The organism is Serratia sp. JSRIV002 (assembly GCF_019968725.1).
GTDB classification, from domain to species: domain Bacteria; phylum Pseudomonadota; class Gammaproteobacteria; order Enterobacterales; family Enterobacteriaceae; genus Chania; species Chania fonticola_B.
The window spans coordinates 5,976,243-6,064,949 of the sequence record NZ_CP074143.1 but is presented as its reverse complement, the minus strand read 5'-3'; the positions used below and the strand labels follow the sequence as shown (position 1 = coordinate 6,064,949).

The 88,707-nt window shown below is 52.9% G+C and carries 79 protein-coding genes, 1 tRNA gene and 3 rRNA genes (1 of these 83 cut by a window edge); 35 read left to right on the top strand and 48 right to left on the bottom strand.

Annotation, left to right across the window (positions count from 1 at the left end):
• Positions 1-684: 684 nt before the first annotated feature.
• The 5 genes from rpmH to mnmE all read left to right on the top strand — a co-directional run bounded on the left by rpmH (position 685) and on the right by mnmE (position 4,545).
• Entirely contained in the window at positions 685-825 is a 141-nt protein-coding gene (rpmH, locus tag KGP26_RS28465) for a 50S ribosomal protein L34 (RefSeq protein ID WP_004093983.1), read from the top strand.
• Positions 826-843: 18 nt separating this feature from the next.
• Positions 844-1,203 carry a ribonuclease P protein component gene (gene rnpA / locus KGP26_RS28460; protein WP_004950547.1) on the top strand — a complete coding sequence of 120 codons (360 nt, stop codon included), beginning with the start codon at positions 844-846 and terminating at the stop codon, positions 1,201-1,203.
• Positions 1,167-1,424, top strand: coding sequence for a membrane protein insertion efficiency factor YidD (gene yidD, locus KGP26_RS28455; RefSeq protein WP_025120915.1), 258 nt, complete (start codon positions 1,167-1,169; stop codon positions 1,422-1,424). Before rnpA ends, yidD begins: the two co-directional genes overlap by 37 nt.
• A gap of 2 nt (positions 1,425-1,426) precedes the next feature.
• Positions 1,427-3,067 carry a membrane protein insertase YidC gene (gene yidC, locus KGP26_RS28450; protein WP_021181397.1) on the top strand — a complete coding sequence of 547 codons (1,641 nt, stop codon included), beginning with the start codon at positions 1,427-1,429 and terminating at the stop codon, positions 3,065-3,067.
• Positions 3,068-3,180: 113 nt separating this feature from the next.
• Positions 3,181-4,545 carry a tRNA uridine-5-carboxymethylaminomethyl(34) synthesis GTPase MnmE gene (gene mnmE / locus KGP26_RS28445; protein ID WP_021181398.1) on the top strand — a complete coding sequence of 455 codons (1,365 nt, stop codon included), beginning with the start codon at positions 3,181-3,183 and terminating at the stop codon, positions 4,543-4,545.
• A gap of 139 nt (positions 4,546-4,684) precedes the next feature.
• On the opposite strand, the gene KGP26_RS30465 is transcribed toward mnmE, so the two are convergent.
• The 3 genes from KGP26_RS30465 to KGP26_RS28430 all read right to left on the bottom strand — a co-directional run bounded on the left by KGP26_RS30465 (position 4,685) and on the right by KGP26_RS28430 (position 7,265).
• Complete coding sequence (locus tag KGP26_RS30465; RefSeq protein ID WP_371824931.1) at positions 4,685-5,299, bottom strand: NAD(P)/FAD-dependent oxidoreductase; 615 nt, start codon at positions 5,297-5,299, stop codon at positions 4,685-4,687.
• Positions 5,277-5,708 carry a SidA/IucD/PvdA family monooxygenase gene (locus tag KGP26_RS30460; protein WP_371824930.1) on the bottom strand — a complete coding sequence of 144 codons (432 nt, stop codon included), beginning with the start codon at positions 5,706-5,708 and terminating at the stop codon, positions 5,277-5,279. Before KGP26_RS30460 ends, KGP26_RS30465 begins: the two co-directional genes overlap by 23 nt.
• A gap of 174 nt (positions 5,709-5,882) precedes the next feature.
• Entirely contained in the window at positions 5,883-7,265 is a 1,383-nt protein-coding gene (locus tag KGP26_RS28430; RefSeq protein WP_179248628.1) for an MFS transporter, read from the bottom strand.
• A 123-nt stretch (positions 7,266-7,388) separates the two neighbouring features.
• Between KGP26_RS28430 and KGP26_RS28425 the strand changes: the two genes are divergently transcribed.
• Positions 7,389-8,126 carry a helix-turn-helix transcriptional regulator gene (locus KGP26_RS28425; RefSeq protein ID WP_179248629.1) on the top strand — a complete coding sequence of 246 codons (738 nt, stop codon included), beginning with the start codon at positions 7,389-7,391 and terminating at the stop codon, positions 8,124-8,126.
• A gap of 15 nt (positions 8,127-8,141) precedes the next feature.
• Here KGP26_RS28425 and KGP26_RS28420 read toward each other — a convergent pair whose 3' ends face one another.
• Positions 8,142-8,390 (bottom strand): hypothetical protein, encoded by a 249-nt coding sequence (locus tag KGP26_RS28420; RefSeq protein ID WP_179248630.1) that lies wholly within the window; start codon positions 8,388-8,390, stop codon positions 8,142-8,144.
• A gap of 502 nt (positions 8,391-8,892) precedes the next feature.
• Between KGP26_RS28420 and KGP26_RS28415 the strand changes: the two genes are divergently transcribed.
• The 3 genes from KGP26_RS28415 to KGP26_RS28405 all read left to right on the top strand — a co-directional run bounded on the left by KGP26_RS28415 (position 8,893) and on the right by KGP26_RS28405 (position 11,512).
• The gene (locus tag KGP26_RS28415; protein WP_223664860.1) at positions 8,893-9,612 is read left to right on the top strand and encodes a 4'-phosphopantetheinyl transferase superfamily protein; all 720 of its coding nucleotides are present in this window, start codon (positions 8,893-8,895) and stop codon (positions 9,610-9,612) included.
• A 188-nt stretch (positions 9,613-9,800) separates the two neighbouring features.
• On the top strand, positions 9,801-10,367 hold the full coding sequence (locus KGP26_RS28410; protein WP_021181402.1) for an NADPH-dependent FMN reductase: 567 nt from the start codon (positions 9,801-9,803) through the stop codon (positions 10,365-10,367).
• A 92-nt stretch (positions 10,368-10,459) separates the two neighbouring features.
• Positions 10,460-11,512, top strand: coding sequence for a hypothetical protein (locus KGP26_RS28405; RefSeq protein WP_094982464.1), 1,053 nt, complete (start codon positions 10,460-10,462; stop codon positions 11,510-11,512).
• A gap of 54 nt (positions 11,513-11,566) precedes the next feature.
• Here the strand turns inward: KGP26_RS28405 and KGP26_RS28400 are convergent, their stop codons facing one another.
• Positions 11,567-12,904 (bottom strand): NCS2 family permease, encoded by a 1,338-nt coding sequence (locus KGP26_RS28400; protein ID WP_059199273.1) that lies wholly within the window; start codon positions 12,902-12,904, stop codon positions 11,567-11,569.
• A 212-nt stretch (positions 12,905-13,116) separates the two neighbouring features.
• Here KGP26_RS28400 and yieH point away from each other — a divergent pair, with 212 nt between their 5' ends.
• On the top strand, positions 13,117-13,782 hold the full coding sequence (gene yieH, locus KGP26_RS28395) for a 6-phosphogluconate phosphatase (RefSeq protein ID WP_223664859.1): 666 nt from the start codon (positions 13,117-13,119) through the stop codon (positions 13,780-13,782).
• Between the two features lie 47 nt (positions 13,783-13,829).
• On the opposite strand, the gene KGP26_RS28390 is transcribed toward yieH, so the two are convergent.
• From KGP26_RS28390 to pstS, 9 genes are all read right to left on the bottom strand, one after another.
• Complete coding sequence (locus KGP26_RS28390) at positions 13,830-14,390, bottom strand: DUF1440 domain-containing protein (protein ID WP_059199275.1); 561 nt, start codon at positions 14,388-14,390, stop codon at positions 13,830-13,832.
• 202 nt (positions 14,391-14,592) lie between these two features.
• A complete protein-coding gene (locus KGP26_RS28385) occupies positions 14,593-15,333 on the bottom strand; it encodes an amino acid ABC transporter permease (RefSeq protein ID WP_094982463.1) in 741 nt (246 codons plus the stop codon).
• Between the two features lies 1 nt (position 15,334).
• Positions 15,335-16,060, bottom strand: coding sequence for an amino acid ABC transporter permease (locus tag KGP26_RS28380; protein ID WP_179248633.1), 726 nt, complete (start codon positions 16,058-16,060; stop codon positions 15,335-15,337).
• Between the two features lie 70 nt (positions 16,061-16,130).
• Entirely contained in the window at positions 16,131-16,970 is an 840-nt protein-coding gene (locus KGP26_RS28375; protein WP_024484697.1) for an ABC transporter substrate-binding protein, read from the bottom strand.
• A gap of 167 nt (positions 16,971-17,137) precedes the next feature.
• A complete protein-coding gene (gene phoU, locus KGP26_RS28370) occupies positions 17,138-17,869 on the bottom strand; it encodes a phosphate signaling complex protein PhoU (RefSeq protein ID WP_024484696.1) in 732 nt (243 codons plus the stop codon).
• Between the two features lie 12 nt (positions 17,870-17,881).
• A complete protein-coding gene (gene pstB, locus KGP26_RS28365; RefSeq protein WP_370454353.1) occupies positions 17,882-18,652 on the bottom strand; it encodes a phosphate ABC transporter ATP-binding protein PstB in 771 nt (256 codons plus the stop codon).
• A 53-nt stretch (positions 18,653-18,705) separates the two neighbouring features.
• Complete coding sequence (pstA, locus tag KGP26_RS28360; protein WP_059199278.1) at positions 18,706-19,596, bottom strand: phosphate ABC transporter permease PstA; 891 nt, start codon at positions 19,594-19,596, stop codon at positions 18,706-18,708.
• A 1-nt stretch (position 19,597) separates the two neighbouring features.
• A complete protein-coding gene (gene pstC, locus KGP26_RS28355; RefSeq protein ID WP_021181416.1) occupies positions 19,598-20,554 on the bottom strand; it encodes a phosphate ABC transporter permease PstC in 957 nt (318 codons plus the stop codon).
• A 90-nt stretch (positions 20,555-20,644) separates the two neighbouring features.
• Positions 20,645-21,685, bottom strand: a complete 1,041-nt coding sequence (gene pstS, locus KGP26_RS28350) for a phosphate ABC transporter substrate-binding protein PstS (protein WP_021181417.1) — start codon at positions 21,683-21,685, stop codon at positions 20,645-20,647.
• Positions 21,686-22,052: 367 nt separating this feature from the next.
• Between pstS and KGP26_RS28345 the strand changes: the two genes are divergently transcribed.
• Together KGP26_RS28345 and KGP26_RS28340 are read left to right on the top strand one after the other, a co-directional pair.
• A complete protein-coding gene (locus KGP26_RS28345) occupies positions 22,053-22,394 on the top strand; it encodes a toxin (protein ID WP_223664858.1) in 342 nt (113 codons plus the stop codon).
• The gene (locus tag KGP26_RS28340; RefSeq protein ID WP_021181420.1) at positions 22,391-22,705 is read left to right on the top strand and encodes a DNA-binding transcriptional regulator; all 315 of its coding nucleotides are present in this window, start codon (positions 22,391-22,393) and stop codon (positions 22,703-22,705) included. Before KGP26_RS28345 ends, KGP26_RS28340 begins: the two co-directional genes overlap by 4 nt.
• A gap of 97 nt (positions 22,706-22,802) precedes the next feature.
• On the opposite strand, the gene KGP26_RS28335 is transcribed toward KGP26_RS28340, so the two are convergent.
• The 22 genes from KGP26_RS28335 to asnC all read right to left on the bottom strand — a co-directional run bounded on the left by KGP26_RS28335 (position 22,803) and on the right by asnC (position 47,709).
• On the bottom strand, positions 22,803-23,882 hold the full coding sequence (locus tag KGP26_RS28335) for a GNAT family N-acetyltransferase (protein ID WP_223664857.1): 1,080 nt from the start codon (positions 23,880-23,882) through the stop codon (positions 22,803-22,805).
• Between the two features lies 1 nt (position 23,883).
• Complete coding sequence (locus KGP26_RS28330) at positions 23,884-24,999, bottom strand: hypothetical protein (RefSeq protein WP_223500570.1); 1,116 nt, start codon at positions 24,997-24,999, stop codon at positions 23,884-23,886.
• A 122-nt stretch (positions 25,000-25,121) separates the two neighbouring features.
• Positions 25,122-26,951, bottom strand: coding sequence for a glutamine--fructose-6-phosphate transaminase (isomerizing) (gene glmS, locus KGP26_RS28325; protein ID WP_094982457.1), 1,830 nt, complete (start codon positions 26,949-26,951; stop codon positions 25,122-25,124).
• Between the two features lie 181 nt (positions 26,952-27,132).
• On the bottom strand, positions 27,133-28,500 hold the full coding sequence (gene glmU / locus KGP26_RS28320) for a bifunctional UDP-N-acetylglucosamine diphosphorylase/glucosamine-1-phosphate N-acetyltransferase GlmU (RefSeq protein ID WP_223664856.1): 1,368 nt from the start codon (positions 28,498-28,500) through the stop codon (positions 27,133-27,135).
• Positions 28,501-28,794: 294 nt separating this feature from the next.
• Positions 28,795-29,214, bottom strand: coding sequence for a F0F1 ATP synthase subunit epsilon (locus KGP26_RS28315; RefSeq protein ID WP_004933814.1), 420 nt, complete (start codon positions 29,212-29,214; stop codon positions 28,795-28,797).
• Positions 29,215-29,234: 20 nt separating this feature from the next.
• Positions 29,235-30,617, bottom strand: a complete 1,383-nt coding sequence (gene atpD / locus KGP26_RS28310) for a F0F1 ATP synthase subunit beta (protein ID WP_021181425.1) — start codon at positions 30,615-30,617, stop codon at positions 29,235-29,237.
• Positions 30,618-30,649: 32 nt separating this feature from the next.
• Positions 30,650-31,513: a F0F1 ATP synthase subunit gamma gene (atpG, locus tag KGP26_RS28305; protein WP_059199283.1), complete on the bottom strand. Its 864-nt coding sequence runs from the start codon at positions 31,511-31,513 to the stop codon at positions 30,650-30,652.
• Positions 31,514-31,570: 57 nt separating this feature from the next.
• Positions 31,571-33,112 (bottom strand): F0F1 ATP synthase subunit alpha, encoded by a 1,542-nt coding sequence (gene atpA / locus KGP26_RS28300; protein ID WP_021181427.1) that lies wholly within the window; start codon positions 33,110-33,112, stop codon positions 31,571-31,573.
• A 12-nt stretch (positions 33,113-33,124) separates the two neighbouring features.
• Positions 33,125-33,658 (bottom strand): F0F1 ATP synthase subunit delta, encoded by a 534-nt coding sequence (gene atpH, locus KGP26_RS28295; protein ID WP_024527380.1) that lies wholly within the window; start codon positions 33,656-33,658, stop codon positions 33,125-33,127.
• A gap of 14 nt (positions 33,659-33,672) precedes the next feature.
• Positions 33,673-34,143: a F0F1 ATP synthase subunit B gene (gene atpF / locus KGP26_RS28290; protein ID WP_021181429.1), complete on the bottom strand. Its 471-nt coding sequence runs from the start codon at positions 34,141-34,143 to the stop codon at positions 33,673-33,675.
• Positions 34,144-34,201: 58 nt separating this feature from the next.
• Entirely contained in the window at positions 34,202-34,441 is a 240-nt protein-coding gene (gene atpE / locus KGP26_RS28285) for a F0F1 ATP synthase subunit C (protein ID WP_004393045.1), read from the bottom strand.
• Between the two features lie 49 nt (positions 34,442-34,490).
• Positions 34,491-35,267 (bottom strand): F0F1 ATP synthase subunit A, encoded by a 777-nt coding sequence (gene atpB / locus KGP26_RS28280; RefSeq protein WP_021181430.1) that lies wholly within the window; start codon positions 35,265-35,267, stop codon positions 34,491-34,493.
• A gap of 21 nt (positions 35,268-35,288) precedes the next feature.
• The gene (gene atpI, locus KGP26_RS28275) at positions 35,289-35,672 is read right to left on the bottom strand and encodes a F0F1 ATP synthase subunit I (protein WP_021181431.1); all 384 of its coding nucleotides are present in this window, start codon (positions 35,670-35,672) and stop codon (positions 35,289-35,291) included.
• A 636-nt stretch (positions 35,673-36,308) separates the two neighbouring features.
• A complete protein-coding gene (rsmG, locus tag KGP26_RS28270; RefSeq protein WP_223664855.1) occupies positions 36,309-36,929 on the bottom strand; it encodes a 16S rRNA (guanine(527)-N(7))-methyltransferase RsmG in 621 nt (206 codons plus the stop codon).
• 139 nt (positions 36,930-37,068) lie between these two features.
• Positions 37,069-38,958 carry a tRNA uridine-5-carboxymethylaminomethyl(34) synthesis enzyme MnmG gene (gene mnmG / locus KGP26_RS28265; protein WP_223664854.1) on the bottom strand — a complete coding sequence of 630 codons (1,890 nt, stop codon included), beginning with the start codon at positions 38,956-38,958 and terminating at the stop codon, positions 37,069-37,071.
• Positions 38,959-39,339: 381 nt separating this feature from the next.
• On the bottom strand, positions 39,340-39,780 hold the full coding sequence (mioC, locus tag KGP26_RS28260) for an FMN-binding protein MioC (RefSeq protein ID WP_024484681.1): 441 nt from the start codon (positions 39,778-39,780) through the stop codon (positions 39,340-39,342).
• Between the two features lie 450 nt (positions 39,781-40,230).
• Complete coding sequence (locus tag KGP26_RS28255) at positions 40,231-41,742, bottom strand: basic amino acid/polyamine antiporter (RefSeq protein WP_071925985.1); 1,512 nt, start codon at positions 41,740-41,742, stop codon at positions 40,231-40,233.
• A gap of 72 nt (positions 41,743-41,814) precedes the next feature.
• Positions 41,815-44,187 (bottom strand): Orn/Lys/Arg decarboxylase N-terminal domain-containing protein, encoded by a 2,373-nt coding sequence (locus KGP26_RS28250; protein WP_223664853.1) that lies wholly within the window; start codon positions 44,185-44,187, stop codon positions 41,815-41,817.
• Positions 44,188-44,272: 85 nt separating this feature from the next.
• Positions 44,273-45,739, bottom strand: a complete 1,467-nt coding sequence (locus KGP26_RS28245; protein ID WP_059199287.1) for a basic amino acid/polyamine antiporter — start codon at positions 45,737-45,739, stop codon at positions 44,273-44,275.
• A gap of 193 nt (positions 45,740-45,932) precedes the next feature.
• A complete protein-coding gene (hdeB, locus tag KGP26_RS28240; RefSeq protein ID WP_059199288.1) occupies positions 45,933-46,247 on the bottom strand; it encodes an acid-activated periplasmic chaperone HdeB in 315 nt (104 codons plus the stop codon).
• Between the two features lie 48 nt (positions 46,248-46,295).
• The gene (locus KGP26_RS28235; RefSeq protein WP_209523451.1) at positions 46,296-46,883 is read right to left on the bottom strand and encodes a DUF308 domain-containing protein; all 588 of its coding nucleotides are present in this window, start codon (positions 46,881-46,883) and stop codon (positions 46,296-46,298) included.
• 364 nt (positions 46,884-47,247) lie between these two features.
• Positions 47,248-47,709, bottom strand: coding sequence for a transcriptional regulator AsnC (gene asnC / locus KGP26_RS28230; RefSeq protein ID WP_021181440.1), 462 nt, complete (start codon positions 47,707-47,709; stop codon positions 47,248-47,250).
• Positions 47,710-47,864: 155 nt separating this feature from the next.
• On the opposite strand from asnC, the gene asnA reads away from it, so the two are divergent.
• On the top strand, positions 47,865-48,857 hold the full coding sequence (asnA, locus tag KGP26_RS28225; RefSeq protein WP_021181441.1) for an aspartate--ammonia ligase: 993 nt from the start codon (positions 47,865-47,867) through the stop codon (positions 48,855-48,857).
• Positions 48,858-48,860: 3 nt separating this feature from the next.
• On the opposite strand, the gene viaA is transcribed toward asnA, so the two are convergent.
• A complete protein-coding gene (viaA, locus tag KGP26_RS28220; protein ID WP_223664852.1) occupies positions 48,861-50,324 on the bottom strand; it encodes an ATPase RavA stimulator ViaA in 1,464 nt (487 codons plus the stop codon).
• Between the two features lie 2 nt (positions 50,325-50,326).
• On the bottom strand, positions 50,327-51,835 hold the full coding sequence (gene ravA, locus KGP26_RS28215) for an ATPase RavA (RefSeq protein WP_223664851.1): 1,509 nt from the start codon (positions 51,833-51,835) through the stop codon (positions 50,327-50,329).
• A 309-nt stretch (positions 51,836-52,144) separates the two neighbouring features.
• Here ravA and kup point away from each other — a divergent pair, with 309 nt between their 5' ends.
• From kup to rbsR, 7 genes are all read left to right on the top strand, one after another.
• Entirely contained in the window at positions 52,145-54,013 is a 1,869-nt protein-coding gene (gene kup, locus KGP26_RS28210) for a low affinity potassium transporter Kup (RefSeq protein WP_059199291.1), read from the top strand.
• A 167-nt stretch (positions 54,014-54,180) separates the two neighbouring features.
• The gene (gene rbsD / locus KGP26_RS28205; protein ID WP_021181445.1) at positions 54,181-54,600 is read left to right on the top strand and encodes a D-ribose pyranase; all 420 of its coding nucleotides are present in this window, start codon (positions 54,181-54,183) and stop codon (positions 54,598-54,600) included.
• A 7-nt stretch (positions 54,601-54,607) separates the two neighbouring features.
• Positions 54,608-56,113 (top strand): ribose ABC transporter ATP-binding protein RbsA, encoded by a 1,506-nt coding sequence (gene rbsA / locus KGP26_RS28200; protein WP_223664850.1) that lies wholly within the window; start codon positions 54,608-54,610, stop codon positions 56,111-56,113.
• 6 nt (positions 56,114-56,119) lie between these two features.
• Positions 56,120-57,088 (top strand): ribose ABC transporter permease, encoded by a 969-nt coding sequence (gene rbsC / locus KGP26_RS28195; RefSeq protein ID WP_059199292.1) that lies wholly within the window; start codon positions 56,120-56,122, stop codon positions 57,086-57,088.
• Between the two features lie 25 nt (positions 57,089-57,113).
• Complete coding sequence (rbsB, locus tag KGP26_RS28190) at positions 57,114-58,001, top strand: ribose ABC transporter substrate-binding protein RbsB (RefSeq protein ID WP_218520091.1); 888 nt, start codon at positions 57,114-57,116, stop codon at positions 57,999-58,001.
• A 62-nt stretch (positions 58,002-58,063) separates the two neighbouring features.
• Positions 58,064-58,990: a ribokinase gene (gene rbsK / locus KGP26_RS28185; protein ID WP_059199294.1), complete on the top strand. Its 927-nt coding sequence runs from the start codon at positions 58,064-58,066 to the stop codon at positions 58,988-58,990.
• 4 nt (positions 58,991-58,994) lie between these two features.
• Entirely contained in the window at positions 58,995-59,996 is a 1,002-nt protein-coding gene (gene rbsR / locus KGP26_RS28180; protein ID WP_021181450.1) for a ribose operon transcriptional repressor RbsR, read from the top strand.
• On the opposite strand, the gene mdtD is transcribed toward rbsR, so the two are convergent.
• Positions 59,993-61,411, bottom strand: a complete 1,419-nt coding sequence (gene mdtD / locus KGP26_RS28175) for a multidrug transporter subunit MdtD (RefSeq protein WP_059199295.1) — start codon at positions 61,409-61,411, stop codon at positions 59,993-59,995. The genes rbsR and mdtD overlap by 4 nt on opposite strands.
• A gap of 37 nt (positions 61,412-61,448) precedes the next feature.
• On the bottom strand, positions 61,449-62,138 hold the full coding sequence (locus tag KGP26_RS28170; RefSeq protein ID WP_094982444.1) for a FadR/GntR family transcriptional regulator: 690 nt from the start codon (positions 62,136-62,138) through the stop codon (positions 61,449-61,451).
• A 520-nt stretch (positions 62,139-62,658) separates the two neighbouring features.
• Here KGP26_RS28170 and KGP26_RS28165 point away from each other — a divergent pair.
• From KGP26_RS28165 to rrf, 4 genes are all read left to right on the top strand, one after another.
• Positions 62,659-64,199, top strand: a 16S ribosomal RNA gene (locus tag KGP26_RS28165).
• Between the two features lie 145 nt (positions 64,200-64,344).
• Positions 64,345-64,420 (top strand) — tRNA-Glu (locus tag KGP26_RS28160).
• 242 nt (positions 64,421-64,662) lie between these two features.
• Positions 64,663-67,570, top strand: a 23S ribosomal RNA gene (locus KGP26_RS28155).
• Between the two features lie 102 nt (positions 67,571-67,672).
• Positions 67,673-67,788 (top strand): 5S ribosomal RNA (gene rrf, locus KGP26_RS28150).
• Together the 16S, 23S and 5S rRNA genes with 1 tRNA gene alongside form the textbook arrangement of a ribosomal RNA operon.
• Before the next feature lie 300 nt (positions 67,789-68,088).
• Here the strand turns inward: rrf and mobB are convergent.
• Positions 68,089-68,610 carry a molybdopterin-guanine dinucleotide biosynthesis protein MobB gene (gene mobB, locus KGP26_RS28145; RefSeq protein ID WP_094983259.1) on the bottom strand — a complete coding sequence of 174 codons (522 nt, stop codon included), beginning with the start codon at positions 68,608-68,610 and terminating at the stop codon, positions 68,089-68,091.
• Positions 68,607-69,197, bottom strand: a complete 591-nt coding sequence (gene mobA, locus KGP26_RS28140) for a molybdenum cofactor guanylyltransferase MobA (RefSeq protein ID WP_094983260.1) — start codon at positions 69,195-69,197, stop codon at positions 68,607-68,609. Before mobA ends, mobB begins: the two co-directional genes overlap by 4 nt.
• A 151-nt stretch (positions 69,198-69,348) precedes the next feature.
• Here mobA and KGP26_RS28135 point away from each other — a divergent pair, with 151 nt between their 5' ends.
• The 3 genes from KGP26_RS28135 to dsbA all read left to right on the top strand — a co-directional run bounded on the left by KGP26_RS28135 (position 69,349) and on the right by dsbA (position 71,351).
• A complete protein-coding gene (locus KGP26_RS28135) occupies positions 69,349-69,618 on the top strand; it encodes a YihD family protein (protein ID WP_059199298.1) in 270 nt (89 codons plus the stop codon).
• A 93-nt stretch (positions 69,619-69,711) separates the two neighbouring features.
• Positions 69,712-70,698, top strand: coding sequence for a serine/threonine protein kinase (locus KGP26_RS28130; RefSeq protein WP_071683787.1), 987 nt, complete (start codon positions 69,712-69,714; stop codon positions 70,696-70,698).
• 29 nt (positions 70,699-70,727) lie between these two features.
• A complete protein-coding gene (dsbA, locus tag KGP26_RS28125; protein WP_024482970.1) occupies positions 70,728-71,351 on the top strand; it encodes a thiol:disulfide interchange protein DsbA in 624 nt (207 codons plus the stop codon).
• A gap of 46 nt (positions 71,352-71,397) precedes the next feature.
• On the opposite strand, the gene KGP26_RS28120 is transcribed toward dsbA, so the two are convergent.
• On the bottom strand, positions 71,398-72,288 hold the full coding sequence (locus KGP26_RS28120; RefSeq protein ID WP_115159569.1) for an acyltransferase: 891 nt from the start codon (positions 72,286-72,288) through the stop codon (positions 71,398-71,400).
• Between the two features lie 502 nt (positions 72,289-72,790).
• Here KGP26_RS28120 and polA point away from each other — a divergent pair.
• The gene (polA, locus tag KGP26_RS28115) at positions 72,791-75,586 is read left to right on the top strand and encodes a DNA polymerase I (protein WP_209523660.1); all 2,796 of its coding nucleotides are present in this window, start codon (positions 72,791-72,793) and stop codon (positions 75,584-75,586) included.
• A 544-nt stretch (positions 75,587-76,130) separates the two neighbouring features.
• On the opposite strand, the gene yihA is transcribed toward polA, so the two are convergent.
• Positions 76,131-76,778, bottom strand: a complete 648-nt coding sequence (gene yihA / locus KGP26_RS28110) for a ribosome biogenesis GTP-binding protein YihA/YsxC (protein WP_024482967.1) — start codon at positions 76,776-76,778, stop codon at positions 76,131-76,133.
• Positions 76,779-77,523: 745 nt separating this feature from the next.
• On the opposite strand from yihA, the gene yihI reads away from it, so the two are divergent.
• Together yihI and hemN are read left to right on the top strand one after the other, a co-directional pair.
• Positions 77,524-78,072 carry a Der GTPase-activating protein YihI gene (yihI, locus tag KGP26_RS28105; RefSeq protein WP_024527819.1) on the top strand — a complete coding sequence of 183 codons (549 nt, stop codon included), beginning with the start codon at positions 77,524-77,526 and terminating at the stop codon, positions 78,070-78,072.
• A 186-nt stretch (positions 78,073-78,258) separates the two neighbouring features.
• Complete coding sequence (gene hemN / locus KGP26_RS28100) at positions 78,259-79,632, top strand: oxygen-independent coproporphyrinogen III oxidase (RefSeq protein WP_094983256.1); 1,374 nt, start codon at positions 78,259-78,261, stop codon at positions 79,630-79,632.
• A gap of 47 nt (positions 79,633-79,679) precedes the next feature.
• Here the strand turns inward: hemN and KGP26_RS28095 are convergent, their stop codons facing one another.
• The 4 genes from KGP26_RS28095 to glnA all read right to left on the bottom strand — a co-directional run bounded on the left by KGP26_RS28095 (position 79,680) and on the right by glnA (position 83,991).
• Entirely contained in the window at positions 79,680-79,802 is a 123-nt protein-coding gene (locus tag KGP26_RS28095; protein WP_137751101.1) for a YshB family small membrane protein, read from the bottom strand.
• Positions 79,803-79,918: 116 nt separating this feature from the next.
• Positions 79,919-81,331, bottom strand: coding sequence for a nitrogen regulation protein NR(I) (glnG, locus tag KGP26_RS28090; protein ID WP_024527821.1), 1,413 nt, complete (start codon positions 81,329-81,331; stop codon positions 79,919-79,921).
• 10 nt (positions 81,332-81,341) lie between these two features.
• Positions 81,342-82,391, bottom strand: a complete 1,050-nt coding sequence (gene glnL / locus KGP26_RS28085; protein ID WP_065683705.1) for a nitrogen regulation protein NR(II) — start codon at positions 82,389-82,391, stop codon at positions 81,342-81,344.
• Between the two features lie 190 nt (positions 82,392-82,581).
• Positions 82,582-83,991, bottom strand: coding sequence for a glutamate--ammonia ligase (glnA, locus tag KGP26_RS28080; RefSeq protein ID WP_024482962.1), 1,410 nt, complete (start codon positions 83,989-83,991; stop codon positions 82,582-82,584).
• Between the two features lie 370 nt (positions 83,992-84,361).
• Here glnA and typA point away from each other — a divergent pair, with 370 nt between their 5' ends.
• The 5 genes from typA to fabY all read left to right on the top strand — a co-directional run.
• Positions 84,362-86,185 (top strand): ribosome-dependent GTPase TypA, encoded by a 1,824-nt coding sequence (gene typA / locus KGP26_RS28075; protein ID WP_059199303.1) that lies wholly within the window; start codon positions 84,362-84,364, stop codon positions 86,183-86,185.
• A 165-nt stretch (positions 86,186-86,350) separates the two neighbouring features.
• Complete coding sequence (gene yihX / locus KGP26_RS28070) at positions 86,351-86,941, top strand: glucose-1-phosphatase (protein ID WP_024482960.1); 591 nt, start codon at positions 86,351-86,353, stop codon at positions 86,939-86,941.
• Positions 86,942-86,991: 50 nt separating this feature from the next.
• Entirely contained in the window at positions 86,992-87,885 is an 894-nt protein-coding gene (locus tag KGP26_RS28065) for a virulence factor BrkB family protein (RefSeq protein ID WP_059199304.1), read from the top strand.
• Positions 87,882-88,319, top strand: a complete 438-nt coding sequence (gene dtd, locus KGP26_RS28060) for a D-aminoacyl-tRNA deacylase (RefSeq protein ID WP_024527827.1) — start codon at positions 87,882-87,884, stop codon at positions 88,317-88,319. Before KGP26_RS28065 ends, dtd begins: the two co-directional genes overlap by 4 nt.
• Positions 88,320-88,340: 21 nt before the next feature.
• Positions 88,341-88,707: the beginning of a fatty acid biosynthesis protein FabY gene (fabY, locus tag KGP26_RS28055; protein ID WP_059199305.1), read on the top strand. The gene runs 581 nt beyond the window's last position; 367 of the gene's 948 nt are visible here — the first part of the coding sequence; its start codon is at positions 88,341-88,343; its stop codon lies beyond the right edge, outside the window.

The following is an 88,707-nucleotide window of genomic DNA, read 5'->3' as shown; positions in this document are numbered from 1 at the left end:
GGCGGACTCCACTCGAACAAGATCAATAAAAAGAAAAGAATCAGGCTACTTTTTTATAACTCATGATTTTTGACACACGCCCGGTATTGGCTGAAAAACCTGTAGGGTATGCGAACCGCCTTTCACGGTTTATGCCCTTAACGATCCTGTTTTGGGATCGCGATCGGAATGACGGATCATAGCGCAATCTGCGCAAGAGATCCTCCCCTTCATCACAGATTAGATCCATTTTATCCACAGCCCTTGAAGAGTGGCCAGTTTTTAATCAGCGCAGGATCGACACCGATGAGATCTGAACCTGTGGGGCCGGGTTTTAGCATCTTTCACAGGTTATACCTGGTTATCCACGCGGATCCTTGCAGAAAACACGCAGGATCGTACGGAGATCCTTGTGATTTACCCCCGAGTCCGTATAATCTTCGCCCACGTGTGATACCTGGTTCCTTAATGGTGAGTCATTTAGCCAAGACAGGATTCTGCGGTGACCACGGGCCAACACCGGATTTTACTCCGAATTGGCAGACAACCAGGTAGGCTAGCGCGATGTGAATTGACTCAGGACTGTACAATTATTACAATCCCGCCTCTTTATGTATTGCGATTGAGGCGTCGGTCATCTTCACGCCGAGTAGCCAAACGCATTTGACTTATCAGTATTTCATTTAAGTTTAGGTAGAAATCGCTATGAAACGCACTTTCCAACCGTCCGTACTGAAGCGTAACCGTAGCCACGGTTTCCGTGCTCGTATGGCAACCAAGAATGGTCGTCAAGTTCTGGCCCGCCGTCGTGCGAAAGGCCGTACTCGTCTGACTGTTTCTAAGTAATAAAAGCTAACCCGCTGAGTGGTTAAGCTCGCTTTTCCTAGGGAGTTACGTTTGTTAACTCCCACTCATTTCACTTTCGTCTTCCAGCAGCCACAACGGGCTGGCACGCCGCAAATCACCATCCTCGGCCGCCTGAACCAGCTGGGGCATCCCCGCATCGGTCTTACCGTCGCCAAAAAACACGTCAAACGCGCGCATGAACGCAACCGGATCAAACGCCTAACCCGCGAAAGCTTCCGTTTACGTCAGCACGAGCTACCGGCGATGGATTTTGTGGTGGTGGCCAAAAAAGGGATAGCGGATTTGGATAATCGTGCACTGACGGAAGCTTTGGAAAAATTATGGCGTCGCCACTGTCGCCAGGCTCCCGCATCCTGATCGGGCTGGTTCGGGCGTATCAGCTCGTGCTCAGCCCGCTGCTTGGGCCACGTTGTCGCTTCCAGCCGACATGTTCTCATTACGCAATTGAGGCATTACGCAGGTTTGGCATGTTAAAAGGCAGTTGGTTGACATTGAAACGCGTATTAAAATGCCACCCTTTGAACCCAGGTGGCGATGATCCCGTGCCGCCGAAAACCGACGATAACAGAGAACACTAACGATGGATTCGCAACGCAATCTTCTCCTCATCGCTCTGCTGTTCGTGTCTTTCATGATCTGGCAGGCCTGGCAAGTGGACAACGCTCCGCAACCAGTAGCCACCCAGACCACGCAACAGACTGCGAACCCAGCAACCGGTGATGCCGCAAGTTCAGCTGTACCAGGCAGTGGCCAGGGTAAACTGATCACCGTTAACACTGACGTGCTGTCGCTGACCATCAATACCCGTGGTGGCGATATCGAGCAGGCTAAACTGTTGGCCTACCCGGAAACCCTGGGTTCATCGACTCCATTTACGCTGCTGGAATCCACCCCGTCATTCGTCTACCAGGCACAAAGCGGCCTGACGGGCCGAGACGGCCCGGATAACCCGGCAAACGGCGAGCGTCCTCTGTTTGAGGCGGCGCAGGATACCTTCACGCTGGCTGATGGCCAGGATGAACTGCGTATTCCGCTGACCTTTACCGGCAAAGACGGTTCGGTCTTCACCAAGACCTTTGTGCTCAAGCGTAACCATTATGCCGTTGGCGTGGACTACTCCATCGTCAACAAAAGCGCGACTCCGCTGGAACTGACCCTGTTTGGCCAGTTGAAGCAGACCACCGACTTGCCTAAGCATCGTGACACTGGCAGCAACAACTTTGCACTGCACACCTTCCGTGGTGCGGCTTACTCATCCAGCGAAGACAAATACCAGAAGTATGCGTTCGACAAGGATGAGAATCTGAACGTCACCACCCAGGGCGGCTGGATTGCGATGTTGCAACAGTACTTCGCCACCGCGTGGGTGCCGCAGACTCAGGGCGTCAACACGTTCTATACCTCTAAGCCAGGTACCAACCTGTCTGCCATCGGCTTTAAAGCTGAGCCAGTGATTGTGCAACCAGGCGCTGAGAAACAGCTGAATGCTACCCTGTGGGTTGGCCCGGAGCTGCAAGATCAGATGGCCCAACTGGCACCGCATCTGGATCTGACCGTCGATTACGGCTGGCTGTGGTTCATCTCCCAACCGCTGTTCAAACTGCTGAAGTTCATTCACAGTTTCATCGGCAACTGGGGCTTCTCGATCATCATCATCACCTTCATCGTGCGCGGCATCATGTACCCGCTGACCAAAGCGCAGTACACCTCGATGGCCAAAATGCGCATGCTGCAGCCAAAACTGCAGGCGATGCGTGAACGTATCGGTGATGACAAGCAGCGTATGAGCCAGGAAATGATGGCGCTGTACAAAGCTGAGAAGGTGAACCCGTTAGGGGGTTGCTTGCCGCTGGTTATCCAGATGCCAATCTTCCTGGCCTTGTACTACATGCTGATGGGCTCGGTTGAGCTGCGTCATGCGCCGTTCATCTGGTGGATCCATGACCTGTCGGCGCAAGACCCGTACTACATCCTGCCAGTGCTGATGGGTGTGACCATGTACTTCATCCAGAAGATGTCACCCACCACCGTGACTGACCCGATGCAGCAGAAAATCATGACCTTTATGCCGGTGATCTTCACAGTGTTCTTCCTGTGGTTCCCGTCTGGTCTGGTGCTGTACTATATCGTCAGTAACCTGGTGACCATCGTCCAGCAGCAGCTGATTTACCGCGGGCTGGAAAAACGTGGTCTGCACAGCCGCGACAAGAAGAAAGTCTAGTATTGAGTTAGGCAACACCCGTAGGGGCTTATGCCCCTACGACACCAGTCACGTTGCCAGTAGAGGCGGTCATTAGACCGCCTTTTTGCATATTGTCAGAGAGATAAACCGCTATGAACACCACCGATACCATCGCTGCTCTTGCTACCCCGCCCGGACGCGGCGGTGTCGGCATCCTGCGCATTTCTGGCCGCGGAGCCAAGGACGTTGCCCTGGCGGTACTCGGTAAACTGCCTAAGCCGCGTTATGCCGATTATCTGCCGTTCCGTGACGCTGAAGGCAGTACGCTGGATCAGGGGATCGCACTGTGGTTCCCCGGCCCCAATTCCTTTACCGGTGAGGACGTGCTGGAACTACAGGGCCACGGTGGGCCGGTGATCCTCGATCTGTTGCTCAAACGCGTGTTGGCGCTACCAGGCGTGCGGATTGCCCGCCCAGGTGAGTTCTCGGAGCGCGCTTTCCTCAATGACAAGCTGGATCTGGCCCAGGCCGAAGCCATTGCCGATCTGATCGATGCCAGTTCTGAACAGGCAGCCCGTTCAGCCATGAACTCGCTGCAAGGTGCTTTTTCCCTCCGTATCCATCAGCTTGTGGAAGCGCTCACTCACCTGCGCATCTACGTAGAAGCGGCCATCGACTTCCCGGATGAGGAAATCGACTTCCTTTCGGATGGCAAAATTGAAGCCCAATTGAACGGTGTGATGGCCGATCTGGATGGCGTGCGGGCCGAGGCGCGACAAGGCAGCCTGCTGCGTGAAGGGATGAAGGTGGTGATCGCCGGGCGGCCCAACGCCGGAAAATCCAGCCTGCTCAATGAGCTTGCAGGGCGTGAAGCAGCCATCGTCACCGACATTGCAGGCACCACGCGCGATGTGTTGCGCGAACATATTCATATCGATGGCATGCCACTGCACATTATCGATACCGCCGGGCTGCGGGAAGCCAGCGACGAAGTTGAGCGTATCGGCATCGAACGTGCCTGGAACGAGATCGAACAGGCGGATCGCGTGCTGTTTATGGTGGATGGCACCACCACCTCCGCCACCGAGCCCGCCGAGATTTGGCCAGAGTTTATGGCACGTCTGCCCAGCACCTTGCCGATCACCGTCGTGCGCAACAAGGCCGACATTACCGGCGAGGCATTGGGCCTAAGCGAAGTAAATGGTCACTCACTAATTCGCCTGTCGGCACGTACCGGTGAGGGGATCGACCTACTGCGTGACCATCTGAAACAGAGCATGGGCTTCACCAGCAATATGGAAGGCGGCTTCTTGGCCCGCCGCCGTCACTTGCAGGCTCTGGAGCAAGCGGCACAGCATCTGGTGCAGGGTAAAGAACAGTTAGTGAGCGCTTACGCAGGGGAACTGCTGGCTGAGGAACTACGGTTGGCACAGCAGGCGTTGAGCGAAATCACCGGGGAGTTTACTTCTGATGATCTGCTCGGGCGCATCTTCTCCAGCTTCTGTATTGGTAAATAACCGGCGTCCACCTTGCTCCATCGAAGCACTCTGATAGCCACCTGGTTTATGTCCAAGTAGCGATTTTAGCCCGAACCTTCCTCTACTTGGACATCCAGATGGCACTCACTGAGCCCGAAAAGCTCACTAAGTGCACTTACTACAGTCTGTGCCTCAAGAATCTCTCGACAGCAAAGGCCTCCATACCTTTCATGCAAGTCTTAGAAGTGATGGCCTGCAATATCGCCGGTCCAAACACCGGAGCAAACTTGAACCCATGTCCAGATAAGCCTGCGGCAACAAACAACCCTTCCACTCTCGGATCGGCACCAATGATTGGGTTGCCATCGGGCGTATCATCGAAGAACGAGACACGGCTACCCACAGGGCTCACCGATCCGAATCTGCCAAATCGGGTTTCGGCGCGCGTAACGAACTGTCGTATCGCAGATTCACTCATCTGTCGGTCAAGCCGATCCGGGTCTGCCAGCTCCCTATCGTGCTGCGCCAGCGAACCGATCATATACTGATTAACTGCCGAAGGGCGAAGATAGAACCCGCGTTGACGGTCACTGTAGCCTGGCAACCTCTTCCCATTTTCATCGTTCTGGAGCTGTATGATGGCCACACACTGGCGTGATGCTGATATGGGCAGCGGGGCTTGGCAACTTTCTGATAAGGCTGCGGCCCAAGGGCCGGCCGCGTTGACAATCAAAGGGCTTCGAACCAAGCCTGTATCTGTCTCTACCACCTCAACTAGCCTCTTTCGAGACAAAATTCGGCTGACTGTACGATGCTCTTCGATAATGGCCCCATGGCATTTTGCAGCTTGCTTGCCCTATAAGGCTTGCGGGCAGGCATGGTCGCAGTGATTCAATCGACAGGGGGAGGAACCATGGGCTGCCCATGTCCTGAAACTCAGGTTGCGACCTGGCCAGTAGCTGATCGCGTTGAGGATCACCTTCACAACCCAACCTCGACCAGAGTGCCTTGCCCAACCCTGGCATGATGGGAAACGCCAGATAGGCGAGGAAAGATAGTTTACTGGTAGGATCCACCAAGCTAACCAGGTCCTTCATGAACGAAATCTGCAGCGTTAAATTCGGCAGCATCAAGCCAGGATGCCATTGGAACTCGCTTCGTTGCTCGAAGAAGGCACTGGTAATGTGTGGGTGTGGGTGCAATAGAGCGGCAAGACTCAGATTCCGGCAAGCGCTACAAGTTCGTGCTCTGAACAGGTGTGCATCTGCTACTCCCTTCGTTTCTGCGGATGCAGTTTCTTGTGCAGCAAGCAGAGAACGACGTCTCCGATTCCAGCACTTCCTTTAAACCCCTTACTCTTTCCATAGAGTTGGCAACTATGACCCCGTGGATACTTGTCCCCGTGCATGCCATGCGAGCGCCGCTATCCAGCACAGGGCTGCAAGCAGTGAAAGTCCGATAGCAATGCTGATGGCCAAGCTTATGCCTTCCTTTGCTGCCCCGACTCCCGCCAGCAGGGCGCCAAAAATTGCTACGCCAAATGCAGAGCCGGCCTGGCGGCTGGCATTCAAAACACCTGCGGCTATGCCAGCTCGTGACCGATCGATAATATTCATCAATGAAGCTGTAGCCGCAGGAGTAATAACCCCCGCGCCAAATCCCATGGCGGGAAAACATAATGCAATGCGCCAGTACGGACCGTTATCCGTCACGGCATACAGGCCGAGAAAGCCGATCGCGTACAGCAGAAACCCGCCAGCAACGAGGCGCAAGGATCCATACCGCTTGCCGAGCGCACCAGAGAGGAAACTGCCAATAGTCACAAAGACGGTCAATGGCAGGAAGGCCAAACCTGTCTGTAGGGCCCCCCAGCCGCGAATGGTCTGAAAGTACAGGCTCAGGAGGAAGAACAACCCGTAGAAGACCAAGGCCGAAATCATCGACACCAATGCCGCAGTTGAAAACACAGCGCTCTTGAAAAATCTCAAGGGCAACATCGGTTCTCTTGACTTTGCTTCCGTAACCACGAAAAGTGCCCAAGCCACCGTTGAACCCAGTACACCTGCCGCTATCCATCGGCTACTCCAGCCTAGCTCCGCGCTTTCAATAAGCACAGCCACTGACGATGCCAACGCAACGATGGCGAGCATCTGCCCTGCACCATCAAGGTGGCGCGTCGAATGAATGGCAACCTCTTCGCTTCGGATGCGCGTCGTCAACCATGCCCCCAGTAGCGCCAAAGGGACATTGACCAGGAAGATGCTGCGCCAACCCAGAAGGTGTATCAGCACGCCGCCAACAAGGGGACCCGCAGCCATTGCGATGCCTCCGAAGCCAGCCCACTTGCCGATCGCACTCGCGCGCTCATCCGTATTTGTGTATGCGCCATTGATGAGGGTCAGCGAGCAGGGAACGAGCATCGCAGCTCCGATCCCTTGAAGTACCCGTGCAATGACGAGAACCATCAATGTCGGCGCAAGACCGCATAGTGCGGAGGCCGCTGAGAAAACCAGCAGGCCGGCAAGATAGATCCTCTTCGCCCCCATGCGATCTCCAAGCGTCCCCCCCGTGAGCAGCAGGCAAGCAAATGTAAGTGTGTAAGCGTTGACCACCCACTGAAGACCGGACACGCCCGTCTGGAAACTGGCGGAGATCGGCTCTAGAGCAACGTTGACTATGGAGGTATCAAGGATGACGATGACGTAGCTGAGACTCGTCGCCAATAGCACTCGAGCTTGCTGGTCTTTCCTATCACTCATGGAAGCATCGCCTTAGTAAACTGATTAATAATTGACTATATCGGGCTTTGCTTTGAAAATTATTCGACGCGTATCGAACTATATCCGTAGCCATTACGGGGCGCTTTGACGGAAATCCTATACATGTCCACTTACAACATATCGACGATTGCTCACTTGATTGCCGAGCCAGTTCGCGCAGTCATTCTGATTACGCTGTCGGATGGCAGCGCACTATCGGCTGGCGCGCTTGCCGAGGCCGCAGGCGTCACCGCACAAACCACGAGTTCCCATCTCTCCAAGCTTCTCTATGGCGGACTGATTACGATGCAGCGTGCAGGGCGTCATCGCTACTACCGCCTCGCCGGTCCACAAGTGGTTGCCGCATTGGAGAGTTTGGCATGTGTTAGCCCTCCTGAAACCGTCTGGCGAACCACGCCGAATCGTTCTGCACGAAACCTCCAGTTCGCCCGTTGCTGCTATGATCATCTGGCGGGAGAGGTTGGTGTGGCGATCACTCAGGCCATGCTGGAGCGCCATTTGATAGCGGAGAGTGATGGTCGTACATATGTGCTTACCGAAGAGGGATATGAATGGCTTGAGCGCATCGGCCTTGACATCGGTGACCCTGCTCTTATGCAAGGTCACCACGCTCGACAATGTCTCGATTGGACGGAGAGACAGCATCATGTGGCCGGTCCGCTGGGTGCGCACCTGATGAAGGCATACATCGCCTGGAAATGGATGAAGAAGAACCCTGGGACCCGTTCGATTTCAATCACGAAGCTAGGATGGGTAGCCCTGCGAGAGCACTTCGGCATCGAGCAAGGTACGGGGGCCAACGAGCTTTCCGTAACCAGTGTCAGCAACCGAGCCACGTAGCCTCATTACCGCTGGCTAGTCCTCCCCACTTGGTACTGATTTCGCGCGCTTGCCGAACATGGCTTCGATCTCGATGATTCGATGCTCAAGTTGTAACCCGGTCTCCCGCCACGCAGGAATGGCTTTGCCGAGGCGCCGGTGCCACGCCACCAGATTGTCGAACTCGCTATATGGCGCGACCGTACCGGCTAAATCGCGCTTCTTCACTGTGCTATGCCAAGCTTCGTAGATGCGGGTAATACTCGGGTCAACGTGCTGGTTCATGTAGTTCCTCCGATGTGGATACGCGTACAGCCATGCTCAATTTACTCATTGAACGAACTATATCCACGGCCGCGAGTGTAATGTTTCGGGCCGTATCGAAGTTTTTCTTTCGGCGGTATTCAGCCCGGTGCAATAAAATTAACTTGTTGTTTTTATTGATAATATTTTCGTTGAAAGACACCACCCTCTCGAGCTCTGCAAGCCCAGCAACCACTTTAAGTATGTAGCCCTGATCCGGCACTGACGAGGTAGCCAGATGGGCCGTATGTCAGCCAAAGTCTTCCTCCGCGTCCGCAGCCCAGAATTAACCATCTGTTAATAATGTATTTATTTTCCGCCAGCTAAAAGCGCCACTACCTTGCCGCCATACCGCCCCAGCTGCTTTTTCATTCAACAGAAGAATAATTAAGAAAAAGATCATGCGAATTCTTAATGAAAAAACTTAACGTAATGCTTACTCTAACACTCCAGTTTTTTATAAGCCTCGGTCATGGAGTGAACAATGGCTTGTCATTTTATCCGATGGGATGCGGTTACAGAGCGTTTAGATACTCATCGGCTCCCTGAAGACCTGATCGAAAGAACTGCTCGCTTTTCCGTCAAGCGCCGCCGGCGTTTTTTGCAAGGCCGGATCCTGTTGGCCGAAATGATATTTTATTTGTATGGTATCCCGGTACTTCCCCCCATTGCTACGGCACCGACCGGGCGCCCGTGCTTTGCCGATCATCATCTCCCTGACTTCAGCCTCGCCTATGCTGGCAATACCGTGGGCGTGCTACTGAGCCTGGAAGGCAAGGTCGGGTTGGATATTGAGGTGATGCGCGCACGGAGCCACAACCTGCTGCATCAATACTCCAGCACCACGGAGAACGCATGGATCGCGGCGCAGAACGACCGCTTGGAAGCCGAAACCCAGCTGTGGAGCATCCGCCAATGTGTGCTGAAACTGGCTGGCCTCGGTAACAGTGGCCAGGGTTTGCTGAATTTGCACCCTTTTTCCGGCCAATTACGCTGCAACACCTTGCCCAACGTGCACGTCATGAGTGATGCAGGGGAGTATCTCAGCTGGGCCTGCGCCCATCAGCCTGGCTTGGATCGGCTGATTTGCTGGCAATATGACGATAGCCAGGGCTTACAGAAATGTGGCGAAATTTCATCGCGTAACCCACCTCCCTCCACGCACTTTATGAAATTGACCAGCCTCGCATCTGTTACACGTTGAAAGCACCGATTTAACGTCTGCCTTCGGGGGAATATACAAAACAAAACTTTCCTTAACGCATGATTTACTGCTTTGAATTGTAAAAACAGATAAAGACTTAGCCTCTACCTAGGATACATCCCTTATTTGCCCTATTATCTGCTGGTTGTTCTAAGCTGAGTCTGTTCATCAGAAAAGGGAGAATCAAAATGTCAGAGCAAGCACTAAAGATCGTCACGCTACTGGGGAGCCTTCGTAAAGGCTCTTATAACGCCATCGTCGCACGCGCTTTACCTCAGTTAGCTCCTCAGGGTGTTACTATCGAAGCCCTTCCCTCCATCCGCGATATCCCACTGTACGATGCAGACCTCCAGCAAGAAGAGGGTTTCCCGGCCGCGGTAGAAGCCATTGCCGAACAAATCCGTCAGGCTGACGGCGTGATCATCGTAACGCCAGAATATAACTACTCTGTGCCAGGTGGCCTGAAAAATGCCATAGACTGGCTGTCCCGTTTGCCTAACCAACCGCTGGCTGGCAAACCGGTAGCAATCCAGACCAGCTCTATGGGGCCGATTGGCGGAGCACGTTGCCAATATCACCTACGCCAGATCCTGGTGTTTCTGGATGCCATGGTGATCAACAAACCTGAGTTTATGGGGGGAGTGATACAGAATAAGGTTGATGAGCAGGCGGGTGAACTGGTTGACCAAGGCACGCGGGATTTCCTGACCGGCCAGTTGTCCGCATTCAGCGACTATATCCGCCGTGTAAAATAAGCTGCCAGGCGGCGCACAGAGATAACACTATCGAAGGCGCCGTTTTTCATCGTTTTCTCATTAATATTATTGAAAAACAAAGTTATAAAATCATGCCTTTTTTTATTTTAGCCATCTTTTTGGCTTTTGCCACCAGTCCATTGTTTGCTGCACCCATGCTCTATCCTGAGGGAGAAGAGCCGCTAGAACTGCCTATCCATAGCCCGCTGAGTAAGCCATTACCTCGCTCAGCGTACAATCATGAGGATAAAAAAGCCGGCGCCACATCGCTATATCTGACGTTGATGCGTGAAGATGGCCGTAATATCTGGGCCCCCTTTCAACTGGCTGCCTCCTCGGCCGAACAGGGTCAGACCGAGTTAGCCGAACGTTATCTGCAACTTAGCGCCAAGCGAGGATTGTGGTATTACTACAATCTGCTGGAAGACGACTCGTTCAGCAGCATTCAGCAAAGTGACACCTACCGTTCAATTCTGGCCACCACCAAAGCGCGCTATCAGCAACACGCCGCAAAGTTTGAAGGTAAACCTCACTATGCCGTGCCGAGTGGCGAGCCCCCGGCCGGAGGCTGGCCAACCATCGTCTACCTCCATCCCTACGGGAAAGCCGCCACCATCATTCCAGAGGATAGGTTGCTGTTTGCCGAAGCCGGGGTGGCCTACATTGAGATAAACGGCACCCAGATGCTGGCGGAGGGGAGCTTTCGCTGGTCTAACTACAGCTCTACCAGCACCCAGAACGCCATTCAACGCACCCTGGAAAGCCTTGGCCCCAAGCTGAAGCTTAATCTCCAACAGGTTTACCTGACCGCCCGTGGTCAGGGGGCGCTACACGCGGCTAACCTGATGGCCAATTACCCGCAGTTTTATTCCGGAGCGCTGCTGATTGCCCCGAAGGGCCGCCTCCTCCCAGCGAAGCATTCACTGGCAGAAAACAAACGCATCATGATTGCCTATTACGATCGACAGAATTTCAACGATCGGGCGCTGGCTCTTGATTTTGCTGACTTGTTCAGAGACAAAAATCAGGTCGAGATCGCCAATTTTGCCGAGGGGGAAGATAATATCGGTGGCTGGCAGACGCGGTATAACCGGCCTTTACGCTGGGTAATGGGTAGAGAGCAGGATGCCTCACCCGGCGCTTGAGAGTAACAGGAGCTTACAACGGGGCGCAGCATGCTGCGCCCCACGTAGCGGGCATTAATGCCCGTCAACGAACGCAATTTTCAGCACGAACAGCAGCGCCACCACGATCACGCAGGGGCTGATTTCACGCCAGCGGCCGGTGCCCAGCTTCATGATGCAGTAAGAGATAAAGCCAAGGGCAATCCCTTCGGTGATCGAGAAGCTGAAAGGCATCATAGCGGCGGTCACAAAGGCCGGAACCGCTTCGGTCATATCTTCCCACTTCACCCGCGCCAGGCTGGAAGTCATCAGCACCCCCACATAAATCAGCGCGCCCGCAGCAGCATAAGTTGGCACCATTCCCGCCAGCGGTGACAGGAAAATCACCAGCAGGAAGAGAATGCCTACCACCACGGCGGTCAGGCCCGTGCGCCCACCAACGGCCACCCCAGAGGAGCTTTCAATATAGGCGGTGACCGAAGAGGTACCCGCAAAAGCACCGGCGACCGAGGTGATGCTGTCCACGTAAAGCGCCTGCTTCATACGCGGGAACTTGCCGTTTTCATCCGTCAGGCCAGCCTTGTCGGTCACTCCGATCAGCGTACCCGAGGAGTCAAACAGGTTGACCAGCATAAAGGAGAAAATCACACCTGCCAGGCCGATATTCAACGCCCCGGCGATATCCACCTGGCCGACCACGGAGGTGACGTCCGGCGGTAGGGAGAATACGCCGCCATATTTCACGTCACCCAAAGCCCAACCGATCAGCGTAGTCACCACGATTGAGACCAGTACCGCAGCATGAATATTACGCGAAGCCAGCACCGCGATAATAAAGAAGCCCAAGGCTCCCAGCAGCACACTGTGAGAGGTCAGATTGCCTACCGCTACCAGCGTATCCGGGTTGGCGACCACGATACCGGCGTTTTTCAGCCCCATCATGGCGATAAACAGGCCGATACCGCTGGTGATGCCCACGCGCAGGCTCAGCGGGATATTGGCAATCATCCAGTAGCGGATACGGAAAATGGTCAGCAACAGGAAACCGATTGCGCCCCAGAAAATAGCGCCCATGCCGACCTGCCATGAAATACCCATCGCGCCGACCACCACAAACGCGAAGAACGCGTTGAGGCCCATCGCCGGAGCCAGCGCCACCGGCAGGTTAGCCAGCAAGCCCATCAGGATACTGCCCAACGCAGCAACCAGGCAGGTGGTGACAAACACCGCCTGAGTATCCATGCCCGCCGCGCCCAGGATCTGCGGGTTAACGAACACGATATACACCATGGTTAAAAAGGTGGTGATGCCGGCAATCGTTTCCGTACGTACCGTGGTGCCGTGCTGCTTGAGTTTAAACACGCGCTCAAGCAAGCCCTGATTGGCATCAAGGCTGAGGTCTTGTTTGCTCATTATAGAATTCCGAAGAGGGATTAGGACTGTCGCTGGCTATCCTATAACAAAAAGTCCGGGTTTTGACCTCGCTCACAGGTTTTTTTCGCCATCTTTACGGCTAAAACGGCCAACAAGTTGTATTTATTGAGATTGATTGCCAAAGAGGGACAACCCGCTGCGATCCGGTTAAAGTAACAGCAGTTATGACTTAACCGAGGGCGCTTACCCCAATGAATCAGGTTGAATGTGTTTTATTTGATTGCGATGGCACGCTGGTAGACAGCGAAGTGCTGTGCAGCAAGGCCTATGTGCATATGTTTGCCCACTACGGTATCGAGCTGGCGCTGGAAGAGGTATTTAAAAAGTACAAAGGGATCAAGCTCTACGAGATCATTGAGCGGGTTAACGCCGAGCACGGGGTCAATTTACCCGCCAGCGATCTGGAGCCCATTTTTCGCCAGGAAGTGGCTCGCCTGTTTGATGCCGAGCTCCAGCCGATTGCCGGTGCCCGCGAGCTGCTGGCGCAGATGAATGTCCCGATGTGCACCGTTTCTAACGGCCCGGTGAGCAAAATGCAGCATTCGCTGGGGCTAACCGACATGCTGTCCTATTTTGATGACCGGTTGTTCAGCGGCTACGATATTCAACGCTGGAAGCCCGATCCGGCCATCGTATTCCATGCCGCCCAACAGATGCAGATGCCCGTAGAGCGCTGTATTCTGGTGGATGATTCCGTTGCCGGTGCCCAGGCAGGGATCGCGGCTGGCATCCCGGTGTTCTATTTCTGTGCCGATCCTCATAATCAACCTATCGATCACCCGCTGGTGACGACGTTTGAGGATCTGGCTCAACTGCCTGCGCTATGGCAACAGCGGGGTTGGCAACTTACCCGTTAAATCACGTTGATATTCAGCGGGGAAAATACCCCGCTGAACTTTATCGATTAACGATAGGATCCCAGCGGAACTTCGGCATCAGGCTCATGGGTAATTCTGTTACGTAAGTCCCGGCGTACTATCTCAATCACCCAAAACCAAAATATATGCCCCAAAATTTCAGAAAGGTACTCATCAAATGGCAGCATTGAAAGTGGGGGAGTCAAACCAAGCAGAGGGAAACTAATGCCATGCACGGCAACGGTGGCAATGATACCCGCCAACACCCCCTGCCAGAGTTTGATCTTTGGAAAAACTTCGGCAACCAAGCAGTAACCGATAGCAAAGACCAACGAAAATATGACGTGCGTAACCATAACCGGATTAATAATATGCTCAGAAAAGGTATATACCGTACCGGTTGGATCTATCCCAAGATAATCTCTTAAAAAAAGGTAGGGCGGGTTAAATTCAGCCCGGCCATCACTCAGAGTTCTTGGCGGTAGCGGAACCTCAGCCCCCCATTTGACAAAAGCAGAGAGGATCCCGCCAATAATGCCAACAAACAAGGCAACGCCATACCGCCGCCGACTTGGATCCGTTGTTATAAATAACGCACTAATTTTCATAATGATTACCATCCAATGGAAATATATAAATCAATCTTACTTATACTCTAAATAACTCAAGCTGCATTAAAAAAGTGCAATACGTTGATCTCAATCATAAATTTAACGTAATACGATAATAAATTGTAATACGTCAAGCCCCTCAATCATGACAACTAATTAGCCATGGTATAATAGGGGCAACCATTCCTATTGTGTCTGATTAACTAGCCGGTAGCGGCGGGCGATTACGCCACCAGCGCCAGCTGCGTTTTAGCGCTTTGGTCTGCGGGCTAAGGCGTTTATTCAGCCCGTTCGCCAGCACGTCCAGCGTCAGGCAGAAGATAAAATAGACCAGCGCCACAAACAGGAACACTTCCATCGGGTAAACCATGCTGCGGTTATTGACCTGCGTAGCCAGAAAGGTCAACTCCCCCACGCCGACGATGTACGCCAGCGAAGTGTCTTTAATCAATGAGATCCACTGGTTGATAAACGAAGGCACCATCATACGCAGCGCCTGCGGCAAGACGATCATCCGCAGCACCTGCCAGCGGTTTAAACCGAGCGATAGCCCCGCCTGCCACTGTCCAGCACCAATAGCCACGATGCCCGCTTTTACCGCATGGGCCAGATAGGCCGAGGCGATCAACGCCAGCGCGCACACCACCGTGGTAATTTCCGGGATATCGACACCAAACACGATTGGCAGCAGGAAGTAAGTCCAGAAAATCAGCATGATCACCGGGATGGCGCGGAAGAACCCGAGCACCATAGCCAATAACCCAGCCAGCACCCCACGCGACATCGCCAGCGCGACGCCCAGCAGCGTGCCCAGAATTGCCGAAGCCAGCCCGGCCATCAGGCTGATCGCCAACGTCAACGCAGCACCGCCCAAAGGCCCATCCGGGAAGGTGCCCCACAGCAGGTAGCCCAGGTTTTCCTGGATAATGGTAAAGTCCATCTTAGTGTCCCCGCAGCGGTTCGCGCTGTTGACGCCACATGCCCCAACCTTCCAACAGGGCAATAATGGCGATATACAGTACCGTTGCCACGCCAAACGCCTGGAAGGTCCGCAGGGTTTCGGTTTCCACCTGGCGCGATGCGTAAGACAGCTCAGCCAGGCCGATCGCCATGGTTAACGATGAGTTCTTAATCACGTTCATGTACTGCCCCAGCAGCGGCGGGAAAGCGATTTTCAGCGCCTGCGGCAGCACCACATAGCGCATCGATTGCCAACCGGTCAGCCCTAGCGCGTAGGCTGCATGCTTTTGCCCACTGGCGACGCCACGGATGCCAGAACGGATCTCTTCGGCAATAAACGCGGTGGAATAAAGCGTCAGACCGAAAAAGCCCGCCAGGAATTCAAACGAGGGCCAGTCGAGAAAACCTAACTGGTGGGGGGTATTCAGCCATTGCATGGCGAAGGAGGGCAAGATTTGCCCGGCGGCGAAATACCAGAAGAACAGTTGCACCAGCAGAGGAGTATTGCGAAATAGCGCGCTATAGGCCACCGCCAGCCAGCTTAAGGGGCGCAGGCTGCTGTCCCGCATCGCCGCCAGACCAAAACCCAGCAGCGTTGCCGCAAGCCCGGCACAGGCCGACAGCCATAAGGTCATCAAGAAGCCATTCCATAGCCAGCTCAGATACTGCGGCGCCAACAGCCAGTCTGAGAGTTGTTGCAGATTCATACGAGGTACTTCCCCTCACCCCAACCCTCTCCGCCACGGTACAAAATCAGGGGGAGAGGGAAAAGGGAGATTAGGCTTTAGGTTGCTGATCCAATGGGCCGATCTTGAAATCGCCACGCGGTTGGGCGGTTTTGGTTTCCGGGCCGAACCAGCGATCGTAAATCTTCACCGCATCGCCGTCTTTTTCCAGTTTGATCAAGGTATCGTTAACGGTAGCCGTGAGGCGATCTTCGCCTTTCGGGATACCAACGCCCTGATATTCTTTGGTGATGCTGAACGGAGAGATTTCAAAGTCGGCTTTTTGCGCGGCAGGCAGGTTGCCTAGCAGGCCAACCAGTTTGGCATCGTCCTGGGTGATGGCCTGCACGTTGCCGTTACGTAGGGCAACAAACGCCAGTGGGGTATCGTCGTAAGAGATCACCTTGGCCGTTGGGTAGTGCTCACGCAGGGTAATTTCCTGCACGGTGCCTTTATCCGCGCCGATGCGCAGCTTCTTGATATCTTCAGGGGTTTTCAGCACGCCCTTATGGGCAATGAATTTCTGGCCGGTAGCAAAATACGGCACGCTGAAATTCACCTCTTTGGCACGCTCGTCGGTGATAGTGAAGTTGGCCGCGATCAGATCAACCTTTTTGGACACCAGCAAAGGAATGCGGTTAGCCGGGTTGGTGGCGCGCAGTTCAACCTTGACGCCCAGCGCCTTACCGATGGCTTCGGCCACGTCCACGTCATAACCCACCAGCTTTTTGCTCTGCGGATCGACATAACCAAACGGTGGGTTGCTATCGAATACCGCAATACGCACCACGCCAGCTTTTTGAATATCATCGAGTTTATCGGCATGTGCCACACCGGTGGCAAGGCTGGTCAGGCTGGCTAACAGAGATAAGGCTAAGACGCGCTGTTTCATGAAAGGCTCCCAAGTGATTGATGTCCCGCTGGCTGATAAGCTAGCAAGCCTCACTTAGGTCAGGAAATAATATTAAACGCTATAGTTATAACCTTTTTAACTTTGCGGTTTTTAAATGGCATAAAGGCGCTGTCTTCAGCGCCTTCTGGAGTAACTCACTGGTTGAATTACGCTTTTTTCTCGTCTTTACCGTCTGACAACAGTTTGTCCAGCGCATCGCCACCGATATGGCGGAAATCCTGGCCTTTGACGAAGTAGAAGATGAATTCGCAAATATTCTGGCAGCGATCGCCGATACGCTCGATAGAGCGGGCACAGAACAGCGCCGTCAGCACGCTAGGAATGGTGCGCGTATCTTCCATCATGTAGGTCATCAGCTGACGCACGATGCCTTCATATTCCTGATCGACCTTCTTGTCTTCGCGGTAAATCCGGATCGCTTCATCCAGATCCATACGCGCAAAGGCATCCAGCACGTCGTGCAGCATTTGCACGGTATGGCGGCCCAGTGACTCCAGGCTGACCAGCAACGGCTGATGCTGGTGCGAGAATTTCTCCAGGGCGGTGCGACAGATCTTGTCCGCTACGTCGCCGATGCGTTCCAGCTCGGAAATGGTCTTGATGATCGCCATCACCAGGCGCAGGTCGCTGGCGGTCGGCTGGCGTTTGGCGATGATGCGCACGCAGGCCTCATCGATCGCCACTTCCATCATATTGACCTTGGCATCGCCCTCAATCACCCGCTTGGCCAGTTCACCGTCCTGGTTATGCATCGCGGTAATGGCATCGGTCAGCTGTTGCTCCACCAGCCCACCCATGGTCAGTACCTGGGTGCGGATGTGCTCGAGTTCAGCGTTGAACTGGCCGGAAATGTGTTTGTTTAAATTCAGGTTATCCATGATGCATCCTAATCAACCATAGCGGCCAGTAATGTAGTCTTCGGTCTGCTTTTTCTGTGGCGCGGTAAACAGAGTGTCAGTATCGCTGAACTCGATCAACTCACCCAGATACATAAATGCGGTGGAGTCGGAACAACGCGCCGCCTGCTGCATATTGTGGGTCACGATCACCACGGTGTAGTCAGACTTCAGCTCGCTGATCAGCTCTTCAATCTTGCCGGTGGAAATCGGATCCAGCGCTGAGCAAGGCTCATCCAACAACAGCACTTCCGGGCGAATGGCAATGCCGCGCGCAATGCACAGACGTTGCTGCTGGCCACCGGACAGGCTGTAACCGCTTTGGTGCAGCTTGTCCTTGGTCTCGTTCCACAGTGCTGCCTTGGTCAGCGCCCATTGGACACGCTCGTCCATATCCGCACGGGACAGCTTCTCGAACAGGCGCACGCCAAACGCGATGTTGTCGTAAATCGACATAGGGAACGGCGTTGGCTTTTGGAACACCATGCCCACCTTGGCACGCAGCAGCGCGATGTCCTGGTTATCGGTCAGGATGTTTTGCCCGTCCAGCAGGATATCGCCTTCAGCACGCTGCTCGGGATAGAGCTGGTACATCTTGTTGAAAGTCCGCAGCAGCGTCGATTTGCCGCAGCCAGAAGGGCCGATAAACGCGGTCACCTTGTTCTTGGCGATATCCAGCGTGATGTTTTTCAGCGCATGGAATTTGCCGTAGTAAAAGTTCAGATCGCGTACCTGAATTTTGCTGCTGGAAGTGGAGTCAACCATACTCATCAAGACTTCTCTCTTTTCACGGTGTCGCCTGAGCGGCACCTAAATTTTTATGAATGCTTTTTCTTGGCGAAAATCACACGCGCCAGGATATTCAGTAACAGTACGCACAGGGTGATCAACAGTACCCCGGCCCAGGCCAGCTGTTGCCATTCGGCAAACGGGCTCATGGCAAACTTGAAAATGGTGACCGGCAGGTTGGCGATCGGCTGCATCAGGTCGGTGCTCCAGAACTGATTCGACAGCGAGGTAAACAGCAACGGAGCGGTTTCCCCTGCTATACGCGCAATCGCCAGCAGCACGCCGGTGATAATGCCGGAAACAGATGCCTTCAGCGTAATGGCGGAAATCATGCGCCATTTCGGTGTGCCCAACGCATAGGCCGCTTCACGCAGCGTGTCTGGTACCAGCTTGAGCATGTTCTCGGTGGTGCGGATCACGATCGGGATCTGTAACAGAGCCAGCGCAATAATCCCGGCCCACCCGGAGAAGTGTTCCATCTTCGCCACCACCACGGTGTAAACGAACAGGCCCACGACGATCGACGGTGCGGATAACAGAATATCGTTGATAAAGCGGATCACTTCCGCCAGCCAGGATTTACGGCCGTATTCCGCCAGATAGATCCCCGCCATGATGCCCAGCGGAGTACCGAAAATGGTGGCCCACAGGATCAGCAAGCCACTACCGGCGATAGCGTTAGCCAGACCACCACCCGCCGTATTCGGCGGCGGCGTCATTTCGGTAAACAGCGCCAGCGACATGCCATCGATGCCCTTGGTAATGGTCGAGAACAGGATCCACACCAGCCAGAACAGGCCAAAGGCCATAGTCGCCATCGACAGGAACAGCGCCAGACGGTTTTTCTGCCGACGCCAGGCCTGCATTTTACGGCGGCTTTCCGCCAGTGCTACCGGATTTTGCATATCCATCGTTGCCATGTTAGCGACCCTCACGCTTGGCCAGGCGCATCACCATCAACTTCGACAGCGCCAGGACGATAAAGGTGATCACAAACAGGATCAGCCCAAGCTGCATCAATGCAGAGGTATGTAGCCCGGATTCGGCTTCGGCGAATTCGTTGGCCAACGCCGAGGTGATGCTGTTGCCCGGCATATACAGCGAGAAACTGTCGAGCTGGTAGGTGTTACCGATAATAAAGGTCACCGCCATGGTTTCCCCCAGGGCGCGCCCCAGGCCAAGCATCACGCCACCGATCACGCCGTTTTTGGTGAACGGCAGCACAATGCGCCAGATCACTTCCCAGGTGGTGCAGCCGATGCCATAGGCCGACTCTTTCATCATCACCGGCGTTTGTTCGAACACATCGCGCATTACCGCCGCAATGTAAGGAATAATCATAATGGCCAGGATCACCCCGGCAGCCAGAATACCGATACCAAATGCCGGGCCGGAGAACAGCTCGCCAACGATCGGAATACCGGACAACACTTCCCCCACCGGGGTCTGGAAATATTTGGCGAACAGAGGGGCAAACACGAACAGGCCCCACATGCCGTAAACGATGCTAGGGATTGCCGCTAACAGTTCTATTGCGATCCCCAATGGGCGCTTGAGCCAGTTAGGGGCCAACTCGGTCAGGAACAGGGCAATACCAAAACTGACCGGCACGGCGATAATCAGCGCAATCACCGAGGTGACGACCGTGCCGTAGATCGGCACCAGCGCACCAAACTGCTCGGCTGGCGCATCCCACTCTTTGGTCCACAGGAAGGCAAAACCGAACTTCTGCATGCTTGGCCAGGAGGCGATAATCAGCGAAACGATGATGCCGCCCAGCAACAATAGGGTAATCAGCGCCGCCAGTCTGACCAGCGCGCTGAAGATGATGTCACCGTTTTTGCCCGGTGCTTTCATGGTCGGCTTGTACTCAGCCATAGATTACTCTTCTGTTTAAAGCTTGGAGGGCCTGGCACGCCAGGCCCCGACAGTCAGGTTGAGGCGCGGTTTTCCGCACCCCCTGCGTTGTTAGAACAAGGCCTTACCGGAGCTGTCTTTGATGTTGGTCTTCCAGGCAGCACGGATTTGCTCAACCACTTCGGCAGGCAAGGCGGCGTAATCCAGTTCGCTGGCCTGTTTGGCACCGGTCTTGTAGGCCCAGTCAAAGAACTTCAGCACTTCTGCGCCCTGCTCAGGCTTCTTCTGCTCTTTGTGCACCAGGATGAAGGTGGTGGAGGTGATTGGCCAGACGTTGTCGCCTTTCTGGTTGGTCAGGTCCTGCGCAAAGGTTTTGCTCCAATCCGCGCCTTTGGCTGCGGCGCTGAAGCTCTCTTCGGTTGGGCTAACCGCTTTGCCATCGGCAGACACTAATTTAGTGTAGGCCAGGTTGTTCTGCTTGGCGTAAGCGTATTCAACATAGCCGATAGAGCCAGGCAGACGCTGAACGAACGCGGCGATGCCGTCATTGCCCTTGCCACCCAGGCCGGTTGGCCAGTTAACGGTTGAGCCTGCACCAATCTTCTCTTTCCACTGCGCGTTAGCCTTGGCCAGATAGCTGGTGAAGACGAAAGAAGTCCCGGAACCATCAGCACGACGCACCACGGCGATAGCCTGATCCGGCAGCTTGACGCCCGGGTTCAGCTTAACGATCGCCGGGTCATTCCATTTTTTGATGTTGCCCAGGTAGATATCCCCCAGGGTTTGACCATCCAGAGTCAGCTCACCGGATTTGATGCCCGGAATATTCACCGCCAGTACCACACCACCGATCACGGTAGGGAACTGGAACAGGCCGTCCGCAGCCAGTTTTTCATCGGACAGCGGGGCATCAGAAGCACCAAAGTCAACGGTGTTGGCGATGATTTGCTTCACACCACCAGAGGAACCGATCCCCTGATAGTTAACCTTGTTGCCGGTTTCTTTCTGATAAGAATCTGCCCACTTGGCATACACCGGAGCGGGGAATGTCGCACCTGCACCGGTCAGGCTAGCAGCAGCGAAGGCGGACACAGAGGCCAAAGAGAAAGTCGCTGCCACAATACTGGCGACGGTGGTACGCATCAGTTTCATAATCCCTCCTAATGGGATATTTCAAAAATCGACTTTGAGTCGTTTTCATCAGAGTAAGTATTGCTGCAGAAGGGAAAATAGGACAGTTTAGTGACAGTAAAATGTACGAAATATGACAGTTATATTACAGCGGAGGATGGTTGATATTTATTTTATTAAAATCAGTGAGATGACGTCGTTTTTAGGCAAAAAACAATCTGCAAAAATCTGCCTGTTGCTGCACTATCTCTCTGAATATGAGCAGTTTTCGCTCTTTTTTACACGCTTGTCATATTGCCAAAAGCGGCAAAAAAACCAGCATATCATCCTTTGATGTATACCCAACTTGGGGGTAGAATATCCCCAAGTAGCAGGGAGATATCTGGTTATGGATGCTATATTTGTTGAGTTAAGTATTTTTGAAGCGAAGCGTGCTGATTATCTTTCCGATGATGAATTCAAGACATTCCAGCAGATGCTGCTGAATAATCCATTCTGCGGTGATGTTATCCAGCACACTGGCGGGTTAAGGAAGGTCAGATTTGCGGATCACCGTCGTGGAAAAGGTAAACGAGGTGGCTTGCGGGTGATCTATTATTGGTGGCTTGAAAAGTCTCACTTTTTGCTTTTTGTCATTTACGACAAAGACAAAAAAGATGACCTTAGCCGCAACGAGCGCGAGATGCTGCGTAGGATGTTGGAAATTTTGAAACAAGGGGGCACCTTATGAGCGAACTCAGCCTTTTTGAAGAACTCTCCCAGGGAATGAAAGACTGGAGTGATTACAATGAGGGTAAAATCACGCTTAAAACCCACGCCGTATCACTGAAAAAAAACATATCTATGTCACCAGACGAGTTAAAAGCAATACGTGAAAAACTGCGTCTTTCACAAGCCGTTTTTGCGGATTACTTGCATACCGGTGTCACTACTTATCAAAACTGGGAACAGGGCAGAGCCAAACCCAACAAACAGGCACTTCTTTTGATCCGTATGGTTGAAAAAGACCCCATGACGCTGGATACGTTAGCTGCCTTGTAATCAACATCAAGCAGAGGTTAATCATTACTCCGGTCCAGTCATAGTAAATCCGGTGTGCTTTTTGAACGGCACCCGGATTTTCCAAGCTTCATGCCCCTCATAACTGATAATGCCTCAGCAACGGCTGATAGACCTTGCGGGAAAGCCAGGAAATCATCGCCCAAACGCTACGTTGATAAACGTTCAGGTGCCGGACGTAAACCATGCTGTATTCAATCTCCGGTTGGCAACCGCGAACCCTTTTGAAATCTGGCGCACCAGAACTCAAATTGAGAAACAGCTTACGATCCATGGCATAGCGTAACGCAAAGGCGATCAGCCGACGATATAGCGCCAATGATGCGGGTAATTCCGTCCGATAGCCGACGATCGGCACCGTTACCGTCTGTTCCAACTGAACCATTCCCAACACCCCCACCATCTGCTGCTGGTGGAACAAACCGTACAGTTGCAACACACCCAGTTGCGAGGCCTGAGATAAATAACCAGCGGTAAACTGCACATTCTGGCGGCTGTATTTATCCAGGTAGAGCTGGTTATAAAGGCGTTCGGCACCCTGCATCAGCTCGGGAGCATCGGCAGACAGCCGTTTGAACTCCCATCCCATCTGATGCAGCAGTTTGTCATCCCGGCGCGCATTGATTTTTCCCCACCAGCGTAAAGGATCGTCCAGGCAATAAACCTGACGGCTGACGATAGGCAGCCAACCTTGCCGGGAGAGCCGCGCCAACAACTCGGGAGTCTGCTGCCCATTAAGCGAACGTATCATCAACGTATGCTGGGGATAGCGCTGCAATGCCTGTTGCCGCAACGCGTCGGTATCCAGGGATTGCCAGTGGCTGCTGGTTATATTGGTCGAAAGGCACTGATTATTCAGCACCTGGAGCCGATCGACGTGTGCCAGCAATAAGGGCCACTTAAGCAGCAGCGTCAGCCCGTTGCTCAGCGCCCGCAACGCGCCGTTATCGATTTTGATAATTTCATCCCGCGCGTAATCGACGATCAGCGCCAGCGGGGAAACCACATAGCAATTACCGGGTACGTAATCATTGACCGTCGCCGGTATCCAGAAACCATCCTGTTGATACTCGGTCATCGACGTCTGGAGATTGGCGATCATGCCTGGTTGTTGTAGCAGAGCCACTTGCAGGCGCTGCCAATCATTAACCTGCTCCATGCTAACCGTCCCACTCGATATCGAAAGTGCTGGCATCGGTGAGGGGCCGCCGATAGCGTAAGCTGCGGTATCCCATCTCTAACAACGCACACCACTGCGCTCCGGCACTTATCGGCCAACGGCGATCGTTGAGCAGATTAGGCGCTTGGCGAAAGTCCCGCCATAGCGTCACCAACTGCTTATCGCGCCAAGCCTGCCAGGCAAAGAATAACAGTATGATCACGCCCACATGTCCTGCCTTGGGCTGCGCTGGCTGGTATTGCAATTGCCCATCGGCGGCGATGGACATCTGAGACCCCAACAAATGCAGGCCGCTGGTGGCCCTGGGGTTACACTCAATAACAAAAATCACCCCGTCCTGTTCGATAAAATCGAACGCCACCTGGCCATGAAAGCCGGTTTTTTCCCCAAACTGACAGACAAAATCGTCCAGCCGCCGATCCTGATAGGGGATAAAGTAGCTGCCTGCGGCCTGATTGAAACAATATTTGGGTTGATATGCCTGATGAGCGATCAGCCTGCCATGTTCGAACACGGCATAGTTGCACAAGGCCACGCCGTTTAATTTCTGCTGCTGCACCCAGGGGATATGCTCGTTGAGCTGCCGATCGTTCAATACACCCGGTTTTGGCGTACGGATCACTTGGCGACCAAAGCGTGAATAAACCGGTTTCAAAATGGTCTGGGGATCGTCTGCAATTTGCGAGCAAGAGGTCAGTAATCGGGTCGCGGGAGTCCGCACCTCGCCCAATGCCGTTAACAGGCTCAGGCTTTGATATTTATGATGCAGTTCAAATAGCAACTGCCGCTCTGGCATTAGCCACTCGGTAGGCCCGATATACGCAGCAAACGCCTGGGAGAGGTAGAAGATCTCCTCACAAGTAGGGATCAGCAACCCAATAGCATGTTGGTCGAGATAGCCTTGCAGCTGCTGTTGATAACCGGCAAGGTCCTGGCGCGGTGAGGGAAGCCGTAGATAACCTTCAATCCCTTGTAAAAAGCGGCCCAGCGGCCATTTAAGACTGTCCGCCAACCAGACGCGGTGCCCGCTGCGCAACGCAATACGTGCCCACTCTATTGCGACCGGAGCCCGTGCTCCAGTAATCAAAATATTCATTATCTACGTATACCCTTCCCTGTAGCATCACCCGCCAATCATAGCGTTAATGGTAAAACTGGGGCGAAAAAAATACCGTGTTGAGTCACCCAACACGGTATTCATAGCAGGAAGGTTAACGATTATTCCACGGTAACCGACTTCGCCAAGTTACGTGGCTGATCCACATCGGTACCTTTGATCAGGGCGACGTAATAGGACAAAAGCTGCAACGGCACGGTGTAGAAGATCGGTGCGACGATTTCTTCCACGTGCGGCAGTGGGATGATGGTCATCCCTTCGCTGCTGACGAAGCCAGCATCCTGGTCGGCAAACACATATAGCTGGCCACCACGGGCACGCACCTCTTCGATATTGGATTTAAGCTTCTCCAACAGCTCGTTGTTAGGCGCAACCACGATCACTGGCATGTCGGCATCGATTAATGCCAGCGGGCCGTGCTTAAGCTCACCGGCGGCGTACGCCTCGGCGTGGATATAGGAGATCTCTTTAAGCTTCAGCGCCCCTTCCATCGCGATCGGGTATTGATCGCCGCGGCCAAGGAACAAGGCATGATGCTTGTCAGAGAAACCTTCCGCCAGCGCTTCGATGCTCTTGTCCAATGACAGCATCTGCTCGATACGCGCAGGCAACGCTTGCAGACCGTGCACAATGTCATGCTCTACGCTTTCCGCCATGCCTTTCAGGCGGCCCAAACGCGCCACCAGCATCAGCAATACAGCAAGCTGGGTGGTAAAGGCTTTGGTGGAAGCAACGCCGATTTCGGTACCGGCCTTGGTCATCAGCGCCAGATCGGATTCACGCACCAGCGAAGAACCCGCCACGTTGCACACCGCCAGAGAACCCAAATAGCCCAGCTCTTTGGACAGGCGCAGCGCTGCCAGCGTATCAGCCGTCTCACCGGATTGAGACAGGGTGATGATCAGGCTGCCTGGGCGTACCGCTGACTTGCGATAACGGAATTCAGAGGCGATCTCGACGTCACAAGGCACACCGGCCAGCGCCTCGAACCAGTAACGAGCCACCATCCCCGAGTGGTAAGAAGTCCCACAGGCGATGATCTGCACGTGCTGCACTTTTGACAGCAGTTCGTCAGCGTGCGAGCCAAGCTCACTCAGGTCGATCTTGCCATGGCTGAAACGCCCCTCAAGGGTGTTTTTCAGCGCCATTGGCTGCTCAAAAATCTCTTTTTGCATGTAATGACGGTACGCGCCTTTGTCACCGGCGTCGTATTGCACCTGAGATTCGATCTCCGGGCGCTCAATCGCATTACCCTGCTTGTCAAAAATGCTGACGGTGCGGCGGGTCACTTCTACCACGTCGCCTTCTTCCAGGAAGATAAAGCGGCGGGTTACCGGCAGCAGGGCCAGTTGGTCGGAGGCAATGAAGTTTTCGCCTACGCCACGGCCAATCACCAGCGGGCTACCTGAACGGGCAGCCACCAATACGCTCGGATCACGGCTATCCATCACCACGGTGCCATAAGCGCCACGCAACTGCGGGATCACACGCTGAACCACTTCCAGCAGCGTACCGCCCTGCTTCTGTTCCCAATGCACCAGGTGAGCAATCACCTCGGTATCAGTTTCAGAACTGAAGTGATAGCCACGCTCAATCAGTTGTTCGCGCAGCGGTTCGTAGTTTTCGATGATGCCGTTATGCACCACCGCGATGTAATCTGAAACATGAGGATGCGCGTTCGCTTCTGAAGGTTCACCATGCGTCGCCCAACGGGTATGGGCAATCCCGGTACCACCATGCAGATCCTGTTGCTCTGCCGCTTCAGCCAGTTTTTGTACTTTACCGACACGACGTAGACGGCTGACGTTCCCCTCGCTATCCACCACGGCCAGACCCGCTGAATCATAACCACGGTATTCGAGACGACGTAAACCTTCCAACAAGATTTCTGAGATATCACGTTGTGCTACTGCACCTACAATTCCACACATTAGTCGTATTCCTAATTAAGTGCCTTTCAGGGCACTTGCGATGCCTTGACCTGATTTTTGCCGGTTTTACCGTGCTTCCCCGAGCCTGTAGAGAATGGGGTTATTATGTTTTGCTCTGTGCTCTTTAGCGAAAGTACAGAGCAAAACCCCTCTCCCAAAGGAGAGGGAGGTAAAAATATTACTATTTCTTGGTTGGACGCTCCCAGCCTTGAATGTGCACCTGCTTGACCCGGCTCAACACCAGCTCATTATCCGCAATATCACGGGTCACCGTGGTACCGGCAGCGATCGTCACCCCTTTGCCTACGGTGACCGGAGCCACCAACTGAGTGTCCGAACCGACAAACACGCCGTCGCCGATAATGGTTTTGTGCTTGTTGGCACCGTCGTAGTTACAGGTAATGGTACCGGCACCGATATTCACATCGTCGCCAATTTCGGCGTCGCCCAGATAGCTCAGGTGGCCGGCTTTGGAGCCTTTGCCCAGGCGGGCCTTCTTGATTTCCACGAAGTTACCAACGTGGGCACCTTCTGCCAGTTCGGCCCCAGGGCGCAGACGGGCAAATGGGCCAACGGTACAGGCCGCTTCCAGCTGCGCATTTTCCAGCACGCTGTAAGGGCTGATCTCGCAGTCGTCGCCAATCACGCAGTCTCTCAGTACGCAGCCAGCACCGATCTTCACGCGGTTACCCAGCTTGACCATGCCTTCGATAATCACGTTAGCATCGATGGAGATATCACGGCCATGTTCCAGTACGCCACGCAGATCGAAGCGTGCCGGATCCAACAGCATCACGCCAGCCAGCAGCAGCTTCTCCGCCTGCTCGGCCTGATACACGCGTTCAAGCTGCGACAGTTGCAGACGGTTATTCACGCCTTCAACTTCGCTCAGGCGCGCCGGGTGTACCGCCTCAATCTTGTTACCCTCGGCATGCGCCAAGGCAATGATGTCGGTAATATAGAATTCACCCTGCGCGTTATTATTATTCAACTTGCCCAGCCAGCGCTTCAGATCGCGGCCATTGGCCACCAGAATGCCGGTGTTGATCTCATTAATCTGGCGCAGCTCATCGTTGGCATCTTTATGTTCGACAATACCCACCACGGTGCCGTTTTCGCGTACGATGCGGCCATAACCGCTCGGGTCTTGCAGCTTCACTGTCAGCAGGCCGATCCCCCCCTGAGGTTTGGCTGCCAGCAGACGCGTCAGCGTTTCGACGGCGATCAGTGGCACATCGCCATACAGCATCAGCACGTCTTCATCATCGGCAAAATGCGGTGCCGCCTGCTGCATAGCATGGCCAGTTCCCAACTGCTCAGCCTGCAACACCCAGTTTAGTGCATCATTGCGCAGGGTGCTTTTCAGCAGCTCGCCGCCGTGGCCGTAAACCAGATGGACGTTTTTGGCGCCCAGCTTCATGGCGGCATCAATGACGTGCTGCACCATCGGCTTACCCGCCAGCGGATGTAATACCTTGGGAAGGTCGGAATACATGCGTGTTCCCTTGCCCGCGGCGAGGATGACCACGCTTAATGTACTGTTAGACATAAGCAACCTGATAACTCCATTTTGATGGACGAAAGTAAACCCGTTTGCAAACGGAATTACTACATATTTCTCTACACGAATCCGGCGTACCCCCCGTGGCTCTAAGCCTACGATTATCCGGAGTATTCTCATTCAACCGCAAAAGAACTGTCGGCGATCGGCGACGCTTCACGGTGCCGTCAGCGCTAATACAGCACAATGCCTGGCCGGATGAAACGCTTATTTTAAAACAAAAAAAAAGCGACCCACAGGGGCCGCTTTCTTATTTCCACACGCTGCAGGCAACGCGGGAATTTACATCGCTTTTCTGGTGAGCTCGATAACGCGCAGTTTCGCGATCGCTTTCGCCAGTTCAGCAGATGCCTGAGCATAGTCGACATCGCCATGAGAGCTACGGATGTGCTCTTCAGCTTTACGCTTAGCTTCCAGCGCTCTCGCTTCGTCGAGGTCCGTTCCACGGATGGCAGTGTCCGCCAGCACGGTTACCACGCTCGGCTGTACCTCAAGGATACCGCCGGACAGGTAGATGAACTCTTCTTCACCGTGCTGTTTAACAATACGCACCATGCCAGGCTTGATGGCAGTCAGCAGCGGCGCATGGCCAGGGAAGATCCCCAGTTCGCCTTCGCTGCCTGTCACCTGGATCTTCTGCACCAGGCCGGAAAACATCTGTTTTTCCGCGCTGACGACATCCAGATGGTAAGTCATAGCCATATCACCCTCCTCTCAAGGCGTTACAGTTTCTTGGCTTTTTCCACTGCTTCTTCAATGGTGCCAACCATGTAGAACGCCTGCTCCGGCAGGTGGTCATAGTCGCCGTCCATAATGCCTTTGAAACCACGGATGGTGTCTTTCAGCGATACGAACTTGCCCGGAGAACCGGTAAAGACTTCTGCCACGAAGAACGGCTGAGACAGGAAACGTTGGATTTTACGCGCACGGGATACAACCAGCTTGTCGTCTTCTGACAACTCGTCCATACCCAGGATGGCGATGATATCTTTCAGTTCCTGGTAGCGTTGCAGAATAGACTGCACGCCACGCGCTACGTCGTAGTGCTCCTGGCCAACTACCAGCGGATCCAGCTGACGGCTGGTGGAATCCAGCGGGTCAACGGCCGGGTAGATACCCAGAGAAGCGATGTTACGGCTCAGTACCACGGTTGCATCCAAGTGAGCAAAGGTGGTGGCTGGTGATGGGTCAGTCAAGTCATCCGCAGGAACGTAAACAGCCTGCACAGAGGTGATTGAACCGGTCTTGGTAGAGGTGATACGTTCTTGCAGAACACCCATCTCTTCCGCCAGCGTTGGCTGATAACCTACCGCCGATGGCATACGGCCCAGAAGTGCGGACACTTCGGTACCGGCCAGGGTATAACGGTAGATGTTATCGACGAACAGCAGTACGTCACGACCTTCGTCACGGAACTTCTCAGCCATGGTCAAACCGGTCAGCGCAACGCGCAGACGGTTACCAGGTGGCTCGTTCATCTGGCCGTAAACCAGGGAAACTTTGTCCAGTACGTTGGAGTCGGTCATTTCGTGGTAGAAGTCGTTACCCTCACGAGTACGTTCACCCACGCCCGCAAACACAGAATAACCGGAGTGCTCGATCGCGATGTTACGGATCAGCTCCATCATGTTTACGGTTTTACCTACACCAGCACCACCAAACAGGCCGACTTTACCACCCTTGGCGAACGGGCAGATCAGGTCCATTACCTTGATACCGGTTTCCAGCAGATCCTGAGAGTTGGACAGCTCTTCGTAGCTTGGCGCCGGGCGGTGAATAGCCCAACGTTCTTCTTCGCCGATGTCGCCCTTCATGTCGATTGGTTGACCCAATACGTTCATGATGCGGCCCAGGGTAGCTTTACCTACCGGTACTTCAATTGGGTGCTGCAGGTCGGTTACGGCCAGACCACGACGCAGACCGTCTGAGGTCCCCATTGCGATACAGCGAACCACGCCGCCACCCAGCTGTTGCTGAACTTCCAGCACCAATTTCTCGGAGCCGTTTGCGACCTCAAGAGCGTCGTACACTTTTGGTACGGCATCCTGAGGGAACTCGACGTCCACCACGGCGCCGATTACCTGGATAATCTTTCCAGTAGCCATCTTGAATCCTCTACGTAATTCGTAAACCTAGCTTAAACCGCGGAGGCTCCCGAAACGATCTCGGTGAGTTCCTGAGTGATGCTGGCCTGACGCGCCTTGTTGTATACCAACTGCAGCTCTTTGATCAGGCTACCGCCGTTATCGGTTGCGGCTTTCATCGCGACCATTCGTGCGGCCTGCTCGCTGGCCAGGTTTTCCACGACGCCCTGATAAACTTGCGATTCCACATAACGGCGCAGCAAGGTATCAAGCAGCACTTTTGGATCGGGTTCATACAGGTAATCCCAGGATTTTTTCTTCAGTTCACTGTCATCAGAAGGTGGCAATGGCAGAAGTTGCAGTAACTGCGGTTCCTGGGACATCGTATTAACAAATTTGTTGCTGACAACGTACAGCTTGTCTAAACGACCTTCGTCGTAGGCTTGCAGCATCACTTTCACTGGACCGATCAGATCCGACAGGGAAGGGTTATCCCCCATGCCGGTCACCTGGGCAACCACGTTGCCGCCCACGGAACCAAAGAAAGAGGCCGCTTTTGAGCCAATCAGCGCTAAATCAGCTTCAACGCCTTTTTCAGACCAGCGTTTCATCTCTGCCAACAGCTTCTTGAACAGGTTGATGTTCAAGCCGCCACAGAGACCACGGTCAGTAGACACCACCAGATACCCGACGCGCTTAACGTCACGCTCATCCAGGTACGGGTGCTTATATTCCAGATTCCCTAAAGCCAGGTGACCAATCACCTCGCGCATGGTCTCTGCATAAGGACGGCTGGCCGCCATGCGTTCCTGCGATTTACGCATTTTGGAGGCGGCGACCATTTCCATCGCTTTAGTGATCTTCTGCGTGTTTTGCACGCTGGCGATCTTACTACGTATCTCTTTTGCGCCGGCCATCTCTGCTTCTCCTCATTGCCAGCGGCCTGCCGTCTTGCAACGTCAGGCCGCTATGCGTTACCAGGACTGGGTTGCCTTGAAGGTATCGAGGATGCCTTTCAGCTTGCCTTCGATCTCATCGTTATAAGCACCAGTTTGGTTGATGTGGTTCAGCAGTTCGGCATGCTCGCGGTCCGCAAAAGCAACCAGAGCGGCTTCGAAGCTGACAACTTTCGCCACTTCTACGTCGTTCAGGTAGCCACGCTCGGCGGCAAACAGCACCAGAGACTGTTGTGCGACGGACATCGGCGCATACTGTTTCTGTTTCAGCAGCTCGGTCACTTTCTGACCGTGGCTCAGCTGTTTACGCGTTGCATCGTCCAGATCGGAAGCGAACTGAGAGAACGCAGCCAGTTCACGATACTGTGCCAGAGCGGTACGAATACCACCGGACAGTTTTTTCATGATCTTGGTCTGTGCTGCACCACCCACACGGGATACGGAAATACCCGGGTTAACCGCCGGACGAATACCGGAGTTAAACAGGTTGGATTCCAGGAAGATCTGACCATCGGTAATCGAGATTACGTTGGTCGGAACGAACGCGGAAACGTCACCCGCCTGGGTTTCAATGATCGGCAGAGCGGTCAGTGAACCGGTTTGGCCTTTGACTTCACCTTTGGTGAAGGCTTCAACGTAGTCGGCGTTAACACGCGCAGCACGCTCCAGCAAACGGGAGTGGAGGTAGAATACGTCGCCTGGGTAAGCTTCACGACCTGGTGGACGGCGAAGCAGCAGGGAGATCTGACGGTAAGCAACGGCCTGTTTGGACAGGTCATCGTATACGATCAGCGCATCTTCACCACGGTCACGGAAGTATTCACCCATTGCGCAACCGGCATATGGTGCCAGGTATTGCAGTGCAGCGGATTCTGACGCGGTAGCCACAACCACGATGGTGTTGGCCAGTGCGCCGTGCTCTTCCAGCTTGCGCACCACGTTAGCGATGGTGGACGCTTTCTGGCCGATAGCCACGTAAACGCATTTGATACCGGAATCGCGCTGGTTGATGATCGCATCGATCGCCAGGGCGGTTTTACCGGTTTGACGGTCGCCGATCACCAGCTCACGCTGGCCACGACCGATTGGGATCATGGCGTCGACCGATTTGTAGCCGGTCTGTACAGGCTGATCAACAGACTGACGTTCGATAACGCCAGGTGCGATAGTTTCAACCGGAGAGAAACCGTCGTTGTCAACCGGGCCTTTACCGTCGATAGGTGCGCCCAGGGTGTTGACTACGCGGCCCAGCAGGCCACGGCCAACCGGAACTTCCAGAATACGGCCGGTACATTTTACCTTCATGCCTTCGGCCAGATCCGAATACGGACCCATTACCACGGCACCTACAGAGTCACGCTCCAGGTTCAATGCAATTGCGTAACGGTTGCCTGGCAGTGCGATCATTTCGCCCTGCATAACCTCGGCCAAACCGTGTACGCGGATGATCCCGTCGCTGACGGAAACGATGGTACCTTCATTGTGAGCTTCGCTCACTACATTGAACTGAGCAATGCGCTGCTTGATCAGTTCGCTGATTTCGGTGGAATTCAGTTGCATGCTCCAGTCCCCTTAAGACTGCAAGACGTCTGCCAGGCGCTCGAGACGGCCACGTACGCTGCCATCGATCACCAGATCACCAGCACGGATAATGACACCGGCCAGTACAGACTTGTCAATTTTGCAATTCAGCTTAACTTTGCGTGACAGACGTTTTTCCATCGCAGCGATAATCTTGGCTTGCTGTGTGTCGTTCAGTGCGCTCGATGAGAGCACCTCGACTTCGACGGTGGATTCCAACGCGGCGCGCAGTTCGATGAACTGTTGCAGCACCGCAGGAAGGACCAGTAAACGCCCATTTTCGGCCATTACACGGATAAAGTTCTGGCCATGTTCGTCGAGCTCATCGCCACAAACCGCAATAAACGTGTTGGACAAGGTTTCTGGTGCTACCGCACCGGAAAGCAGTTCCGCCATCTGTTCATTACGCGTGACAACAGCAGTAAACGCCAGCATTTGCTGCCAGCGTTCTACGCTTTGGTTCTCAACGGCAAAGTCAAAAGCTGCTTTGGCGTAGGGGCGAGCTACGGTGATAAATTCAGACATCAGCCCCTCCCTCCTTACAGTTCAGCGACCAGTTTATCAACGATGTCGCTGTTAGCAGCTTCATCCACGGAACGTTCGATGATCTTCTCGGCACCGGCAATTGCCAGCATCGCGACTTGCTTACGCAACTCTTCACGAGCGCGCTTACGTTCGGCTTCGATCTCAGCCTGAGCCTGCGCCACGATTTTGTTACGTTCCTGCTCGGCTTCTGCTTTCGCTTCGTCCACGATCTGAGCTTTGCGTTTGTTTGCTTGCTCAATAATCGCCTGGGCTTCCGCTTTGGCAGTTTTCAGCTGGTCGGTCGCATGGGCTTGCGCTAAGTCCAAATCTTTTTTGCCACGTTCTGCGGAAGCGAGGCCATCAGCAATTTCTTTCTGACGCTTCTCGATGGCAGCCATAATTGGCGGCCATACATACTTCATGCAGAACCAGACAAACAGGATGAACGCGATAGCCTGGCCGAGGATTGTTGCGTTAAGATTCACAGCACAATGCCTCTTTAAAAGTTAATAATGTGGTTTCTTTGTAGAGTGTGAACCCTACTTACGCGACAGCAAACATCACGTACAAACCCAGACCAACAGCGATCATCGGGATGGCGTCAACCAGGCCCATAACGATAAAGAACTGTGTACGCAACAGCGGGATCAGATCAGGTTGACGTGCAGCGCCTTCCAAGAATTTACCACCCAGGATGCCGATACCGATCGCAGCACCGATTGCCGCTAACCCCATCATAATAGCGGCAGCCATGTACAGCAGATCCATATTCAGGTTTTCCATGACAGTCTCCAGTTTGTTTCAGTTTAATAGTGCAAGTGTTTTAAGAAAATCAGTGCTCTTCAGACGCCATCGACAGATAGACAATCGTCAGAACCATGAAAATAAAGGCTTGAAGCGTAATGATCAGGATGTGGAAGATTGCCCAAGGCAAACTCAGCATCCACTGTGACCACCACGGCAACAGACCAGCAATCAGGATGAAGATCAACTCACCCGCATACATGTTGCCGAACAGTCGCAGACCCAGTGAAACAGGTTTGGACAGCAGGCTGACACCTTCAAGGATCAGGTTAATGGGAATAAATACCGGGTGGTTGAACGGCTGCATGGTTAACTCTTTGACGAACCCACCAATGCCTTTCATTTTAATGCTATAGAACAGGATCAGGACAAATACGGCCAACGCCATCGACAGCGTGATGTTCACGTCGGCGGTAGGGACGACACGCAGTGCCGGCAGACCAAGCTGGGTTCCGATATAAGGCAGGAAGTCAACCGGGATGAGGTCCATCAGGTTCATCAGGAATACCCAGACGAACACCGTCAGCGCCAACGGAGCAATCACCTTGCTCTTGCCGTGATACATATCCTTGACGCTGTTATCGACAAAGCCAACGATCAGCTCAACGGCGGTTTGCAGCTTGCCGGGAACGCCACTGGTGGCGTTTTTGGCTACCTTGCGGAAAATAGCCAGAAAAACCACCCCGAGGACGACGGAGAAAAACATCGAGTCGAGGTTAATCGACCAAAAACCAGTCCCGACCTGAAGCTGCGTCAGGTGGTGACCGATATACTCCTGTGGACTGTTGAATCCCTCTGCAGACATGATGCCTCTACCCTTATTTAGTTAATTTCGGTAACTGTTAATCACGGCGGGTGCCACTATCTGCACCACTAACACCGCTAAATAGGTCAGGCCAAGCGGTACAAACGCCACTTTGAACACCCCAAGCGCCACGATCAGCAAAACGATGGTGATCACGACCTTTAGCCCTTCACCAATGGCGAACGACCAGGCAACCCGTCCGGGTGCCGGCGTCTGTGCCTGGTGACGCAAGGCAAACAGCATAAACATGGCATTGGGTAACCAGGCAGCCAGGCCACCTGCCAGTGCCGAACCGCTCCACTCCAGACTTTTCAGGCCGAAGGCAGCGCTGATCAAAACAAAAGTCATTAACTGCAGCAACAGCAACTTACGTGCAACTTTTCCGCTGTACAGGGACACAGACATGACGTTTGTTCTCTCCGTACCCCTGAGGGGGTATGCCGACGTATAAAACTGCCTTTGCGGTTCTGAGTCAAGCAGCAAAAAACGTGCAAATTATACGGGCCACTCCAACGAATTCAATCGATAAGTAGCGAAAAGGTGAACAATTATTTAAATTTCCCCTTTTCGGGCTCTTTTCACAAGAAAATGGCCGGAATAATCGCTCGCATTTATTTGTCTGACTATTCCACGGTTGCGGTAAGAAACGTGCAACCGATCACAATACTGACTATTAATGAGTTATAGCCCAGGTTCACGACCGAGGTCTTTAGCTTTTTGGGCGATCAAAAAATATTATAAATCAAATCATTACAACGTAACCATTCAAAAACAATCCTTATACCCCGTAAAAACCTTTTATTGACATTCACAGGAATAATAAAGCAACACTCAATTAACACTGACAGCAAATCGGAATCTTTCACACATTGTTGCTAACGTGACTATCACCCACTGGAATGATGCATTTTTGACACAACAATGTTAATCAAAGGTAAATAAGCTAAGGGGAGAACCTATATGATTAGCCTGCTTGCTATTTATCTTCTATACCCTACACCAATCGCTGATTATTTGATGCTAAACAATTCTGATTTGGCTTTAGTGAGCTTTCAGGACGATCAAATGGCGCTCGCCCTCCAGCTCCGGCACCTGCAAACGCACCACCGACTCCAAAGCAATCCCTTCTGGCAACTGAGCCAACTCGTCTTGCGGGCAAACCCCTTTCAGCGCATAAAAACGCCCCTGCCCTTTGGCTGGCAGATGGTGACACCAGACCAACATGTCTTGCAGTGAAGCAAAAGCACGGCTGATCACGCCATCAAACGGCGGTTCTGCCACAAACTCTTCTACACGGCTCTGTACCGGCTCGATATTGTTCAACCCCAGCTCATGCTGAACCTGCCGCAGGAAGCGTACGCGCTTGCCCAGGCTGTCTAACAGGGTGAAATGCGCATCGGGCCGCACTATTGCCAAAGGAATGCCAGGCAAACCAGGGCCGGTGCCAACGTCGATAAAGCGTGAACCTGTCAGATGGGCATTCACCACGATGCTGTCCATGATATGACGCACCAGCATTTGCTGCGGATCGCGAACGGAAGTGAGGTTGTAAGCCTTGTTCCACTTGTCGAGCATAGCGACATAGCCCAACAATTGCTGTTTTTGTTGATCGGGAAGCGAAATTCCAGCCGCCGAAAGCAACGAATCCAATTTTTTTTGCACAACAGAGTCCTCTGACAGGCGTGGAACAGCAGGCCAATCTGCAACTGCTCTCTTAGGCAGTCTATGATAATTCAGGCTTGAGGTGATGTCAGCGGCCGTTTGCTCAGCAGATAGGCAAACGGCCACTCGGTGAGCGTATTTATGCGCTGCGGCGCAGTAAGCCCTGCTTTTTCAGCCAGATCAGCAAAATGGAGATCGCTGCTGGGGTGATACCGGAAATGCGCGAAGCCTGGCCGATCGAGTTAGGTTTGTGATCGTTCAATTTGGCGATCACCTCATTGGACAATCCGGAGACCTGACGATAATCGAGATCAAGCGGCAGCACGGTGTTCTCGTTGCGCTGCTGCTTGTCGATCTCATCTTGCTGGCGAGCGATGTAGCCTTCGTATTTCACCTGAATTTCCACTTGCTCAGCGGCTTCGGTGTCTGCCAGTGCAGGAGCAAAAGCAGCTACTGCGGTCAGTTGGCCATAATCCATTTCCGGGCGGCGCAGCAATTCTTCGCCGTTGGCTTCGCGTGACAAAGGCGCTTTCAGCAGGACGTTAACCTGTTCGACGTTCTCTGAATGCGGGTGCACCCAGATATCACGCAGACGCTGGCGTTCCTGTTCGATGTGCTCAAGCTTTTCGCAGTAGCGCTGCCAGCGTTCATCGTCAACCAGCCCCAGCTCTCGGCCTTTTTCCGTCAGGCGCAGATCGGCGTTGTCTTCACGCAACATCAGACGGTATTCGGCACGTGAGGTAAACATGCGGTACGGCTCTTTGGTGCCCAGAGTACTGAGATCGTCTACCAGTACCCCCAGGTAAGCCTGATCGCGGCGTGGTGACCAGCCTTCGTCTTCAACGGCATAACGCCCGGCGTTCAACCCGGCCAACAGGCCTTGTGCAGCAGCTTCTTCGTAACCGGTGGTGCCGTTGATCTGGCCTGCGAAGAACAGCCCTTGAATAAATTTGCTTTCCAACGTCGGCTTCAGATCGCGTGGATCGAAGAAATCGTACTCGATGGCATAACCAGGGCGAACGATGCGGGCATTTTGCATCCCTTCCATCGAACGTACGATTTGCATCTGAACGTCAAACGGCAAACTGGTGGAAATCCCATTCGGGTAGATCTCGTTGCAGGTTAACCCTTCAGGTTCCAGGAAGATCTGGTGCGCATTACGATCGGCAAAGCGCATCACTTTGTCTTCGATCGATGGGCAGTAGCGTGGGCCGATCCCTTCGATGATCCCGGCATACATCGGGCTACGATCGAGGTTATTGCGGATCACGTCATGCGTTTTTTCATTGGTGTGCGTGATGTAGCACGGCACCTGTTGCGGATGCTGGCTGGCGTTGCCCAGGAAAGAAAACACTGGGATTGGCGTATCGCCATGCTGCTCAGCCAGAACGCTGAAGTCTATGGTGCGTGCATCGATACGGGGAGGTGTACCCGTTTTCAGGCGATTGACATGCAGAGGCAGTTCACGCAGACGCTGTGACAAAGAGATCGACGGAGGATCCCCGGCACGGCCACCGCTGTAGTTTTCCAGGCCGATGTGGATCTTGCCATCCAGGAAGGTGCCCACGGTCAGTACTACCGCTTTGGCACGGAATTTCAGCCCCATCTGGGTCACCGCACCCACCACGCGATCGTTCTCGACGATCAGATCCTCAACCGGTTGTTGGAAGATCATCAGGTTTGGCTGGTTCTCCAATGCGGTACGAACGGCTTGGCGATACAGGACGCGATCTGCCTGAGCTCGAGTGGCTCGCACTGCCGGGCCTTTGCTGGCGTTTAGTATCCTAAACTGAATGCCTGCATGGTCGATCGCCTTGGCCATCAGCCCGCCGAGTGCGTCGATTTCCTTGACCAGATGCCCTTTCCCGATACCACCGATCGCCGGATTACAGGACATTTGTCCCAGCGTGTCGATATTGTGGGTCAGTAATAAAGTCTGACGTCCCATACGTGCCGCAGCCATGGCGGCTTCGGTTCCGGCATGGCCACCACCGATGATAATGACGTCAAATTGCTCTGGATAAAACATGGAACAGCACCTCGGAGTACTTGCGAACGATCGTTGTTTGCCCTGGGGGGAGGATTCTACTCAAGTTTAGTCGATCGACCAAGCGGTCAGGATCTTAGGTAATTAAAAGAAGATCTTTTTTATTTAAAGATCTCTTTATTAGATCTCTTATTAGGATCGCGATCCTCTGTGGATAAGTGATTATTCCACATAAAGATCAGCCGATTAAGCAGGATCGTTTGCTGTGAATGATCGGTGATCCTGGCCAGTATAAGCTGAGATCTAAATGGCATGTTATCCACAGGACAGAAAGCGTACGACGGTTGTTATTGGGATAACTACCGGTTATACCCTGCTTTCAAGCCTAGTTATACACAATCGTTCGCGCGATCTTTAACCGAATTAGAGTAAAATAATCCAATTCTTCAGCCATTCTTCGGCAGGATCCTCGGGAATTTCATGTTGGGTCACGTCGATCTCGAGACGATCGCCGATCCTTTTCGCTCCACGAGCCTGGAAAAGATCGTCGATCTGTTTGATCGCACCACAGAAGGTATCGTACTCAGAACTGCCCAAACCGACGGCACCAAACTGCACCTGAGATAAATCAGGCTGCTGCTCTGCCAGTTGTTCCAGCAGCGGCTGCAAGTTATCTGGTAAATCACCGGCACCGTGAGTGGAGGAAACCACCAGCCAGCGGCCTGACAGCGTCAATTCATCCAATTCAGGGCCATGCAGCATTTCTGTTGAGAAACCTGCTTCTTCGAGTTTCTCGGCCAAATGTTCAGCCACGTATTCTGCGCTGCCAAGCGTGCTGCCACTGATCAGAGTGATGTCTGCCATGAATGAATGATCCCAACCTTAAACTCAAGAGGCCGTATTGTACTCTGTGAATCAGCTGGGATCTACCTGTGGATAATATGGGTATAACGATCGAGGGAATCTGGATCCACCCACAACATCTACGGTTCATCAGACACAATTATGGTGCTATTTTTTCATAATTGATTGATTTAACTAGCTAGAAATTCTGTTGGCGGGGGCTGAAGCCATCTTGCCAACCTTGCCGTGGTGGTTGCTATGTGAGGATAAGTTTTATTTTTCAGCTGGTGGATAAGACAGAGGGGGGCGCGAAAGCCCTGTGCATGAGCGCAGAAGCAGGCTGGCAGTATGATGACATGATCAGCCGCGGCTATGGTTAACCCTGTCACCCATTCCTTCATCAAACCCTAAGGTCTTCAAATCGCAGCTTTGCTCCCCTAGCTTCTCCCGGGCTAGGGGGCAAAAGATCGGTTATAGCGTGATGCGCCCCATCATTAGCAACCAGATGACGATGGCATCAAGCAGCAACAGGATAGCCAGATAAAAAATTTCTTTATTCTGGAACAGCGGCTGATTGTCACCCTTCTCTTTACGAGACCATATGAACACCGGTAGCCCGCAGGTAAGCAGAATGGGGACCAGTGCTACATATTGGATTTGGCTGGCATAAAGGATAAACAGGCAGAATATGACGCCAAGAATGCCGCTGACAAGGGCAAATTTACGCCCCTTTTTGGCATACTGATCATACTCTCGATTGAGGCAAATTTTCGCCATATACAAGGTCGTGGTGATGTATGCAGGCACCACCATCAACGCACTAATGTTGTACATCGTGTTCCAGGCGTCATTAGAAAAATAGACTAATAACATCGCGGCCTGCATCACAAAACTGCTGACCCAAAGGGAAACATTGGCGGCCTGTTTGCTATTGGTGCGCGCAAAAGCCCGTGGGAAAGCGCCTTTTTGCCCGGCAACCATGGGAATTTCGGCGCAGAGCATCGTCCAGGCTAGCCAGCCTGCCAGTACGGAAATAATCAATCCTACGTTCATTAGCCAACCACCCCAGTGACCGACTACTTTCGCCAGGACGCCTGCGGTTGATGGATTACTGACTTGAGAAAGTTCAGCCTGTGGCATAACGCCAAACGGCAATATTGACATCAGTATGTAGATGATAAGCGCCAACAAAAAACCCAGTAGCGTGGCCTTACCGACATCTTTCTTGTTTTTGGCGCGTCCTGAAAGAACGACGGCGCCCTCTACGCCAATAAATGCCCATAGTGTTACCGTCATTGGGGCCAGAATTTGCGACATCAGTGATACGGGTTTAGCGTGGTTGCCGACCCCTTCAACGATTTGTGGTGCCGTTCCCCAAAAGTTGCTAAACAGCTGAGAATAGTTGATTAAGAAGCCCAGTATGACAACAAACAGCACCAGTGGTACAAGTTTGGCGATGGTACCGAGAGTGTTCACAAAACCTGCAACTTTTGTCCCGGACAAGACCAGGAAGTTGTAACCCCAAATCAAAACCGAACCGCAGATAATTGAATTGAGGTTATTCCCATCGGTGAATACACCGGGGAAAAACTGGTTTAACGCATCCATCAAGATTACGGCGAAGGCGACGTTGCCAAAGGCAGTCATCAGCCAGTATCCCCAGGCGACGTTGAAAGCAATAAATGAGCCGAAGCCCTCCTGGGCGTACATATAGACGCCCGCCTGTAGGTCTGGGCGCAGGTCGGACAATAGGCGAAACGAGTTAGCGATAAAGTAGATACCAATACCTGCGATAAGCCACGCGATAATGATCGGCCCTACTGCCGAGGTAGCTGCTGTGTTTTGGGGCAGGCTAAATACCCCACCGCCCAGCATAGAACCTACAACAATGGCGATTAATGCAATTAGCCCGAGCTTGTGCTCGCCGTCCGTCTTTGCTGCGTCAGTAGCACTTGTTGCTGATGTTGAAGATTGATTTGACATAAATAAAACCCTTGCATCGGAATAGACATCACCCCGGCCCTGGCGGGTCGGAGTGATGAGATAACCAGCTGATTATTGACGACCTTTTTTAATTGTTGGAGACACCCGGCGTTTGAAACGGAGCTGTTCCGGCCGCTTTACGGCTTCGCGTTCATCTTCAATGATGGCTCTTACCCAAAAATCACCATTTTCATCAACGTTGATACCCTGGATCTCATGTTCAAAACCTGGGAAGTGCTTATCAAACTCCTGTAAAGCACGCAGATAGCCCATAATGCCTTTGTCGCCCACTGGCAGACGTTCACCCGGCATTAAGACTGGGATACCTGGTGGGTAAGGAACCAACATGCTGGCGGCAATACGGCCAGAAAAATCATCCAGGCGGATGTGTTCCGCCTTATAGCGCAGCACTTTCTGATAGGCCGCAGACGGAGTCATCACCGGTTCAGGGTCGGTATTAACCGCTTCATTAATGTGGTTCATCAGATCCAGTTCGCGCATTTTTTCATGCATCTGCTGGCAGAGTTGTTTCAGGGTCAAGTTATCGTAATGCGGTGATAGACCTTTCAAAGATGTAATAGCATCAACGGCAAGCGCATCGGAGTCATAGAGTTTTTTAAAGGTCAGCAGGCTTTCAATTAACGTGCCCCATTTTCCTTTGGTGATACCTACAGAAAACAGAATGAGGATCGTGTAATCGCCGGTGCGGGCAATTTCAATCCTTTTGTCATCGAGGAATTTGGTAATCAAATAGCCAGGTATACCCTGTTCTTGATAACTACCGTCCAGATTAATGCCTGGGCAGGTAATGGTGACTTTTACCGGATCAAGCATGCTATTGGTATCAATCAGATCTTCATCGTGAAAGCCGTGCCAGCTATCGCCCGCACACAATTCCCAACATTCAGGACCCTGGTTGAGTAGCTCAAGCGGAGCCTCTTCAAAGCTGTACTGTTTACCCGTTGCCTTATCATTAACCTCCGCCGGCTGTAGAACGTCAAAAAACCAGGCTGATTCGCCCTCTTGTTCACGAATCTGGCGTTTAACGGAAACGACGGCTTTTCGGAACGCAATCGCTTCATCGATCGACTCCTGTACCAAGGAACGACCGGAATCTCCCTGCATCATACTTACCGCTACATCAATTGAAGCAATGATTGGGTAAAAGGGAGATGTGGTGCCGTGCATCATGAAGGAATCGTTAAAATCATCAAAATCCAGCGGCGCGCGGTGGCTTTTTTTCACATGGATCATTGAGGCCATTGATAGAGAAGGCAGCATTTTATGGGTCGACTGCACGGCAAAAATGGTCGGACGATCGGGAGTGTCTTCAACGTCCATGGCGAAACGGTTCTTATACATCGGATGGAAACGGGCATATGCATACCAGGCTTCGTCAAAATGAATACGTGGTACGCTGGCTCCCAGATATTTCACCACGTCATTAACGTTGTAACAGAAACCATCATAGGTACAGTTAGTGACAACCGCATAAGTAGGCGAGGTGTCTACCGCATCTGAAGTCAGCGGGCTTTTGGCGATCAACTCATCAATACTTTCTTTTTTCAGGCGTTGAGTCGGTATTGGGCCAATCAGCCCATAGGCATTACGCGTGGGCTTAAGATAAACTGGACGTGCCTGGGAAAGGGTAAGACCATGATTTAGCGATTTATGGCAGTTACGGTCGACAATGGCAATTTCATCCGCTGCGACCGCCCCTTGAGCCACGATACGATTGGAGCCGGATGAGCCGGAAACGCCATAGAACGTCCAATCAGCGCCAAAAAGCTCTGCGGCGATGTCTTCTGATTTTTTGGACGGCCCAGCATGAATGAGGTAATCCCCCATTTCAGCGGTAGCGACCCCGATATCGGCCCGCATCATGTTTTCGCCGAAGAAGTTGATAAATTCGGTACCGACAGGATGCTTTAAATAGGCCATGCCGCCCATATGCCCTGGGCAGTCCCAGTAATAGTCGCCGTCTTCGGTAAAGTTTTTTAGCGTTTTAAAGTAAGGCGGCAGCAGGTTTTCAGCATATCGGTGAATAAGCGTATAAATACGGTTGGCAGTGAAGGTCGGGGTTTCAGAAAATAAATAAATATACTCATTTATCTCTTTGAGTATAGCAAGGGGCACCCCGTCAGTGACATTATCTTCAGATAATAAGAAAAGAGGCGCAGTGGCATTTCGCTTACGGAAAACATCAATGAACTCCTGACATTCAATACCTGTTTCAGGATTGCTTGAGTCCCAGCAGATCCCTACCGCACTGTATTTTTGGCTTTCATTAACAACCTTCACTGCATCGCTAATTTGATCCACAATGAAGGTGGTAAACCCTCTGGCTTTAACCGCCGCGTTGAGCTCTTCGAGAGCTTGTATCGCGGGATTATTTTGTTTTAATCCTCGAGAGGATACAAACAAAATATTGTGATTAAACTTCATGATTAATTACCTTTTTTGAATGAATAAATGAGTGGCCACCGATTAATAGGCGACAAAACATGACGTCTGAACAACAAAAATTGGGTTATAGCTTTATCGTACCATTCATAAAGAGAAATCCTGTAAATGCATCAAGAGCGATTAATGATAAGAAAATTTTCATTTCATTACCCTTAAATATTTTTTTTATTCCTCCATCATGGATACGTGCCCAAAAGAATAACGGTAATCCCAGAGTTAAAAGCATTGGCACCATGGCAAGATATTTCGGCTCGCTGGCGTAAAACATAAACAAGCAAAATAACAGCCCTATGACACCACTGATTAGTGCACTGATACGACCATTACGAACATAATTATTATATTCACCATTGATACATAACTTGCATAAGTAAGCGGTGGACAGCAGATAGACGGGTAAAACTGTCAAGGCTGAAATCGAGAGCATGGCTATCCAGGCGTTACTTGAAAAGTAAACCATCAAAACCACAAGCTGCATTAAAGCGCTGCTGACCCATAGTGAAACCGATGCCGCTCCTTGATGGTTTCGTCTGGCAAATTTTTCTGGGAAAGCTGCATTTTGGGCCGCAACCATAGGGATTTCTGCACAAATCATGGTCCAGGCTAACCAACTGGTTAACACCGAGATCAGCACACCAATATTAATCAGTCTTTCGCCCCACTCGCCGACAACAATCTTCAGGATCCCTGCCGTTGATGGCGTGGCGATCACGCTCAGTTGTTTTTGAGTCAAGACCCCGAAAGGCAGGATAGAAATCAAGATACATATGATAAGTGAAATGATAAAACCAATTAAGGTTGCCCTGCCGACATCTTTTTTGTTTTTTACTCTTCCAGACAACGCAACGGCACCTTCAACACCAATAAAACACCATAGAGCAACATCAAGTGGCGACTTTATCTGGGAGAATACCGAGCCTAGATACTCCTTAGGAAATAAAGGATTGTTTGCCCAGATGTTACTGGTGAGTTCGTTAACGTTAAGGAAATAAACCAGAACGAATACAAATATCACTAGAGGTATTAATTTTGCTAACGTCCCTATAATATTTACCGCACCAGCCAGTCTTGTGCCAGACAACACTAAAAAATTGAATCCCCAGATGAGAATTGATATGCCAATAATTGAAGGAATATTATTCCCGCCGCTAAAACCTCCCGGGATAAAATAATTCAGCGTATCCATCACCATGATACCAAAGGCGACGTTGCTGAAAATAGTCATCAGCCAATAGCCCCATACGACAATAAATGCACAGAAGGTACCAAAGCCTTCCTGAGCATACATGTAGATGCCAGCCTGTAGGTCTGGCCTAATATCCGAAAGAATAATAAATGTACGAGAAATGAAAAACATTCCGAAACCGCAGATTAGCCAGGCTATAGTCACAGAACCTACTGCTGAACTGGCGGACATATTCTGTGGTAGCCCATCAACGCCGCTGCCAATCATCGAACTGACGACGATAGCAACTAATGCCAAAAGACCTAATTTTTGATTGCTATCTTTTCCTGCTATGCCTGTAGGCATAATTTATCTTCCTCTTATAAAAAATAACGGTATAGATTGTTATTTTTTTAGCGTAAATCCTTTTTCCTTTTAAGGTAGAATTCCCGAAATTGATGCTGAGAGTACTAACTAATTTTGAAGGGTATTAGTGTGGAGTTAATTTTCATACAGATAAAGTCAGTTATCGTAGATAGCTGACTTTATCTGATAGACATTATTTAATGTCGTTAATCCACTGCTTAAATTCTTCCAGCTTGCTTTCAGGTTTTTGCTTGCAGGCTTTGATGACCAGTGGAACGTAGGTGGTTTCTACTTCATTCCAGTCAACATAATCACCTTGCTGAAAAACATTATCTTTATTGACCACCCAGAATGCTACGGGGGTCATTGCCTTAGGATTCAGATCAATAAATTCTTTGCAAGTCATATCCTGCGGGGTTGTTTTAACCGTGGTTTCTGCGTTGGCAACATTAATGCCAGCTACAACCAAAGCGGAAGCGATAAGGATATTTTTGGTAAATTTAGTCATGATAACTATCTCCTGTTAATAATAAAAATATTGAAAAATGTGTCGAAATTATGCGCCGGAGTAACTGTCCTTATGATGGTTAAAACCATAGTTAAGCATGAAGAAAAACCATGAAGTTAACACCATTTCAAGACCGATTAACATTACGGTTAATAGATATGATGTGTTTTCACCAGCACTCAGCCACAGGAATGCAATAGCAAAATCCAGGATCCCGATAAAAATACACCAGTAACGCCCAATCATTTCACTATTGTTAAATGCTGTGGTCAGACGACTCAATCCCCCTAACAAAAATAGAATGCAAATGAGCATTGAAAGAATATTCATTCCTATCATGGGGCTTGATAAAAAACTCACTCCCAGAAAAACATAGATAATACCGAACAGAAGCAATGAAAAAAAACTCGAAGTGTTTTTTATGAAAGCGAATGCGCTGACGAAGGAGTATATCCCTGAAATAACAAATAAGCTTCCTATCAGATAGCTCAAAGCAATGCCAGAATAGACAGGGATCAGTAAACATAAAGTGCCGCACAGTAAAAACAATACGGCTAAAAACAACGCTGTTTTTTTATATTTACTCAATATCCGGAGACTGAGTTTGTTAATGGTATCACTGTCAATATAAACCATGATCTCTCCCTTGCTTGCCACGCCTATTATCAGCGCATGATCAAAGTGTAGTTCTATAAAGTGAGAGAATAATATTTTAAACGACTCATTAGGTATATAAGAGCATATAACGACAGATGTCGTATGATTCCTACATATGTAAGACTTACATTTATAATTATTAACAGATTACTGATATTTACGTGCATAACCAAATTAATCAACAATTGATCAACATGCTTCAGAAACACCCTATTGATGCAAACGTGCCCTCCGTAAACTCGATTTTCAATCTTTTTTTGATTTTACTCAAATCATGTTTGGGCTGTTTTACACAGCACCACGGGCCTATCATAGAGGCTTGTGGGCTGTGAAAAATCGCTTATTAAGGCGTAATGGTACGCATGATAGGATTCTGCAGGGAGATCAGCGTCTCCGTTGACTGAATCTCATCGATGGTCTGGATCTTGTTGATCAGAACCTGTTGCAACGCATCGATCGAACGGCACATCACCTTGATAAACACGCTGTAGTGGCCGGTGGTGTAATAGGCTTCCACTACTTCCTCCAGGCTTTCGAGCTTTTTCAGCGCCGAAGGGTAGTCCTTGGCACTCTTCAATATGATGCCGATAAAACAGCAGACGTCGTAACCCAGCTGCTTTGGGTTCACATCAACCCGCGTTCCGGTGATGATCCCGGCCTGTTTCATCTTCTCCACGCGCACATGAATGGTGCCGGGGCTGACGGCAAAATTCTTCGCCAGTTCGGCGTAAGGCATGCGGGCATTCTCCATTAACGCGTTGAGGATGCCGCGATCGAGATTATCGATCTGATAAATTTCTGCCATTAAATGCCCCTTTAATTGCCGTTTGTTGAATTATCACCGCTTAAAAATGACTGATTAAAAGCGAAAAGGCAATATTGATTGATGGATATTGAATTTAGATGCCATTCTGTTGCTTAATCATTGGCAACTAGACAGGTTATTCAAGAGATACGGCAATGAAAAAGCAGTTTATCCAAAAACAACAACAAATCAGCTTCGTGAAATCCTTCTTCTCCCGCCAGTTGGAACAGCAGCTTGGCCTGATTGAAGTGCAGGCTCCGATCCTCAGCCGACTGGGTGACGGTACTCAAGATAACCTTTCGGGCAGTGAAAAAGCCGTTCAGGTGAAGGTCAAAAGCCTACCGGACTCGACGTTTGAAGTGGTGCACTCGCTGGCTAAATGGAAGCGTAAAACCCTGGGCGAGCACGATTTCAGCGCGGGTGAAGGTGTGTATACCCATATGAAAGCGCTGCGCCCGGATGAAGATCGCCTGACGCCGATCCACTCGGTGTATGTCGATCAGTGGGATTGGGAACGTGTAATGGGAGATGGCGAACGTAGCCCGGCTTACCTGCAAGATACCGTTAAGCGTATCTATGCCTCTATAAAAGAAACGGAAGCCGCGGTGAGCCGTGAATTTGGTCTGGCACCGTTCCTGCCAGAACAGATCCACTTTGTTCACAGCGAAACGCTGCTGCAACGCTACCCTGAACTGGATGCTAAAGGTCGTGAACGTGCGATCGCCAAAGAATTGGGGGCCGTATTCCTGATTGGTATTGGTGGCAAACTCTCACATGGCAAATCCCATGACGTACGTGCACCGGATTATGATGACTGGACCACGCCAGGTATCGAAGGGCTGAAAGGGTTGAACGGTGACATCGTGGTGTGGAACCCGGTGCTGCAGGATGCGTTTGAACTCTCTTCAATGGGCATCCGCGTTGATGCGGCGGCGCTGCAACATCAGCTGACGTTAACCGACGATCTGGATCGCCTGAAGCTGGAATGGCACCAGTCCCTGCTGCGTGGTGAAATGCCTCAGACGATTGGTGGCGGTATTGGCCAATCACGCCTGGTGATGCTGCTGCTGCAACTGTCGCATATTGGGCAGGTACAGTGTGGCGTGTGGGGACCAGAAGTACGCGAGAGCGTTGCTGGGCTGCTGTAACAGCTAGCGACTCCAACGCCGCAGTAAACGGCTTTTTAACCCGGTATCAAAGCGCCAGATATGATCGAAGATGCGCATGATGCCGGGTTTGCCATAGGCTGACATAGCCACCGCATGAAAGCGTTGTTGGTGGCTGTGCTGCTGTGACCTCACCTTCTTGATCACCTCTTCCGGCAACCGCTGGGCAATAAAATCGGAAATAATCACCGCATCGGCGTCAAACCAGTCGCTTTCCGCCATTTTGCCGACAGTGGCGTTCAGGCAGGCGGCCAAATCCGTCCCGCCACGAAAATGCTGGCCCAGGAACCGCACTGCCTGTTCGATACCGCTGGCGGCCGTCAGTTCATAGTGCACAATCTGGCTGGCAAACAGCATGATGTAGCAGCGGCGGTTATCTGCCAGAGCAATGCGCAGCAGTGCCAGGCAAAAGGCCTTGGCGCATTGTTCATTAAAGCCGCCCATTGAGCCGGAAGTATCTACGCAGACAATAAATGGCCCGCGTGGTTGCCGGTCCTGCTGCTGATGAGTGACCTGACGCATCATGATCTGTTCCTGCCAGGCATCCCCTTGCAGGCGATAGGTCAGCAACCGTTTTTCCAGCAGCCGCCGGTAAAACTCAAACTCCAACTCTTCAATGCCCAACGCCGCCAGTTCGGGTGGCAGTAGCCGCAGGATGTCGTCACTTTGGTGTATACCGCTGACCTCTTCCGGCTGAATGGCGGGTACCTGAACCATCACTCTGTACGGTTCCGGCTGCGCATCTTGTTGCTGCACCGCCTTGGCTTCATAGCTGCGGCCCAGCTGTTGTGCCAGCTTTTGTAGCTCTGGCTGCTGTTGCAGGAAGTCACCGTACTCCACCAGCCGTTGGTAGTCACCGCGTTGTAACTGGCCTTTGCTCATATCCCACAATCTGCCTGCGGCCGTGTCGTTCTCTGCCAGCACAGGTTCCAGTGCGCCGCTCAGTGCCAGCCGCTCTTGCAGCTCGGCCATCAGTTGTTCACGTTCCTGCTCCAGTAACTTATGGTGCAGCATCGTGGCCTGCAGCGTCAGGCTAATGCGCCAGCGTTGCAGAAACAGGGTCTGGAAGCTGCCATCGAGCGGATGAGCGGGGAGGTCGGCGGCGTCCACCATGCTCCGTGCCTGGGCGTAAAACGGCGATGCGCATTGGCGTAGCAGATCGAGCGTGTCGTTAAGGTTTTGCGAGAACTGGCCGTGGCTTTCCAACTGGCACTGCTGATAGCGGTAAAACTCTTGCGCCAGCACCGGTGGCACCACGGCTTGCTGAATGCGATCCTTCAGTTGCAGCTTCCATTGAGGCAGATCGCGGTTGATCGCCCGGCGTATCGCCGGGAATTTATTGAAAAATACCGCCAACTGCGGCGTGGCCAACATGCCAATGATCAGCTCTTCGATCAGCTCGCCTTCGGAGATCGACAACAGCATATCGAGCGTTTCGAGGCTCAGCATGGTTACTGGCCGCGCATTTGCTGGGACAGCTGTTTGATCTGCTCGGCCACCTGCAACAGGCTGGCTTCAATTTTGGCCAACCCGGCGGCAGGGGTGAACAGGCAAGGTTGATGCTGGCTGAATAACCGCCGCTGTTCCGCCTGGCGCTGGCTTAGCGTTTCTATTTCGTCCAGAAATTCTGGCGGGGTTCCCCCGGTCGGTTTACCCGGCAGGGCCAGCAGGGAAGGCTGGCGGCTGACGTCCAGCACGGTCAGATGCAGTTGCTCATCGACTTCCAGATCGATCTGCTGGGCAAAACCAATGCCGTTGAGCTTGGCGCGCACGTCACCGCCTTTTTGCAGCCAGTTTTCCAGCATGCTGCTTTCGATACTTAGATGGTTAACCTGAATGTCGTGCAGTTGTAATGGCTTTTGCAGCAGCAGCGACAAAGTGGTGCCAGTGAGCGGATGCTCCAGCACGTATTGTGGCTTGCGGCTGAACATGCCGCCTTTTTTCACCAGTTGGATGGCCTGACGATGGCTCTGCTGCTGTTGATGCTGCATCCAGCGGGTGTGGATCTGCTGTAGCTGGATCAACAAGGTTTGCTGCTGATAGGCCTGTTCGGTCAGCAACTGGTCGATTTGTTGCTGTAACAACTTTAATGATGTCCGATCGTGCCACAGGCAATCCTTCAGCAGCATTAAATCCAACGGCACAATGGTGTCGCGGCCGCTGAAAAAGGCGCAGGCTTGCAGCAGGCGCAGGGATTTCTTCCAACGCCGGTCGGAAACATAAGGCGCCTGTTCCAAGGCGTCTAACCGTTGGCGCAGCAGGAAGATCAGTTCAAAGCAGTTTTCCGGCAGTTTGACCTTATCGATCAGCGGTTGCCATTGGTGGAACTCTTCATCGCTGATGCTTAGTGCCTCGGGCACCGGGTTGTCGTTTTCATTCTGCCGGGCTACCAACAGCGAGCGAAAATTCTGCTTATCCTGCACCTTATCGAGCCACAGCCGGATCAGCATACGGTCATACAACGCTTCAAGGCTGCTATCGGCCTCGGGTAATTCATTGGAGGCGGTGACCAGCAGGCGCAGGGGAATGGGCTCTTCACTATTACCGTTACGGAAGCGGCGCTCGTTGATCGCGGTCAGCAGGGTATTGAGGATAGCCGGGCCAGCCTTCCAGATTTCATCAAGAAAGACAATCTCGGCTTCGGGCAGATAACCCGCAGTCAGACGCTGATAGCGGCCTTCATCTTTCAGAGCCTGGATCGACAGCGGGCCAAACACCTCTTCCGGCGTGGAAAAGCGCGTCATCAGGTATTCAAAGGAGCGAGCGCTGCGGAAGGCAAATTTCAGCCGGCGGGCGATCAGGCTCTTGGCGATCCCCGGCGGGCCCAGCAGGAACACGCTTTCGCCGCACAAGGCTGCCAGCAAGCAAAGCCTGATAGCCTCTTGCCGTTCATAAAGGCCGCTCTCCAGCGCACTGCTGAGGCGGGCGATCCGTTCTGCCAGAAGTGTTGATGACGCCATAAAATAGCTCGCGTTGTCCGGAGGTTAGAGCCTGCCACCCAGGCCGACAGCCAATCTTGCTAGAGAATCCGATGATAAACCATCATTATTTTTAGCCTTATAGCTGGTTGATTAGTAAAATTTTTCTATGCTCAACAAGGGGGCTGATTCACATTTTGTTTATTTTTGGGGTCAGATAGTAGAGTAGGCAAGTGCTATAAATGATGCATACTGTGCGCCTTTTACCGGGTGTGACGGATCTTGGAGCCCGTATCTTTAACCTGATGCTGATGCATCGGTTGACGGATGATCTAGCAAAAGAAGCAAACTATGAGCACAGAACATAAACAGTCTTTATCGGCGGTTACCCTGGCGGCTATTGGGGTCGTTTACGGTGATATCGGCACCAGCCCGCTCTATACCTTGCGAGAATGTTTTTCCGGTCATTACGGTTTTGATGTCCGTCCCGACGTGGTGTTTGGTTTTCTTTCCTTAATCTTCTGGATGTTGATCGTCATCGTTTCCTTGAAGTATCTCACCTACGTCATGCGTGCGGATAACGCCGGTGAAGGCGGGATACTGACGTTGATGTCTTTGGCTGGGCGCCATACCTCGGCACGTACGACCTCTTTGCTGGTGATCCTGGGCCTGATTGGTGGCAGCTTCTTCTATGGCGAGGTAGTGATCACTCCGGCGATCTCGGTGATGTCGGCGATCGAAGGGTTGGAGATTGCCGCCCCGTCGCTTGATCCCTACATCGTCCCGCTGTCTATTCTGGTACTGACCTTACTGTTCGCCATCCAAAAACATGGCACCGGTAGCGTGGGCAAACTGTTTGCCCCGGTGATGCTGCTGTGGTTTATCGTATTGGCGGTCCTGGGGGCGCGCAGCATTATCGCCAACCCGGAAGTGTTGCAGGCGCTGAACCCTAAATGGGCCCTCAACTTCTTTGTTGAATATAAGAAGGTGTCCTTCTTCGCGCTCGGTGCGGTGGTACTGTCGATTACCGGTGTGGAAGCGCTGTATGCCGATATGGGCCACTTTGGCAAATTCCCGATCCGCCTGGCCTGGTTCACCGTGGTACTGCCTTCGCTGGTGCTTAACTACTTCGGCCAAGGCGCATTGCTGCTGAAAAATCCGGAAGCGATCAAGAACCCGTTCTTCCTGTTGGCCCCCGATTGGGCGTTGATCCCGCTGTTGATATTGGCTACGCTGGCCACGGTTATTGCCTCGCAGGCGGTCATTTCCGGCGTTTTCTCGTTGACCCGCCAGGCCGTTCGTCTGGGCTATCTGTCACCGATGCGCATCATTCATACCTCGGAAATGGAGTCCGGCCAGATCTATATCCCGGTGATCAACTGGACCCTGTATATCGCCGTGGTGTTGGTGATTGTGGGCTTCGAACACTCCAGTAACCTGGCCGCGGCCTATGGTATTGCGGTGACCGGCACCATGGTATTGACCAGCATCCTGATCACCTCCGTCGCCATCAAGAATTGGCATTGGAATCGCTTCCTGGTGGGAGGCATTCTGGTGATGCTGCTGATTATCGATGTACCGATGTTCTCGGCGAACGCCTTGAAACTGTTCTCTGGCGGTTGGTTGCCACTGATGTTGGCCCTGGTGATGTTCCTGATCATGATCACCTGGAAGAGTGAACGTTTCCGCCTGCTGCGCCGGATGCATGAGCACGGTAACTCCCTTGAAGCACTGATTGCCTCACTGGAAAAATCGCCACCGGTTCGCGTGCCGGGCACTGCGGTGTTTATGTCGCGGGCGATTAACGTGATCCCGTTTGCCCTGTTGCATAACCTCAAGCACAACAAAGTGCTGCATGAGCGGGTAGTGCTGCTGACCTTGCGTACCGAAGATGCCCCTTATGTGCATAACGTCCGGCGTGTGACGATTGAGCAATTGTCACCGACCTTCTGGCGAGTGGTAGCCAGCTATGGCTGGCGTGAAACGCCGAACGTTGAGGAAGTCTTCCACCGCTGTGGGTTGGAAGGGCTGCCATGCCGGATGATGGAGACGTCGTTCTTTATGTCCCATGAATCGCTGATCCTCACCAAACGGCCGTGGTATCTGTTCCTGCGCGGCAAGCTGTTTATCGCCCTGAGCCGCAACGCATTGCGGGCTGCCGACCAGTTTGAGATCCCGCCCAACCGGGTCATCGAACTGGGAACCCAGGTCGAAATCTAAAAGAGAGGGCTCAGCATTTGCTGGGCCCTTCTTTTTTAGCTACGCTTTATCAAACGTGAGCGAAACGTTTCGATGGCGATCACATTTCCGCTATGACAGGGTTGTCTTCCTCTGCTGATTTTCTACACTGACTCAATAGCGAAACGTTTCGCTGCTGGAGTTTACTCATGAAAAAAGGCGTACTACTGAATTCTGACGTTTCTGCGGTGGTCTCTCGTCTCGGCCACACCGATCAGATCGCGATTTGCGATGCAGGCTTGCCGATCCCGGCCGTGACGCCGCGTATCGATCTGGCGCTGACCCAAGGGGTGCCGACATTCTTACAGGTTGTAGGCGTGGTGACGCAGGAAATGCAGGTAGAGAGCGCCATCCTGGCGGAAGAGATCGTCAAGCATAACCCGTCGCTCCACGAGGCATTACTGGCTCAACTGACTCAGCTTGGCCAACACCAGGGCAATACCATCAGCATCAGCTATATCAGCCACAGCGCGTTTAAAGCGCAAACCGAACATAGCCGGGCCGTGATCCGCAGCGGAGAATGTTCGCCCTACGCGAACGTGATCCTGTGCTCCGGCGTAACTTTCTGAGGCGCCTATGCAACCTTTACTGCAACTGAAGGGGATCGATAAGGCCTTTCCCGGCGTGAAGGCGCTTTCTGGGGCCGCCCTGAGCGTTTATCCCGGCAGGGTGATGGCGCTGGTGGGGGAAAACGGTGCTGGCAAGTCCACCATGATGAAAGTGCTGACCGGTATCTATAACAAAGATGCGGGCAGCCAATATTTCCTCGACAAGGAAGTGGCTTTCAACGGGCCGAAGGATTCGCAGGACGCGGGTATCGGCATCATCCACCAAGAACTGAACCTGATCCCGCAGCTGACCATTGCCGAGAACATCTTTCTTGGCCGCGAGTTCGTTAACCGTTTTGGCCGCATCGACTGGAAACGCATGTATGCCGAAGCGGACAAACTGCTGGCGCGTTTGAACCTGCGCTACAGCAGCCACCGGCTGGTGGGGGAATTGTCGATTGGCGATCAGCAAATGGTGGAAATCGCCAAGGTGCTGAGCTTTGAATCCAAAGTGATCATCATGGATGAGCCGACCGATGCCCTGACCGATACCGAAACCGCCTCGCTGTTTAAAGTGATCAACGAGCTGAAAGCCGAAGGCCGCGGTATTGTTTATATCTCCCACCGCCTGAAAGAGATCTTCGAAATCTGCGACGATGTGACCGTATTCCGTGACGGGCAATTTATTGCCGAGCGGCCGGTTGCCGAACTGAATGAAGATTCGCTGATTGAAATGATGGTGGGTCGCAAGCTGGAAGAGCAGTATCCACGTCTGAACCTGCCGCGCGGTGAAAAACGCCTGCAGGTGAGCCACGTTTCCGGCCCTGGCGTGCATGACGTCAGCTTTACTTTATACCGCGGTGAGATTTTGGGTGTGGCTGGCCTGATGGGGGCTGGGCGTACCGAACTGATGAAGATCCTGTACGGAGCGGCGCCACGTAAAAGCGGCACCGTGAATCTGGACGGCCATGAGGTGGTGACTCGTACTCCTCAGGACGGCCTGGCTAACGGCATTGTCTATATCTCCGAAGACCGTAAGCGTGATGGTCTGGTGCTGGGGATGTCGGTGAAGGAAAACATGTCGCTGACCGCGCTGCGCTACTTCAGCCGCGCCGGTGGTGGCCTGAAACATGCCGACGAGCAGATCGCCGTCAGCGATTTTATCCGCCTGTTCAATATCAAAACGCCGTCGATGGAGCAGCCGATTGGTTTGCTTTCCGGCGGCAATCAGCAAAAAGTGGCGATTGCCCGAGGCTTGATGACCCGGCCAAAGGTACTGATCCTCGACGAACCGACACGCGGCGTCGACGTCGGGGCCAAAAAAGAGATCTACCAGTTAATCAACCAGTTCAAGCAGGAAGGGCTGAGCATCATATTGGTGTCTTCGGAAATGCCGGAGGTGCTGGGCATGAGCGACCGCATCCTGGTGATGCATGAAGGCCACCTCAGCGGCGAATTCCCGATTGAACAGGCCACCCAGGAAGTGCTGATGGCAGCAGCCGTTGGCAAGCAATACGGCGTAAAGCAGGAGTAATCAGATATGAGTTCACAAAGTGTTGCAGCTAAGCGCTGGTTCAGTAAAGAGTGGCTGTTGGAGCAGAAATCGCTGATTGCCCTGCTGGTGCTGATTGCCGTGGTGTCTTCGATGAGCCCGAATTTCTTCACCGTTAATAACCTGTTCAATATCCTGCAGCAAACCTCGGTGAACGCCATTATGGCGGTCGGCATGACCTTGGTGATCCTGACTTCCGGCATCGATCTGTCGGTCGGCTCGCTGTTGGCGCTGACCGGGGCGGTAGCCGCTTCGATTGTCGGATTTGAAGTCAATGCGGTGGTGGCTGTGGCAGCTGCGCTGGCATTGGGGGCTGCGGTAGGAGCCTGCACCGGCATAATCGTGGCCAAAGGCAAGGTTCAGGCGTTTATCGCCACCCTGGTGATGATGCTGTTACTGCGCGGCGTGACCATGGTGTACACCAACGGTAGCCCGATCAATACCGGCTTTACCGACGTTGCCGACGCCTTCGGCTGGTTCGGGATTGGCCGCCCGTTAGGCGTTCCTACCCCGATCTGGATCATGGCCATCGTGTTTGTCGCCGCCTGGTATATGCTGCATCATACCCGTCTTGGCCGCTATATCTATGCGCTGGGCGGCAACGAAGCGGCTACCCGCCTTTCCGGTATCAGCGTTGATAGGGTTAAAATCATCGTTTATTCCCTGTGCGGCCTGCTGGCGGCACTGGCTGGGGTCATTGAAGTGGCGCGCCTGTCCTCTGCGCAACCTACTGCGGGTACCGGCTATGAGCTGGATGCCATCGCTGCGGTGGTACTGGGTGGTACCAGCCTGGCTGGGGGTAAAGGGCGCATCGTCGGTACTCTGATCGGGGCGCTGATCCTTGGCTTCCTGAACAACGGTTTGAATTTACTGGGTGTTTCTTCCTACTACCAAATGATCGTGAAAGCAGCCGTTATTCTGCTGGCGGTTCTGGTAGACAACAAAAGTAACAAGTAACCTCTCCCCTACAGGAATCACGACCATGAAAATGAAAAAACTGGCAACCTTAGTTTCGGCCATCGCGTTAACCGCCACCCTGAGTGCTAACGCCCTGGCAAAAGACACCATCGCGCTGGTGGTTTCTACGCTCAACAACCCGTTCTTTGTTTCGATGAAAGAAGGGGCGCAGTTGGAAGCCAACAAACTGGGTTACAACCTGGTGGTGCTGGATTCCCAGAACAACCCAGCGAAAGAGTTGGCCAACGTGCAGGATCTGATGGTGCAGAACCCGAAACTGCTGCTGATTAACCCAACCGATTCTGACGCGGTAGGTAACGCCATCAAGATGGCCAACCAGGCCAAGATCCCGGTCATTACGCTCGACCGTATGGCAGCGAAAGGCGAAGTAGTCAGCCATATCGCTTCCGACAACCGCGTGGGCGGTAAAATGGCCGGTGACTTTATCGCCAACAAAGTAGGGGCCGATGCCAAGGTGATCCAGTTGGAAGGCATTGCCGGGACATCTGCTGCCCGTGAACGTGGCGAAGGCTTCCAACAGTCACTGGAGCAGAACAAGTTTAAACTGCTGGCCAGCCAGCCGGCAGACTTCGATCGTACCAAGGGTCTGAACGTCATGCAGAACTTGCTGACCGCGCATCCAGACGTGCAGGCGGTGTTTGCACAGAACGATGAAATGGCACTGGGCGCGCTGCGTGCGTTGCAAACAGCTGGTAAAACGGATGTCATCGTCGTTGGCTTTGACGGCACCGCAGACGGCGCGAAAGCGGTTGAAGGCGGTAAACTGGCTGCCACCGTGGCACAGCGTCCGGATCAAATCGGCGTGATTGGCGTAGAAACGGCCGACAAGATCTTGAAAGGCGAGAAAGTACCGGCGACTATCCCGGTTGATTTGAAACTGGTTACCAAGTAAGTCATCTCCAGCGCCATCGGAACGGGGCGTGACGATGGCGCGCAATTTTAGGGAACCCTGTGATGGAAACAGCAAAGCTGGTGGTTTTGGGCAGCATCAATGCCGACCATATCCTCAATATCAACCAGTTTCCCCAGCCGGGCGAAACGGTGATCGGCCAGCAGTATAAGGTTGCCTTTGGTGGCAAAGGGGCTAACCAGGCGGTGGCTGCCGGGCGCAGCGGTGCGGACATTGCTTTTATTGCCTGCGTAGGTGCAGACGATATTGGTGAACGTATTCGCCAACAGCTGGCAACCGATCGCATTGATACCCAACCGATTGAAGCTATTGCCGACAGTACTACCGGCGTAGCGCTGATTTTCGTCAATGCCGAAGGCGAAAACGTGATTGGTATCGATGCCGGTGCCAACGCGGCGGTCACTCCCGAATATCTCAACCGCTATCGGCAACGGGTTATCGATGCCGATGCGCTATTGATGCAGCTTGAGTCACCGCTGGAGACGGTGATTGCCGCCGCCAAACTGGCCAAGCAGCACCAAACCCAGGTGATCCTCAACCCGGCTCCGGCCTGTGAGCTGCCTGACGAATTGTTAGCCATGGTTGACATGATCACCCCGAACGAAACCGAAGCCCAGCGGCTGACCGGTATTGCGGTGAATAATGACGCTGACGCCGAACGTGCCGCCAGCATCCTGCATGATAAAGGTATTGGCTGCGTGATTATCACCCTCGGTAGTCGTGGCGTATGGTTGAGCGAAAACGGTAAAGGCAAACTGGTTCCGGGCTTTAAGGTCAAAGCGGTGGATACCATCGCGGCCGGTGATACGTTCAACGGTGCTCTGGTTACTGCTTTGCTCGAAGGTAAAGTGATGAGCGATGCGGTGCGTTTCGCCCATGCGGCGGCGGCCATTGCCGTTACCCGGCCGGGTGCACAGCCTTCCGTGCCATGGCGTGAAGAGATTGACGCCTTTTTGCAGCAACAGGGATAACGCTTTGGCTACCATGAAAGATGTCGCCCGCCTGGCGGGTGTTTCAACCTCGACGGTCTCGCACGTGATCAATAACAATCGCTTTGTCAGCGACAGCGTGCGTGACAAAGTCATGGTGGCCGTGGAACAGCTAAACTATGCCCCTTCCGCACTGGCGCGTAGCCTGAAACTCAATACGACGCGCACCATTGGTATGCTGGTGACCTCCAGCAATAACCCGTTTTATGCCGAAGTGGTGCGCGGCGTGGAACGCAGCTGCTACGAGCGTGGCTACAGCCTGATCCTGTGCAACACAGAGGAGGATGTGGCGCGTATGAACAGCAGCATGGAAACGCTGTTGCAAAAGCGGGTGGATGGCCTGCTGGTGATGTGTACCGAAAACCACCGCCCCTCGCAGGATGCTCTAAGCCGCTACCCCTCTTTGCCGATCGTGATGATGGACTGGTCGCCGTTCGAAGGGGCCAACGATATCATTCAGGATAACTCGTTGCTGGGGGGCGAAATGGCTACCGATCATCTGATCGCTCGCGGCTATCGCCAAATCGCCTGTATCGCCGGGCCGCTGGATAAAACGACCGCGCGCCATCGTTTGGAAGGCTATCGCCGCGCCATGAAGCGTGCCGGCCTTGAAATCCTGCCGGGCTATGAGGTGTATTGCGACTTTGAGTTTGAAGGGGGCGTGCATGCCATGAAGCAGTTGCTGGCGTTAGCCGAACCTCCTCATGCGGTGTTTGCTGGCAACGATGCTGTCGCCGTCGGCGTTTATCAGGCGTTGTATCAGGCCGGGCTGGTGGTACCACAGGATATGGCCGTGATGGGGTACGACGATATCGAACTGGCCAAATATCTGGCTCCACCGCTCAGCACCATTCATCAGCCCAAAGATTCGCTAGGGGAACTGGCGATCGATGCGCTCATCAATCGCCTGCAAAACCCTGAACGGGATGCCCAGATCCTGGTGCTGACGCCAGAGCTGGTGGAGAGAGACTCCGTCGGTTACCGTTAACTGGTAGCCTTCGCTTCTTTGCGTGATTTCTCTTTGCCGGTGATCAGGTTATTGCCGTCTTTTCTTCTTAACAGCATAAAGACGAAGGCCGAAGCAACGGTCACTATCCCCATGGTAATAAAGGTGTAGTGGAACTGATCGATCATGGTGCCGATCCCCATTGAACCATAGAAGCGCAACACGGCGGCGCTGATCGCCACGCCAAAGCTGATAGACAGCTGTTGCGTCACTGCCAATACGCTATTGCCGGAACTGGCGTTGCCATCGTTCAGGTCTGCCAGGCTGATGGTATTCATGGCGGTAAACTGCGTCGACATCGCCATCCCTAGAACAAACAGCGGCAAAATCATCAGCCACAGCGGCATACCTGGGCTTTGCAGAGAGAACTGCGCAATCAATACGCCGATAATGATAGTGATACCTACCAACGTCTTACGATAGCCGAACCAGCGCAACACCTGGGTAACGGTAGACTTGGCCATCAGAGAACCCACCGCCGTCGGGGCCATCATGCAACCGGCGACAATCGCCGAATAGCCAAAGGCCACCTGCAGCATCAACGGCATCAGGAAGGGAACGCAGCCAGTCCCTAGCCGCGAGGCCACGTTACCGGCAATGCCGACGGAAAAGGTACGGGTCTTGAACAGATCCAGCCCAATCAGTGGCTGAGCGTGGCGGCGGGCGTGAATGATATAGCCAAACAGCATCACAAAGCCGCTCAGGAACACTCCCAGAGAAATGTAATTGGCCAGTACCTGCTCGCCGAACAGCTCCAGGCCGGTGGAGATAAGTACCAGGCTAAGGCCAAACAGTATAAAACCGATGAAATCAAACGGCCGTTTTGGCGTGGTGAAGTCCGGCATGTATTTGCGGGCGTAGACGATGCCGAGTAAGCCTATCGGGATGTTAATCAGGAAGATCCAATGCCAGGTAGCGTAGGTCACCAGCCAGCCGCCAAGCAGCGGGCCCATTATTGGCCCAACCAGGCCAGGCATGGTGACAAAGTTCAGTACCGGCAACAGCTCACTACGCGGATAGGCCCGCAACAGGGCAAGGCGTGCCACCGGCATCATCATCGCGCCGCCAATCCCCTGTAAAATACGTGAGGCGACCAGGAAACTCAGCGTCGGGGACAAGGCACACAACAGCGAGCCAAAGGTAAACAGGGATACGGCGATAATAAACACCCGCCGGGTGCCGAAGCGATCGGCCAGCCAGCCGCTCACCGGGATTAGCATCGCAACCGTCAGGGTGTAACTGATCACCGCCGACTGCATTGCCAAGGGGGAACGGTCGAGGCTGTGGGCTATCGCCGGTAAGGCGGTATTGAGAATAGTGGCATCCAACGCCTGCATAAAGAACGCCATCGCGGCGATCCAAGGCAACCCTGCCATGCTGCGTGCAGATTTTGTCATCGTGATCCCATTTTCCTTCTATATATAGCTGCGGAGTTTACGCATTGCCCTGCAACAATGTTTGGCATGCAGTGAGGGCTGCGGTGCTGTCACTGGCGACTATGGCATCCACAATGGCCTGATGGTGTTGCAGTTTGATCACTTCATTACCGGTGATCGCCCGGAAATAGCTTTGATACACCGAGCTGAACAGGTTGGCGAACGAGGTGAGAAACGGATTGGCGCTGGCTTCATAGATTAGCTGGTGGTACTGGGTATCGACCTCAATCCAGCGTTCGCGGTCAAAATCCACGTGTAGCGCCTGCATTTCTGTCATCAGCGTGACCAATCGCGTCTTTTGCTCCTGGGTGGCGTTGATGGCTGCCAATGAACAGGCCTGAGGTTCCAGCGACGTGCGTAGAATAAGGAAGTGCTGCATGACCTGGTCGAAGTTCTCTCTGGTCATCCACCAGGTCAGCAGATCCTGATCGAGGAAGTTCCATTGGCTTTGCGGCATGACCCTGGTGCCGATGCGGGGGCGCGGCAACAGCATGCCTTTGGCCGCCAGCATTTTTACTGCTTCACGTACTGCAGTGCGACTGACGCCAAACTGTTCTGCCAAATCCATCTCGCCTGGCAGGATGCTGCCGGCTTGATATTCACCGGCCAGGATCTGTTGGCCGAGCTTTTCTGCCAGCAGATAAGAAAGATTACGCTGTGCCGCCTGTTGTTGAGCATCGAATTGCATGGCTGCGGTTCCTTTTAACTGCATTGTTATCTTTCATTTTACGCCAGGGAGCGCCAGCTTTTACGGCTGTTTTCGAGGAAAAGTGTCAAAAACGACGAACAAGACAGCGTTTTGCCGAAAAAAGCCGCGCTTGAAAAGTTTTTTGCATTTAGGGGTTGCGGCGTTCTGAGAACTCCCTATAATGCGCCTCCACTGACCGGGAACAACGACTCCTCTAACGAGAACCAGTCGCCCAGCCAGGAAGTGTCAAGCCGGTGAAAACACCGAAATAAAGGTTGACTCTTCAGAGGAATCGCGTAGTATACGCCTCCTCGAGTTAGCAAGCGAAAGCGCGTAACTCACTGCTCTTTAACAATTTATCAGACAATCTGTGTGGGCACTCACAAGACGATATCCAGCTACTTCGGTAGCAAAAAAATATCAAGTCTTGAAGAGTGACCAAGCAGTCATTCATGCGAATGAATGATTACGAAAGTTAATTTTCGAGCATCGCTGCACGAGTTGCAGCAAATCAAGCTTTTAATTGAAGAGTTTGATCATGGCTCAGATTGAACGCTGGCGGCAGGCCTAACACATGCAAGTCGAGCGGTAGCACAAGGAGCTTGCTCCTGGGTGACGAGCGGCGGACGGGTGAGTAATGTCTGGGAAACTGCCCGATGGAGGGGGATAACTACTGGAAACGGTAGCTAATACCGCATAACGTCTTCGGACCAAAGTGGGGGACCTTCGGGCCTCACACCATCGGATGTGCCCAGATGGGATTAGCTAGTAGGTGAGGTAATGGCTCACCTAGGCGACGATCCCTAGCTGGTCTGAGAGGATGACCAGCCACACTGGAACTGAGACACGGTCCAGACTCCTACGGGAGGCAGCAGTGGGGAATATTGCACAATGGGCGCAAGCCTGATGCAGCCATGCCGCGTGTGTGAAGAAGGCCTTCGGGTTGTAAAGCACTTTCAGCGAGGAGGAAGGGTTCGGTGTTAATAGCACTGTTCATTGACGTTACTCGCAGAAGAAGCACCGGCTAACTCCGTGCCAGCAGCCGCGGTAATACGGAGGGTGCAAGCGTTAATCGGAATTACTGGGCGTAAAGCGCACGCAGGCGGTTTGTTAAGTCAGATGTGAAATCCCCGAGCTTAACTTGGGAACTGCATTTGAAACTGGCAAGCTAGAGTCTTGTAGAGGGGGGTAGAATTCCAGGTGTAGCGGTGAAATGCGTAGAGATCTGGAGGAATACCGGTGGCGAAGGCGGCCCCCTGGACAAAGACTGACGCTCAGGTGCGAAAGCGTGGGGAGCAAACAGGATTAGATACCCTGGTAGTCCACGCTGTAAACGATGTCGACTTGGAGGTTGTGCCCTTGAGGCGTGGCTTCCGGAGCTAACGCGTTAAGTCGACCGCCTGGGGAGTACGGCCGCAAGGTTAAAACTCAAATGAATTGACGGGGGCCCGCACAAGCGGTGGAGCATGTGGTTTAATTCGATGCAACGCGAAGAACCTTACCTACTCTTGACATCCACAGAACTTTCCAGAGATGGATTGGTGCCTTCGGGAACTGTGAGACAGGTGCTGCATGGCTGTCGTCAGCTCGTGTTGTGAAATGTTGGGTTAAGTCCCGCAACGAGCGCAACCCTTATCCTTTGTTGCCAGCGCGTAATGGCGGGAACTCAAAGGAGACTGCCGGTGATAAACCGGAGGAAGGTGGGGATGACGTCAAGTCATCATGGCCCTTACGAGTAGGGCTACACACGTGCTACAATGGCATATACAAAGAGAAGCGAACTCGCGAGAGCAAGCGGACCTCATAAAGTATGTCGTAGTCCGGATCGGAGTCTGCAACTCGACTCCGTGAAGTCGGAATCGCTAGTAATCGTAGATCAGAATGCTACGGTGAATACGTTCCCGGGCCTTGTACACACCGCCCGTCACACCATGGGAGTGGGTTGCAAAAGAAGTAGGTAGCTTAACCTTCGGGAGGGCGCTTACCACTTTGTGATTCATGACTGGGGTGAAGTCGTAACAAGGTAACCGTAGGGGAACCTGCGGTTGGATCACCTCCTTACCTAAAGATATGTGTTCGAGTGCAGTGTCCACACAGATTGTCTGATGAAAAGTAATGAGCAAAGCGCTACCTGTTGATGTAATGAGTCTTCTGGACTCATGCTGATACGAGAAACGGTTAAACCCTGGGTTTAATCGGATTTTGTGTCCCCATCGTCTAGAGGCCTAGGACACTGCCCTTTCACGGCTGTAACAGGGGTTCGAATCCCCTTGGGGACGCCATCCGATAATGAGTGAAAGACATTATCACCGGTCATTCGTGACTGATTATCTTAAAGATGACTCTTGCGAGTCGTGTTTAAGATATTGCTCTTTAACAATCTGGAACAAGCTGAAAATTGAAACATGACAGCTGAAACTTATCCCTCCGTAGAAGTATTGGGGTAAGGATTAACCTGTCATAGAGTCTCTCAAATAAACAGCACGACAGTGTCTCTGTTTACAGAAACACCTTCGGGTTGTGAGGTTAAGTGACTAAGCGTACACGGTGGATGCCTAGGCAGTCAGAGGCGATGAAGGGCGTGCTAATCTGCGAAAAGTGTCGGTAAGGTGATATGAACCGTTATAACCGGCAATACCCGAATGGGGAAACCCAGTGTGTTTCGACACACTATCGTATGGTGAATACATAGCCATACGAGGCGAACCGGGGGAACTGAAACATCTAAGTACCCCGAGGAAAAGAAATCAACCGAGATTCCCCTAGTAGCGGCGAGCGAACGGGGAACAGCCCAGAACCTGAATCAGTTCTTGTGTTAGTGGAAGCGTCTGGAAAGTCGCGCAGCAAAGGGTGATAGCCCCGTACACTAAAATGCATTAATTGTGAGTTCGATGAGTAGGGCGGGACACGTGACATCCTGTCTGAATATGGGGGGACCATCCTCCAAGGCTAAATACTCCTGACTGACCGATAGTGAACCAGTACCGTGAGGGAAAGGCGAAAAGAACCCCGGCGAGGGGAGTGAAATAGAACCTGAAACCGTGTACGTACAAGCAGTGGGAGCACCTTCGTGGTGTGACTGCGTACCTTTTGTATAATGGGTCAGCGACTTATATTTTGTAGCAAGGTTAACCGTATAGGGGAGCCGTAGGGAAACCGAGTCTTAACTGGGCGAATAGTTGCAAGGTATAGACCCGAAACCCGGTGATCTAGCCATGGGCAGGTTGAAGGTTGGGTAACACTAACTGGAGGACCGAACCGACTAATGTTGAAAAATTAGCGGATGACTTGTGGCTGGGGGTGAAAGGCCAATCAAACCGGGAGATAGCTGGTTCTCCCCGAAAGCTATTTAGGTAGCGCCTCGTGAACTCATCTTCGGGGGTAGAGCACTGTTTCGGCTAGGGGGCCATCCCGGCTTACCAAACCGATGCAAACTCCGAATACCGAAGAATGTTATCACGGGAGACACACGGCGGGTGCTAACGTCCGTCGTGAAGAGGGAAACAACCCAGACCGCCAGCTAAGGTCCCAAAGTCATGGTTAAGTGGGAAACGATGTGGGAAGGCATAGACAGCCAGGATGTTGGCTTAGAAGCAGCCATCATTTAAAGAAAGCGTAATAGCTCACTGGTCGAGTCGGCCTGCGCGGAAGATGTAACGGGGCTAAACCATGCACCGAAGCTGCGGCAGCGACGCTCAGGCGTTGTTGGGTAGGGGAGCGTTCTGTAAGCCGTTGAAGGTGAACTGTGAGGTTTGCTGGAGGTATCAGAAGTGCGAATGCTGACATAAGTAACGATAAAGCGGGTGAAAAACCCGCTCGCCGGAAGACCAAGGGTTCCTGTCCAACGTTAATCGGGGCAGGGTGAGTCGACCCCTAAGGCGAGGCCGAAAGGCGTAGTCGATGGGAAACAGGTTAATATTCCTGTACTCGGTGTTACTGCGAAGGGGGGACGGAGAAGGCTAGGCTAGCCGGGCGACGGTTGTCCCGGTTTAAGCGTGTAGGGGGGTGTTCCTGGTAAATCCGGAACGCTACCAACCCTGAGGCGTGATGACGATGCACTACGGTGCAGAAGTAGTTGATGCCCTGCTTCCAGGAAAAGCCTCTAAGCATCAGGTAACATCAAATCGTACCCCAAACCGACACAGGTGGTCAGGTAGAGAATACCAAGGCGCTTGAGAGAACTCGGGTGAAGGAACTAGGCAAAATGGTGCCGTAACTTCGGGAGAAGGCACGCTGGCGCGTAGGTGAAGAGACTTGCTCTCGGAGCTGAAGCCAGTCGCAGATACCAGCTGGCTGCAACTGTTTAATAAAAACACAGCACTGTGCAAACACGAAAGTGGACGTATACGGTGTGACGCCTGCCCGGTGCTGGAAGGTTAATTGATGGGGTCAGCCGCAAGGCGAAGCTCTTGATCGAAGCCCCAGTAAACGGCGGCCGTAACTATAACGGTCCTAAGGTAGCGAAATTCCTTGTCGGGTAAGTTCCGACCTGCACGAATGGCGTAATGATGGCCAGGCTGTCTCCACCCGAGACTCAGTGAAATTGAACTCGCTGTGAAGATGCAGTGTACCCGCGGCAAGACGGAAAGACCCCGTGAACCTTTACTATAGCTTGACACTGAACATTGAGCCTTGATGTGTAGGATAGGTGGGAGGCTTTGAAGTGTGGACGCCAGTCTGCATGGAGCCAACCTTGAAATACCACCCTTTAATGTTTGATGTTCTAACTCGGCCCCGTGATCCGGGGTGAGGACAGTGTCTGGTGGGTAGTTTGACTGGGGCGGTCTCCTCCCAAAGAGTAACGGAGGAGCACGAAGGTTAGCTAATCACGGTCGGACATCGTGAGGTTAGTGCAAAGGCATAAGCTAGCTTGACTGCGAGAGTGACGGCTCGAGCAGGTACGAAAGTAGGTCTTAGTGATCCGGTGGTTCTGAATGGAAGGGCCATCGCTCAACGGATAAAAGGTACTCCGGGGATAACAGGCTGATACCGCCCAAGAGTTCATATCGACGGCGGTGTTTGGCACCTCGATGTCGGCTCATCACATCCTGGGGCTGAAGTAGGTCCCAAGGGTATGGCTGTTCGCCATTTAAAGTGGTACGCGAGCTGGGTTTAGAACGTCGTGAGACAGTTCGGTCCCTATCTGCCGTGGGCGTTGGAAGATTGAGAGGGGTTGCTCCTAGTACGAGAGGACCGGAGTGAACGCACCACTGGTGTTCGGGTTGTCATGCCAATGGCACTGCCCGGTAGCTAAGTGCGGAAAAGATAAGCGCTGAAAGCATCTAAGCGCGAAACTTGCCTCGAGATGAGTCTTCCCTGGGCCTTTAAGGCCCCTGAAGGAACGTTTAAGACTAAGACGTTGATAGGCTGGGTGTGTAAGTGCAGCGATGCATTGAGCTAACCAGTACTAATGATCCGTGAGGCTTAACCTTACAACACCAAAGGTGTTTTAGAGTAGACGACAATTTTCAGCGAAGTTCCGAGATTGGTTCTGGTGGTTACGAAAGTAACGGCCAAGAATGAAACAGAATTTGCCTGGCGGCAATAGCGCGGTGGTCCCACCTGACCCCATGCCGAACTCAGAAGTGAAACGCCGTAGCGCCGATGGTAGTGTGGGGTCTCCCCATGCGAGAGTAGGACACTGCCAGGCATCAATTAAGCCAAGAGGCCATCCGCAAGGATGGCCTTTTTGCTATGGGGCGGAAATGGAAATACCCCTCACCCCCACCCTCTCCCAGAGTACCAGCCGAGAACAACTGAACCCCCGTGTGAGGGAGAGGGAGCCGTCCGGCGTCGTGGATGAGTGAGTGCGGCTACGGCAAGTCGGAACCTTTGATGAACCCATGCCGTTTCGGCAGTGATGAGTAATCAGAAAGATAAGAAGTTCTGAGGAATACCAGCGGACTCGATCGATTCCCTCTCCCTGTGGGAGAGGGTTAGGGTGAGGGGACTATGCCTTTGTCTGCTTCAGCCACTGAACAATAAACCCAGCGATCGTTTCAGGCTGGTTGATATCAAGTAACGGCGCAACACCTTCTATCTTCCTATCGCTGGCTACGGCAATGACGTGCTGATCCAACATATCTGCAAGCGGTTTACCGACTTCCTCGCGATAGAGAACAATTTTGCTGATCTGTTCATGCTTGAACCCTTCCACCAGGATCAAATCCACCTTGCTGCGATCGAATCTGCCAGCCAGATACTGGAGATCTAAAGGCTGTTGTTCAGGTGTTTCGGTCATTAATGCCCAGCGCCGATCGCTGGCAACCAGCGTCTGGTCTGCACCGGCCTTGCGCAGTTCATAGCTGTCCTTACCAGGCGTATCAACATCCATATCATGGTGGGTATGCTTGATCAGGCCAACGCGCACCTGTTGCTGTTTTAATAGCGGGATCAATTGCTTAAGCAGCGTGGTTTTACCTGTGCCGCTATAGGCGGCGATAGCCAGCAAGGGTGGCAATAACTCCGTCATTGATCGCCCCCCTTTTCCTGCTGCCACTGTTGGCAATCTTCCGGGGTATTCAAATTACGGAAGGCGTCTTGCTGCCCACGGAACACCACCTGTTGTGCACCGACAGCCGCCATGAACAGCATCAATTTGCGTTCCCCCCGGGCTAGATAACGGGTGAGTTCCTCTGTCAGACTGGTATGCAATAAAGCGAAGGTTGGATGCTCACGCTCGCCATCGCAAGCATAGGCGGCCAGGGCATTGCCTTTATGCAGCCAAAGCTGTTCTACCAGGTTGAGAGGGAAGTCGGGTACATCGCAGGGGGCGCAGACAATCCATGGTGTGTTGGCATAAGTGAGGCCAGCCAATATACCGGCTAAGGGGCCAGGGTAATCTGCCGTCAGATCGCCGACGACCTCTAAGCCGCTTTGCTGATAGCATTGCTGATTGCGATTGGCACTGATGATCACCTGGCTCACTTGTGGTGTTAATCGGCCCAGGACGTGCTGGTACAGAGTTTTATCCCCCACTTGCACCAATCCTTTATCTTTCCCTCCCATGCGGGTAGAGCGCCCACCGGCCAGAATAACGCCGGTTATATTTGCATGCATAGTCATCATCCAACCCCTCTCCAATGCCCTGATTGTAGCGCTAAACCTGTTCAGACATCATGATTTACCTTTATTGACACGCTGGTTCTTTCACTACGTAGTCAAGCCTGCTACTTTGTGGGTTTATCACTTCATTGGATGATATGTTGCTATGAAAACGCATCGCGTAAACGAACTGATTGAGCTTTTGCACCCGGCCTGGCAGCAGGATCCCGATCTCAACCTGATTCAGTTTCTGCAAAAGCTGGCACAGGAAGCGGGTTTTCAGGGTGAGTTAGGCGATCTGAGCGATGATATCTTGATCTATCATCTGAAAATGCGCGGCAGTGCGGGCACAGAACAGATCCCAGGCTTGAAGAAAGACTACGAAGAAGACTTTAAAACGGCGTTGCTGCGTGCCCGTGGCGTGATAAAAGATTAGCATTCATGCGGTGCGATCATCAGTGGCGGTGATTAGTGCTACTCTTTCTTATTCTTGGCACGCTGTTGTCATCTGGCGAACTGAACGGTTGTTATGAACAACTCTGCATTTAATTTTGAAACCCTTTCTCCCGATCTGATAATGGATGCGCTGGAAGGGATAGGTTTGCGTGTTGATTCAGGGCTGACGGCGCTCAACAGCTATGAAAACCGCGTATACCAGTTTATGGACGAAGATCGTCGGCGTTACGTGGTGAAATTTTATCGCCCAGAACGCTGGAGTGCAGAGCAAATCGGTGAAGAACACCGGTTCGCGCTGGATTTGTCGCACAACGAAATTCCGGCGGTCGCGCCGCTGGTATTACAGGGAAATACGCTGCACACCCATGCAGGCTTTTTCTTTACCGTATTTCCGAGCGTCGGTGGCCGACAGTACGAGATCGATAATCTGGAACAGCTGGAGTGGGTCGGGCGTTTTCTTGGCCGCATCCACCAGGTGGGTAGCGAAAGCCTGTTTACCGAGCGGCCGACCATTGGCATTGAAGAGTATCTCACAGAGCCCCGGCAGGTTCTGGCCAGCTGTGATTTAGTTCCCAAGGCCCAGCGCGAGACTTTCCTGCGGGCTACGGATACGTTGATTGACGCTATCAAACCGCACTGGCAACTGGATTGGCAACCGCTGCGTTTGCATGGCGATTGCCACCCAGGCAATATCTTGTGGCGTGATGGTCCGCTGTTCGTCGATCTTGACGATGCACGCAACGGGCCGGCAATACAGGATTTGTGGATGTTGTTACACGGCGAACGTCGCGATCGGCTGATGCAGCTGGATATCCTGCTGGAGGCCTATGGCGAATTTGCCGAATTTGATCAGCGCGAGTTGGCGTTGATCGAACCCTTGCGGGCCATGCGCATGGTGTATTACCTGGCATGGGTAGCGCGCCGTTGGCAGGATCCCGCGTTTCCAAAAAGTTTCCCGTGGATGGCGGAGTCTGATTTCTGGTTATCTCAGACTGCGGCATTTACTGAACAGGTTAAGCTGTTGCAGGAACCCCCTCTGCAGCTCATGCCAATGTATTGAAGCATTAACATAATGGAGAGTTTAGTGTTATGAAAAAAATTTGGTTGGCACTCGTTGGTATGGTGATGGCATTCAGTGCCTCCGCTGCGCAATTCAGTGACGGTACGCAATACATCACTTTGGATAAGCCGGTAACTGGCGAACCACAGGTGCTGGAGTTCTTCTCTTTCTACTGCCCGCACTGCTACCAGTTTGAAGAGACATACCATATTTCTGATGCGGTCAAAAAAGCGCTGCCTGAAGGCACCAAGATGACCAAATACCATGTGGAATTCCTGGGTCCATTGGGTAAGCAATTAACTCAGGCCTGGGCAGTTGCCATGGCTCTGGGTGTAGAAGACAAAATTACTCAGCCAATGTTTGAAGCGATTCAGAAAACTCAAACCGTGCAAACGCCTGACGATATCCGCAAGGTATTCGTCAATGCAGGCGTAGCAGGTGAAGACTATGACGCGGCTTTAAACAGCTTCGTGGTGAAATCTCTGGTGGCTCAGCAAGAGAAAGCGGCAGAAGATTTGCAACTGCGCGGCGTGCCAGCGGTATTTGTTAATGGCAAATACATGGTGAAAAACGATGGCCTGGATACCAGCAGCATGGACGTTTACGTCAAGCAATTTGCTGATGTCGTTAAGTTCCTGACCGAACAAAAGTAACCTGCAGCAAGAAATCAACGCCGGTTAATCCGGCGTTTTTTTTAACTTATTCACGCTTGAGCCTGTCTAGCAAACCATCTTTTTCCTGCCACAACGTATTCAGCCAAATCTGGAATTTACGTTTAAACAGTTTGTCATTGAAGTAATCCCCGTGCAGCGACTCATCAATCGGCAGGCATTCAATCCTGACGACAACCCGTTGCAAACGGCCACACAACATATCCATAAAGGGATGCTCACGGTTATCCGGATAGCACAAGGTGACATTCAGGATCTTATCAAATTGCTGGCCAAGCGCACTAAGCGTAAAGGCGATCCCGGCAGCTTTCGGGGCGAGCAAATTGCGGTAGGGTGAGCGGGTTTTAATTTTCTTGGCCTCGGTGAAACGAGACCCCTCAACGAAATTGACGATGGTGGTCGGGCGCAGGCGAAACTTGTCGCAGGAACGCCGCGTGGTTTCGATATCCTGCCCGCTTTTCTCTGGATGTCTGTGCAGATAGGCCCGCGAGTAGCGCTTCATAAAGGGCATATCCAACGCCCAGCAGGCCAGGCCGACGAAGGGGATCCAGGCCAGTTGCTGTTTCAGGAAGTACTTATTCATAGGTATATGGTGACGGAATAACACACACAGCACTACAATGTCCGACCAGCTTTTATGGTTGCTGATCAGCAAATACCAATTCTTTTTCTCCAGCCCGTGCAGCCCTTGAATATCCCACTGCAAGCGGGGATTAATTCGTAACAATACTGCCAGGCATTGGCACCAGCACCACATCGTCAGGTCAGCAAAGGCTGAAATGTATCGCCAAACGGCGGGCATGGGGATCAAAAGCTTAATGATACCGGCCAAAACAATGGGGATGGAGCACAGCATCGTTACGCCAATGGCAAGCAGCGCAGAAAAGATAAAAATAACAGGGGCTAGCAATTTTGGCATGGGTTTAGTGCTGACGGTTGAAGGAAACATGGTTAGATACGTCAGTACGTACCAACAAAAAAATATTTTAACAGAATCCTGGCCAAGAATACGCGGCTATAAGTAAGCGATTTTAACCTGGTAGAAATTGCCAGTTGTTAGCCGTTGGCGTGCAGATTTTCAATCTTGTGCTATGGTCATTGAGGTGCCTAAATTGATTAAACGTGCGATTAAACTTCGGCCCCAGTTATATCCACAAATTAACTGAAACACGATAAATAGCAAAACCGCCAATCCCCTCTTTCAACAGTGTGATTTGTCTAGGAATTTTATTCTCCATTATAACGATATTACCTTCGTTATAATTCAGTTGCTAAACTATGCACAAAGTTATCCACAGGCAGGATCTTGCGGATCGCTTCACAGGATCTCATCTAATTTGGCCATATTGCACGCTAAGGTTCGTCACCAGCGGCTAGCTATGGCATCCTTACCCCAGTCCTTTTCACGAAAAAGAAACGTTATGGCCCAGATTGCAGAAAACCCATTAATCCTGGTGGATGGTTCCTCTTACCTTTACCGCGCCTACCACGCCTTCCCACCGCTGACAAACTCGGTCGGTGAGCCGACGGGAGCGATGTACGGTGTGCTGAACATGCTGCGCAGCCTGCTGTTGCAGTATACCCCCAGCCATGTGGCGGTGGTGTTTGATGCCAAAGGGAAGACCTTCCGTGACGAGCTGTTTGCCGAATATAAATCACATCGGCCACCGATGCCGGACGATTTGCGAGCGCAGATCGAACCGCTGCACCAGATGGTTAAAGCCATGGGGTTACCGTTGCTGGTTACACCTGGCGTAGAGGCCGATGACGTAATCGGCACTCTGGCGCTAGAGGCTGAGAAAGCGGGTCATGCCGTGTTGATCAGCACCGGCGACAAAGATATGGCTCAGTTGGTGACGCCGAATGTTACCCTGATCAATACCATGAACAACACCATCCTCGGCCCGCAGGAGGTCTGTGATAAATACGGTATTCCTCCTGAACTGATCATCGATTTCCTGGCGCTGATGGGGGATTCGTCAGATAACATCCCTGGCGTACCTGGGGTGGGTGAGAAAACGGCCCAGGCGCTGCTGCAAGGGTTAGGGGGCCTGGATCAGCTCTATGCCAATCTGGATAGCATTGCCACGCTGAGCTTCCGCGGTGCCAAGACCATGGCGGCCAAGCTGGAGCAGAACAAAGAGGTGGCCTATCTCTCTTACAAACTGGCGACAATCAAAACCGATGTTGAACTGGATCTGAAATGCAGTGAGCTGGAAGTGAGCCCACCGGATGTCGATCAACTGCAGGCGCTGTTTAAGCGCTACGAGTTCAAACGCTGGATGGCCGATGTTGAAGCCGGGACCTGGTTAGAAAACAAAGGGTCAGGTCGTAAGGCCAGCGCGGCAGCCAAGCCAGCCTCAACGGCAGAAGCACCAAGAGCCGCCGTAGAGCCTACCCTGTCGCAGGAAGGTTACGTCACCATTCTGGATGAGGAAACCTTCGCCGATTGGATGGAGCGCCTGAAACAGGCCGAAGTTTTTGCCTTCGATACCGAAACTGACGGCCTGGATACCCTGACGGCTAACCTGATCGGTCTGTCCTTCGCCATTGAGCCTGGCGTGGCGGCGTACCTGCCGGTTGCACACGATTATCTGGATGCTCCCCCACAGCTGGATCGCAACCACGTGCTGGCCATCCTGAAGCCGCTGCTGGAAGACGAAAAGGCGTTGAAGGTGGGGCAGAACCTGAAGTTCGATAAAAGCCTGCTAGCCCGCTATGACATCGATCTACGCGGTATCGCCTACGACACCATGCTGGAGTCCTACGTACTCGACAGCGTCAGTGGCCGTCACGATATGGATAGCCTGGCCGATCGCTACCTGGGCCATAAAACCATTACCTTCGAAGAGATCGCGGGCAAAGGCAAAAAACAGTTAACCTTTAACCAGATCGCCCTTGAAGAGGCGGGCCCTTATGCGGCAGAAGATGCCGACGTTACGCTACAGCTGCATTTGGCGATGTGGCCGCAGTTGAAAGAGAGTGAAGGCCTGCTGACGGTATTCAATGAGATTGAAATGCCGCTGTTGCCGGTGCTTTCCCATATCGAACGCACCGGGGTGCTGATCGATCCTAACATTCTGGCTGCTCACTCCATTGAGTTGACCAAGCGCCTCGGCGAGCTTGAAGTGCAGGCCCATGAATTGGCAGAAGAGCCGTTCAATCTGGCCTCGACCAAGCAGTTGCAGGCCATTTTGTATGAAAAGCAAAAGCTGCCGGTGCTGAAAAAGACCCCTGGCGGTGCTCCTTCAACCAATGAGGAAGTGCTGGCCGAGTTGGCGCTGGATTATCCGCTGCCTAAAGTGATCCTGGAATACCGTGGTCTGGCGAAGCTGAAAACCACCTATACCGACAAACTGCCGTTGATGATCAACCCGGTTAGCGGGCGGGTGCATACTTCCTATCACCAAGCCGTCACCGCCACCGGTCGCCTGTCATCCAGCGATCCAAACCTGCAAAACATTCCGGTACGTAACGATGAAGGGCGCCGTATCCGTCAGGCATTTATTGCGCCTGAGGGTTACCGTATTGTCGCGGCGGACTACTCGCAGATTGAACTGCGCATCATGGCCCATTTATCGCAGGACGAAGGCTTGCTCACAGCGTTTGCTGAAGGTAAGGACATACACCGGGCAACGGCGGCAGAAGTCTTTGGTCTGGCGTTGGAGAAGGTCACCAACGAACAGCGTCGCAGTGCCAAGGCGATTAACTTTGGTCTGATTTACGGCATGAGCGCATTTGGTTTGGCTCGCCAGTTGGGGATCCCGCGCGGCGAAGCGCAGCGCTATATGGATCTGTACTTCGAGCGCTACCCTGGCGTGCTGGAGTATATGGAGCGCACCCGTCAGCAGGCCGCCGAGCAGGGCTACGTCAGCACGCTGGATGGCCGCCGGTTGTATCTGCCGGACGTTCGCTCCAGTAACGGTATGCGTCGCAAGGCGGCCGAGAGAGCGGCGATTAACGCCCCTATGCAGGGCACTGCTGCGGATATCATCAAACGTGCGATGATTGAGGTGGATGCCTGGCTGCAAGGGCCTGAGAAGCCGCTGGTGCGCATGATTATGCAGGTACACGATGAACTGGTGTTTGAAATCCACGAGTCCGCCATCGAAGAGGCCAGCCTGCGCATTCATGAGTTAATGGAAAACAGTATGCAGCTGGCTGTTCCGCTGCGGGTGGACATCGGTGTAGGTAAAAACTGGGATGAGGCTCACTGATTACCCTGGGTGATACGTTATGGCCAGTTTTCGCTAACAGGCGAAAACCTAAGCACTTTTGGTAATTGAGCAACATCCTTCGGTGATTGTTTCGACTAAATTGGCGTTGTTAGTGCCCGGATCGTGTAAGTAAACTACAAAAAATTCTTTTGCAGCGTGAAAAAATGATGTAGAGTTACAGACGTAGGGTACAGAGGTAAGATGTTCTATCTTTCAGACCTTTTACTTCACGTAATCGGATTTGGCTGAATATTTAGCCGCCCCAGTCAGTATTGACTGGGGCGTTTTTTATTGTAAAAACAAAGCAAAAGCATCGATTTTCGTTATCCCCGCCTGCTCTTCTCCTGCCGTTCCTTTGGCTGATTTATCTGCATGTATCTCCTGACAGCGCACTATCTACCATAAGTTTTTATGATGGCTTTTAGTCAAAATTGTAATTAGATAACGAAATGCGGCCTCGTGTAGGGTGATAACGGGCGTAAAAAAGCCGATGTTTTAGCATCGGCTCTGCATGCGGCCCACTACGAAATACCCGCAGCGGTTATCATTCCCCGCCGATATCGTCTTCCGGCAGCACTTCCGGTGGGATCTCGTTAAACCAGGTATTCAACTTCTGGCTCAGTTTATCGACACCGATCTTTTTCGGTGACGAGAAGGCTTCCACCTGAATATCACCCATAAATGGCAGCACGGCCTCACGCACCATATTGAGTTGTGCCTTGCGGGCACCAGAGGCCAGCTTATCGGCCTTGGTCAGCAGGACCAGCACTGGCGTGCCAACGTCGACGGCCCACTGGATCATCTGTTGGTCCAGGTCTTTGAGCGGATGACGAATATCCATCAGCACCACCAGGCCTTTCAGGCAGTTACGCATTTGCAGATATTCACCCAGCGCCCGCTGCCATTTCTTCTTCATCTCTTCCGGCACTTCGGCATAGCCATAGCCTGGCAGGTCGACCAGGCGAATGCCTTCTTCGACCTCGAACAGGTTAATCAGCTGGGTACGCCCCGGCGTTTTACTGGTACGTGCCAGGCCTTTCTGATTGGTCAGGGTATTCAGTGCGCTGGACTTACCGGCGTTGGAACGGCCGGCGAACGCAACTTCAATACCTTCATCCCCCGGTAGGTGGCGAATATCGGGTGCACTGGTGACGAAATGGGTCACATGGTAATTGTAGTTCTTGCTGGTCAAAATTTTCGTCTCCGTGAGGATGGCTATCTGGTGGGCGATTATAACTGCATCAGCGCTAAAAGGGTGTGTTTCTCGGTTATTAAGCGTTTTAACCACTGAGCCCTTGTGGCAAAAGGTCGACCGCCGTGTGAGACATTGACCATTCGAATTGGGGGTAATGTCGCTTTATTCGAAAGCTGTAAATATTTTATTTGTTATAAAACAGGGCATTGTAATTTCGTTAAGTAAAAGATCGTCGTAAGCCACCTGTAGGTATCTTGAGCACATCCCATAAAAGCGTAAAGTAGGTTGCAAGGCAGGAGGCCAAGGAAACAGGAACATCCAGGAAGGGTGAAAAATCTCAGGGAATACACAGGCAGTGTAATGAGTACCAGGATGATGTCAGATGGAATTGAAACTATTGGTGCCGGAGCGCACGAATAGTACACGGATGATGAAGTGACTGCAATTGGGACGCCCGCGGGAAGCGCACTCAGGAAGAGTGGAAGCGAACGGATCGCAGCACGGATGATTTTTTCTTTCAGGATGAAAGACGTAGTAGCAGGGAGCGCGGTTATCGCAGATGGAAAAACCGGGATGTTGAGTGTGCGCATGGAGCGCGGAGCAGGAATATCCTTCGAGTGAAGGTGCGAAATAGGCGGCAGGTTTTAACCTGCCGCCTTTTTTCTTTGTCTGCTTTCTGCTAGATTCCGCCGCAACCGTATAGCAATTCTATACTGGATCTACATACCTAAGAGTAAAAGCCATGAACCAGCCATCAAAAGCACCTCGCGGCCCACGCAGCAGCGCGGCGACGTCAAAAAGTAAAAAGAAAAGTCGTGTGGAGCTCGATCAGGAAGCGCGCGAGCGCAAGCGCCTGAAAAAGCGCCGTGGCCTGGCTTCCGGTTCACGTACCCAGGTTGAGTCTGCCAACCAGAAAAATAAAACTGGCGCGCAACCCAAAGATCCTCGTCTCGGCAGTAAAGTGCCGGTTGCGCTGGTGGTCGACGCTAAAGTGAAGGCGACCAAGCCACAGCCAAAACCGAAGGCAGAAAAACCGCGCCTCACGCCAGAAGAAGAACTGACCAAGCTGGAAAACGATGAACGTCTGGATGCCTTGCTGGATCGCCTGGATGAAGGCGCCACGCTGAGCGCGGAAGATCAGGCGTACGTTGATCAAACCCTGGATCGTATTGATGCGCTGATGGAACAGCTGGGCATCGAACTGGGTGATGAAGACGACGAAGAGCAGGAAGAGAAGCAGGAAGATATTCTGAAACTGCTGAAAGGCGGTAACCCGAAAGACGTATTTTAAGCGGTTATGTGGCTGATCCCGGCAATAGCCCTACTGTTGACATGTTATCTACTGTGGTTATTCGGTAAACTGTGGCGGCTGTCGAAGCGCAAAACGCGTTTTCGCAGCGCTTCCGCGGCCAGACAGCGTAGACAACTGCCCATTTCCCGGCCCGGTAGGAAAAAATATCGGAAGGAGTGAGCAAGCATGTCAGAACAGACCATTGTCTGGGATTTGGCCCTGATCCAAAAATATAACTATTCAGGCCCGCGTTATACTTCATACCCCACGGCGCTGGAGTTTAACCAGGGCTATGACGAAGCTGCGTTCCAACGCGCGGCTACGCGCTACCCTGAGCGCCCGCTGTCGCTGTATGTCCATATTCCCTTCTGTCATAAGCTCTGCTATTTCTGCGGCTGCAATAAGCTGGTCACACGCCAGACTCACAAGGCCGATGAATACCTGGCCGTGTTGGAGCGGGAAATCATCGCTCGTGCCCCTCTGTTTGCCGGCCGCAAGGTCAGCCAACTGCATTGGGGCGGCGGTACGCCAACCTATCTGGATAAGCAGCAAATCAGTCGGCTGGTCGCCATGCTACGCCAGCACTTTGATTTCCAGCCAGCAATGGAGATGTCGATCGAAGTTGACCCGCGTGAAATCGAGCTGGACGTGCTGGACCACCTGCGTGCCGAAGGCTTCAACCGCCTCAGCATGGGAGTGCAGGACTTCAATAAAGAAGTGCAGCGTCTGGTTAACCGCGAGCAGGATGAAGAGTTCATTTTTGCCCTGATCGCCCGGGCTAAAGCGCTTGGCTTCAACTCGACCAATATCGATCTGATTTACGGCCTGCCGAAGCAGACGCCAGAGAGTTTTGCCTTCACCCTGCAACGGGTGGCGGAGCTGAACCCGGATCGCCTGAGCGTATTTAACTACGCCCATATGCCGAACCTGTTTGCTGCCCAACGTAAAATCAAGGACGCCGATCTACCTAGCGCCCAGCAGAAACTCGATATTCTGCAGCAAACCATCGCTTCGCTAACGGAGTCGGGCTATCAGTTTATCGGTATGGACCATTTTGCCCGGCCGAACGATGAGCTGGCCATTGCCCAGCGCGAAGGCAAACTGCACCGCAATTTCCAGGGTTATACCACCCAAGGGGACAGCGATCTGCTGGGCCTGGGGGTTTCTGCCATCAGCATGCTGGGTGACAGCTACGCGCAGAACCAGAAAGAGCTGAAGGTGTATTACGCTAACGTGGAAGAGCAGGGGAACGCCTTGTGGCGTGGCCTGGCGATGACGGAAGATGACTGCCTGCGTCGTGATGTGATCAAGACGCTAATCTGTAATTTCCAACTGGCCTATCAACCGATTGAGCAGCAATACGGCATTGCGTTTGCGGATTACTTTGCCGCCGATCTGGAATTACTGGCGCCGTTCGAACGTGACGGGCTGGTGGAGCGCGATGAGCATGGCATTCGCGTCACGCCTCGTGGGCGCTTGCTGATCCGTAATATTTGCATGTGCTTCGATATCTACCTGCGTAAACAGGCCCGCGCCCAACAGTTTTCCCGGGTTATCTGACGCCAACACCAAGGTGGATGTGTAGGGGCGCAGCGTGCTGCGCCCTGTTAACTGAAGAAATTGATCAGTGCGGCGCACAACACCGTGGCAACGGCCGCCTGCGGTGAATGGCTGACGGCAGAGCCGACGTCTGCGCCTTGGGTAAGAAAGACGATGAGTGTATCCAGCATCAAAAGCCTCCTGAGTTTGCGTTTCGATCATACTGCTGTCGCATATCCGGTAAAAGCCTTAAATCGCTGGTTTTTTGTGCGCTGGATTGTATTTTTAATCATCTAGCGCCCCTCTCTTACTCCATCCCTAATTCTTTCAGCTTACGCGTTAAGGTATTCCGGCCCCATCCCAACAGGCGGGCAGCTTCCTGCTTGTGCCCCTGGGTATGCCGTAGCGCGGTGGTGAGCAAAGTGCGCTCCATTTCCGGCTGAGCTTCGGACAACAGGTTTTGATGACCGGAACGTAACGCGCGGTCGGCCCACTGTGCCAACAACGTGGCCCAACTGTCCGGTAAGCCGTGGCTACTGGCTTGCGGCGCGGCGGTTTCAAACAGCTCTGAGGGCAGATCCTGGATCAGCACTTCTTGCCCGGCGGCCATCACGGTCAGCCAGCGGCAGGTGTTTTCCAACTGGCGTACGTTGCCTGGCCACGGCAGGCGAGTGAGGGCGGTTTCGGTTTCCGGATGCAGGTTCTTCGCCTCCACACCCAACTCTTTCGCAGCCACCTGAAGGAAATAGCGCGCCAGGCGCGGAATATCCTCACGGCGTTCACGCAGCGGCGGCAGATGTACGCGGATCACGTTCAGGCGGTGGAACAGATCTTCACGAAATTTGCCCTCCTGAACGCGCAACTCCAGGTTCTGGTGCGTGGCGGCAATGATACGCACGTCTACCTTTACCGGCGCATAGCCACCCACGCGATAGAACTGACCATCCGCCAATACGCGCAGCAAGCGGGTTTGCACATCCAGCGGCATATCCCCGATTTCATCCAGGAACAGCGTACCACCGTCGGCCTGTTCAAAACGGCCCTGACGGATCTGATTGGCGCCGGTAAACGCCCCTTTCTCATGGCCGAACAGTTCAGATTCGATCAGGTCTTTGGGGATCGCGGCCATGTTCAGGGCGATAAACGGAGATTTGACGCGTGGGCTGTGGCGATGCAACGCATGGGCGACCAGCTCTTTCCCAGTTCCCGACTCCCCGTTGATCAGCACGCTGATGGAGGAACGTGACAGGCGGCCGATAATGCGGAACACATCCTGCATTGCCGGGGCCTCACCAATAATATCGGCGACAGGATCGTTGGCAGGCTGGCTGCGAGCGGGTTGCTGCTGCTCTTGATAGTGGCTGATGGCACGTTCTACCAGAGCAACGGCCTCATCAATATCAAAGGGTTTTGGCAGGTAATCGAATGCCCCTTGTTGATAGGCGCTAACCGCCGCGTCCAGATCCGAATGTGCCGTCATTATGATGACCGGGAGCATCGGGTGACGCTGTTTGATCTGCTTGAGCAGCGCCAGGCCATCCATACCCGGCATGCGGATATCTGATAGCAGCACGTCGGGAGTTTGCGTGGCCAATGCTTCCAACACGGCATTGCCGCTGTCGAAGGTGACGCTGTTCACCCCGGCTCCGGTGAGCGCACGCTCTAGCACCCAGCGGATGGAGCTATCGTCATCGACGATCCAGACTATCCCTCGTTGCATAGCACAAACCTCACTGGCGAATAGGCAGGAAAACCGAGAATTCGGTGTGACCTGGCCAACTGTTAAATTCAATTTTTCCGCAATGCTGATCGATTAGATTACGGGCGATGGATAACCCCAGGCCGGTACCGCCTTCGCGGCCGCTGACCATTGGGTAGAACAGAGTGTCTTGCAACTGGGCCGGTACGCCCGGGCCGTCATCCTCAACATCGATCCGTGCCGCCAGCCGGTAGCGGGTGCCGTGCAGGGTGATCTGAAACGCGGTACGCGTGCGCAGCGTGATGGTGCCACCGGTTTCGCTCAGCGCCTGCAGCGCGTTGCGGGTGATATTGAGCAACACCTGCTCGATTTGATCGGGATCGTGCGCCAGCTCAGGCAGACTAGGGTCGTAATCACGCACCAGCGTGACGTTATCGGGTTTCTCCAACGACACCAATTGGAAGACTCGCTCCGCGACCTGATGGATACTCTGAGTAATATGTTGGCCGGGGCGCTGTGGCCCTAGCAGGCGATCTACCAGATTACGCAGCCGATCGGCCTGTTCGATGATCACCTTGGTGTATTCCGTCAGCGAAGGGTCTGGCAAAGCTTTGGCCAGCAACTGCGCGGCACCCCGCAAACCGCCGAGCGGATTTTTGATTTCATGCGCCAGGCCGCGCACCAGATCGCGAGCCGCAACCTGTTGGGCGTGCTGTAACTGCTCCTGGCTGAGGCGACGCTGATTGTCCATTGGGGCCAGCTCAAGCAGAATAAAGCCATCTGGCAGCGCCTGAGCGGTCAGGGAGAGGATATGGGCGCGGCTGTCGACCACCAGGGTCACTTCGTTATCGGTAAAGCCCTGGCCAGCATGCAGGCTCTCACGCATCAGATCGATATTCAGCGAAAAATAGCCAAGTAAATCGGGCAGCGGTGTACCGAAAAGTTTACGAGAACTCTGTGCCAGCAGCTGTTGTGCCGCCGGGTTGGCGTAGTGGATCGCCAGTGTGTCATCCAACAGCAAAATGCTGTTGATGAGAGAATTGAGGATCTGCCCAGCATCGGGCAGCTTGCCGGTTGCCATACAGCAGTCTCCTGCACCTTTTTAGTGCATCCATCCTACTCCATCCGCAACCATCACGGTATGAAATAGTTTTGCAGAATATACGGTGGAGAAAAAAGCCCATCCGAAGATGGGCTAAAAGTTTCCACGGCAACAAAAAAACGGCTACTAATACTTAGGACGCGCCATCCGTAGACAGCGCGGGTATGACTTAAACGCTGTAATACAGTTCGAACTCAACTGGGTGTGGCGTCATGCGCACGCGATCCATCTCTTCTTTACGCAGTTCGATGTAGGCATCGATCGCGTCGTCGGTGAATACGCCACCGCGGGTCAGGAATTCACGGTCTTCGTTCAGTGCGGCCATTGCTTCATCCAGTGAGCCAGCCACTTTTGGAATTTCAGCTTCTTCTTCCGGCGGCAGGTCATACAGGTTTTTATCCATGGCATCGCCAGGGTGGATCTTGTTGATCACGCCGTCCAGGCCAGCCATCAGCAGTGCAGCGAAGCACAGGTATGGGTTAGCCGCTGGGTCCGGGAAACGAGCTTCGATACGGCGCGCTTTCGGGCTGGCAACCACTGGGATACGGATAGACGCAGAGCGGTTACGGGCAGAGTAAGCCAGCATAACCGGCGCTTCGTAACCTGGGACCAGACGCTTGTAGGAGTTGGTGGTCGGGTTGGCCAGGGCGTTGATCGCTTTAGCGTGTTTGATGATGCCGCCAATGTAGAACAGCGCCATTTCAGACAGGCCGCCGTACTTGTCGCCAGCGAACAGGTTGGTACCGTTCTTGGACAGTGACATGTGGCAGTGCATACCTGAGCCGTTATCGCCGAACATCGGTTTTGGCATGAAGGTCGCGGTTTTGCCAAATGCGTGAGCCACGTTGTGAACCACGTATTTGTAGATTTGGATTTCGTCGGCTTTCTTGGTCATGGTATTGAAGCGGGTAGCCACTTCGTTCTGACCTGCGGTTGCCACTTCGTGGTGGTGAGCTTCAACCACCAGGCCCATTTCTTCCATGGTCAGACACATGGTAGAACGGATGTCCTGTGAAGAGTCGACCGGTGGCACTGGGAAGTAACCGCCTTTGACCGCTGGACGGTGGCCTTTGTTGCCGCCTTCGAGTTTGGTGCTGGAGTTCCAGGCACCTTCGATATCATCAATAGCAACCATAGAACCACGGATGCTGCTACCGAAACGAATGTCGTCAAACAGGAAGAACTCTGGTTCTGGCCCGAACAGCACGGTATCGGCGATGCCGGAAGAGCGCAGGAAGTCTTCAGCACGCTTGGAGATTGAGCGTGGGTCACGATCGTAGCCCTGCATGGTGCCTGGCTCGAGGATGTCACAACGAATGATCAGGGTAGATTCTTCGAAGAACGGATCCAGAACCGCCGTGCTGGCGTCTGGCATCAGGACCATGTCAGATTCGTTGATGCCCTTCCAACCACCGATTGAGGAGCCGTCAAACATTTTACCTTCTTCGAAGAAGTCGGCATTTACCTGATGAGCAGGGATGGTAACGTGTTGCTCTTTACCCTTGGTGTCAGTGAAACGCAGGTCTACGAATTTCACTTCATGCTCATTCAGCATCGTCAAAACGTGTTCAGCGGACATACTTAACTCTCCCGGATTTATCGTTGTCATCGTCGTGGAACGAATCTGTGTAACTGGCCTGTTTTGCCTTGTGTAGACTAAAGCGAAAACTGTGCCAACTTTTAAAAAGCGAAAAAATCGCCGGTTTGTGCGGGTTTTGCTCATTGCCAGTATGCACCATTAGCGATGCAATGCACTATGGTGGTGCAAATAACCTGGGGTAGGGCACTATAATGGTGCAAAACATCATCGATTGCTGCTTTTTGCACCGTGAAAGGGATCACAAACTAGCCTGTACACAGTTGTTTATAAGAGAGTGTTGTGATCTTGTTTAGTACCTCGCTTAATACGTGTACAATAGCGCGCTATTTCTAATGCCTGAGGCAAAGCTGTGATCGAAAATTTGCGTAACATCGCCATTATTGCCCACGTTGACCATGGTAAGACCACCCTGGTTGACAAGTTGCTGCAACAATCCGGTACTTTCGGAGAGCGTTCAGAAGCGACAGAACGCGTAATGGACTCCAACGATTTGGAGAAAGAGCGTGGGATTACCATCCTCGCAAAAAACACCGCCATTAATTGGAAAGACTACCGCATCAACATCGTAGACACCCCAGGACACGCCGACTTCGGCGGCGAGGTAGAGCGCGTGATGTCAATGGTCGACTCGGTGCTGCTGGTTGTGGATGCAATGGATGGCCCAATGCCGCAAACCCGTTTCGTGACCAAGAAAGCGTTTGCTAATGGTCTGAAACCGATCGTGGTAATCAACAAGGTTGACCGCCCTGGCGCGCGTCCTGACTGGGTTGTGGATCAGGTCTTCGACCTGTTCGTTAACCTGGACGCTACCGACGAACAGCTCGACTTCCCAATCATCTATGCATCCGCATTGATGGGTATCGCTGGTCTTGACCATAACGATATGGCCGAAGACATGACTCCGCTGTACCAGGCGATTGTCGATCACGTCTCTGCGCCGCAGGTTGAGCTGGAAGCACCTTTCCAGATGCAGATCTCGCAGCTGGACTACAACAACTACGTGGGCGTTATCGGCATCGGCCGTATCAAGCGTGGTAAAGTGAAGCCTAACCAGCAGATCACCCTGATCGACAGCGAAGGCAAAACCCGTAACGGTAAAATCGGTAAAGTGCTGACCCATATGGGTCTGGAACGTATCGAAGCCACCGTTGCCGAAGCGGGCGACATCGTTGCCATCACCGGCCTGGGCGAGCTGAACATCTCTGACACCATTTGTGATGTGAACGCGGTTGAAGCGTTGCCAGCACTGTCGGTTGATGAACCTACCGTAAGCATGTTCTTTAACGTCAATACCTCACCGTTCTGTGGTAAAGAAGGCAAGTTCGTGACTTCACGCCAAATCCTTGAGCGTCTGAACAAGGAACTGGTACACAACGTGGCGTTGCGCGTTGAAGAAACCGAAGATGCTGACGCATTCCGTGTTTCAGGCCGTGGTGAGCTTCACCTGTCGGTTCTGATCGAAAACATGCGTCGTGAAGGTTTTGAACTGGCGGTTTCCCGTCCGAAAGTTATCTTCCGTGAAATCGATGGCCGCAAGCAAGAGCCGTTCGAGAACGTGACGCTGGATATCGAAGAACAGCACCAGGGTTCTGTGATGCAGGCGATGGGTGAGCGTAAAGCTGACCTGAAAAACATGGATCCAGATGGCAAGGGCCGTGTGCGTCTTGACTACGTGATCCCAAGCCGTGGCCTGATCGGCTTCCGTAACGAATTCATGACCATGACTTCTGGTACCGGTCTGCTGTACTCCACCTTCAGCCACTACGACGATGTGCGTCCGGGCGAAGTGGGCCAGCGTCAGAACGGCGTGCTGATCTCTAACGGCCAGGGCAAAGCGGTAGCGTTCGCTCTGTACGGTCTGCAAGATCGCGGCAAGCTGTTCCTGGGCCACGGTGCTGAAGTGTATGAAGGCCAGATCATCGGTATCCACTCACGTTCTAACGACCTGACCGTGAACTGCCTGACCGGTAAGAAACTGACCAACATGCGCGCATCGGGTACCGATGAAGCGACTACCCTGGTTCCGGCCATCAAAATGTCTCTGGAGCAAGCTCTGGAATTCATCGATGATGACGAACTGGTAGAAGTGACGCCAATCTCGATCCGTATCCGTAAGCGTCACCTGACGGAAAACGATCGTAAGCGTGCCAACCGCGGTCCTAAAGAAGCTTAATTCGCCGATTTAATCCGCAATACTTAGGGCGTGTCACAGCGCCCTGAGTTTTTTCCTCTGTCTTTCCCCCTTTCTGCGGCGCGCCATGCGCTTTTCACACTGCTCCCTGTTCAGCCTTAACTTTTCCCGTTACAGTGAAATCTCACTGGCCCATGGGAGAGGACTATGCTGTATATCTTTGATTTAGGTAATGTGATTGTCGATATCGATTTCAAACGTGTACTGGGCGTGTGGAGCAACCTGAGCGGCACACCGCTGGCGACGTTGTCCGAACGTTTTAGCATGGGTGAGGTATTCCAACAGCACGAGCGCGGCGAGATTAGCGACGAAGACTTTGCGGCCAAGCTCTGTGAAGAGATGGGGATAGCGCTCAGCTTCGAGCAGTTTGCCACCGGCTGGCAGGCGGTATTTGTCGCCCTGCGCCCTGAAGTGATCGAGATTATGCACCGTCTGCGCAACGAAGGGCATCGCGTGGTGGTGTTATCGAATACCAACCGTCTGCACTGCAATTATTGGCCTCAGCATTACCCTCAGGTCGCTGAAGCGGCCGACCACATGTATCTGTCGCAGGATCTAGGCATGCGCAAACCCGATGCCAACATCTATCAGCACGTACTGAAGGCGGAAAACACTCCGGCGGATCAGGCGGTATTCTTTGACGATGTGGCGGCGAACGTAGAAGCAGCCGCAGCGCTGGGGATCAAGGCGGTGCACGTCATCGATCGCCAGGTTGTGCCAGCTTATTTTGCTCAATAATCACCGTACGTTAAGCTTAAGGCGTCCAGACTGACATTTAGGATAAAGCCATGTCGTTTTTCCGCCGCAAAAAGCTGCCATCGTCGATCAAACCCGGAATAACCTTCGGGCGGTTGCTGTATAAACGTATTGATGAGGATGGCCTGACCATGTTGGCGGGCCATCTGGCCTATGTCTCGCTACTTTCCCTGGTGCCGCTGATCACCGTGGTGTTTGCGCTGTTTGCCGTTTTCCCGATGTTTGCGGATATCAGCGTGCAGCTAAAAAGCTTTATTTTCTCCAACTTTATGCCTGCCGCCGGTAACGTGCTGCAACGATATCTGGAGCAGTTTGTTGCCAACTCCAGCAAGATGACCGCCGTGGGGATCTGCGGCCTGATTGTCACCGCGCTGCTGCTGATCTATTCGGTGGATAGCGTGTTGAACACCATCTGGCGCAGTAAGAACCAGCGGCCGATCGTGGTTTCCTTTGCCGTTTACTGGATGGTGCTGACCCTCGGCCCGCTGCTGGTGGGGGCCAGTATGGCGATCAGCTCCTATCTGTTGTCGCTAAACTGGTTAGCGCAAAGCGGCGTTAACAGCCTGGTGGATGAGGTGCTGCGCATCTTCCCGCTGATCCTGTCCTGGGTCTCTTTCTGGTTGTTATACAGCGTGGTGCCCACGGTACGCGTGCCTGCGAAAGATGCGTTGATCGGGGCGCTGGTAGCCGGGGTGTTGTTCGAGCTGGGTAAGAAAGCTTTTGCGCTGTATGTCACCATGTTCCCTTCCTACCAGCTGATCTACGGCGTGCTGGCGGTGATCCCGATTTTATTTTTATGGGTCTACTGGAGCTGGTGTATCGTGTTATTGGGGGCCGAAATCACCGTTACGCTGGGTGAGCACCGCCTTTACCAGCAGCAGAAAGCAGAACAACAGCAAAAAGAGGAGCAGGAAGGATCGTTATGATTGCGTTAATTCAACGGGTATTAAACGCCAGCGTTACGGTAGAAGGTCAGACAGTAGGCAAGATTGGCCCCGGTTTGTTAGTGTTATTGGGCGTTGAGCAGGACGATAACGAGCAAAAAGCCCAACGCCTGTGTGAGCGGGTGCTGGGGTATCGCATCTTCGGCGACGAGGATGACAAGATGAATCTCAACGTTCAGCAGGCTGGTGGTAGCCTGTTGGTGGTGTCGCAGTTCACCCTGGTAGCCGATACCCAGAAAGGCATGCGGCCAAGTTTTTCGCGCGGTGCGGTGCCGCAGGAGGCCGATCGGCTATACCGCTATTTTGTTGGGCAGTGCCAGGAACGGGGTATTGAAACCCAGACCGGTGAGTTTGCCGCCGATATGCAGGTGGCATTGGTGAACGATGGCCCGGTGACGTTCTGGCTGCAGGTTTAAAGATCACAAGAGAAGGCGTCTATGTATCACCTACGAGTACCCGTTACAGAACAAGAACTGAAAGACTATTACCAGTTTCGCTGGGAGATGCTGCGCAAGCCATTACACCAGCCGGTGGGTTCGGAAAAGGATGCCTACGACGCCATGGCGCACCATCAGATGGTGGTGGATGAGAACGGCCGGATAGTGGCGATTGGCCGTCTGTATATCAATGCCGATAACGAAGCCGCTATCCGCTTTATGGCGGTCGATCCAGCTGTGCAGGACAAAGGCCTGGGAACTCTGGTGGCAATGACCCTTGAGTCGGTAGCGCGCCAGGAAGGAGTGAAGCGGGTGGTGTGTAGCGCCCGTGAGGACGCGGTGGACTTCTTTGCCAAGCTGGGCTTTA

Bases quoted from the DNA above. Each gene is read 5' to 3' on its own strand.
- pstA (WP_059199278.1), bottom strand. From the start codon at position 19,596: ATGGCAACGATGGATATGCAAAATCCGGTAGCACTGGCGGAAAGCCGC.
- yieH (WP_223664859.1), top strand. From the start codon at position 13,117: ATGAATCAGGTTGAATGTGTTTTATTTGATTGCGATGGCACGCTGGTA.
- KGP26_RS28135 (WP_059199298.1), top strand. From the start codon at position 69,349: ATGAAAACGCATCGCGTAAACGAACTGATTGAGCTTTTGCACCCGGCC.
- rbsA (WP_223664850.1), top strand. From the start codon at position 54,608: ATGCAACCTTTACTGCAACTGAAGGGGATCGATAAGGCCTTTCCCGGC.
- KGP26_RS28255 (WP_071925985.1), bottom strand. From the start codon at position 41,742: ATGTCAAATCAATCTTCAACATCAGCAACAAGTGCTACTGACGCAGCA.
- atpH (WP_024527380.1), bottom strand. From the start codon at position 33,658: ATGTCTGAATTTATCACCGTAGCTCGCCCCTACGCCAAAGCAGCTTTT.
- yidD (WP_025120915.1), top strand. From the start codon at position 1,167: ATGGCGTCGCCACTGTCGCCAGGCTCCCGCATCCTGATCGGGCTGGTT.
- viaA (WP_223664852.1), bottom strand. From the start codon at position 50,324: ATGCTGAGCCTCGAAACGCTCGATATGCTGTTGTCGATCTCCGAAGGC.
- KGP26_RS28315 (WP_004933814.1), bottom strand. From the start codon at position 29,214: ATGGCTATGACTTACCATCTGGATGTCGTCAGCGCGGAAAAACAGATG.
- KGP26_RS28120 (WP_115159569.1), bottom strand. From the start codon at position 72,288: ATGCCAAAATTGCTAGCCCCTGTTATTTTTATCTTTTCTGCGCTGCTT.
- mnmG (WP_223664854.1), bottom strand. From the start codon at position 38,958: ATGTTTTATCCAGAGCAATTTGACGTCATTATCATCGGTGGTGGCCAT.
- atpD (WP_021181425.1), bottom strand. From the start codon at position 30,617: ATGGCTACTGGAAAGATTATCCAGGTAATCGGCGCCGTGGTGGACGTC.
- mioC (WP_024484681.1), bottom strand. From the start codon at position 39,780: ATGGCAGACATCACTCTGATCAGTGGCAGCACGCTTGGCAGCGCAGAA.
- atpG (WP_059199283.1), bottom strand. From the start codon at position 31,513: ATGGCCGGCGCAAAAGAGATACGTAGTAAGATCGCCAGCGTGCAAAAC.
- KGP26_RS28335 (WP_223664857.1), bottom strand. From the start codon at position 23,882: ATGGAGCAGGTTAATGATTGGCAGCGCCTGCAAGTGGCTCTGCTACAA.
- glmS (WP_094982457.1), bottom strand. From the start codon at position 26,951: ATGTGTGGAATTGTAGGTGCAGTAGCACAACGTGATATCTCAGAAATC.
- asnA (WP_021181441.1), top strand. From the start codon at position 47,865: ATGAAAAAGCAGTTTATCCAAAAACAACAACAAATCAGCTTCGTGAAA.
- glnG (WP_024527821.1), bottom strand. From the start codon at position 81,331: ATGCAACGAGGGATAGTCTGGATCGTCGATGACGATAGCTCCATCCGC.
- dtd (WP_024527827.1), top strand. From the start codon at position 87,882: ATGATTGCGTTAATTCAACGGGTATTAAACGCCAGCGTTACGGTAGAA.
- KGP26_RS28405 (WP_094982464.1), top strand. From the start codon at position 10,460: ATGCCTTTTTTTATTTTAGCCATCTTTTTGGCTTTTGCCACCAGTCCA.
- dsbA (WP_024482970.1), top strand. From the start codon at position 70,728: ATGAAAAAAATTTGGTTGGCACTCGTTGGTATGGTGATGGCATTCAGT.
- KGP26_RS28420 (WP_179248630.1), bottom strand. From the start codon at position 8,390: ATGAACCAGCACGTTGACCCGAGTATTACCCGCATCTACGAAGCTTGG.
- KGP26_RS28415 (WP_223664860.1), top strand. From the start codon at position 8,893: ATGGCTTGTCATTTTATCCGATGGGATGCGGTTACAGAGCGTTTAGAT.
- glnL (WP_065683705.1), bottom strand. From the start codon at position 82,391: ATGGCAACCGGCAAGCTGCCCGATGCTGGGCAGATCCTCAATTCTCTC.
- hemN (WP_094983256.1), top strand. From the start codon at position 78,259: ATGTCAGAACAGACCATTGTCTGGGATTTGGCCCTGATCCAAAAATAT.
- glnA (WP_024482962.1), bottom strand. From the start codon at position 83,991: ATGTCCGCTGAACACGTTTTGACGATGCTGAATGAGCATGAAGTGAAA.
- KGP26_RS28385 (WP_094982463.1), bottom strand. From the start codon at position 15,333: ATGGACTTTACCATTATCCAGGAAAACCTGGGCTACCTGCTGTGGGGC.
- rbsC (WP_059199292.1), top strand. From the start codon at position 56,120: ATGAGTTCACAAAGTGTTGCAGCTAAGCGCTGGTTCAGTAAAGAGTGG.
- rbsK (WP_059199294.1), top strand. From the start codon at position 58,064: ATGGAAACAGCAAAGCTGGTGGTTTTGGGCAGCATCAATGCCGACCAT.
- KGP26_RS28425 (WP_179248629.1), top strand. From the start codon at position 7,389: ATGTCCACTTACAACATATCGACGATTGCTCACTTGATTGCCGAGCCA.
- yihI (WP_024527819.1), top strand. From the start codon at position 77,524: ATGAACCAGCCATCAAAAGCACCTCGCGGCCCACGCAGCAGCGCGGCG.
- pstS (WP_021181417.1), bottom strand. From the start codon at position 21,685: ATGAAACTGATGCGTACCACCGTCGCCAGTATTGTGGCAGCGACTTTC.
- atpA (WP_021181427.1), bottom strand. From the start codon at position 33,112: ATGCAACTGAATTCCACCGAAATCAGCGAACTGATCAAGCAGCGCATT.
- asnC (WP_021181440.1), bottom strand. From the start codon at position 47,709: ATGGCAGAAATTTATCAGATCGATAATCTCGATCGCGGCATCCTCAAC.
- KGP26_RS28340 (WP_021181420.1), top strand. From the start codon at position 22,391: ATGAGCGAACTCAGCCTTTTTGAAGAACTCTCCCAGGGAATGAAAGAC.
- ravA (WP_223664851.1), bottom strand. From the start codon at position 51,835: ATGGCGTCATCAACACTTCTGGCAGAACGGATCGCCCGCCTCAGCAGT.
- KGP26_RS28400 (WP_059199273.1), bottom strand. From the start codon at position 12,904: ATGAGCAAACAAGACCTCAGCCTTGATGCCAATCAGGGCTTGCTTGAG.
- KGP26_RS28245 (WP_059199287.1), bottom strand. From the start codon at position 45,739: ATGCCTACAGGCATAGCAGGAAAAGATAGCAATCAAAAATTAGGTCTT.
- atpE (WP_004393045.1), bottom strand. From the start codon at position 34,441: ATGGAAAACCTGAATATGGATCTGCTGTACATGGCTGCCGCTATTATG.
- polA (WP_209523660.1), top strand. From the start codon at position 72,791: ATGGCCCAGATTGCAGAAAACCCATTAATCCTGGTGGATGGTTCCTCT.
- glmU (WP_223664856.1), bottom strand. From the start codon at position 28,500: ATGTCTAACAGTACATTAAGCGTGGTCATCCTCGCCGCGGGCAAGGGA.
- mdtD (WP_059199295.1), bottom strand. From the start codon at position 61,411: ATGACAAAATCTGCACGCAGCATGGCAGGGTTGCCTTGGATCGCCGCG.
- mobB (WP_094983259.1), bottom strand. From the start codon at position 68,610: ATGACGGAGTTATTGCCACCCTTGCTGGCTATCGCCGCCTATAGCGGC.
- hdeB (WP_059199288.1), bottom strand. From the start codon at position 46,247: ATGACTAAATTTACCAAAAATATCCTTATCGCTTCCGCTTTGGTTGTA.
- atpB (WP_021181430.1), bottom strand. From the start codon at position 35,267: ATGTCTGCAGAGGGATTCAACAGTCCACAGGAGTATATCGGTCACCAC.
- mnmE (WP_021181398.1), top strand. From the start codon at position 3,181: ATGAACACCACCGATACCATCGCTGCTCTTGCTACCCCGCCCGGACGC.
- yidC (WP_021181397.1), top strand. From the start codon at position 1,427: ATGGATTCGCAACGCAATCTTCTCCTCATCGCTCTGCTGTTCGTGTCT.
- KGP26_RS28250 (WP_223664853.1), bottom strand. From the start codon at position 44,187: ATGAAGTTTAATCACAATATTTTGTTTGTATCCTCTCGAGGATTAAAA.
- KGP26_RS28235 (WP_209523451.1), bottom strand. From the start codon at position 46,883: ATGGTTTATATTGACAGTGATACCATTAACAAACTCAGTCTCCGGATA.
- phoU (WP_024484696.1), bottom strand. From the start codon at position 17,869: ATGGATAACCTGAATTTAAACAAACACATTTCCGGCCAGTTCAACGCT.
- yihX (WP_024482960.1), top strand. From the start codon at position 86,351: ATGCTGTATATCTTTGATTTAGGTAATGTGATTGTCGATATCGATTTC.
- kup (WP_059199291.1), top strand. From the start codon at position 52,145: ATGAGCACAGAACATAAACAGTCTTTATCGGCGGTTACCCTGGCGGCT.
- rpmH (WP_004093983.1), top strand. From the start codon at position 685: ATGAAACGCACTTTCCAACCGTCCGTACTGAAGCGTAACCGTAGCCAC.
- atpI (WP_021181431.1), bottom strand. From the start codon at position 35,672: ATGTCTGTGTCCCTGTACAGCGGAAAAGTTGCACGTAAGTTGCTGTTG.
- pstC (WP_021181416.1), bottom strand. From the start codon at position 20,554: ATGGCTGAGTACAAGCCGACCATGAAAGCACCGGGCAAAAACGGTGAC.
- mobA (WP_094983260.1), bottom strand. From the start codon at position 69,197: ATGCATGCAAATATAACCGGCGTTATTCTGGCCGGTGGGCGCTCTACC.
- KGP26_RS28410 (WP_021181402.1), top strand. From the start codon at position 9,801: ATGTCAGAGCAAGCACTAAAGATCGTCACGCTACTGGGGAGCCTTCGT.
- rbsD (WP_021181445.1), top strand. From the start codon at position 54,181: ATGAAAAAAGGCGTACTACTGAATTCTGACGTTTCTGCGGTGGTCTCT.
- KGP26_RS28170 (WP_094982444.1), bottom strand. From the start codon at position 62,138: ATGCAATTCGATGCTCAACAACAGGCGGCACAGCGTAATCTTTCTTAT.
- KGP26_RS28430 (WP_179248628.1), bottom strand. From the start codon at position 7,265: ATGAGTGATAGGAAAGACCAGCAAGCTCGAGTGCTATTGGCGACGAGT.
- pstB (WP_370454353.1), bottom strand. From the start codon at position 18,652: ATGGTTGACTCCACTTCCAGCAGCAAAATTCAGGTACGCGATCTGAAC.
- KGP26_RS28130 (WP_071683787.1), top strand. From the start codon at position 69,712: ATGAACAACTCTGCATTTAATTTTGAAACCCTTTCTCCCGATCTGATA.
- KGP26_RS28345 (WP_223664858.1), top strand. From the start codon at position 22,053: ATGGATGCTATATTTGTTGAGTTAAGTATTTTTGAAGCGAAGCGTGCT.
- KGP26_RS28065 (WP_059199304.1), top strand. From the start codon at position 86,992: ATGTCGTTTTTCCGCCGCAAAAAGCTGCCATCGTCGATCAAACCCGGA.
- rbsB (WP_218520091.1), top strand. From the start codon at position 57,114: ATGAAAATGAAAAAACTGGCAACCTTAGTTTCGGCCATCGCGTTAACC.
- KGP26_RS28390 (WP_059199275.1), bottom strand. From the start codon at position 14,390: ATGAAAATTAGTGCGTTATTTATAACAACGGATCCAAGTCGGCGGCGG.
- KGP26_RS28330 (WP_223500570.1), bottom strand. From the start codon at position 24,999: ATGAATATTTTGATTACTGGAGCACGGGCTCCGGTCGCAATAGAGTGG.
- KGP26_RS28095 (WP_137751101.1), bottom strand. From the start codon at position 79,802: ATGCTGGATACACTCATCGTCTTTCTTACCCAAGGCGCAGACGTCGGC.
- KGP26_RS28380 (WP_179248633.1), bottom strand. From the start codon at position 16,060: ATGAATCTGCAACAACTCTCAGACTGGCTGTTGGCGCCGCAGTATCTG.
- KGP26_RS28375 (WP_024484697.1), bottom strand. From the start codon at position 16,970: ATGAAACAGCGCGTCTTAGCCTTATCTCTGTTAGCCAGCCTGACCAGC.